This is a genomic window from Paracoccus sanguinis, from assembly GCF_900106665.1.
Classification (GTDB): Bacteria; Pseudomonadota; Alphaproteobacteria; order Rhodobacterales; family Rhodobacteraceae; genus Paracoccus; species Paracoccus panacisoli.
In genome coordinates, this window is the sequence record NZ_FNNA01000001.1 from 220,572 (window position 1) to 333,746 (window position 113,175).

Genomic DNA, 113,175 nt, shown 5'->3' on the forward strand with positions numbered 1-113,175 from the left:
CGACGACGAGGCTGGCGCGGCCGTCGCACCAGTGCCCCATCGCCATCTTCTCGCTCGTCGCCTCGGCGTGGAAATCCACCACCGCGGCCTGCACCCCGCCGCCGAGGACATGGGTGCGCAGGACCGCATCGACGGCGCTGAAGGGGTCATCGAAGGGCCGCTTCATGAACACCTGCCCGAGCGCCTGGGTCACGAGCACCTTGCGCCCGCGCCGGTCGGCGTAGACCCGCGCCCCGCGGCCCGGTGCCTCGCGCGCGAAGTTCAGCGGCCGCAGGATGCGCGGCTCGCTGTCGATGAAGGCCATCATGTCCTTCTGGTCGAAGGCGTGGTCGCCCAGCGTCACCACGTCGGCGCCGGCCTCGAGCAACAGTTTCGCATGCGGCGCGGTCAGGCCCATCCCGCCCGAGGCATTCTCGCCGTTCACGATGGTGAAGTCGGCCCTGAGCCGCGCCTTGAGCGGCTCGAGCCGCTCGGCGATGGCCCGCCGCCCGGCCCGGCCCATGACATCGCCGAGAAACAAGATCCGCATGGAGGCTCGCTAGCCGGTTCCGCCCCGCTTCTCAAGCCCGCGGGCCGCGGGCGGCGTCGGGGGGCGTCATCCCCGATGGCGCCTGCCGCGGCCGCGGGCTAGAGAGCGGCCATGCGCGCGCCCGACACCCAGACCGACTCGCCCCGGGGCCTCGCACTCGCCATCGCCACCTATCTCATCTGGGGGTTCCTGCCCCTCTACATGCGCGAGATGGCGCATATCCCGGCGACCGAGATCATCGCCCACCGGGTGCTCTGGTCGCTGCCCATCGCGGCGGCGGTGCTGGCGGTCAAGGGCGGGCTCGGGACGGTCGTCGGCACCCTGCGCCAGCCGCGGCTGGTGCGGATGGCGGCGCTGACGGCGGTGCTGATCTCGGTCAACTGGCTGATCTATGTCTGGGCGGTGACCCATGACCGGGCGCTGCAGGCGGCGCTCGGCTATTACATCAACCCGCTGTTCTCGATCGCGCTCGGCGCCGCGCTCTTGGGCGAGCGGCTGACGCGGGCGCAGCTTGCGGCGATCTCGCTCGCGGTGATCGCGGTGCTGCTGCTCACGTTCTCGGCCGGCGGGCTGCCGCTGGTGGCGATCGGCTTGACGCTGAGCTGGGGGATCTACGCCTATTGCAAGCGCAGCCTGCCCCTGCCCGCCAACGAGGGGTTCACGGTCGAGGTGCTGATCCTGTCGCTGCCGGTGCTGGCCTATGTGCTGTGGCTCGCGGCGCGCGGCGAGGGGCATTTCGGCGCCAACTGGCACGACACGCTGATGCTGATCGGCAGCGGCGCGATCACCGCCGTGCCGCTGATGCTTTACGCCAACGCCGCCAAGCTGATCCGGCTGTCGACGATCGGGGTGCTGCAGTACATCGCGCCGACGATGGTGTTCCTGACGGCGGTGCTGGTCTTCCACGAGCCGTTCACCGGCGTCAGCCGCATCGCATTCCCGCTGATCTGGGCGGCGCTCGCCATCTATACCGCGACGCTGATCCGGCGCCGGCGGCGCAACGACGGGATGCGCTGACGGCTCAGCCCGGCGGATCCACCAGGCGGAGCGCCCCGTCCGGCAGCGGGCGCTGCAGGTGGCGCGCTACGGCCCAGTCGGCACCCATCCATGCCTGCCAGTCCGCGGGCGCGGTGAGGATCACCGGCATCGCCTTGGGGTGGACGGCGGCGACCTCGGCGTTCGGGGCGGTGGTGAGGAAGGCGAAGAGGTCGTCCACCGTCTCGCCGTCCCGGACCTTGCGCAGCGAACGCCAGCCGCGGGTCTCGATTCCGGCAAAGAACGCGGGCCGGTCGTCGGCGAGGGCGAACCACTGGTTGCCGCGGCCGGCGCCGCAGGGCTCGGCGAAGGCGGTGAGCGGCACGAGGCAGCGGTGCGCGGGGCCGAGCCACCGGCGCCAGTGGGGCGAGACGGTGTTGCGGATGTTCGTGACGCCGGGATCGCGGGCGGTGCGCAGATACTGCGGCGGTGACGGCATCCCCCAACGGGCGAGCGCCAGCGCCAGCCCTCCCTCGGCCGCGTGGCGGATGATCGGGGCGCGCTGGTCGGGGTAAAAATCCGCGGGGGCGAGGTTCACGCCGCGGTCGTCGAGCCCGGCGAAGAGCTGTCGCATCGCCTCTTGCGGGCGGCGGTGGGTGTAGAGGTTGCACATCCGGCGCGGCCTCCCTGGCCCGGTGGGGGGTGGCGGCATGGTGGGCGGTGAGGGGCTCGAACCCCCGACATCTTCGGTGTAAACGAAGCGCTCTACCAACTGAGCTAACCGCCCGCGCCGCCGCTTATGCGGCGCCCGGCGGGTGCGCGCAAGCACGCAGGGCGGCGCCCGTTCGGCAAGGGCGATTGCCGGGCGTCGGGAAAGCCCTATGCTTGGCCCTCCAGCCGCCCGGATGGTTCGCCGATGCCGCCCACGACCACCAGCTACCGCACCATCAAGGCCGACCTCCTGACCCGTATCCAGGCTGGCGAGTTCCCGCCCGGCACCCGCCTGCCCGACGAGATCGACCTCGCCGAGCGCTTCGGCGTCGCCCGCACCACCGTGGCCCGCGCCATGCGCGAGCTGGTCGACGACGGGCTGATCGAGCGGCGGCGCAAGGCCGGGACCCGCGTGAGGCTCGCCCCGCTCAGGCAGGCGCGGGTCAAGATCCCGCTCGTACGCGACGAGATCGGCGAGATGGGGGCGGAGTACGGCTACCGGCTGCTGCACTCGGCCATCACCCCCGCCCCGCCCGAGGCACAGGCGCGGCTGAAGATCGGGGCGCGGACCCGGGTGCGCCATCTGATCTGCCTGCATCTGGCGGACGGGGCGCCCTATCAGTTCGAGGATCGCTGGATCAACCTCGCCGCCGTCCCCGACGCCGCCGAGGCCGATTTCACCGAGAGCGGCCCGAACGAGTGGCTGGTCGGCAAGATCCCCTACAGCAGCGCCGAGATCGCCTTTTGCGCCGCCGAGGCCGACGCGGAGCAGTCCGCGGCGCTGGAGTGCGCCGCGGGGGCCGCGCTGTTCTGCATCGAGCGGCGGACCCAGTGGCAGCGGCGGGTGCTGACCTGCGTGCGGCTCGCCTATCGGCACGGCCACCGGCTGATGACGCGCTACTGACCGCCGCCGCAGGTGCTTGGGCCAGAAAGACTGTGGCGCCTCAGCCGTCCCGCAGCGGACGCACGGCGGCGCGGTAGGCGGCGGTGATTGCCTCACGCGCGACGTGGCGGCCGCCGCGGACCATGTGGCGCCCGCCCGACCAGACGTCGGCCACCATCTCGGGGCCGCCGGCCATGGCGAAGCTGTCGAGGATGGTGTCGCCCGCCAGCCCCTCGAGGTCCGGGTGGGTCATGTCGAGCGCGAGCAGGTCGGCCGGCTCGCCCACCGCGATCACCCCTGCCCCGCGCCCCGCCGCCTGGGCCCCGCCCCGCGCGGACGCCTCGAAAATGCGGCGCCCGGTGGACTGCTCGGCGGTGGCGAGCGCGGCGCGCGAGTGGTCGCGCAGGCGCTGGCTCGTCTCGAGCTGGCGCAGCTCTTCGGCGAGCGAGATGCGGATGTTGCTGTCCGAGCCGAGCGAGATCGCCCCCCCCGCCCCCATCCAGCGCACCCCGTCGAAGATCCCGTCGCCGAGGCTCGCCTCGGTGAGCGGGCAGAGGCCGGCGACCGCGCCGGTGCGGGCCAAGCCCTCGGTCTCTGCCGGGGTCATCTGGGTGAGGTGGATCAGGCACCAGCGCGGCGAGAGGTCGAGATGGTCGAGCGCCCATTCGACGGGCCGGGCGCCATAGGCGGCGCGGACCTCGTCGACCTCGGGGATCTGCTCGGCGAGGTGCATGTGGATCGGGCCGTCGGTGAGCGCGGCGAGCGGGGCGAAGTCCTCGGGCGCCACAGCGCGCAGCGAATGGGGGGCGACGCCGAGGCGGGCGTCGGGCAGCGGCGCCAGCGCCCGGGCCGCCGCCTCGACCAGCCGGGCGTAGCGCTCGGGGTCGTTGCCGAAGCGCAGCTGCCCGCCCGCGAGCGGCCGCCGGTCGCAGCCGCCGAAGCGGTAGAGCACCGGCAAGAGCGTCAGGCCCATGCCCGAGGTCGCCGCCGCCGCCGCGATTCGCGCCGACATCTCGGCGAGGTCCGCGTAGGGCTGCCCGCCCGGGGCGTGGTGCAGGTAGTGGAACTCGACAGTGCTGCCGAAGCCCGCCTCAAGCATCTGCATCTGCACGAGGGCGGCGATGGCCTCGACCTGCGCGGGGGTGATGGTCTCGAGAAAGCGGTACATCAGCGCCCGCCAGGTCCAGAAGCTGTCCTCGCCCGCCCCGCGCCGTTCGGTCAGACCCGCCATGGCGCGCTGGAAGGCATGCGAGTGGCTGTTGGCGGGCGCCGGGACCAGCACGCCCGCGCGGTGATCGCCGGGGGCGGCGGGCCCCTGCCCCACCGCGGCGATGCGCCCGTCGGGGCCGAGCGTGATCCGGACATCCCGCGCCCATCCCTCGGGCAGCAGCGCCTCGGCAGCGTGAAGATGGGCCATCGCGGGAACCTCGCTTGACAGGAATATGCGTAGTCATAATACTTGACACCGACGACGCGACAAGCCCGGGAATCGCTGCCCGGGGCCTGGGGGCCGAATGATCCTGACCGACGCGACCGTGGCCGAGGCCGCCCTGACCCACGAGGGGGTGGGCTTCACCGTCACCGAGGGGCAGGCGATCGCGCTCGACGGCGACCGGATCGCCTGGGTCGGACCCGCCGCCGAAGCGCCCGAAGGGCCGCGGCAGAGCCTCGGGGGGCGGCTGGTGACGGCGGGGCTGATCGACTGCCACACCCATCTGGTCCACGGCGGCGACCGCGCGGTCGAGTTCGACATGCGCCTGAACGGTGCCGCGTACGAAGAGATCGCGCGGGCCGGCGGCGGCATCCTGTCCACGGTCCGCGCCACCCGCGGGGCGTCGGACGCGGCGCTGCTCGACTCGGCGCTCGCCCGCGCCGACCATCTGATCGCCGAGGGGGTCACGACCATCGAGGTCAAGTCGGGCTACGGGCTCGACGTCGAGACCGAGCTGCGGATGCTGCGCACCGCCCGCCGGATCGCCACCGAGCGGCCGGTGCGGATCGTCACCACCTGGCTCGCCGCCCACGCGCTGCCGCCCGAGTACAAGGACGACCGCGCCGCCTATCTGCGCGAGGTCGCCATCGACGGGCTGGCCGCCGCCCATGCCGAAGGGCTGGTCGATGCGGTGGACGGGTTCTGCGAGGGGATCGCCTTTTCGGTGGCCGAGATGGAGCAGCTGTTCGACGCGGCGGACCGCCTCGGCCTGCCGGTCAAGCTGCACGCCGAGCAGCTCTCGGACCTCGGTGGCGCGGCGATGGCGGCGCGGCGCGGGGCGATCTCGGCCGACCATCTGGAACATCTCGGCGCCGACGGGATCGCGGCGATGGCCGACAGCGGCACGGTCGCGGTGATGCTGCCCGGCGCCTACTACACGCTGCGCGAGACGCAGGCCCCGCCCATCGCCGCGCTGCGGGCCGCGGGCGTGCCGATGGCGCTCGCCACCGACTGCAACCCCGGCACCTCGCCGCTGACCTCGCTGCTTCTGACCATGAACATGGGCGCCACGCTCTTCCGCATGACCCCGGCCGAATGCCTCGCGGGCGTCACCTCCCACGCCGCCCGGGCGCTGGGGCTGGACGACCGCGGCCGGATCGCGCCGGGGCTGCGCGCCGATCTGGCCGTCTGGAACGCCGCCCACCCGGCCGAGCTGAGCTACCGCATCGGCTACAACCCGCTTCACGCCCGCATCTTCGGAGGCGACCTTGCCTGACACGCTGACCCTCACCCCCGGCGCGGCCACCCTCGCCGATCTCGAGCGCATCTGGCGCGAGGGGCTGGCGGTCCGGCTCGACCCCTCGGCCCGCGCCGGGATCGAGGCGTCGGCCGCCCGGATCGCCGCCGCGGCCGCCGGGGACGCGCCGGTCTACGGGGTCAACACCGGCTTCGGCAAGCTCGCCTCGGTCCGCATCGCGCCCGACGACACGGCGACGCTGCAGCGCAACCTGATCCTGTCGCATTGCTGCGGCGTGGGCGACCCCATCGAGACGCCGACCGTGCGGCTCATCATGGCGCTGAAGCTGTTGAGCCTCGGGCGCGGCGCGTCGGGGGTGCGGCCGGTGCTGGTCGACCTGCTCGAGGCGATGCTGGCGCGCGGCGTGACCCCGGTGATCCCCGCGCAGGGATCCGTTGGCGCGTCGGGCGACCTCGCGCCGCTCGCCCACATGGCGGCGGTGATGTTGGGCGAGGGGCGCGCGATCCATGACGGCCGCGAGATGGGCGGCGCCGAGGCGCTGGCCGCCGCGGGCCGCTCTCCCGTCGCGCTGAGCGCCAAGGAGGGGCTGGCGCTGATCAACGGCACCCAGGTCTCGACCGCCTTCGCGCTGGCGGGGCTCTTCGACGGGTTCCGCGCGGCGCGAGCGGCGCTCGTCGCCTCGGCCATGTCCACCGACGCGATCATGGGCTCGACCGCGCCGCTGCTGGACGAGATCCACACGCTGCGCGGCCACCGCGGCCAGATCCTCGCCGCCCGGGTGATCCGGGGGCTGATGGAAGGCTCCGAGATCCGCGAGAGCCACCGCGAGGGCGACCAGCGCGTGCAGGACCCCTATTGCATCCGCTGCCAGCCGCAGGTCACCGGCGCCTGCCTCGACGTGCTGTGGCAGGCCGCCCGGACGCTCGAGGTCGAGGCGAACGCCGCGACCGACAACCCGCTGGTACTGTCGTCGTCGGGGCGGATCGTCTCGGGCGGGAACTTCCACGCCGAGCCGGTGGCCTTTGCCGCCGACCAGATCGCGCTGGCGCTGGCCGAGATCGGCGCGATCAGCCAGCGCCGCATCGCGCTGATGGTCGACCCGGCGATGAACTTCGGCCTGCCCGCGTTCCTCACGCCCGAGCCGGGGCTGAACAGCGGGCTGATGATTGCCGAGGTCACAAGCGCCGCGTTGATGAGCGAAAACAAGCATCTGGCGAACCCTTGTTCGACGGATTCGACCCCCACCAGCGCCAATCAGGAAGATCACGTCAGCATGGCGGCGCACGGGGCGCGGCGGCTCGCGCGGATGAACGCGAACCTCGCCCATATCGTCGGGATCGAGGCGATCTGCGCCGGGGCCGGGCTCGACGCGCGCGCGCCGCTGGCCACCTCGGCGCCGCTGGCCCGGGTGCTGGCCACGCTCCGCGAGGTCGTGCCGCCCATGGGTCAGGACCGCTATCTCGCGCCCGAGCTGACCGCGGCGGCGGGGCTGGTCGCGGGCGACGCGCTGGCAGAAGCCGCGGGCGGGTGCGAGGCCGTCCGGCCCGGCGCCTGGGCCGAGGGCTGGGGGGCATGAGCGGGCCCTTGGCCGGACTGCGCGTGCTCGACCTGACGCGCGTGCTCGCGGGGCCGTTCGCCACCGCGATCCTCGCCGATCTGGGGGCCGAGGTGGTCAAGCTCGAACCCCCCTCGGGCGACGATTACCGCGCCATCGGCCCGTTCCGCGACGGGGAATCGGCGCTCTTCGCGCTGACCAACCGCGGCAAGCGCTCGGTGGTGGTGGACCTCAAGGCGCCCGAGGGGCAGGCGCTGGCGCGCCGGATGGCCGCGGGGTGCGACGTGGTGGTCGAAAACTTCCGCCCCTGCGTCGCCGCGCGGCTGGGCCTCGGGGCCGAGGCACTGCGGGCCGAGAACCCGGGGCTGGTGGTCTGCTCGATCTCGGGCTTCGGCCAGTCGGGGCCGGACACCGCGCTGCCCGCCTATGACATCATCGTGCAGGCGCTCTCGGGCTGGATGGACGCGACCGGCGAGGCCGGCGGCGGCCCGCTGAAGGTCGGCGAGGCGCTCGGCGACGTAGCCGCTGGGCTTTACGCCGCGATCGGCATTCTCGCGGCGCTGGTCGGGCGGGGCCGCACCGGCGAAGGCGCGGCGCTCGACGTGGCGATGCTCGACTGCCTCGTGGCGATGCTGCCGACGAGCCACGCGCTGCACCTCTATGCCGGGCAGAGCGTCGCGCGGGTGGGCAACCGGCACCCGCTTTCGACCCCCTTCGGCGGCTACCGCACGGCCGATGGGCACGTGATCATCGCGGTGCTGGGCGCACGGCAGTTCGCGGCGCTCTGCCGGCTGGTCGGGCGCCCCGAGGCGGCCGACGACCCGCGCTTTGCGACCGACGAGTGGCGCACGGCGCATGAGCCCGAGATCCGGGCGCTGATCGAGGACTGGTCGGCGGGGCTGTCGACCGACGACGCGGTGGCGGCGCTGCGGGGGGCGGACATTCCCGCCGCGCCGATCCTGACGCTCGCGGGGCAGTTGGCCTCGGCGCACGCGCAGGCCCGCGACCTCGTCGCCGAGCTGCCGCATCACCGGCTGGGTCGCGCCCCGGTGGTGGGCCAGCCGCTGCGCTTCGATGGCGCGAAGCCTTTGGCCCCGACCGGCACGCCCGCGCTGGGCGCGGACACTCGCGCGGTGCTCGACGGGCTCGGGCTCAGCGCGGACCAGATCGCCGGGCTGGTCGCCGCCGGCATCGTGCAGGAGACGCAAGCATGAGCGCACACACCCACCGGCTGGCCGAGGGCGAGGCCGCCTTCCTCGACGTGCTCGCGCGCTTCTGCGCCGAGGAGATCGCGCCGAAGGCCGCGGCCACCGACGAGACCGGCGCCTTCGTCCACGACCAGCTTTCGGCACTGGCCGGGATCGGGATGATGGGCGCGAACCTGCCCGAGGCGTGGGGCGGGGCGGGCATCTCGGCCCCCGCGCTCTTCGAGGCGGTGGCGACCGTCGCAGGCGCCTGCGGCTCGACCGTTTCGGCGCTGACGGCGCATTACCTTGCCACCGACTCGGTCCTGATCGGCGCCGACGACGAATTGCGGGCCCGCATCCTGCCGGCGGCGGCCGAGGGGCGGGCGCTCGGCGCCTTTGCCCTGACCGAGCCGAATGCCGGCTCGGACCCCGCCGACATGAAGACCCGCGCCACGCGCGAGGGCGACGGCTGGCGGATCAAGGGCCGCAAGTGCTTCATCTCGAACGGGGGCGTGGCGGATTTCCTCGTCGTCTATGCGGTCACCGACCCGGCGGCGGGCCACCGCGGCATCTCGGCCTTCGTGGTCGAGAAGGGCACGCCCGGCCTGACCCCCGGCCGGGTCGAGCAGACCATGGGCCTGCGCGGCGGCCATGTGTGGGAACTCGACCTCGACCTGATGGTGCCTGACGCGAACCGCCTCGGCCCCGAGGGCAGCGGCTTTCGCACCGCCATGGCGGTGCTGGACAACGGCCGGATCGAGGTCGCGGCGATGGCCGTGGGCATCGCCCGCGCGGCGCTGGCCGCGGCGCGGGACTGGGCCAAGTCGCGCATCATCGGCGGCGCGCCTCTGGCCCAACGGCAGGGCATCCAGTGGATGCTGGCCGACATGGCCACCGACCTGGCCGCCGCCGAGCTGATGGGCCACGAGGCCGCCCGCCAGCGCCAGGCGCTGCACGACGGGACCGGCGGGCGCTTCGGCATGGCCGCGAGCCAGGCCAAGCTCTTCGCCTCGGAAGCCGCGGGGCGCATCGCCGATGCCGCGCTGCAGATCTACGGCGGCTACGGCTTCACCCGCGACTTCCCGCTTGAACGCATGGTCCGCGACCTGCGGATCATGCGCATCTACGAGGGATCGTCCGAGATCCAGCGCAACGTCATCGCCGGCCGACTGCTCGCCTGAAAGGACCGCCCCATGACCGAGACGCGACCCACGAACCCGCGCCACAACGCCCGCGACATCTATCCGGCCACCGGCACCGAGATCAGCGCGAAAAGCTGGCTGACCGAGGCGCCGCTCAGGATGCTGATGAACAACCTGCACCCGGACGTGGCCGAGAACCCGCATGAGCTGGTGGTCTATGGCGGCATCGGCCGCGCCGCCCGCACGTGGGAGGATTTCGACCGGATCGCCGCCAGCCTGCGGGCGCTCGACGAGGACCAGACGCTGCTCGTCCAGTCCGGCAAGCCGGTCGGCGTGTTCCAGACCCACAAGGACGCGCCGCGGGTGCTGATCGCCAACTCGAACCTCGTGCCGCACTGGGCGACGTGGGAGCATTTCAACGAACTCGACCGCAAGGGTCTGGCCATGTACGGGCAGATGACGGCGGGCTCGTGGATCTACATCGGCACGCAGGGCATCGTGCAGGGGACGTATGAGACGTTCGCCGAGGCCGGGCGGCAGCATTACGGCGGCGACCTCAAGGGGCGGTGGATCCTGACCGCAGGGCTCGGCGGCATGGGCGGCGCGCAGCCCTTGGCGGCGGTGATGGCCGGGGCCTGCTGCCTCGCCGTCGAGTGCGACGAGACCCGCGCCGATTTCCGCATCCGCACCCGCTATTGCGACGAAAAGACCCACAGCCTCGACGAGGCGCTGGCGATGATCGACCGCTGGACCAAGGCGGGCGAGGCCAAGTCGGTGGCGCTGATCGGCAACGCCGCCGAGGTGTTCCCCGAAATCTTCCGCCGGATGCAGGCGGGCGGCATGCGCCCTGACATCGTGACCGACCAGACCTCGGCCCACGACCCGCTGCACGGCTACCTGCCGCTCGGCTGGTCGGTCGCCGAGTGGCGCGCCCGGCAGGAGACCGAGCCGCAGGCGGTCGAGCACGCCGCCCGCGCAGCGATGAAACAGCACGTTGCGGCGATGGTGGATTTCTGGAACGCGGGCGTGCCGACGGTCGATTACGGCAACAACATCCGGCAGGTGGCGCTCGAGGAAGGGCTCGAGAACGCCTTTGCCTTTCCCGGCTTCGTGCCCGCCTACATCCGGCCGCTCTTCTGCCGCGGCATCGGGCCGTTCCGCTGGGCAGCGCTCTCGGGCGACCCAGAGGACATCTACAAGACCGACGCGAAGATGAAGGAGCTGTTCCCCGAGAACGCCCATCTGCACAAATGGCTCGACATGGCGCGCGAGCGCATCGCCTTCCAGGGCCTGCCCGCGCGGATCATGTGGATCGGCCTGGGCGACCGGCACCGGGCGGGTCTGGCGATCAACGAGATGGTCCGCAATGGCGAGCTGAAGGCGCCGGTGGTGATCGGCCGCGACCACCTCGATTCCGGGTCGGTGGCCAGCCCCAACCGCGAGACCGAGGCGATGAAGGACGGCTCGGACGCGGTGTCGGACTGGCCGCTGCTCAACGCGCTTCTGAACACCGCGAGCGGCGCGACCTGGGTCTCGCTGCACCACGGCGGCGGCGTGGGGATGGGGTTCAGCCAGCACTCGGGCATGGTGATCTGCTGCGACGGGTCCGAGGACGCCGACCGGCGCCTCGCCCGCGTGCTGTGGAACGATCCGGCCACGGGCGTCATGCGCCACGCCGATGCGGGCTATGACATCGCGCTGGATTGCGCGCGCGAGCATGGGCTGAACCTGCCCGGCATCCTCGGATGAGGATCGTCCGCCGCGCCGAGCTGACCGGGCAGCCGTGGCGGAACGGCGGCGGGGTGACGTGGCAGATCGCCGCCGGCCCCGAGGGCGCCGACGTGGCGGCCTTCGACTGGCGGCTCAGCATGGCCGAGGTGGCCGCGGACGGGCCGTTCTCGGCCTTTCCCGGCATCGACCGGACGCTGACGCTGATCGAGGGCGCAGGTCTGGCGCTCGACTTCGGCGGGGGGACGGTGCGGCTCGCGCCGGGCGACGCGCCGCTGAGCTTTCCGGGAGAGGCGCCGGTGACGGGACGGCTCATCGCCGGGCCGGTGATCGACCTCAACGTGATGACCCGCCGCGGGGTGCTGAGCCACCACGTCGAGCCGCTGGCCGCAGGCGAGGCCGCCCCTGCGGGGACGGTGGCGCTGGTGGCGCTCAGCCCCCAGCCGGGACCGGCGGGCGGCGCGGGGCTCGCCCCCGGCGACACGCTGCTGGCCGATCCGGCGGGCGGTCTGGACGGATTGGCGGCAGCCGGCCCCGCGCTGGCCGTCGTCCTGCGGCCGGCCCGCCCGCAACGCTGGATTTCCGGTGCGGCCGACGCTTAGATCGGCCCGCCACATCAGCGGCGCCCGCCGGGCAGGACGCCGCGTTCAACCCGCCCGACAGGAGAGGACCGACACCATGACCATCCGCACCACCCTGCGCGCCGCGCTGCTGGGCGCCGCGACGCTTGCCTTTGCCGCCACCGGCGCGCTGGCCGACCAGCTCGCCGACATCAAGGCCGCGGGCAAGATCGTCACCGCGACCGACATGCACTACGCCCCCTTCGACATGCTGAACAACGGCACCTACGAGGGCATGACCAAGGACCTGTTCGACGAGGTCGCCAAGGAAATCGGCGTCGAGCCGGTCTATCAGGACATCCCCTGGACGGCCGAGCTGCCGGGCCTCGAGGTCGGCAAGTTCGACATCGTGATCGCCCCGGTCACCGTGACGGCCGAGCGGCTCGAGCGCTACACCTTCACCCCGCCGATCGCCGACGCGACCGTGTCGCTGGTCAAGGCGGCCTCGAACAAGGACCTGACCAAGCCCGAGGACATCAAGGGCAAGACCGTCGGCGTCCAGCAGGGCACCGCGCAGTTCCGCCAGCTCGACGCCTATGGCAAGGAGCTGGGTGGCGTCACCGTCAAGGAATACGGCACCACCGACGAGGCCTATGCCGACCTCGCCGCGGGCCGTCTGGACGCGGTCGCGGGCTCGCTGCCGAACCTCACCTATCTGGTGAAGAACCGCCCCGAGACCTTCGCGCTCTTCGAGCCGGCGCAGTTCGGCAAGCCCAGCTACTTCGCCTGGGTGCTGCGCAAGGGCGACGAGACCGAGAGCTTCCGCAAGGCCATCGAGGACGCGATGAAGAAGATGACCGCGGACGGCCGCGTGAAGGCGATCCAGGAAAAGTGGCTCGGCGCCTATACCGAGCTGCCGATCGAGCCGACCGCCAACTGATCGCGTGAACCGGCCGGGCGGGACAGCCGCCCGGCCGCCTGCTTCCTTCGCTGACGGGCGCCCATGTTCTCGGTCCAGACCTTCCTCGACGCCTTCCTGCCGCTCGCCTGGGCGGCCCGGCAGACGCTGCTCGTCTCGGTCCTCGGCATCGCGCTGGGGTTGGTGATCGGGGTCGCGGTCTGCGCCATGCGGCTGTCCGGCTCGGGCGTGCTGCGCTGGATCGGGGCGCTGTGGGTCAGCTTCCTGCGCGGGGTGCCGCTGCTCGTGCAGCTTCTGCTGATGTTCTACCTGCTGCCGGTGATCGGCATCGACGTGCCGCCGCTGGTCGCCGCCGTGGTCACCGTCGGCATCTGCGCCAGCGCCTATATCTCGGAAATCTGGCGCGGCGCGATCGCCGCCCTGCCCCGCGGCCAGGCCGAGGCGGCGCAGGCCATCGGCATGGCGCCGGTGGCGATCTGGCGTCGGATCATCCTGCCGCAGGCGGTGGTGATGTCGCTGCCGGCGCTGGTCAACGAGCTGATCCTGATGGTGAAGGCCTCCTCGCTCGTCTCGGTCGTGGGGATCATGGAGCTGACCCGCGCCAGCCAGGCCCAGGCCGCCACGACCTTCCGGCCGCTTGAGGTCTACCTCGCCGCGGCCTGCATCTATCTGGCCATCAACCTCTGCCTCGCCGCCGCCGGCCGCTGGCTGGAAGTGCGGAGCGCGGTGTGATGGACCTGTCGATCCTTCAGCAATACGGGCCGATGCTGCTGCGCGGCTTTGGCGTGACGGTGTTCTGCTGGCTCGCCGGCACGGTGCTCAGCATGGCCTTGGGTCTCGTGATCGCGCTGATCCAGCGCTACGGGCCGCGCTGGGTCAACTGGCTGCTGCGCGTCTATATCGAGGTGATCCGCGGCACCCCGTTTCTCGTCCAGCTTTTCGTGCTGTATTATGGCGGGCCGCTGGTCGGTCTCAGGCTCGACGCGCTGACGGCGGGGCTGGTGGGGCTGACGGTCTATGGCAGCACCTATTTTGCCGAGATCTTCCGCTCGGGCTTCAACGCCGTCCCGCGCGGCCAGATCGAGGCGGCCCGCGCCGTGGGCCTGTCCGAGCCCGTGATCGTCCGCCGCATCCTCTTGCCGCTGGCGCTCGTCTCGGCGCTGCCGGCGCTGGTCAACTTCTCGATCATCCTGACCAAGGAAACGGTGATCCTGTCGATCATCACCGTGCCCGAGCTGATGTATCAGGTGCAGCGGATGTCGACCGAGACCTTCCGCTTCCTCGAGGCGAACTTCGTCCTCGCGCTGTTCTTCTGGGGGCTGGTCGAGACGATCTCGCGGCTCGGGCGCCGGCTCGAGGCGCGCGTCACCCGCCATCTCATCGAAAGGAGCTGAGGCATGGCCGACGCCGCCTCTGTCGACATCCGCAAGGTCAGCAAGTTCTTCGGCCCCTTCCAGGCGCTGAAGGAGGTCGACCTGCACATCCCGCCCGGCAAGGTGACCTGCCTCATCGGCCCCTCGGGGTCGGGCAAGTCCACGCTTCTGCGCTGCATCAACTTCCTTGAGGAATACGACTCGGGCGAGGTCCGCATCGACGATTGGCTGATCGGCTACGAGAGCCCCGGCGGGCGCAGGATGAGCGGGCGCCGTCTGCGCGAGATGCGGCGCGAGATCGGGATGGTGTTCCAGCAGTTCAATCTGTGGCCGCACATGACGGCGCTGCAGAACGTGGCCGAGGGGTTGCAGCAGGTGCGCGGCCTCTCGCGCGCGGCGGCCGAGGCCGAGGCGCGGGCGGCGCTCGACAAGGTGGGGCTGGGCGACAAGACCGCGAACCATCCCGGGCGGCTGTCGGGCGGCCAGCAGCAGCGGGTCGCCATCGCGCGCGCCATCGCCATGCAGCCCCGCGTAATGCTGTTCGACGAGCCGACCTCGGCGCTCGACCCCGAGCTGGTGGGCGAGGTGCTGTCGGTGATGAAGCGCCTGGCCGCCGAGGGCATGACCATGGTCGTCGTGACCCACGAGATGGGCTTTGCCGCCCATGTCGCCGACCGCGTGGCGTTCATGGAACGCGGCGAGATGGTCGCCGTCGGCTCACCGGCCGAGATCTTCGCCCGCCCCGAAGACCCGCGCATCCGGTCGTTCCTGCAGAGCTATCACGAGCGCAACGCGTTCGAGGTGTGAGCGGCAGCGCGCGGGGAGATTGGCCGGCGCGCGACGCTGTCCCGCTGTCCCGACCGCGACCGACTGGCGGGCCGATTTGGCGACGTCCGGTCTCGTGCCGGCAGGGCCGGCGTTCCCCCGCGACCCCGGGCGGCAGCCGGTCACGCCACCCTGCCCCGGCATCGGGACGGAAAAGGCGCCGGGGCCTTTCAGCCTCGGCGCCTCGGGAATGATGGTGGGCGATAACGGATTTGAACCGCTGACATCTTCGATGTGAACGAAGCGCTCTACCGCTGAGCTAATCGCCCGGTAGCGGGGTTCTTAGTCCGGGACGCACCCGGCGGCAAGCCCCCTTTTCACGGGTTTTCGCCATCCGTCCCGCTCCGCATCCAAGGCGCCACCGCACCCCTGCGCCAACGAAAAGGGCGCGCGCCTTTCGACGCGCGCCCCTGTTCTCTCGGCCTCAGGCCCTCAGTGGGCCGTGGGCGCCGCCGCGCTCTCGCGCAGCGCGGCGAGGCGCTTGGCCTCGGCGATCTCCCACGCGGCCTCGTCCCACTCCATCGGCTCGGGCATCCGCACCAGCGCGTGCTTCAGGACCTCGCGGACGTTCGAGACCGGGATGATCGTCAGCCCCTCCTTCACGTTGGCGGGGATGTCGGCCAGATCCTTCTCATTCTCCTGCGGGATCAGCACCGTGCGGATGCCGCCGCGCAGCGCCGCGAGAAGCTTCTCCTTCAGCCCGCCGATGGCCAGCGCGTTGCCGCGCAGCGTGACCTCGCCCGTCATCGCCACGTCCTTGCGGACCGGGATGCCGGTCATCACGCTGACGACCGAGGTGACCATCGCCAGACCCGCCGACGGCCCGTCCTTGGGCGTCGCGCCCTCGGGAACGTGGACGTGGATGTCCCGCTTCGAGAACTGCGGCGGCTCGATCCCCAGCTCGGGCGCGACCGAACGGACGAAGCTGGCGGCGGCGTCGATGGATTCCTTCATCACGTCGCCGAGCTTGCCGGTCGTCTTCATCACGCCCTTGCCGGGCAGCTTCAGGGCCTCGATCTGCAACAGATCACCACCCGTCTGCGTCCAGGCGAGGCCCGTCACCACGCCGACCTGATCGTCCTTCTCGGCCAGGCCATAGCGGTGCCGGCGGACGCCCAGATAGGCCTCGGCCTTCTCGGGCGTCACCTCGACGGACTTGACCGTCCCCTTCAGGATCTCGGTCACGGCCTTCCGCGCCAGCTTGGCGATCTCTCGCTCGAGGTTCCGCACCCCCGCCTCGCGGGTGTAGTAGCGGATGACATGGGTCAGCGCCTCGTCGGTCACCGAGAACTCGCCCTTGCGCAGGCCGTTCGCCTTGATCTGCTTGGGCAGCAGGTGCTGGCGCGCGATCTCGCGCTTCTCGTCCTCGGTGTAGCCGGCGAGAGAGATGATCTCCATCCGGTCAAGCAGCGGCCCCGGCATGTTGTAGCTGTTGGCCGTGGTCAGGAACATCACGTTGGACAGGTCGTACTCCACCTCGAGATAGTGGTCCACGAAGGTCGCGTTCTGTTCCGGGTCCAGCACCTCAAGCATCGCCGACGCCGGGTCGCCCCGGAAATCCTGCCCCATCTTGTCGATCTCATCGAGCAGGATGAGCGGGTTCGTCGTCTTGGCCTTCTTCAGCGCCTGGATGATCTTGCCGGGCATCGAGCCGATGTAGGTGCGCCGGTGACCGCGGATCTCGGATTCGTCCCGCACCCCGCCCAGCGAGATGCGGATGAACTCGCGCCCCGTGGCCTTGGCGACCGAGCGGCCGAGCGAGGTCTTGCCGACGCCGGGCGGGCCGACGAGGCAGAGGATCGGCCCCTTCAGCTTGTCCGAGCGGGTCTGGACGGCGAGATACTCGACGATCCGCTCCTTGACCTTCTCGAGCCCGTAGTGGTCGGCGTCGAGCACGCGCTCGGCCGCGCCGAGGTCACGCCGGGTGCGCGACTTGACGCCCCACGGCAGGCTCAAGAGCCAGTCGAGGTAGTTGCGGCTGACCGTGGCCTCGGCCGACATCGGCGACATCGCCTTGAGCTTCTTCAGCTCGCCCAGCGCCTTTTCACGGGCTTCCTTGCTGAACTTGGTCTTGGCGATCTTCTCTTCGAGCTCGGCGAGTTCGTTCTGGCCCTCGTCGCCATCGCCCAGCTCGCGCTGGATCGCCTTCATCTGCTCGTTGAGATAGTACTCGCGCTGCGTCTTCTCCATCTGGTTCTTGACGCGGCTCTTGATCTTCTTCTCGACCTGCAGAACCGACATCTCACCCTGCATCAGGCCATAGACCTTCTCGAGCCGCTGGGCGACGTCGAGCGTCTCGAGCAGCTCCTGCTTGCGGGCGATGTCGATGCCGAGGTGGCCCGAGACGAGATCGGCCAGCCGGCGCGGGTCAGCCGCCTCGGCCACCGAGGCCACGGCCTCCTCGGGGACGTTCTTGCGGATCTTGACGTATTTCTCGAACTCTTCGGCGACCGCGCGCAGCATCGCGGCGGCGCTTTCGGCGTCCCCGTCGGTCTCCTCGAGCGGTTCGGCCGAGGCTTCGAAATACTTCGGATTGTCGGCAAATCCGGTGATGCGGACACGGCTCTGCCCCTCGACCAGCACCTTGACGGTGCCATCGGGCAGCTTGAGCAGTTGCAGCACGTTGGCCAGCACCCCGGTTTCGTAGATGCCGTCGCTGTCGGGCTCATCGACCGAGGCGTCGCGCTGCGCCGCCAGAAGGATCGGCCGATCCTGCGCCATGACGGCCTCGAGCGCCCGCACCGACCGCTCGCGCCCGACGAAGAGCGGAACGATCATGTGCGGAAACACAACGATGTCGCGAAGCGGCAGCACCGGATAGGTGGTGGTATCGGTCATCTGTCGTCCTTTCCTGCCCGGACCGGACGGCCCCCAAGATGGCGGGCACAGGCGGTCCTGCTTGTGAATGCAATCTAGGAACCGCAAAGCCGTGCTGCAATCCCGGCAACCCGTCGCGCGCGCTTGTGATCACAACGCGTCTGCGGCGCGGCCGGGCGGCCGTCAGCGCGGGATCGTGACCTCGGCCCTGAGGCCGCCGAGCCGGTGACCCTGCGTCAGCCGCAGCGTGCCGCCGTGGCCGCGCACGATCTCGTCGGCGATGGCGAGGCCGAGCCCCGTCCCCTGCCCCTGGTCCTGGTTGCGCGCGGGGTCGAGGCGCACGAAGGGGCGCAGCGCGTCCTCACGCCGGTCGGCGGGGATGCCGGGGCCATCGTCCTCGACCGCGATGCGAAAGCTGCGCGCGGTCACCGCCGCCTCGATCTCGGCGCGGGTGCCGTAGCGGACGGCGTTGCCGATCAGGTTCTCGATCGCCCGCCGCAGGGCCATCGGCCGCAGCGAGAGCGTGGTGCCCGCAGCCGGGTCGGCCGAGAACCCCGCCAGCCGCACCGCCTGCCCGCCGCGCTGCGCATCGGCGACGATATCCTCGAGGAAGGCGCGGGCCTCGACCGGCTCGGTCACCGTCTCCTGCGCCTTGGCGCGGACGTGGTCGAGGAAACCCTCGATCATCGTCCCCATCTCGGCCACGTCGCGCTCCATATCCGCGATCTCGGCGCGCTCGGGCGGCAGGTCCGGCGAGAGCATCGAGAGCCCGAGCCTGAGCCGGGTCAGCGGCGTCCTCAGGTCGTGGCTGATCCCCGACAGCATCAGCTTGCGCTGCTCGTTCTGGCGCTCGATCCGGCCGCGCATCTCGACGAAGGCGCGCCCGGCGCTGCGGACCTCGGCGGCGCCGGCCGGGCGGTAGGGCAGGATCTGGCCGCGGCCGTAGGCCTCGGCGGCGATGGCGAGGCGGCGGATGGGCCTCAGCTGGTTGCGCAGGAAGATCGAGGCGATGCCGCTCATCAAGAGCGAGGTGCCGAGCATCAGCACCAGCAGCTGGTGCGGGTTCGAGGCAGTGAGCCGGCTGCGCGGAAAGTCCAGCACGAAGGGCCGCCCGCCGCCGACCAGCACCCGGACCCGGCGGATGTCGCGCAGGTCCACGGTCTCGACCGTCGGCACCGCCGCGTGCAAGGCCGAGATCACCACCCGGCCCGAGAGGTCGTAGAAGCGCCGCGCCTCGACCAGCCCCTCGGGGGCGGGCAGTTCGAGCGTCAGGCCCAGCGGCACGGCGATCTCGTTGCCTGCGGCGCGGGCGGCCTCGATGTCGGCGGCGCCCTCGACCCAGTCGGCGATCAGCTCAAGCTCGGCCGCCGCCGAGCGGACCATCTGCCGGGTCACGTCCTCGAAGTGGCGCTGCAGGAACATGACGGTGACGACCAGCGTCACCACCACCACCGGCAGGAACAGGATCAGCGCGGCCCGGCCGTAGAGCCCGCGCGGCATCAGTCGCTTGAGCCAGTCGAAGTTCATCGCCCTTCCCGCCTGCCGCACCCCGGCCCGCCTGCGCCGGCCACCTCGCGCGGCCGACTGGCCGCGCCGCTTGCGCCCGCCGCGCAGCCGGTCCAGCCTAGTCGGATGAGCGAGCCTGCGAAAGTGCGCGTGATCCGCGCCGACAACCCCTCGCCCCTGACCGGGCCGGGCACCAACAGCTTCCTGATCGGCACCGACGAGGTCGCCGTCATCGACCCCGGCCCCGACGACCCGGCCCATGTCGCGGCGATCCTCGAGGCGGCCGAGGGCCGCATCTCGCATATCCTCGTGACCCATCCGCACCTCGACCACTCGGCCGCCGTGCCGCGCCTCGCCGCGGCGACGGGGGCGCCGGTGATGGCGTTCGGCACCGCCGAGGCGGGGCGCTCGCCCCCCATGCAGCGGCTGGCCGAAGCCGGGGCCGTGGGCGGCGGCGAGGGCGCCGATGCGGCCTTCCGCCCCGACGTGACGCTGGCCGACGGCGACGTGCTCTGCGGCGCGGGGTGGGAGATCACGGCGATCCACACCCCCGGCCACATGGGCAGCCACCTGAGCTTCCGGCTGGGCGATGCGGTGCTCTGCGGCGATCTGGTGATGGGGTGGGCGACGACGCTGATCTCGCCGCCGGACGGCGATCTGGTAGACTATCTGCGCAGCCTCGAGCACCTCGCGCTGCTGGCGCCCCGCGTGCTCTATCCCGCGCATGGCGACCCGGTGACGGACCCCCTGCCCCGCCTCGCCGAACTCGCCGCCCACCGTCGCACCCGCACGGCCCAGATCCTCGCGGCGTTGGACGCCGCGCCCGGCACCGCCGAGGCCCTCGCCGCGCGCATCTACACCGAGATCCCCGCCGCGCTGCTGCCCGCCGCCACGCGCAACGTGCTGGCCCATCTCGTGGCGCTGGGCGACCTTGGCGCGGTCGTGCCCGAGGGCGGGCTGACGGCCGGGGCGGTCTGGTCGCGCGCCTGAACCGCGTCGCCGCGGGGGCCGGGGAGCGAACGTAACGGCGAGGCGAAAATTTCTCGGCGCCCCCTCTGGACGCACCCGCCACCCGCTGCTACATGGCCCCCGTGTTCCGGCGTAGCTCAGCGGTAGAGCAGTTGACTGTTAATCAATTGGTCGTAGGTTCGATCCCTACCGCCGGAGCCAAATCTTACAACCTAGCTTGTTGATAAGATTGGCATGTATGACACGCGATAGTGAACCTACCCCACAAGATACCCTACAATCAACTTAGTGCCACTTGGCGGTGTTCAATGGCCCTGGACGCCGCTGCGGTAGTCTCGACACGTTCACGAACTATGGCACTGAACGTAAAGCCTTACGGTTGAAACCCGAAAAGGTTAGCATCGCCCATCCCCACTATCGCTGTAGGTCATTGCTTTGGCGTCGAACTGTGACGATCCATCGCGTACCATTGGGACGCAAGAGGCAACCGAAGCATCGACATTCCTTTTCGCCAGAACCGTTTCGCTTCTTCCGCCAAGTTTAGTTGATGCACAGAGGTAAAATGCGAGATATCGGAATAGAAAGATTCCTGTCAGATCCAATGTTTGGTTATCGGCACGATACTTTCTCTAGTTTTCCAATAAACGAATTGATGTCAGACTATAGGAATATTTGTCTAATATCTAACACAATTGAGTCAGTTTCCAATCCGTACGACGCTTCGAGATTGGCAGTGTCATTCACAAGACACTACAGATTAAGTAATTTCATGAAGATAGTGTCTCCAAGTTCAATCAAGGAAGATACAATAACAGACAACAGGTTTAAATACCTAGAGAATAAGATTGTTCTAGGAGTCGAGAAGGCGGACGGCTTAGAACTCGAATGCTGCGCACCGAACTGCAATAACAAAGCAAAAAAAACGATCTCACTCCATTCAAAAGAAGGGAGTTCTGGAGACGATCTCAAATAAAGAAAACAAGGTCTACCAGACCAAAGCCACCGCTTTCTCTGGCGCGAACTTCATGCAGGAGGTAGGTTGGAATAACGCCTCAACATTCCCGGGATTCTGTAGTGATTGTGAGAGAACTCTATTTTCGAAAGCAGAACGCAGAGACGCACAACTCGACAAGCCAAACATAGAAATATTGATTTGGAGAGCCCTTTGCCATACGCGCTTCCGCAGAGCCCAGGAAGTGCAGTTACGGGGTCACATTGTATCCAAGCCGGAAGCCTATGATCTATCGAGAGAGCTTGATGACATTCTCATAGTAGCAAGCTCAGCACTGCTTTTGAAGAACAGAATACATTCTTTCAGAATGATAGACTCATGGGTCGCTTCCTTAGAACATAATCTCGGAGGAGGGACGGCGCGGCACGTTCATTTAGCTCTTAGAGTTCCCGGACTTCCATTTGTAGGCGCGGGGATAATACCGATATACTACGACTTTGATCGCAAGCGCGTGCAACCAGCCGATCGATTCAATGTGAATACGCAATCTCTTGCCTATACAACGTGCGTAATGGATGGCGCAACGCATATAGTTCTGTGCGCAAAGAGAGGGGACTCTAAAACCGTAAGATTATTGACGAACATGGCCCGAATGGATAGATACTTGCTCTCATCTTTTCTTCCCCAGATTATCATGGGGGGCTCGGATACCGTATACTTTTCAATTGATTATTGGGACAAGCAAGCAACCGAGTTAGATAAGCACATTGTAAGACACGCGTACTTAATGAACCTTCCTCAAATGGTCTTCCCTTTCTGGGGCGCAATGAGTCAAGTATGCGTTGATGACGTCAGAATTGTATAGGGACTACTTGAATAGGAATGAGGCAACGATCTAACTCGCTTTCTGCACTCAGTATTCAATGAATTATCGTCCATAAAAGAATGGCTAGTCTACAGTGTCGAAGCTTGACACAATTTAGAAGTTGCAGCTTCGTCGCTTGCGACCATGCGGTTCTGAGGAATCCTTCCCTCGCATCCTTAACCGCCCCCGCACCCACCCCCTCACGTCGCGGCAAACGTCTCCGACAGCGCGCGCTGCAGGAAGTCGATGAACCGCCGTTGCTTCTCCGGCAGCGGGCTGACCGGGGGCCACACCGCCATCACCGGCAGCAACCGCGTCTCAGCGTCGGCCAGCAGCTGCACCAGCCGACCGGCAGCCACCGCATCCGCAACGATGAACGACGGCAGCATGGCCAGCCCCAGCCCGGCGATGGCCATGTCCCGCATCGCCTCGCCATTGTTCATGACCACGCGCGAGGTGATGCGCGGCGCGATCCACCGCGGCCCCTGCCGGAACTGCCATAGCGCGGAATCGGCCAGATGGGTGTAGCCGATGGCCTGATGTGCGCTCAGATCCGCAGGCGTCAGGGGGGTGCCGTGGCGGGCCAGATAGTCGGGGCTCGCGACGATCACCTGGCGCTCCTCGCAGAGCTTCTTGCCGATCAGCGCCGAGTCGCGGGCGCCGCCGATGCGGATGCCGACGTCGAACCCCTCGCGCGCCAGATCGCGGGCGCGGTCGTCGAAATCGATGCGCATCTCGAGCCCCGGATGGGCCGCCGCGAAGCGGGCGAGGATCGGCGACAGGACCGTCGTGCCGAAGCTCATCGGGGCGGCAATCGCAAGGCTGCCGGTCAGCGCCCCGTTCTGGCCGCCCCAGGCAGCGCTATCGGTGGCCGCGGTCAGCTCGGCCAGCGCCGGGCGCAGCCGTTCGGCAAGGCGCAACGCGGCCTCGGTCGGGGCGATGCGGCCAGCGTTGCGGCGGAAGAGGGCCGCGCCGATGGTCGCCTCGAAATCCGAGATGCGGGTCGAGACGACCGACTTCGACAGGTTCAGCCGCGCAGCCGCAGCGGTGACCGTGCCGGTTTCCAGCACGGCCAGAAACGTCTCGATCTGGTTGAGGTCATAGCGCATGGCGGCAGTGTCACCCGCGGGGCCCTCGTTCGCAAGCGCCGAACGCGGCATTCGCCCCCTCCCAAGTGGCGTTCGGCAGGTCCGGCGCGCATATTTGCCCCGAACCCATCACGAAGGAGGCCTTGCATGCAACTGACCGGCATCCATCACCTGACGGCAATCACCGCCGACGCGCCCGGCAACAACCGGTTCTATACCGGCACGCTGGGGATGCGGCGGGTCAAGAAGACCGTCAACCAGGACGACACCTCGGCCTATCACCTGTTCTTCGCCGATGGCGCGGGCAGCCCCGGCACCGACCTCACGTTCTTCGACTGGCCGGCGGCGCCCGAGCGGCGCGGCACCCGCTCGATCAGCCGCACCGGCCTCAGGGTGGCCGAGGCGAGCCTCGACTACTGGGCGGCGCGCTTGGGCGAGGCGGGGCTGACGCGGGGCGCGCCGGGCACCACCGACGGCCGCGCCACGCTCGACTTCGAGGACCCCGAGGGGCAGCGCTTCCGCCTGACCGCCGACACCACCGGCACCCCCCGGCCGTGGGACCGCAGCCCGGTCCCGGCCGAGCACCAGATCCGCGGGCTCGGGCCGATCACCATCTCGGTGCCCGAACTGGCGCCCACCGAGGCGGTGCTGACGCGCGTGATGAACATGCGCCGGGTCCGCGACTATCCCGGCCCGGACGGGCAGGTGCATGTGTTCGAGATGGGCGACGGTGGCCCGTCCGCGGAGCTGCACGTGGCGGTCGAGCCTGACCTGCCCACGGCGCGGCAGGGCGCGGGCGGGGTGCATCACGTGGCCTTCCGCGTCCCCGATGTCGCGGCGATCCACGACTGGACCCAGCGGCTGCGCGATTTCCGCATCCCGAACTCGGACGAGGTCGAGCGCTACTACTTCCGCAGCCTCTATTTCCGCGAGCCCGGCGGCAACCTGTTCGAGATCGCCACCGACGGCCCCGGCTTCGCGGTGGACGAGCCGTTCGAGACGATGGGCGAGGCGCTGTCGCTGCCGCCGTTCCTCGAGCCGCAGCGGGCCCGGATCGAGGCCGGGCTGCGGCCGATCGACTGACCCTCGACGAGGCGATGAACCGTGGCACCACACCCAGCGAACCCGCCGGCCCTGCGCCGGCGGGTTTGTCGTTGAAGGCCGCCCCGCGGGCCGCCATAACTTTGTTTAACTCGGATCGGAGAGTGCGATGGCGGTAGCAGGCTTGGGTCCGGTGATCGGACCGGCAGTCGTCCTGATGGGGGCCGCCGTGATCGCGGTGCCGCTGTTCCGGCGCCTCGGCCTCGGGTCGGTGCTGGGGTATTTCGCCGCCGGCGCGCTCGTCGGCCCCTCGCTGCTCGGCCTGTTCACGGACCCCGAGACGATCCTGCATTTCGCCGAACTCGGCGTGGTGATGTTCCTCTTCATCATCGGGCTCGAGTTGCGGCCGCAGAAGCTCTGGACGATGCGCGGGCAGATCTTCGGCCTCGGGCTGGCGCAGGTCTCGCTGGCCGTCGCGCTGCTGACGGCGGCGGGGATGCTGCTCTTCGGCCTGCCCTTGGTGACGGCCTTCGTCGCCGGGGCGGGCTTCGTGCTGTCCTCGACCGCCGTCATCATGTCCACGCTGCAGGACCGGGGCGAGATCGCCAGCGCCGAGGGGCAGAAGGCGGTGTCGATCCTGCTGTTCGAGGATCTGCTGATCGTCCCGCTGCTGGCCATCGTCGCGGTCCTCGCGCCGGGCGGCGAGACGGAAGGCGGGGCCATGGCGGTCCTGCTGCCGCTGGCGGGGCTCGCCGCGCTGCTGGTGGTCGGGCGCTGGCTGCTCGACCCGTTCTTCGGGCTGCTCGCCCGCGCCCGCTCGCGCGAGGTGCTGACCGCGGGCGCGCTGCTGGTGGTGCTGGGCGCGGCCTTGCTGATGGAGACGGTGGGCCTGTCGATGGCGATGGGCGCGTTCCTCGCCGGGGTCATGCTCTCCGGCTCGAGCTATCGCCACCAGATCGAAACCGACATCGAGCCATTCCGCGGCCTCCTCATGGGGCTTTTCTTCCTTGCGGTGGGGATGTCGCTCGACCTGCGGGTGGTCGCGGCCGAATGGCCGCTGCTGTTCGCCATGCTCGCCGCCTACGTGGTGGTCAAGGCCATCGCCATCTACACCGTGGCGAGGGTCTTCGGCAGCTCCAACATCGCTGCGCTCAAGCGCACCGCCATGTTCGCGCAAGGGGGCGAGTTCGCCTTCGTGCTCTACAGCGCCGCCGCCTCGGGCGGGGTGATCGACGCGCGCGAGAACGCGATCTTCGGCTCGGTCGTGATCCTGTCCATGGCGTTCACGCCCCTCATCCTGATCGCCGCCGACCGGCTGCTGCGCCGCGACGCCTCGATGGAGGGGGTGGAGCGCGCCCACAACCTGCAGGGCCAGGCGCTGGTCATCGGCTTCGGTCGCTTCGGCCAGATCGCCCTGCAGATGCTGCTGGCGCGGGGGGCTCCGGCGTCAATCATCGACACCGACCCGGACCGCATCCGCGAGGCCGAGCGCTGGGGCTTCAAGGTCTATTTCGGCGACGGCAGCCGTCTGGACGTCCTGCACCACTCGGGCGCCGAGGATGCCGAGGTCATCATGGTCTGCGTGGACGACCCCAAGGTGGCGACCCGCATCGTCGAGCTGGTGCGCCACGAGTTCCCGCAGGCCAAGCTGCTGGTGCGCGCCTATGACCGCAGCCACGCGGTCGAGCTGATCCACGCGGGCGTCGACTACCAGATCCGCGAGACGGTCGAGTCGGCCTATCTGATGGGCGCGCAGGGCCTGCGCGCGCTCGGCTGTTCCGAGGCCGTCGTCAGCGAGACGCTGCAGGACATCCGGTCGCGCGACAACGAGCGGCTGGGCCAGCAGGTCCAGAACGGCGCCATGGCCGGGCGCGACCGCCTGTATCAGACGCTCACCCCCGAACCTCTGGTCAAAGCGAAAAAGGACACTGCATGACGACGATCCTCGGTCTTTCCGGCAGCCTGCGCCGGGCGTCCTTCAATGCCGGCCTCTTGCGCGCCGCGGTCGAGCTGGCGCCCTCCGGCGTCACGATCGAGGTCGGCGACATCCGCGACGTGCCGCTCTACGATGCCGACGAAGAGGCGAAGTCGGGGCTGCCGCCAGCGGTCGAGCGCCTGCAGCAGCAGCTTGCCGCCGCCGACGGGCTGCTGCTGGCCACGCCGGAATACAACAACGGCATCCCCGGCGTCTTCAAGAACGCCATCGACTGGATGTCCCGCGGCGAGGGGCTGCGGCTCTTCAAGGGCAAGCCGGTCGCGGTGATGGGCACCTCGCCCGGCGGGTTCGGCACGATCCTGTCGCAGAACCACTGGCTGCCGGTGCTGCGCTACCTCCGCTGCTCGATCCGCGCCGAGGGGCGGCTGATCGTCTCGCGCGCCGGAGCCGTCTTCGACGACGAGGGCAACCTGCACGACGAAAAGACCCGCGAGTTGGTCCGCGAGTTCGTGGCCGAGTTCGCCGGCACGCTCTGAGACAAGCAAAGGTCCGGCGCAGCGGCCGGACCTTTGTCGGTCTTGCTCGGATCAGGCCCCGGTCACTTCGCCGGGCCGGCACCGAAGATGAAGGCCGAGAAGGTGGGCGAGCCGAAGGCGAGGTCGCGCCCGGTCACGAACCCGTCGCCGTCGGGATCCGAGTTCTTGAACTCGTCATCCGCCGTGGCCAGCACCTCGTCGCGGGTCGCGATCTTGTCGCCGTTCGCGTCCCAATAAGCGAAGATCTCCTGCTTCATCGAGGTGAAGTCCTCGGACTTGCCGTTCAGCTCGGCGACGTAGCTGAAGCCGGGGTCCCAGGCCATGAACTCGGCCTCGTCCACCTGTCCGTCGTTGTTGCTGTCCATCGAGGCCCAGACGAGCCGGGTGAACTCGCGGAACTCGTCGCGGTCGATCTTGTCGTCGTTGTTGGTGTCGAAGGACGCAGCGATGCGGCGCATCACGTCGATCTGTTCAGGAAAGTTCTGCGCGGCCAGCGGGGCGGCCAGCGCGACGACGAGCGCCAGCCCGGTGAGCGTGGTCGGCGTCAGCTTCGAAGCCTTCATGTCGTTCTCCTGCTCGATGGTGCGGCCCGGCAGGGCCATGGTGTGGTCTCGGCATCGTCCCGGCGCGGCGGCTGCGCAGCCACCGCGCCGCGTTCTTCCCAGGTTCAGATCTTGCCGTCCTTCATCAGGCTGAAGCGCTTGGGGAAGTACCACTGCAGGACCTCGCGGAACTTCGGCGAGTCCGGGCGGGCCCAGTTGCGCATCAGCTCGGACCCGAACTGGATCGCGGTGATCGGCGTGGCCCCGGCCTGCCGCATCCGCTCGATCGCGGCGTGGTGGGCCACCGGCGAGATGCCGCCCACGGCGTCCTCGACCGGGTAGCAGTGCAGCCCCTCGGCCTGCATGTCGATCACCGGGAAGGTCAGGCACACCTCGGTCCAGAGCCCCGCGATGACGATGTTCTTGCGCCCGGTGGCGAGGATGGCGTTGCGGAAGTCCTCGTCCTCCCACGCGTTGACGCCGCTGCGGTCGATTTCCTCGACGTCGGGCAGCTCGGCCAGGATTTCCTCGGCGGTGCCGGTGTTCACGCCCATGTCCACGCCGACCGTCGAGACGATCACCGGCACGTCGTAGGCACGCGCGAACTTGCAGAGCGCGATGACATTGAGGTTGATCTCCTCGGCCGAGGACGAGGTCACGGTGCGGTACTGCTCGGGCTGATAGTCGATCAGCGCGATGGCGCAGTTCTGCGGGGTGAGCAGCCGGTCGGAGGTCTGGTCGCGGATGGGTTCGGGCTGGGTCTTGGGCATGGGGTCCTCTCTCAGGGGTCTTCGCCGGGTTTGGTGGTGAACAGGTCGGCCCATTCGGGGTGGCGGGCATACTGGGCGCGCACATAGGGGCAGACCGGGATGATGCGGAACGCGTTCGCCCGCGCATCCTCGAGCATGAAGTCGAGCAGGGCCTTGGCCACCCCCTTCCCGCCCATGGCGTCGGGCACCCCGGTGTGGTCGGCGCTGATCACGCCGTCGCCCCGGTGGGTGAAGGTGATCTCGCCCTCGGCGTCGATGCCGTCGATGCGGGCGACGTAGCGGCCGTGCCGGCCCCCGCTGTCTTCCTTGGTGATGGTGATGTCGCTCATCGTCTCAGAACTCCCTCTTGAGGATCGTGCGGTCGATGGAGGGCGGCCCCGCGCCCCAGGCCGCGAGCAGCAGCGCCGCCACCGTCCAGATCGCCGAGAGGCCCTCGGCCTTGAACTGGACCATGTGCAGGAAGGTGGCCCCGCCATCGGCGCCGAGGTTGCGCAACCCGTCGGCGGTGAAGAGCGACGCCTGCCCGGGCAGGGCCGCCATCCCCTCGGGCGTCAGCAGCGCGGTGCCGTAGGGGTGGGTGACGTGGAACCAGTAGGTGACGGCGAGCATCACGCCGTTCGCCAGCGCCGCCGGGCGGGTGAGGAACCCGACAAGGATCATAAGCCCCCCGACGAACTGCAGCACCGCGAGCACCGCCGACCACAGCCAGCCGGGATACATCCCGATGCTTTCGGTGAACCCCGCCATGCCGAAGGGGGCGGTGATCTTGGGCCAGCCCTCGACGACCAGCAGGGCGCCGACCAGCACCCGCAACCCGAGATGGGCGAGCGGCTGTGCCACGCGATCGTAGAACGGCCCGAGGCCGGGCAGGATCAGCGGCGTGTCGGAGTCTCTCATGTGTTCCCCCTCTGACGCAAAGGGGCGGCCCCTGCGGACCGCCCCTTGTCTCTCAAGCCGCGCGCGCCGTCATGGTCGCCTTGGCCCACCATGCAAGCTCGTCGAGCATGGCGTTCAGCGAGGGCGTCAGCACCTGCTCAACCTCGGCCATCTCGGCATTCTGGCCGATCGGCGAGGTCTTGAAGAACTCGCCGCCGCCCAGGTGCACCGCGTTGCGCAGCGGGACCATCTGCAGCTCGATCCCGATGCCACGCAGATGCTCGACCGCGCGGGCGGCCCCCACGCCGCCATAGCCGAGCGCGGCCATCGGCTTGCGGTTCCATTCCGTGTAAGCTTGGTCCAGCGCGTTCTTCAGCGACCCCGAGATCGAGTGATTGTATTCGGCCGTCACGAAGATGTAGCCGTCAAACTCGCCCACCTTCTTCTGCCACGCGACCGCGCGGGGGTCGCTCGACGGCACCCAGGCATTCGACGCCACCTCGTCGAAGAGCGGAAGGTCGAAGTCGCGCAGGTCCACGAGTTCGAACGTCATGTCGTCGCGTTGCCGCGCCTTCTCGAGCAGCCAGTTGGCGGGCTTGTCGGCAAATCGGCTCTGGCGGGTCGATCCGATGATGATCGCGATGTTGGGCTTGGTCATTTCACGTCCTGATTTCGTCCGGGGCACGTGGTGTGCCCAGCTTCGCAACCTTAAGTGACCCTTACCGGCGTTCGGGACCAGCCTATATAAGAAGAAAGCCGCGTTCGGCTGACACGAACAAGACATCTCTTGCTCAAATCTTGCAAGCCCCTAACTCTCTGACCCAGAGCGCGGGGCTCTCCCGCCGGTTAGGAGCACGAAGATGCGCAAGATCGTTGACACCACCACTGCACCGCGCGGCCATTGGGTCGGCGACGGCTTTCCCGTCCGCTCGCTGTTTTCGCACATGTCGGGCCGGTCCGAGACCACGCCCTTCCTGATGCTCGATTACGGCGGGCCGCATCATTTCGAACCTGCGACGCGCCCGCGCGGCGTCGACGTCCACCCGCACAAGGGCTTCGAGACCGTCACCATCGTCTATGAGGGCGAGGTGGAGCATGGCGATTCGACCGGGCGCGGCGGCGTCATCGGCCGCGGCGACGTCCAGTGGATGACCGCCGGCGACGGGATCCTGCACAAGGAGTTCCACAGCCACGACTACACCGCCAGGGGCGGGATGTTCGAGATGGTGCAGCTGTGGGTGAACCTGCGCGGCCAGGACAAGTCCGCGGCGCCCGGCTACCAGAGCATCACCGACGCGCAGATCCCGGCAGTCGAGCTGCCCGACGGGGCGGGGCGCGTCCGGGTCATCGCCGGCAGCTATGGCGACGCCAAGGGGCCGGCCTCGACCTTCACGCCGATGGACGTGCTGGACCTGCGGCTGAACGCCGGGGCGACGACGACGCTGACCCCGCCCGAGGGCTGGAACGTGCTGGTCGTCGCGCTGTCGGGCGAGGTCATGGTGAATGCCGAGGCCAAGCTCACCGGCCCCGCCGTGGCGCGCCTCTCGCGCGAGGGGGGCGGCGTGGTGATCGAGGCCGCGAGCGACGCCAAGCTGCTGTTCCTCGCCGGTGAGCCGATCGACGAGCCGATCGCCGCCTACGGCCCCTTCGTGATGAACACCGAGGGCGAGATCCGGCAGGCGATCCAAGACTTCAACGCCGGAAAGTTCGGGCGTCTGTAAGCGCGCCGGGCGGCGGGGCGACCCGCCGCCCGCCCTTGCAAGGAGTGTCACATGGACCAAGACATCACGCTGGGCAGCCGCACGGGCCTGCCCGAAGACCTGCTGTTTTTGACGCGCAAGCACCCGCGCGGCACCTGGCGGGGGCAATCGGCGCTCGCCGGAACGGGCGAGATCTGGCTCGGCAACCACGATTACTTCCGCGCCATCACCGCGAAGATCGCCGACCAGCTGACGCGGCTGCGCGAGGACGGCGAGACGACCTATGACAGCGCCCCGGCCCTGCGGCGCCACATCGGCAGCCTGCTGGGCAGTCTCGACGGACACCACCGGATCGAGGATCACCATTATTTCCCCGCCTTCCAGCGCGTCGAGCCGCGGCTGGTGCGCGGGTTCGAGATCCTCGACGCCGATCACCACCTGATCCACGACGCCATCGACGAGCTGGCGGCGGTGACGCAGGCCAGCCTGCGCCGCCTCGGGCAGGCCGAGGGCGTGATGACCGGCGACCAGAAATATGCGGTCGACGATCTGGCCGCGACGGTCGATCGCATCGCGCCCCTGCTGCGCCAGCACCTGGCCGACGAGGAGGACATCGTGATCCCGCTGATCCTCGAGCGCGCCAAGGCCGACCCGGAGTTCGGCGCATGACGACGATCCTCATCCTGCTGATCGCCGGGGTTCTGGGCGGGGTCCTGCTGGGGCTTCTGGGGGTGGGCATGGCGCTGGTCGCCGTGCCCGCGCTGGTGTTCTCGCTGCCGCTGCTGGGCGTGCCCGCGGCGCAGGCGCCGCTGGTGGCGCTGGCGACCTCAATGGGGATCGTGACCATCGGATCGCTCAGCGCGGTCACGGCGCATCACCGCATGGGCAACGTCGACTGGGCGCTGTTCCGGCGCATCGTGCCGTTCAGCCTGATCGGCCTGCTGGCCGGGTCGGCGCTGGTCACGGTGCTGCCGCCCATGGCCCTGCGGGTGATCTTCGCGGCCTTCCTCGTGTTCATCGCCGCACGGATGCTGCGCGGGTGCAAACCTTCGCCGGGCGCGGGGTCGGCACGCCACGACCGGCTCGCCGGGGCCGCGATCGGCACCGCCGGGGCGCTGATCGGCGCGGGGGGCGGCGTCTTCATGGTGCCCTATCTTTCGGCCCGCGGCGTCAGCATGGTCCGTGCGGTGGCGAGTTCCGCCGCGATCGGCCTGCCGGTGACGGTGCTGGGGTTCGTGTTCCACGCGCTCCGCCCGCTCGAGGGGATCGCCGCGCCGATGCTGGGCTCGGTCCATCTGCCCGCGCTGATCGGGCTGGGGCTCGGCGGGGTGATCGGCGCGCCGTTCGGGGCGCGTCTGGCCGCACGCCTGCCCGGGGATGCGCTGAAAAAGGGCTTTGCCGTGCTGCTGCTGGTGCTGGCCGCCGCGCTGGCCCTGGGATTGTAGGAGCAAGAGAATGCCGACCGTACCTGCGCCGCGCCCGATGGCGCGCGACCCGCGCGCCTGGGCGCTGATCCTCGCCGCGACGCTCACGATCCTGTCGAACGCGACCATCAGCCCGGCCCTGCCGGGGCTGGAGGCGAGCTTTGCCGACCACCCCGACGCCGCCCGGCTGGTGCGCCTTCTGGTGACGGCGCCGGCGCTCGCCGTGGCGCTGATCGCGCCCTTTGCGGGAATCATCACCGACCGCTTCAGCCGCCGCCGCCTGCTGCTCGGGGGGATCGTGCTTTACGCGGTGGCCGGGACCGTCGCGGCGTTCATCCCGACGCTCGAGGGGATGCTGGTCAGCCGCGTGGTGCTGGGCATCTCGGTCGCGGCGATCATGGTCGCCCAGACCGCCCTGATCGGCGATTATTTCGAGGGCGCCGCGCGCGGCCGTTTCATCGGCTGGCAGATGGCCGCGACGAACTTCGGCGGCTTCGTCTTCATCCTCGCGGCCGGCTGGCTGGCGGCGATCTCGCCGCGCTGGCCCTTCGCGCTCTACGCGGTGGGCTTTGCCTATCTGCCCTTCATCGCCGCCGTGCTGCGCGAGCGGCCCGTGGCCCCCACGGGCGAGCCCGCGCATCGCCCCGCGGCAGAGCCCGCCGCCCCCGGCTGGGCGGGGCGCGTCGCGGTGCTGGCCGGGATGGCGGGCATGACCTTCGTCATGTTCTACATCGTGCCGGTCCACCTGCCCTTCTACCTCGCCAGCCTGGGCCTGTCGGACCCCGCGCTGACGGCGCAGGTGATGGCGGCCACGACCGTGGCGGGCGGGCTGACGGCGCTGGCCTTCGGCCGGGTCAGGGCCCGGCTGGGCGGCCGGGTGACGCCTGCGCTCGGCTATCTGATCGTGGCGGCGGGGTTTTCAGCGATGGCGGCGGCAGGGGGCGTGGCCGGGCTGATCGCCGCCAACGCGGTGCTGGGGATCGGGCTGGGGCTGGTGATGCCGAACTTCATGACCGCCGCGCTGAACGTCGCCCCCGCGCATCGGCGGGGGGCGGCCTCGGGCGCGATGACCACCGCGATCTTCACCGGCCAGTTCCTGTCGCCGCTGCTGACCGGGCCGCTCTTCGACGCGCTCGGCTATCCCGGCGGGCTGCGCGTCGCGGCGCTCGTGGCAGTCGGTTTCGCCGGTCTCGCCGCGCTGGTGCTGGCGGATCGCTAACCCGCCAGCCACCCCTGCACCGCCGTCAGATCGGCGCCGGACAGCTCGTGCCCGGCCTCGATCAGCCGGGCATCGACATCGGCCCCGGCGGCCTTCAGCGAGGCCTCGAGCGGCGGGGCCATGCGGCCGTAGGGGTCGCGCGCCCCGGTCGTCATCAGCACGCGCGTGCCGGTCAGGTCGGCCGCGGGCGCGTCGTCGAGAACCTCGATCCCGCGCAGCAGCACCGCGCGCCGCAGCACGCCCGGATGCAGCCGCAGGATCGCGCCCAGCAGGTTCGCGCCGTTGGAATAGCCGAGGAACGTGAGCGCGTCGGCGTCGAGCCCGTAGCCGCGCACCGCGCCCGCGACGAACCCCGCGAAGGCCTCGGCCTCGGCGGCGATGTCGTCCTGGTCGTAGGTGAGCGGGTCGAGGCGCCGGAACCAGCGGTTGATCCCCTCCTCGGTCGAACGTCCGCGCACCCCCAGCAGGGTCGCGCGCGGGTTGATCCGCGCGGCCAGCGGCATGAGGTCGGTCTCGGACCCGCCCGTACCGTGCAGCAGCACCAGCACCGAGCCGTCGGGATCGTCCGGCGTGTGGAAGCGGTGGACGAAGGGCAGGTCGCGCATCGGCATCCTTTCCGCGCCGGGCCGCGCGAACTGCGGCAGGATCACCCGCAGATCGGCGGCGCGCGCCTGATCGTGGGGCGGGACGAACAGGCTCTCGCCCAGGTGCTCGGCCGGCTCGTCCACGGTGAAGCCCGGCGCATCGGTCGCATATTCGAAGAGCGTCCCGGTCGGTTCGCGCACATAGAGCGACATGAAATACTTGCGGTCATGGACCGCGGTCGCGCCGTCATGATCGCCCAGCGCGAGCCGCATCGCCCGCACCGCCTCGACGTCGGGGGCGCGGAAGGCCACGTGGTCGAACACACCCGTCCCCTGGCCGCCGGTCACGAAGCCGGCCGAGCCGCGGATGTCCACCACATCGCTGTCCGAGGCCATGCGGATGAACAGGCCGTCGCGGCGCTGCTCGGCATAGCCGAAGCGGTTGAGGAAGCCCGCCACCGTCTCGGCATCCTCGGTCAGGATCGTCACCCCCCTGATCCGGGTCGGCGCCGTCGGATCGTCAAGCGGCGCCTCGGCCGGCATGTCGAGGCCGACCAGCTTCACGATGATCCCGTCCGGGTCGCGCAGGCGCAGCACGCTCTCGCCCATCTCCTGCGCGGGGCCGCTGACCGGCACGCCCGCCCGCATCGCCCGTGTCAGCCATTCGCCAAGGCATCCCGGCGCGACGGCAAAGGCGATCTCGGAGACCTGCCCCAGACCCACGCGCCCTGCCGCCCCGTCCTGCCACACGAGAAACGTCACGATCGAGCCCGGGCTGCCCAGCCGGTCGCCGTAGAACAGGTGCAGCTGCTCGGCGTCCTCGTAGCCGCCGGTCTGCTTGACCAGCCGCAGGCCCAGAAAGCCCGCATAGAAATCCACGTTCTTCTGGACGTTGCGGGTCAGGGCGGTGACGTGGTGGATGCCGGTCGTCACGCAGCGGCCTCGCGCGCAAGCACGCGCTGCACCGCCTCGTCGGCGGCCAGACGGTCGTGCAGCGCCTGCACGTTCGGGAAATCGGCGATCCCGCCGGGCAGCATCTTCACGCCCCAGCGGATCATCGGGAACGCATAGGCGTCGATGACCGAGCGCGTCCCGCGCCCCTCGCCCAGGACCCAGTCGCGGCCCTCGAGATGGGCGTTCAGCGCGGCCATCTGCTTGCGCACGAGCTTGTGGCCGGCCTCGACCACCGCCTTCTTCGCGGCGTCGTCCGTAGCGACCGTGTAGCGGTAGGGCATGAACACCGGCCAGAAGGCCGCGTGCATGTCCGAGGTGAAGAACGCCGACCAGCGATGCGCCTCGGCGCGCTCGCGCAGGCTGTCGCCGCCCGTCAGCCCGGCCTCGGGGTGCTTGTGCGCGAGGTATTCGAGGATCGCGCCCGCCTGGGTCAGCAGCCAGCCGTCATCCTCGCGCAGCGTGGGCACCGCGCCGGCCGGGTTCACAGCCAGCAGCTCCTTGCTGCCGATCTGGACCTTGACCGCCTCGTAGGGCGCCCCGATCCATTCCAGCACGATATGCGGTGTCAGCGAACAGGCACCGACGGCGTAGTACAGCGTGGTCATCAAGCCCTCCCCTTTTGGCGCAAATCTTTCGCGCGCGACGCGGCTTGTCCAGCGAAAGCCGCGTTCGGGGGCGCAGAACGCGTTCCGGTTGATCGGTTTGCCGCAGCGGGCTAGCGTCAAGCTAAAAGCAGGAGGAACGCATGAGCTGGAACCCCGCCCTCGCACCCGCCTGCCCCGACGAGATCGGGGTCGATGCCATCGAGACGCTGATCATCCCGCGCGCCCGCGACCTGGGCGGGTTCGAGGTCAAGCGCGCCCTGCCCGCGCCGCGGCGCCAGATGGTCGGGCCGTTCATCTTCTTCGACCAGGCCGGCCCCGCAGAGTTTCTGACCGGGCAAGGCATCGACGTGCGCCCGCACCCGCACATCGGGCTGGGCACCGTCACCTATCTGTACCGCGGCGATTTTCATCACCGCGACAGCATCGGCACCGATCAGGTGATCCTGCCTGGCGCGGTCAACTGGATGGTGGCCGGCAAGGGCGTGACCCACTCTGAGCGCACGTCGGCCGCGGGCCGCGCGGGGCCCCACAGCCTCTACGGCATCCAGACGTGGATCGCGCTGCCCGAGGACCGCGAGGACATGGACCCGATCTTCGAGCACCACGGCAAGGACAGTCTGCCGGTGATCGAGGCCGAGGGCGTCCGCGCCAACCTGATCCTCGGCCACGCCTACGGCGAGCGCGCGCCCGCGACGCTCTATTCAGAGACCTTCTATCTGGACGTGACGCTTACCCCCGGGGCGCGCTTTCCGCTGCCCGACGACCACGAGGATCGCGGGCTCTACATCACCGAAGGGTCGGTCCGCATCGCCGGACAGGATTTCGCCGCCGGCCAGATGATGGTGTTCCGCCCCGGCGACAGCATCACCGTCGCCGCCGGTGCGCAGGGCGCGCGGCTGATGGCGCTGGGCGGGGCGACGCTGAACGGGCCGCGCCACGTGTGGTGGAACTTCGTGTCGTCCTCGCGCGAGAAGATCGAGGAAGCCAAGCGCGAATGGCGCGCCGCCGACTGGGGCATGGGGCTCTTCGACCTGCCGACCGGGGACCGGGCAGAGTATATCCCGGCGCCGGAGTAGCCGCCGGGCGCCTCGGCACCGCCGCCCGCGCGTGCGCGTCGAGGCCGGGCCGACGCGCGCGCCGTGGCCCGTCAGCAACAGCGCGCGTCCGCAAGGACCGGGCGCTGCCGCTCACCCTTCCCCTCAGGCCCGCCGAGGCTTAGGGTGCCGCGCATGACCTGACATCCGGTCCTTCGATGTAGCCCGGTGCCCTGCCTTCTGGCGGGGCGTGGCCATATGGAAGGCTCCGCCATGTTCAGGAACTACATCGACCAGCATCGCCTGGTCGGCGCCGTCGACTCCCGGCTCGATGCCGCCTCCCCTGCCCTTCATCCCCACCGTCCGCAACTGCGCCGCCTGCTGCTCAGCTGGCTTCCCACCATGGCGCTGGGCACCCGCACCATCGCCGAGGGGCGCGACCCGCAATGGGCCCGCGACCGGTCGAGCCAGGGCGAGCGCCTCTACCGCCTCGGGGCCGAGGGCGAGCTGGCTGCACGACGGCTGGCCAGCGACCTTCTCTTCGACGTCGAGCGGCTGGTGATGATCGGCGCCGACGACGCGCACCCGTTTCGCGCCCGCGCGGCGCGGGCGCTGCGGGGGATGCCGCACTGGACGGCGCTCACCGACTGGAACGACTGGGAGGGACCGCCGGAAGACCTGTCCCAGCGCCTCGGCCTGTCGCAGATCCTTCTCGCGGCGGACGCGGCGGACCGGCGGCGCGGCGAGGACGCCCGCCACGCCAGCCCCGCACGGCTCACCGCAGGCCGGCTGACGGGCCGCCGCACGACGACGCTGGGCGAGGTCCTGGCGCTGGGACGCGAGGCGCGCAACTGCCTGTCGAAGCACGGCGCGGCGCGCGAGAGCATCGCGGCCGGCCACGACGTCTGGGCGCTGCGCGACGGGCCGACGCTGGTGGCGCTGATCGAGGTCGGTGCGGACGGGGTGGTCCGCCAGCTGCGGGGCCCGCGCAACGGTACGCGCTTCACGGGCTACCTGCTCGACATCGTGCAGTTCTGCACGGCGGTCGGGTTCAAGGTGGGGATGGGTATCGAGATCAAGCTGGCCGACCTGATGCCCGCGCCGTTGCAGGTGACGGACGACGCCGGGCTCGACCTCGCGCGGCTGATCCGTGGGGTGGCCCGCTGACGACGAAGCCCCCGCCGCGCGTCCGGGCGCGGCGGGGGCCTCGCAGATCACCGGGGGCGCTCGATGCGCCCCCGGGTCGTCCGATGGCGTCAGCGGTTCCCGACCGAGAGTTCCGCAGCCTGCCGCCCGCGCAGCAGGGCATAGGCCGCCCCGGCCGCAACGAAGGTCGCCGGCGCCGAGAAGCTGCCCAGCGCCCCGCCTGCAAGATGCAGGATCAGCCCCAGCACCGACGCCGCGATCCAGGCGCCCAGGCCCGCAGGGTTCACCGCCGGGGTGTCGCGCAGCCGGAAATGCGTCGCGTCGTGATCGACGCCGCCCCGCCCCTCGGTGACGATATGGACCAGCGCGATGGCGACCCAGGCGACCACGAAGATGCCCTGATAGGCCAGCGCCTGCAGGATGTAGTGGAACACGTCGGCCAGCATCAGCACATAGGCGATCACCCCCACCACGCAGGCCCAGACGACCTTGGGCAGCCGCAGGCGGAAGGCGGTCTGGGCAAAGCTCTCCATGTTGACGGCGGCGAGATAGTAGTTCGCGGTGTTGATCCGCGTCTGCGAGATCCAGACGAAGGCCAGCCCGGCAAAGCCCATCAGCTGGATCAGCGCGAGGACGACCGAGACCTCGGTGACGCCGCCCTCGGTCGGCAGGCTCGCGGCGAGGAAGATGCCGACGAGCCCGTTGAGCAGGAAGGCCACGAGGTAGAAGGGCGCGCCGAAGTTGACCTTGGCGTGGTATTCGCGGTCCTCGTCGCGGCCGAAGCGGGCGTAGTCATAGGTGAACATCATGAGGATCCAGACCCCCATGAAGGCCACGAAGCAGTTCCACCAGCCGGTCGCGGGCGCCCCGCCCGCGGGGCCGAGCTTCAGCCAGGCATCCGAGTAGCCGTATTTCGAGATCGCCAGCACCACCGCGGACAGAAGCCCGATGAGGTAGAAGGGCAGCAGCACGCCGTTGAACTTGTCGAGCCAGTTCTGGATCGACCCGAAGATCAGCAGCACCGAATAGACCACGACGATCAGCGCCGCGACCGGATAGGCGATGCCGGCATAGCTCTGCAGCGCCAGCGCGATCACCGACCCCTCGAACACGGCATAATAGATCGCAGTGGCAAAGAAGATCAGCGTGGCGACCGCCGCCCCCGTCTGCCCCAGCAGGATGCGCGAGAAGAGCGAGACCGACAGCCCGGTACGGATCGCGTGCCGCACCAGCACCGCGTTGACCGCCGCATAGGCGATCACCGACAGCACCAGCCCGATGATGGCGTTGACCGAGCCATAGGCCAGCGCCAGCGAGGCCGAGACGACGAGATAGAACATCGCCGAGCAGACCGACCACCAGGCCATGGTCAGCGGCATCCGCCCCATGCGCTGATCGGGCGGAACGGGGCGATCGGAAAACTCCAGCCCTTCGGCTGGATCGACAGCGGTTTCGAGACTTCCGGCCATATGCGTGCACTCCCTGCTGAACGGGCCGCCTTGTCTGCCCGGATGGGGCGCGGCCTCTGGACTGCGGGTCATGGTGGGGCGACCGGATCAGCGCGTCTTGCGCGGGGATGCACGAAGATTTGCATCTGCGCGCGCCGCCCCGCGCGCGGCGGTCGGCGGGGCCCGAAGGCCCCGGCCGTCAGCCCTCGGACTGGCGCTCGGCGCGGCGGCGCCAATCGCTCGGGGTCATGCCGAAGCGGGCCCGGAAGAGGCGCGAGAACTGCGCCTGGTCCGAGAACCCGAAGCGATAGGCGATGACCGCCAGCGGTACGGCGCGGGCGGTGGCGATCTCGTCACGCGCCGCGATCAGCCGCTCGTCGCGGATGAACTGGGACACGGTCGCCTCGGTGTCGCCGAACAGCTCGTGCAGGTAGCGCTTCGAGATGCCGCAGGCATCGGCCACGAACTCGGGCGAGAGCGCGGGATTGGGCAGGTTCTGCCGGATCACCTGCTCGGCGCGGCGCAGATGCCCGGCGCGGACCGAGCTCTGCGCCTCCTCCCCCCCGCCCGCGCGTTCGTCCAGCGCCAGCGCCAGCACCTCGACGATCTGCCGGCCGAGGATGTTGGCCGCGTGCGACTGGCTGAGCGGCAGGGCCTGCAACTGCCCCATCATCGCGGTGAAGAGCGCGGGCAGCCCCGCGCCCGCATCGATCGCCTGGGCGCAGAACCGGTCCGGGCTGCGCAGCTTTTCGGACAGCGCGCGCTTGCCCACCTTGAGCACCGCCAGCTCGTTCGGCGCGCCATAGCTGAACCGATAGGGCTCGTCCCCGCGCTCGATGATGAAGCCGCCGGGGTTGCAGCGGACGCTGCGCCCGAGCTGGTGGAACTCGACCGCGCTGCGGCGCGGGACGGTGACGAGGTAATCCTCTTCCGTCGTCGAGGTGATGTGGCGGGTGTGACGCTCGTAATGCAGCGGCTCGGTCTCGAGCCGCGACAGCGACACCGCCCCGATCTGGCGCCGCTCGAGCTGGCCGCAGAAGCGGTCGGCATCGCGGAACGTCAGGTGCAGGGGAAAATAGGTGTCCGCGATCACCCGCTCCCACTCGGCGGCGCGATGGGCCGGGTTCGTTCCGGCCGTGCAATAGGCAGTCGACTCCATCCGCCATCCCCCAAGCGCGGTGAGACATCGTGCCGCGCCCCCGGTCGCCCGATCAAGAATTTTTCGTGTCGACCGCGGGCTGGTGCGCGGATCGACAAGAGCGGGCGCGCCCGGCGGCAAATCCGCGCCTTGCATGCACGGATCGTCAAGCAATCGCTCACTTCGCTGCAAGCGCGCCGGACACGATCGCGCCAGTCTGGAGGGATCAGAACCGGCGCCCTGCACGCCGGCAGACACGGGAGGAAGCACCATGCCCAGACGCAATGTCGATCCGATCACCCTGTCGGTGGTCCGCGGCGTCCTTGAGACCACCCAGCGCGAGATGACGCTGACGCTGGAACAGACCGCACGGTCGAGCGTGTTCAACCTCGCGCACGACTATTCGACCGCGCTCTTCAACCACACGCCCGAGATGATCCTGCAGGGGCAGGACATCCCGATTCACCTCGGCAGCCTGATTCCGGCGATGAAATCCGTCGCCAGGTTCTTCGAGGGCGACATCCACGAGGGCGACCTGATCCTGCACAACGACCCGGCCTACGGCGGGTCGCACATCATCGACACCTGCATGTACTACCCGGTGTTCTACCAGGGCGAGCTGGTGTTCTGGACCGTGTGCAAGGGCCACCTGACCGACATCGGCGGCCCGGTGCCCGCCGGCTACAACCCCAACGCCACCGAGATCTTTGCCGAGGGCCTGCGCATCCCGCCCGTCAAGCTGTGGGACCGCGGCAAGCCGCGCAAAGACGTGATGAACCTGCTGCTGACCAACATGCGCGCCCGCCGCGACCAGGAGGGCGACTTCAACGCCCTGATCGGCGCCTGCCAGGTCGGCGCCCGTGCGCTCGTGCGGCTGATGGACAAGTACGGCAAGGACGTGGTGCAGGACTGCATCGCCGAGCTGCTCGACATGGCCGAGGCGCATATGCGCAAGCTGATCGCCACGGTCCCCGACGGCACCTACACCGGCACCGCGATCCTCGAGGATGCCGGCCACGGCTTGGGGGATTTCGAGATCACCGCGACCGTGACCATCAAGGGCGACGGCTGCCACATCGAGATCGCCTCGCCCCCGCAGGTGCCCTATTTCATCAACAGCTACGAGGGGAACAGCCACTCGGGCGTCTATCTGGGCCTGATGATGTTCGCGCAGCTGCCGCCGCCCTACAACGAGGGGCTGTATCGCTGCGTGACGACCGACATGGGGCCCAAGGGCACGCTGTGCAACGCGAAGTCCCCCGCCCCGCACATGAATTGCACCACGACCCCGATGGAGACGCTGACCGACGCCGTGCGCCTCGCCTTTGAACAGGCGGCACCGCAGAAGGTCTCGGCGAGCTGGGGCCACGCCAACGGCTGCAACATCGCCGGCTGGGACACGCGTCACGACGAGGAGTACGTGACGATGGTACTCGCCTCGATCATCTCGGGCGCCGGCGCCACGGCCAGCCAGGACGGCTGGCACGCCTGCGGGCCGGAGTGCTGCTTCGGGGCGCTGACCTCGGGCGACATCGAGATGCTGGAACACAGCTACCCGATCATCATCCACCGCTATTCGCTGATGGAGGACTCGGGCGGGGCCGGCAAGAACCGCGGCGGCTCGGGCACCTGCTGGGAGGTCGAGCCGATGGACAAGCCCATGACGCTGATCACCTTCGGCGAGGGGCGGCGCATCCCGGCGATGGGGGCTGCGGGCGCCAAGTCCGACATGATCGCCCCCAAGGTCGGCCGGCTCGAGGTCACGCGCAACGGCGAGACGCAGATCATCACCGAGAACGTGATCGAGACGATCCAGCCCGGCGAACGCGCCGCCAACAAGAACCCCGGCGGCGGCGGCTACGGCAACCCGTTCGAGCGCGACATCGCCCGCGTGATCGAGGACGTGCGCAACGGCCTCGTCAGCATCGAGGGCGCGCGCCGCGACTACGGCGTGGTCTTCGCCGATCCCGCGACCTTCAAGGTCGATCACGCCGAGACCGAACGCCTGCGCGCCGCCTGACCCCGGCCCGTTCTTTCCTGCCCCAAATATCCCGCGGGGTCCGGGGGCGCGAAGCCCCCGGTGGTCCCGCCCGAGACAAGGTTTGACCCCATGCAGAACCGTTACCGCCTCGGCATCGACGCCGGGGGCACCTTCACCGACTTCATCCTCGCCGACCGCGAGGGCGACCTGCGCATCTTCAAGGCGCTCTCCACCCCGACGCGCCCGACCGAGGCGATCCGCAACGGCCTCGCCATCATCGAGGAAGAGACCGGCCTCTCGCCGCGCGAGATCGTCTCGAACGCCGACCTGTGCATCAACGGCACCACCGTCGGGCTGAACGCGCTGATCACCCACACCGGCGCCAAGACCGGCCTCATCGCGACCAAGGGCCACGAGGACAGCATCGAGATCCGCCTCGGTCACAAGGAGGACGGCTACCGCTACGACCCGGAATATCCGCCGGCCACGATGCTGGTGCCGCGCTACCTGCGCCGCGGCGTGCCCGAGCGGGTGCTGTCGAACGGCACCGTGCACACCCCGCTCGACGAGGAAGCCGTGCGCGACGCCTGCCGGCATTTCCTCGCCGAAGGGGTGGAATCGGTCGCGATCAGCTTCGTCTGGTCGGTCCTGCACCCCGACCATGAGAACCGCGCCGCCGAGATCGTGCGCGAGATGATGCCCGACGTGCGCCTGACCGTCGGCAGCCAGCTCTACCCGCAGGTGCGCGAGTACACCCGCACCTCGACGGCGATCGTCAACGCCTATCTCGCGCCCATCCTGCAACGCTATGTCGAGGCGATCGACGGCTATTTCCAGTCGCTCGGCGCCCGCCACCCGGTGCGCTACTTCCAGTCGAACGGCGGGCTGGCGCTCGGGCGGATCGTCTCGGACCAGTCGGTCTACGCGATCAACTCGGGTCCGGCCTCAGCCCCGCAGGCGGCGCTCTGGCTGGGCGAGCCGTGGGGGTTCAAGGACATCATCACCGTCGACATGGGCGGCACCAGCTTCGACATCACGCTCACCCGTGACGGGCGGGCGAACGTGTCGAAGAACATCGACTTCCTGCGCTACCGGATCGGCATCCCGATGATCCAGGTGGAAACCCTGGGCGCGGGCGGCGGCTCGATCGGCTGGATCGACGCGATGGGGCTGATGCAGATGGGCCCGCAGTCGGCAGGCTCCGAGCCCGGCCCCGCCTGCTACGGTCAGGGCGGGACGCGGCCCACGACCACCGACGCGAACCTCGTCCTCGGCTATCTCAGCCCCGAGGGGCTGGTGGGCGGGCGCCTGCCGCTCGACCTGCAGAAGGCGCGCGAGGCGATCCGCACCCATCTGGCCGAACCGCTGGGGATCAGCATCGAACAGGCCGCCTACGGGATGTTCACCATCGTCAACAACAACATGGTGAACGCCATCCGCCGCGTCTCGGTCGAACGCGGCTACGACCCGCGCGACTTCGTGCTGAACTGCGCGGGCGGGGCCACCGGCGCGCACATCACCGCGCTCGCGCGCGAGATGGGGATCCGCAAGATCCTCGTGTCGAAACTCGCCTCGGGGCTCTGCGCCTTCGGCCAGATCCTGTCGGACGTGAAGTACAACTACATGGCCCCCGCCCCGATCCGGCTGGAAGGCGCCAAGGCCGCCGCGCGGCTCGACTCGCTCTTCAACGAGCTCGAGGCCCGCGGCCGCGCCGATCTGGCCGAGGACGGGTTCGCCGACAAGGACATCACCATCCGCCGCAGCCTCGACATGCGCTACGTCGGGCAGGTCCACGAATGCACCGTCGACGTCGATCCGTTCGAGGTGAACGAGGCCTCGCTCGACCGGCTCAAGGCCGCCTTCCACGCCCGGCACGAGGAGCTCTATACCTACGCCGAGCCGCAGAGCCCGGTCGAGATCGTCAACGTCGAAAGCGCGATCACCGGCGGCGTGGACAAGCCCGGCCGCATCACCATCCCCGCGGGCGAGGGCGCGCACGCCGCGCTGGCGGGAACGCGCGAGATGATCTTCAAGCGCGACGGCCAGGCCCACGAGACCCCCGTCTACGACGGCGCGAAACTGGGCGCGGGCGACCGCGTGACCGGCCCCGCCGTCATCGAGGAGGTGACGACCACCATCGTGATCGAGCCCGGCTGGTCGGCGGAACTGGACGCCTCGGGCGTCTATATCGTGACGCTGGCGCCGTCCGAGGGCGTCACGGCCATCGCGCGGATGATCAAGGAAACCGCCTGAACCCCCGACCCGGGCGGCGCGCACCAGCCGCGTCGCCCGGCCCTACAGATAGGGCGGCGTGCAGGCCGAGACGACCTCGGCCGCACGGTCGCCGACATTGCGGAAGCGGTGCGGCCGGCGCGAATCGAACAGGAAGCCGTCGCCGGCCTTGAGCAGCTCGGTCTCCTCCCCCACCGTCACCTCGATTTCGCCTGCGATGACGATCCCGCCCTCGTGCGCCGGATGCTCGAGCATCTGGTCGCCCGTGTCCGCGCCCGGCTCGTAGCGCTCGTGCAGGATCTGCAGCCCGTGCGCGCGGGCATCGCCCACCTGCCGGATCACGATCCGCCCGCGCGGATCGTCAAGCGCCGCGTGCAGCCGGGCGGTCAGGTCGCGCATCTCGCCGGGCCGGAAGAACACGGCCTGCGACGCGGGCGCATCCGGCTCGAAAAACTCGGACATCGAGAGCGACAGACCGCCCAGTATCCTGCGCAAAGATGCGACCGAAGGGCTCGACCGATTTGTCTCGACCATCGAGATCTGCCCATGCGGCACCCCCGAAGCCTCGGCAAGCTGCCGCTGCGAGAGCCCTGCCTGCACGCGCAATTCTCTCAGCCTCGCGCCGATGTCGAACTCGTCCACTCCCTGCCCCCGCAGTCCCCAACCTGTCGCCGGGCGCGCGAAGTCTTGTCGCCGGGCGCACAGGATCACCGATCCATCTTGCGTGCAATCTTGAGCGCGGGGTAGCGCAGGGTCAACCCGAACCATGAGGTCTGCCCATGTCCCGCGCCGCCGATCTGTCCGCCCGCAAGTCCCGCGCCGTCGCCCGGGGCGTCGCCACCCGCGGCATCTTTGCCGCCCGCGCCGAGAATGCCGAAATCTGGGACGCAGACGGCCGCCGCTTCCTCGACTTCGCGGCCGGCATCGCCGTCACCAACACCGGCCACCGCCACCCCCGCGTGATGGCCGCCGTGGCCGCGCAGGCCGAAGCCTTCACCCACACCTGCTTCCACGTCGCGCCCTACGAGGGCTACGTCCGCCTCGCCGAGCGGCTGAATGCCCTGACCCCCGGCGACTTCGCCAAGAAGACCATGCTCGTCACCACCGGGGCCGAGGCGGTCGAGAACGCCGTCAAGATGGCCCGCGCCTTCACCGGCCGGTCCGGCGTCATCGCCTTCAGCGGCGGCTTCCACGGCCGCACGCTGCTCGGGATGGCGCTGACCGGCAAGGTCGCGCCCTACAAGAAGGGCTTCGGCGCCATGCCCCCCGAGGTTCATCACGCCCCCTTCCCGAACGCCTTCCACGACATGCCCGAGGCGGTCGCCCTGACCGAGCTCGAGCGTCTGCTCGCGGCCTCCGTCGACCCCGAGCGCATCGCCGCGATCATCATCGAGCCGGTGCAGGGCGAGGGCGGGTTCACCATCGCGCCGGCGGGGTTCTTGCGCGCGCTGCGCACGCTCTGCGACCGGCACGGGATCGTGCTGATCGGGGACGAGGTGCAGGCGGGCATGGCGCGCACCGGGCGGATGTTCGGGTTCGAGCACGCGGGCGTCGCCCCCGACCTCGTGACCATGGCCAAGGGGCTGGCGGGCGGCTTTCCGTTGTCGGCCGTCACCGGCCGGGCCGAGATCGTCGACGCCCCGGCGCCCGGCGGCCTGGGCGGCACCTACGCCGGCCATCCGCTGGCGGTCGCGGCGGCCGAGGCGGTGCTCGACGTCATCGCCGAAGACGACCTCTGCGCGCGCGCCGATCAGATCGGCCGGGTGATCCGCGACCGGTTGACCGCGCTCGCCGCGCGTCCGGGCTTCGCCTGCATCGGCGAGGTCCGCGGTCTGGGCGCGATGAACGCGATCGAGTTCGTGACCGACCGCCGCACGAACGCCCCCGACGCGGCGATCACCTCGGCCATCGTGGCCGAGGCCGAAGCGCGGGGCTTGATCCTGCTCGCCTGCGGGACACGCTACAACGTCATCCGACTGCTGCCGCCCCTGACCATCCCGATGGATCAGCTGGACGAGGCGCTGGACATCCTCGAGGCCTCGATCGCCGCCGTCGCGCTGCGCGCGGCCGCCTGACCCACGACCGCCTGACCCTCGGCCCGGGCGTCCGCCGCCCGGGCTCACCGCGCCCGGCTTGCCAAGCACGGCGGCCGGGCGCAGACTTTGGCCCATGCGACGGCGGCGCCAAGGCCGGGGCGGGCACGCCCCGCACCTCGGCAGGGTTCGGGAGGCAGGCGCATGACCCGGCACGTCACCATCAGCTACAGCGCCCTGCCCGGCACCGCCGCCGGGGTGGCGCGCACCGGCGGCGCGTGGTGATCGCGGACCGCCCCGCGGGCGTCGCGGGCGGCGAGGGGCTGGGCGCGAACGGCGCGCAGCTGCTGGCCGCCTCGGTCGGCGGCTGCTTCTGGAATGACCTGCACAGCATCGGCGAGCGGCTGGGACTGCCGGTCACTGGCGCCGGCGTCGAGGTCGAGGTGGTGCTGGCCGGCCAGCCATCCCGCGTCGTCCGCATCGAGGTCGAGGCGCGGCTGCCCCCCCACGCCCGCCCGGTCTTCGAGGCCGCTTGCGCCGAGACGATCATCGGTCAATCGCTGATGGCCGCGTTTCCGGTCCAGTTCCGCATGACCGAGATCGGCTAGAGGGCGCAGCCCCCATAGCCCCCCCCCCACGCGGCGAGGCCTGCCCAATCCCTGCCCATGCTGCCCGCGGATCAGCCGCCTGCGCCGCTCGGGCGACGCACACCGCCTCCCCCGCCCCGCCCGCCGCTTCCGCCCGCGCGACCGACCGCGCAGCCTCGGGCCGCACCCCAGCCCGCAGGGACCGATGACCCGCCTAGGCATCCTGATCGTCGAGCCCGACCGCGAGCGCGCCCTGCGCATCGTGGACGGACTGCGCGCGACCGGGGACCACGACATCACCGTGCTGTCCGAGACGACCGCCCTCGCCCGCCGGATCGCCGCGCACGATCCCGACATCGTGCTGATCGACGTGGCCGACCCGTCACGCGACGTGCTCGAGGAGCTCGCCCTCGTCTCGGGCCCGATGGAGCGGCCGGTGGCGATGTTCGTCGACCGCTCGGACGAACAGATGACCCGCGCCGCCATCGAGGCCGGGGTCTCGGCCTATGTCGTGGACGGGCTGCGGCCCGAGCGGGTGAAGCCGATCCTCGATGCGGCCATCGCCCGCTTCCACCTGTTTCACAAGATGCGCGCCGAGCTGGCGGCCACCCGCGCCGCGCTGGAAGAGCGCAAGACCATCGACCGCGCCAAGGCGATCCTGATGAAGGCGCGCGGCATCGACGAGGGGGCGGCCTATGCGCTCTTGCGCAAGACGGCGATGGACCAGAACCGGCGCATGGCCGAGATCGCCCAGCAGCTGGTGATGGCCGCGGGGCTGCTGACATGAGCCTCACCCGCCTGCGCCTCGGCTATCTGCCCCTGACCGACGCCGCGCCGCTGATCGTGGCGGCCGAGCTGGGGTTCGCGGCCGAAGAGGGCCTCGCCTTCGACCTCGTGGCGCTGCAGAGCTGGGCGCAGAGCCGCGACATGCTGGGGCTCGGGGCGGTGGATGCGGCGCAGATGCTGGTGCCGCTGCCCATCGCCCAGACCCTCGGACTGGGCCCGGCCTACCCGCCCTTCGACCTGCTCATGGTCCTGTCCGTGGGCGGCGAGGCCATCGCCGTCAGCGCCCGGCTGGCCGAGGGGCTGCGGGCGCGCGGCCACGGCTTCGCGCTGAACGATCCGGCGGCCGCCCGCACGGCGCTGGCCGCGGTGGCCGGGCCCGAGATGACGGTCGGCGTCCCCTTCCCCTTCTCGACCCACACCGAGCTCGTCTGGCGCTGGTGGGAGGGGGGTGAGACCGGCGTCCGGCTGACCATCTGCACGGTGCCCCCGCCCCGCATGGCCGAGGCGCTGTCCGAGGGCGAGGTCGACGCCTTCTGCGTGGGCGAGCCCTGGGCCTCGCACGCGGTCGAGCGTGGCGCGGGCACGCTGCTTCTCGCCGGTCGCGCGATCTGGGCGGCGCCGCCGGAAAAGGGGCTGGTCGTCACGCGTGAGTTCTCGACCCGCCGCCCCGACGAAACCGGCCGGCTGATGCGGGCGGTGTGGCGGGCGTGCCGCTGGCTGGATATGCCGGGCAACCGCGCCACGGCGGCCGAGATCCTGTCCCGGCCCGCCTATCTCGACCTGCCGCCGGAGCTGGTCGAGCGCGGCCTGATGGACCGGCTGCACGTCAGCGCGGCGGGCGAGGTGCGGCGCTTTCCGGGCTTCATCCGCTTTCACGACGGCGCGGCGAACTTTCCCGCGCGCAGCCTCGCCGCCGGTTTCGCCCGCCGCATCGCCCGGCAGCACGGGCTTGAGGTCGAGGCCGCCATGCAGGCCGCAACGGGGTGTTTCCGCCCCGACCTCTACCGCCAGCACCTGCGCGCCGTCGGCGCTGAGCTGCCAGCCGACTCGGCCCCGACCGCCCGCCCGCAAGGCGAGCTGATTCTGCCCGCGGATGCCGCGGTCGACGGCGAAACACCCGCGCCGCCGTTCACGGCGCGCTGAGTTTTCGGGCAAAGCGCGGCAAGACTGCGGAGAAATGATGCTGCGACCGCAATACTGCAACGCAGCGCTTGACGGGTGAGAACCGCACAGCGACCCTGAACTCAAGCGCCGGGCAACGAGGTCCGACCGCAGCGACGGCCGCAAGGGCGCGGCCTTTTCCCCACCATGGCAACGACGCCACCGCTGTCCGTCCCGTCGGGACGGTGCCGGTGGCCTGTCCGCGTTCGATCACGCCAGAGGAACCGCCTCATGACCTCCTCCCTTCCGACCCGCCGCCGTTTCCTGACCTCTGCCGCCGGGCTGGCCGCGACCGTGGCCGCGGCCCGGCTGGTCCTGCCGCAGGGCGCCTGGGCCGCCACGCCCGCGCCCGAGGTGACCGGCTGCAGCCTGGGCTACATCGCCCTGACCGACAGCGCGCCGCTGATCATCGCGGCGGAAAAGGGCCTCTTTGCCAAGCACGGGATGCCCGACGTCAAGGTCGAGAAACAGGCCAGCTGGGGCGCCACGCGCGACAACATGGCGCTGGGGTCGGCCGCGGGCGGGATCGACGGCGGGCATCTGCTGCGGCCGAAGGTGCATCTCTACTCCACCGGCAAGGTCATGCAGAACCAGAAGCCGCTGGCGATGTACACGCTGCTGAACCTCAACGAGAACGGCCAGGCGATCTCGGTCGCCAAGGCCCATGCCGAGACCGGCGTGGGCCTGTCGAGCGCCCCGCTGCGCGAGGTCTTCGCGGCCCGCCGCGCGGCCGGCGGCGAGGTGCCGGTGGCGATGACCTTCCCCGGCGGCACCCATGACCTGTGGATGCGCTACTGGCTCGCCGCGGGCGGCATCGACCCGACCAAGGACGTCAACCTCATCGTCGTGCCGCCGCCGCAGATGGTCGCCAACATGAAGGTCGGCAACATGGAGGCGTTCTGCGTCGGCGAGCCGTGGAACGAGCAGCTCGTCCGGCAGGGCATCGGCTTCACCGCCTGCACCACCGGCGAGATCTGGAAGGGCCACCCCGAAAAGGTGCTGGGGATGCGCGCCGACTGGGTGGACGCCCATCCGAACGCCACGCTGGCGCTGATTCGCGCGGTGATCGAGGCGCAGATGTGGTGCGACGACCGCGCCAACACCGACGAGATGGCCGCGATCATCGGCCGGCGCCAGTGGTGCAACGTGCCCGCCGGCGACATCGTCCCGCGCCTCAAGGGCGAGGTGACCTACGGCAACGGACGCAGCGAGACCCGGCCGGAGCTGGCCATGACCTACTGGGGCGAGGGAGGCGCGGCCTCCTATCCGTGGAAGTCGCTCGACAGCTGGTTCATCACCGAGAACAAGCGCTGGGGCACCCTGCCGGGCGACCTGGACACCCGCGCGCTGGTCGATCAGACCAACCGCGCCGACCTGTGGCTCGAGGCGGCCAGGGGGCTGGGGCTGACCCCGGACTTCGGCGACAGCCGCGGGGTCGAGACCTTCTTCGACGGCGCCAGCTTCGATCCGGCCGACCCCGAGGGCTACCTCGCGCGGCAGTCGATCAAGGCCATGGCGTGAGGGGGGCGGTCATGCCGGTCGTCGCCCTGAAGGCCCCGCCCTCCGTTCCTCGCGCCGGGCAACCTCAAACCCCTGACGCCACCCCGGCGCCGTCCAGGGACGCAAGCCGGGCACGGATCGCGCGCCTCCCGGCCGTGCCCAGGCCGCGCCCCGACGCGGCGCGCGTGGCCCGCCGTCTGGCCGGGGCGGTGCTGCCGCCGCTGGTCGTGCTGCTGGTCCTGCTCGGCCTCTGGCAGCTCGCCTTTTCCGGCCCCGAGTCGGGCCTGCCCACCCCGCTCGCAGTCTGGCGCGAGAGCGGCGACCTGCTGCTCGACCCGTTCTATGTCGCGGGAACGCAGGACATGGGGCTGGGCTGGCGGGTGCTCGCCTCGCTCGAGCGGGTGGCATACGGCTTCGGCCTTGCCGCCGTGGTGGGGGTGCTCACCGGCGCGGTGATCGGCCAGTCCGACCTGATGATGCGCGGCTTCGACCCGATCTTTCAGGTGCTGCGCACCGTGCCGCCGCTGGCCTGGCTGCCGATCTCGCTCGCGGCCTTCATGGACAGCGGGCCGAGCGCGATCTTCGTCATCTTCATCACCGCCATCTGGCCGATCATCATCAACACCGCCGCGGGCGTGCGCGCCATCCCGCAGGACTATCGCAACGTCGCCGCCGTCCTGCGCCTCAACCAGATCGAGTTCTTCTGGAAGATCATGATCCCCGCCGCCGCCCCCTACATCTTCTCGGGGCTCAGGATCGGCGTCGGGCTGTCCTGGCTGGCCATCGTCGCGGCCGAGATGCTGACCGGCGGCGTGGGCATCGGCTTCTTCATCTGGGACGCGTGGAATTCCTCGCGCCTGACCGACATCATCGTGGCGCTGGTCTACATCGGGCTGACGGGGTTCGTCCTCGACCGCCTGGTGGCCCTGATCGGCCGCAGCCTCTCGCGGGGGACGGCATGACCCATCTCATCATCGACCACGTGAGCAAGAGCTTCGCCCGCGGCGCGCGGGTGACCGAGGTGCTCTCGGACATCCGGCTGACCATCGGCAGGGGCGAGTTCGTCAGCATCATCGGCCACTCGGGCTGCGGCAAGTCCACGCTGCTGAACCTGATCGCCGGGCTGACCGAGGTGACCCGCGGCGGCATCATCCTCGACGGGCGCGAGATCACCGGCCCCGGCCCCGACCGCGCCGTGGTGTTCCAGAACCACAGCCTTCTGCCTTGGCTGACCGTCTATGACAACGTGCGGCTGGCCGTGACCAAGGTATTCGGCGCGGCCAAGTCGCGGACCGAGCAGCACGACTGGATCATGGCGAACCTCGACCTGGTGCAGATGACCCACGCCGCCGACAAGCGGCCGGGCGAGATCTCGGGCGGGATGCGCCAGCGGGTCGGCATCGCCCGCGCCCTGGCGATGGAGCCGAAGATCCTGCTGCTGGATGAGCCCTTCGGCGCGCTCGACGCGCTGACGCGGGCGCATCTGCAGGACGCGGTGATGGCGATCCACGCCCGCCTCGGCAACACCATGATCATGATCACCCATGACGTGGACGAGGCGGTGCTGCTGGCCGACCGCATCGTGATGATGACCAACGGCCCCGCCGCCACCATCGGCGAGGTGCTGGAGGTGCCGCTGCCCCGCCCGCGCGACCGCATCGCGCTTGCCGCCGACCCCGATTACCTCCGCGCCCGCGAAGCCGTGCTGCGGTTCCTCTACGAACGTCACCGCTTCGTCGAAGCGGCGGAGTGAGCATCATGACCCAGCGACTTGTGGTGATCGGGGCCGGGATGGCCTCGGGCCGGCTGCTCGAGCAGCTCTTCGAGGCGGGGTACCAGGGCCACGTCACCCTGATCAACGCCGAGCCGCGCGGCAACTACAACCGGCTGATGCTGTCGCCGGTGCTGTCGGGCGAAAAGACCTATGAGCAGATCGTGACCCATGACGCGGACTGGTATGCCGCGCACGGCGTCACCTGCCGCTTCGGCGAAAGCGTGACGGCGATCGACCGGGCCGCGCGGACGGTCAGGACCAGCGCAGGCTTTGTCCCCTACGACGCACTGGTCATCGCCACCGGCTCGGCGCCGTTCCTGATCCCGGTCGCCGGGCGCGACCTGCCCGGCGTCGTGACCTATCGCGACCTCGAGGACACCAACGCCATGATCGCCGCCAGCCAGCCCGGCGCGAAGGCGGTGGTGATCGGCGGCGGCCTGCTGGGGCTCGAGGCCGCGGCGGGGATGGCCGCGCGCGGGGCCGAGGTGACGGTGATCCACCTGATGGGTCACCTGATGGAACGCCAGCTCGATCCCGCCGCGGGCTACCTGCTCCAGCGCGACCTCGAGGCGCGGGGCATCCGCGTCCACTGCAAGGGCGCCACCAAGGCAATCCTCGGCCGCGACCGGGTCGAGGCGGTGCTGCTCGAGGACGGCACGATCCATCCCGCCGACCTCGTCTGCATGGCGGTCGGCATCCGCCCCGAGGTGCGGCTGGCCACTGACGCGCATCTCGAGATCGGGCGCGGCATCACCGTGGACGACCAGATGCGGACCTCGGACCCGGCGATCTTCGCGCTCGGCGAATGTGTCGAGCATGACGGCCAGGTCTTCGGCCTCGTCGCGCCGCTCTACGATCAGGCGAAGGTGCTGGCCGCGACGCTGATGGGGCAGGACGCCGCGTTCCGGCCGCAGCAGACGGCGACGAAGCTCAAGGTCACCGGCGTCGATCTGTTCAGCGCCGGCGATTTCGCCGAGGCGCCGGGGCGCGAGGACATCGTGTTCCGCGACCCCGGCCGGGGCATCTACAAGCGCCTCGTGCTCGAGGGCGGGCGGCTGGTCGGCGCGGTGATGTACGGCGACACCGCCGACGGCTCGTGGTTCTTCGACCTGATCCGGCAGGGTACCGACGTCGAGCCGATGCGCGACACGCTGATCTTCGGCCCGGCGTTCCAGGGGGGCGCCTCTGTGGACCCTCTGGCAGCCGTTGCAGCCTTGCCGCCTGAGGCGGAAATCTGCGGCTGCAACGGCGTCTGCAAGGGAACCATCGTCGCCGCCGTCGAGGCGGGCGCCGGCACGCTGGACGCGGTGCGCACCGCCACCCGCGCCAGCGCCTCGTGCGGCAGCTGCACGGGACTGGTCGAGCGGGTCATGGCGCTGACGCTCGGCGCGGATTTCCGGCCCGAGGCGAACCCGCCGATGTGCCGCTGCACCGACCACACCCACGACGAGGTGCGGCGCCTGATCCGCACGATGGGCCTCAAGTCCATCCCGGCGGTGATGCAGGAGCTGGGCTGGACCACCGCGGGCGGCTGCGCCTCCTGCCGCCCGGCGCTGAACTATTACCTGCTGGCCGACTGGCCGACCGAGTACCGCGACGACCGCCAGAGCCGCTTCGTCAACGAGCGCAACCACGCCAACATCCAGAAGGACGGCACCTATTCGGTCGTCCCGCGAATGTGGGGCGGGGTGACGACGCCCGACGAGCTGCGCGCCATCGCCGACGCCGCCGACCGCTACGCCGTGCCGATGGTCAAGGTCACGGGCGGCCAGCGGATCGACCTGCTGGGCGTGCGGAAGGAGGACCTGCCCGCGATCTGGGCCGACCTCAACGCCGCCGGGATGGTCTCGGGCCACGCCTACGCCAAGGGCCTGAGGACCGTGAAGACCTGCGTCGGGACCGAGTTCTGCCGCTTCGGCACGCAGGATTCGACCGGCCTCGGGATCCGGCTGGAAAAGCTGCTGTGGGGGTCGTGGACGCCGGCCAAGGTCAAGCTCGCCGTCTCGGGCTGCCCGCGCAACTGCGCCGAGGCGACCTGCAAGGACATCGGCGTGGTCTGCGTCGAGTCGGGCTACCAGATCAGCGTCGCGGGCGCCGCCGGCATGGACGTGAAGGAGACCGAGCCGCTGATCACGGTGGCGACCGAGGACGAGGCGCTCGAGGTGATCGCGGCCTTCACCCAGCTCTACCGCGAGAATGCCCGCTACCTGCACCGGATCTACAAATGGGTGGCCAAGGTCGGGCTGGCGTGGTGCCAGGCGCAGATCGCCGATCCCGTGACGCGCCGGGCGCTCTACGACCGCTTCCTGATCTCGCAGTCGGTCTATCAGGCCGATCCCTGGGCCGAACACGCCGCCGCGCCGGCCGCGTGGCAGCCCGTTGCCGACCTGACGCTGAGGGCCGCGGAATGACCATGATCGACATCGCCGCGCTGGACGACATCCCGCGGCAAGGGGCGCGGGTGGTCCGCACCCCGCAGGGCTGCGTCGCGGTGTTCCGCACCGCGACCGACGAGGTCTTCGCCCTCGACGACCGCTGCCCGCACAAGGGCGGGCCGCTGTCCGAGGGGATCGTGCACGGGACGCAGGTGACCTGTCCGTTGCACGGGCTGGTCTTCGACCTCGCCACAGGCCTGTCCACCGGACCCGAGGCCCTGCGCGTGGCGACCCGTGCGGCGCGCATCGAGGGCGGGCGGGTGCTCATCGACGCGACCATCCTCGCCCGGCGGACGGCCGCATGACCGCCGCCCCCCGCCGCCCCGCCGAGGGGACCCCGCTGCGCACCACCTGCCCCTATTGCGGGGTGGGCTGCGGGGTAATCGCCCGCCCCACGCCCGCGGGCGGCATCGAGATCGCGGGCGACCCCGATCACCCGGCGAACCGCGGGCGGCTGTGCGTCAAGGGCGCGGCGCTGGGTGAGACGCTGGGGACCGCGCACCGGCTCTTGTCGCCGCGCATCGACGGCGCCGACGCCAGGTGGGACGCGGCCCTCGGGCTGGTCGCGGACCGGTTCGCCCGCGCCATCGCCACGCACGGGCCGGATTCGGTCGCCTTCTACGTCTCGGGCCAGCTGCTGACCGAGGATTACTACGTCGCCAACAAGCTGATGAAGGGCTTCATCGGCAGCGCCAACATCGACACCAACTCGCGGCTCTGCATGGCCTCGACCGTGGCCGGCCACCGGCGCGCCTTCGGCAGCGACACGGTGCCGGGGCAGTACGAGGATCTCGAAGAGGCCGACCTCGTGGTGCTGGTCGGCAGCAACCTCGCCTGGTGCCACCCGGTGCTCTACCAGCGCCTCATGGCCGCCCGCGCGGCCCGCGGCACGCGCGTCGTGGTGATCGACCCGCGCCGCACCGCCACCTGCGAGGGGGCGGACCTGCACCTGCCGCTGGCTGCGGGGGCGGATGCGCATCTCTTCAACCTGCTGCTCTGCCATCTGGCCGCGCACGGGCATCTGGACGCGGCCTACCTGCGCCACGTGACCGGCCTTGCCCCCGCGCTCGACGCCGCACGGCGCAGCCGGCCCGCCGACACCGGCCTGCCGCCCGAGACGCTGGCGCGGTTCCTGTCGCTCTGGGCGGGGACCGAGAAGGTCGTCACGGTGTATTCGCAGGGCATCAACCAGTCCGACAGCGGCACCGACAAGGTGAACGCGATCCTGAACTGCCACCTCGCCACCGGGCGGATCGGGCAGCCCGGCATGGGGCCGTTCTCGGTCACCGGCCAGCCCAACGCCATGGGCGGGCGCGAGGTCGGGGGCCTCGCCAACACGCTCGCCTGCCATCTCGAGTTGGAGAACCCCGCCCACCGCGACGCCGTGCAGGCGTTCTGGACCGCGCCCACCATGGCGGCGGGTCCGGGGCTGAAGGCCGTCGAGATGTTCCGCGCCGTCGAAGCGGGGCGGATCAAGGCGCTGTGGATCATGCACACCAACCCGGCCGCGACCATGCCCGACGCCGACCGGGTGAGGCGCGCGCTCGCCGGCTGCGCGTTCGTCGTCGTCAGCGACATCCGCGCCGACACCGACACCGCCCGGCTGGGCCACGTGCTGCTGCCCGCGACGGCGTGGGGCGAGAAGGACGGGACCGTCACCAACTCGGAACGCATGATCAGCCGCCAGCGTGCGTTCCTGCCGGCCCCGGGGCAGGCGCGGCCCGACTGGTGGCAGCTCGCGCAGGTCGCGCAGCGCATGGGCTTTGCAGGCTTCGACTGGACGGGTCCAGCCGCCATCTTTGCCGAGCACGCCCGCCTGTCCGCCGTCGCCGCCGCGCTGGGGGGCGACTTCGACATCGGCGCCCTGAGCGGGGTCGACTATGCCACCCTCGCCCCGTTGACCTGGCCGCAGGGGGCCAGCACCCAGCGTCGGTTCTTCGCCGACGGCCGCTTCCACACCCCCGACGGCCGGGCGCGGATGATCCCCGTCACCGCCCGCCTGCCGGCGCCGGGGCCCGACGACCGGTCGTTCCGCCTGAACACCGGGCGCATCCGTGACCAGTGGCACACGATGACCCGCACCGGCCTCGCGCCCCGCCTCGCCCGGCACCTGGGCGAGCCCTATCTCGAGATCCACCCCGCCGACGCCGCCCGCCTCGGCCTCGCGCCCGCGAGCCTGGCCGAGGTCGAGGGTGCCGGCGGCCGCGCCGTGCTGCGGGTGCTGTTGAGCGAGGCCGTCGCCCCGGGCCACCCGTTCGCGCCGATGCACTGGACGGGCGAAACGGCGCCCACCGGCCGGGTCAACGCGCTTGTGCCGCCGCTGACGGACCCGGTCTCGGGCCAACCGGCGAGCAAGTCCGCGCCGGTCTCGCTCCGCGCCTTTCCGGCCGCGTGGTACGGCTTCGCCATCAGCCGCGGCGCGCTTCGCCCGGACTGCGACTACTGGGCCACGGCGCCCGTGGCGGGGGGAATGCAGGCCGAGCTGGCCGGGACGGCCGTGCCCGCCGACTGGAGGGCGTGGGCGCAGGGCCTCTTCGCCGGCGCGACGCCCACGCTGACGGTCGAGGACGCCGCCCGGGGCGTCCACCGCCTCGCCGTGACCGACGGGGGACTCGTAAACGCGGCGCTCTTCGTCGCGCCTGCGCCGGTCCGGCTGGCGCGCGAGCACGTGGCGGGCCTGCTGGGACGACCGGCGCCCGAGATGCTGGCCGGCCTGCCCGCCCGCGAATGCCCCGACCCCGGCCCCATCGTCTGCGCCTGCCTGAACGTCGGGATGAACACCATCCTGAGCGCACTGTCCGCGGGCCGGGCTGACAGCGTCGAGACGCTGGGCCGGCTGCTCGGCGCGGGCACGAACTGCGGCTCGTGCCGGCCGGATCTCGCCGCGCTGGTCCGGCGGCAGGATGCCGCTGCCTCCGCGTCGGCCGCTGGGCAGGCGGCCGGCGGCGAGACATCGGGCGAGAGGACGGGGGTGATGCTCGAGGCCCCCGCGACCTTCTGCGCCTGACGCTCGTCGTGCAGCGGGGTCCTGGGCGCCGGTCAGGCCCCTGATCGGCGACGCTCACGGACCCGCGCTCGCCAAGCCTCGCAACCACAACGGCTCAAGCTGCCGCCCGCTGCACTACCCCGTCACCGTCCCCACCATCACGCCGGCTCTGGAACTCCGCCCCGTCTTCCCCGAAGGTCCGTCACGGGCGCTGGCCGGCAACCCGAGCCGGCGCCGCACGCTGCCATGGCTGTAAGGGGTCCCCATGTCGCACACGCAAATCGCCATCGTCGGGGCGGGGCTGATCGGCCGGGCCTGGGCGTATGTGTTCGCCCGCGCCGGGTCGACCGTCCGGGTCTGGGACGCCGATCCCGCCGCGCTCGACCGCCTGCCGGCCGAGATCGCGGCGATGATCGACGCCGCCGGGGGCGACCCGGCCATCGCAGCCCGCATCCGCGCCGTGCCGACGCTGGCCGAGGCGCTCGACGCGGCGGGGCTGGTGCAGGAGAACGGCCCCGAGCGGATCGAGGTCAAGCGCGAGCTGTTCGCCGCGATGGATGCCGCGGCCGCCCCCGGGACGATCCTCGCCTCGTCCTCGTCGGCGCTGCCGGCGTCGGCATTCTCGGCTGGGCTGCCCGGCGCGGCGCGCTGCCTCGTCGCCCATCCGGTCAACCCGCCCCATGTCGTCCCGGTGGTCGAGCTCTGCCCCTCGCCCGCGACCGACCCCGCCGTCATGGCCCGCGCGCAGGCGATCTATGCCGCCGCCGGACAGGTGCCCGTCCTGCTCTCGCGCGAGATCGAGGGGTTCGTCCTCAACCGCCTGCAGGCCGCGCTGCTGGCCGAGGCGATGCGGCTCGTCGACGAGGGTATCTGCACGGTCGAGGGGCTGGACGATACCGTCAAGCACGGGCTCGGCCGCCGCTGGGCGATCATGGGCCCGCTCGAGACGATCTCGCTCAACGCGCCCGACGGGGTGCCCGACTACATCCGCCGCTACGGCCCGATGCTGGCGGGGCTGGCCGACAGCTGCGCCCAGGGCGACGCCTTCACTGCGAGCGCCGCCGAGCGGGTCGCCGCCGCCTTCCCCCAGCGCGCCACGCCCGAGGGCGTCCGTGCCGGCACCGCCTGGCGCGACGCGGAACTCGCCGCGCTCGACACCCACCTGCGCAGCCGCGCCCGAAAGGACTAGGACCATGGCCAAGACCCGCAAGACGATCATCACCTGCGCCGTGACCGGGGCGATCCACACGCCATCGATGTCGCCGCACCTGCCGATCACCCCGGCCGAGATCGCCGAGGCCGCCATCGGCGCCGCCGAGGCCGGCGCCGCCATCGTCCACCTGCACGCCCGCGACCCGCAGGACGGCCGCCCCGACCAGTCGCCCGAGGCGTTCCTGCCGTTCCTGCAGGTCATCAAGCAGCGCTCGGACGTGGTGCTGAACCTCACCACCGGCGGCGCCCCCACCATGACCATCGAGCAGCGGATGAAGCCCGCCGCGACCTTCCGCCCCGAGGTCGCCTCGATGAACATGGGCACGATGAACTTCGGCCTCTTCCCGATGCTCGACCGCTTCGAGGGCAAGCTGAAGCACGCGTGGGAACAGGATTATCTCGGCAACCGCGACATCGTCTTCCGCAACACCTTCGGCGATCTTGAGCGGGTGATGACCGATCTGGGCGCCAACGGCACGCGCTTCGAGTTCGAGTGCTACGACACCTCGCACCTCTACAACCTCAAGTATTTCCACGACCGCGGCATCGTGAAGGGGCCGCTGTTCATCCAGACGGTGTTCGGGCTGATGGGCGGGATCGGCGCGCACCCGGACGACGTGATGCACATGAAGCGCACCGCCGACCGGCTGTTCGGCGACCAGTACCGCTGGTCGGTGCTGGGGGCGGGCAAGAACCAGCTGCCGATCGCGGCGATGGCCGCGGCGATGGGCGGCAACGTCCGCGTGGGGCTCGAGGATTCGCTCTGGGCCGGGCCCGGCAAGCTGGCCGAGACGAACGCCCAGCAGGTGCGGCTGGTGCGCCAGATCATCGAGGGGCTGGGGCTCGAGGTCGCGACCCCCGACGAGGCGCGCGAGATCCTCGCGCTGAAGGGCACCGACGATCTGCGGTTCTGAGGTCCGCCACACCTCGCGCTGCGCAAGGCGCCTTCGTTCGACAGGACAGAACGCCGGTTTCTCGGAACCGGCTCTGGCCGCCGGCCCGCCGGAGGGCCAAGTAGGTGGCACACCCGGCGCGTGCACCGGCAAGCGCCCATCCGTGACTGCGACAGACGAAGGACCGCTGCACCATGACCAAACCGCATATCGCCATCATCATCGGCTCGACCCGCAAGGCCCGGTTTGCCGACAAGCCCGCGAACTGGCTGCTCGAGAAAGCCAGCGCCCGCGACGACATGACCTTCGAGCTGGTCGATCTGCGCGACTTCGACCTGCCGTTCTTCGACGAGGTCGCCTCGAACGCCTGGGTGCCGTCCAGCGATCCGCGGGCCGTGGCCTGGCAGGACAAGATCGGCAGCTTCGACGGGTTCATCGTCGTGACGGGCGAGTACAACCACTCGATCACCGGCGCGCTCAAGAACGCGCTGGACCAGGCCTACAAGGAATGGAACCGCAAGCCGCTGGCCGCGATGGGCTATGGCGGCGTGGGTGCGGCCCGCGCGATCGAGCATCTGCGCACGATCGGCGTCGAACTGCAGATGGTGCCGCTGCGCAACGCCGTCCACCTGGGCGGGGGCGAGTTCTTCAAGGTCTCGCCGCTGGGTCAGAACGGCGAGATGAGCACGGTGGAAGAGGTGCTGGCCCCGTCGCTCAACGCCATGCTGGACGAGCTCGCGTGGTGGGCCAACGCGACGATGGCGGCGCGCGCCGCCTGACGGACTGGGCCGGGGGTCGCCCCGGCCTCCCAACCCCCGACTGGACAGGAAGCGACACGAATGACCGACGTCACCATCACCCGCGAGGACGGCGGCCCCGGCGGCCGCTACGTGGCCCGGATCGAGGGCCTCGACGCCGAGGGCGAGCTGACCTTCACCCGGCAGGGCGAGGGCCTCATCAGCGCCGACCACACCGGCGTCCCCGACGCGATGGGTGGGCGCGGGGTGGGCAAGGCGCTCGTGCAGGCGCTGGTGGCGGACGCGCGGGCGAGTGGCGAGCGGATCGTGCCGCTCTGCAGCTTCGTGCGCGCCGAGGCGGAACGTCATCCCGAGTGGGCCGATGTGTTCGCCGATCCAGGCGATGATCGGCAGTAAGGTCTGACCTGCACCTCGTGACCCGGGGCGGCCGAGAGGCCGCGCCCGGGTTTTCTGTTCAGGTGGCGCGGGCTCGCGGCCCCCCTGCCGCGCTCACGGGAGCGTCTTGGCGCTGCTCCGCTCGATTACGATGCAACCGATCTGCCTGCGGCCCGCCGCAACAGGCAGGCCCCGCTCGCCCGCGATGTTCGGCACGGCCGCAACAGGCCCCCGACCGGCGAACGGGCGTCGGAATCTTCGCCGAACGCTGGGTTCCTCGCCCGCGCCGTCGCCACCCGCTTGGCCCGGCGGCCGGCGTTTGGCATCGTCACCGCGACGCCCGAGACACATGCGAGACGACACGCCATGAACCTGCGCAAACCCCTCGGCCTCGCCATGCTGCCGCTGCTCTTCGGGCTGCTGTTCTTCGCCGCCTCGCTCACCCCCTCGCTCATCCCGCGCAGCTGGCAGGTGCAGGGCGCGCTCGGCGGCCTCGTGGCCGCGTTGGGATACCTGATCGCGCGGTTCTGGCTCAGCCTCTGGCGGGCGCTGATGCTGCCCGAACTGCGCGGACGGGCGGCGGACGTGGCCCATGCGGTGCTCGCCGCGCCGGTCCTCGCGGCGCTGGCCGTCTGTCTCGCGCAGGCAGGCGAGTGGCAAAACGGCATCCGCACCCGCATGGGGATGGCGCCGATCGAGACGATCCAGTCGCTGCCGATGCTCGCGCTCGCCATCACCGTCTTCACCGTCCTGATGCTGGCGGGGCTGATGATCCGGCTCAGCTTCGACGCCGTGCGGCAGCGGCTGGCCCGGCACATGCACAGCCGCACGGCCGATGTCGCGGGGCTGCTGCTGGTGCTGATCGCGCTGCTGATCGTCACCCGCGACGGGGTGCTCGACCGGGTGATCGCGGGGCTCGACGCGTCCTACACCGCGGCGCAGGCGCTCTTCGACACCGCGCCGCCGCCGCCCGCGGACCCGGCCCTGCCGGGCAGCGCCGCCTCGGGCATCGACTGGGCGGCGATGGGCCAGCCCGGCCGCGATTTCGTCACCGGCGGGCCGTCTGCCGAAGCGATCGCTGCCTTTTCGGGGCGCCCGGCGCTGCGGCCGGTCCGGGTCTATGTCGGGCTTGCCCAGGACGAGGATCCCGCGATCCGCGCCCGCATCGCGCTCGAGGAGCTGAAGCGGGTCGGCGGGTTCGACCGCAAGGTGCTGGTCGTGGCGCTGCCGACCGGCACCGGCTGGCTCGACCCCGGCAGTTTCGACGTGCTCGAATACATGCACAACGGTGACGTGGCCACGGTCGCGGCGCAGTATTCCTATCTGCAATCGCCGCTGGCGCTGCTGCTTGAGACGAACTCGGGGCTCGAGCAGGCGACTGCGCTGATCCGCACAATCCACGCCTACTGGCGCAGCCTGCCGCGCGAGATGCGGCCGCGGCTCTACATCCACGGGCTCAGCCTCGGCGCCTGGGCCTCGATGCACGGGACCGACCTCTTCGCGCTGCTCGACGAGCCGATCGACGGGGCGTTCTGGACCGGCTCGCCCTTCCCCTCGGGCTTCTGGGCCGAGGCGACCGCGGCGCGCGACCCGGGCAGCCCGCACGTCATGCCGGTGGTGGGCGACGGGCGGCTGATCCGCTTCGCCTCGCACCTGCGCGACGCGGGCGGGCCCGAGGGATGGGGTCCGATGCGGCTGATGTTCCTGCAGTATCCGAGCGACCCGATCGTGTTCTACGAGCCGGCGTCGTTCTGGCGCGCGCCCGCCTGGATGCGCGAGCCGCCGGCGCCGGACGTCTCGCCCGAGCTGCGCTTCGTTCCGGTGGTGACGCAGTTCCAGCTGGCGCTCGACATGGCGCTCGCCACCACGGCGCCGGCGGGCTACGGCCACAGCTACTATGCGCCGGACTACGTCGGGCCGTGGGCCGCGGTCACCGCGCCCGAGGGGTGGACCGCCGCAGACAGCGACCGGCTGGCCCGGCACTGCGACCGCGGATTTCAGCAGGGTTGCCCGGACTGATCCGCGGCTGAGCTGCGACCGTCCCGCTCAGCGCGGCGCGACGCTCGACCGGCAGATCAGCCGCAGCGCGTCGGCGAGGCTCGGGCGGTCGTTCGGGGACTGGACGACATACCCCGTCCAGAGCGTGTGCAGCATCTGCGACAGATGCAGTGGCGGAACCTGCCACTTCACCCCGTGCCGCGCCGCGAGCCCGTCGAGCAGGCGCGCGAAGTCTGTGTGATAGGCCGCCCGCAGGCGGTCGAGATGGGCGGCGAAGTTCGGGTCGCGGCGGGCGTGGAGGTAAAGTTCGATGGTCAGCCGGGCCGGCACCGGCTGGTCGCCCAGCTCCTGCAGCCGGGCGGCCAGCAGCGACAGGTCCTCGTCCAGCGAGCCGCCGACCATCCGCGCCATCAGATCCTCGATCTCGCGGATGGCGGCGTGCATCTGCTGCTCGAGCAGCGCCAGCAACAACTCCTCCTTGTCGGTGAAGTTGGAATAGAACGCGCCCTGCGAGAACCCGGCCCGCTCGCACACGCCGCGGATCGAGGCGGCCGCCACACCGCCCTCGGCGATGATGTCATTGGCGGCCTCGATCAGGCGGGACCGGGTTTCCTCTTGCATCTGGGCGCGGCTGCGGCGCTGCGGCAGCTGGGTCATGTGCGACGGTCATCCTTCTGCTGCAGGCTGAGCGTCGCCGCGAGGCGCCGCACCACTCCGGTAATGGCCTGACCACCGGCGCGGATCAACAGACTTGCATCCGCCCCGATCGGCCCGCCGTCGTCATGCTCGGGCAGCGGCGGCAGGATATGGGCATAATAGGTGTTGCCCAGCAGCTTGTGCAGCAGCCGCTCGCCCGGGAAGGGCTGGTTGCTGTTGAGCGCCCGCGCGGCCTTCAAGAGGTTGCGGATGTCGTACTGCGTCGGGCTGAGGTCCGGCACCTGCTTGGGCAGGTCGAGCAGCGTATAGGCCGCGATCCGCCCGGTGCGGACCGAGCTTTCCACCGTGAACACCACGTCGTTGCGGGTCTCCACGAACTGCCCCAGCAGCGCGAGGTTGGTGCAGCCCTCGGGTACGATCTCGGGGCGGTCGCCCCTGGCGCGCGGCATGAACTGCGCGGTGATGTAGGGCATGAGCGCCAACCGGACCTTGGTCTGCTGGACGATGCCGTCGAGCTGCGACTGCGGGATGCCGAGGTGGTGGCAGAGCTCCGACAGGATCTCGCGCCCCGTGCACTCGGGCATGGTCTTCTTCACCTTGTCGCCGGGCTTGTCCATCAGCAGCGCATAGACCCAGACCACCAGCGTGTCCTTGGGCTGGTCGGGGAAATGCGGCTGGCGGTTGATGGTGACGCTGAGCACCCAGGACGAGTCGGTGAAGGTGATGATCCCGCCGGTCGCGGTGCGGCCCGAATAGGGGTCGTTGACCGACAGGTCGGCCAGCCGCTCGGTCAGCGCCGACGGCTTGCAGGTCAGCGTCGCGGATTCCCACATCGAGCGGTCGGGCTGGCTGTAGAATTTCTCCGGCTTGCCGAAGACCGGCGACCTGGAGGCGAGGTTGCGCCACAGCGTCCAGTCGCTCTCGGGCCCCGGCTCGCCCTCGAAGCGGATGCGGGGCGGGGCGGTGTCCATGTCGCCGTAGCTCGTGCCCTCGGTGATCGAGCCGGGCAGCGCGAAGACGAGGTCGCGAGGGCCGACCGCGATCTGCTGCGGGGTGCCGTCCACGACCGCGTGCAAGGCGGTGACGGTGCGGGCGCCGTCCTTTTCATCGAAGCTCATGTCGGTGACGCGGGTGCCGAAGCGGAACGTCACGCCGCGGTCCTTGAGGTGGCGGACCAGCGGTTTGATGAAGCCGTCGTTCTGGTTGTACTTCGGGAACACCAGCGCCGACATGTCGGTCAGCCCGTCGATCGAGTCGACGAAGCGGTGCACGTAAAGCTTCATCTCGAGCAGGCTCTGCCAGTTCTCGAAGGCGAACATCGAGCGCCACAGGAACCAGAAGTTCGACTGCAGGAAGCCCTCGCTGAACCAGTCCTCGATGGTGAGGTCGTCCAGGTCCTCTTTCCGGGCCAGCATCAGCCGGACGAGTTCCCACTGCTGCGGCTTGGTCAGCCCGAGGGTCGAGAAGTCGCGGATCTGGCCCTGCTTGTGCATGAGCCGCGCCTTGGACCAGTTCGGGTCGGCGTCGTTGACCATGCGGTATTCGTCAAGGACGCTGTAGCCCTCGGGCAGTTCCAGCGCCTGCACGTCCTGCAGCATGTCCCACAGCTGGTCGTAGTTCCAGTTCATCTCGCGGCCGCCCCGGACGATATAGCCGTCCTCGGGGTTGCCGGCCCCGTCCATCGACCCGCCCGAGACCGGCAGCGCGTCGTAGACCGTGATGTTGGCCCCCGGCATGTGGCCGTCGCGGATCAGGTAGAACGCGGCCGCGAGCCCGGCGATGCCGCCGCCGATGATCAGCGCCTTGCGATCCGTCACCCCCTCGGGCGCGAACGGCTTGTGGCGCTGGTAGGTGCCGATCATGTCCGGCTGGGGCAGGGTGTTCTGCTTGCTGTGGTGCCAGTAGCCGGCGGTGGCGTCGGGCTGATGGTCCACGGGGCGCGGTGCATGGGGATAGGCGGGATTTCGCATGACGTGTCCTCTTTTTCTGATTCGCAGTCCGGAACTTGAACGGAACAGGTCGTTCCTGCGTTTCATAGATGACACTAGTACTTCAGATTTCAATTGATATCCAAACTGACGCTGCGGAAACTCGGATATCACTTCATATCTCAAACCCCTGACCCGATATCTGCTTCAGGCACACCGAACCGCCCCCCCGAACTGCCCCTCGAACCGCCTTGCCGAAAGGATCGCCCGATGACCGACAACTACGTCCGCTACACCCCCGAGGTCGAAGTCCCGGTCGAGGACGAGGCGCGCCTCATCGCCGAGATCACCGACCAGATGTCCGAGACGAACCTGGAGGCATTCGAGCGTCACCGGCACGCCATCCGCGACGCCCACGCCAAAAGCCACGGCGTCCTGACCGGCACGCTGACCATCCCCGCCGACCTGCCCGCGCATCTGCGCCAGGGCGTCTTCGCCCAACCGGGCGAGTACGACGTGGTGGCGCGGATCTCGTCGGCCCCCGGCGACATCCACAGCGACGAGATCCCCCAGCCGCGCGGCTTCGCGCTGAAGATCATGGGCGTCGAGGGCAACCGTCTGCTCAAGCGCGACGACAGCCACTCGCAGGACTTCCTGATGGTGAACCTGCCGGTGCTGCCCTTCGGCGACATCCCGAAATACAAGCAGATGCTCGGCCTGCTCGAAAAGCGGGCCCAGGCGCCCCAGCGGGTGCAGCGCTTCGGCGCCGCGGTCGCCCGCAGGCTCGAGAACGCAATCGAGGCCGTCGGCGCCACGCCGGGCGTGACGCTGCAGGGTCTGGCGCTCTCGAACGACAACCTGCTGGGCGAGACGTTCTTCACCCAGGGCGCGCTGCGCTTTGGCGACTACATCGGCAAGGTCTCGCTCGCGCCGCGGTCCGAGAACGTCCGCGCGCTGACCGGCCAGCCGATCGAGGACATGTCGTATTCCCGCATCGAAGAGGTCGTGCGCGACTTCTTCCGCGACAACGAGGCGGTCTATGACCTGCGCGTGCAGCTCTGCACCGATCTGGACGAGATGCCGGTCGAGGATGCCGCGATCCTCTGGGACGAGGAGAAATCCCCCCAGCAGGTGATCGGCACCGTTCGCTTCGCCCCGCAGGACAGCTTCAGCGACGCGCGGCGCGTCTATGCCGACGACGTGCTGTCCTTCAACCCGTGGCAGGGGATCACCGCGCACCAGCCGCTCGGCTCGATCATGCGCATCCGGCGCACCGTCTATGACGTCTCGTCGGACCGCCGTCACCGGCTGAACGCCGTGACGCGGACCGAGCCCGCGTCGGCCGCCGACATCCCCGCCTGACCCCCCTCCCCTCCCCCCTCACCCGATCAGAGAAAGGACCACAGCCATGGCCGAGAAACTGCGCGAGACCGGCGGCGACCCCCGCCTCGAGGACGAAAGCAAGCTGGCCGAGATCCGTCGCCGGATCGAGGAGGTCGCGACCGACGCCCCGACGCTCGCGAAGATCGCGCTCGAGGCGATCATCCGCAAGCACAACCCCGACCTCAAGGGCACCGCCCAGAGCGCCGGCCGCGCCGGGATGCAGTCGGGCAACGTGTCCGAGCTGACCGCCATCGCCGACCTCAAGCCCGGTGGCGCCGACCGCCTGCGCCGCATCTTCAACCTGACGAACGGCAACATGGACGGCGCGCAGCGCGTCTCGACGCTGCACGACATGCGGTTCGTGTTCCTCGACAACGACACCAAGATCCTGTTCGCCACCACCTATGACGGCGACTGGGACGCCTACATCAACGACTTCGCCACCAAGATCCCCGAGCTGATGGACCTGCTGTTCCAGAACGTCGAGGGCTGGCCGGGCATCGACAGCCCCGAGGTCAAGGACTTCATCGCCGATCACCAGATCGACGCCTCGGGCTGGTTCGTGGCCAACCCGCAGGTCACCGTCGTGGACGTGCGCCGCTATCAGCGCACCGAGCACGCGCTGAACGAGTTCCTCGACACGATGAACAAGAACGCGGACGTGGACGACACGACCCGGGCGGCGATGAAGAAGCTGACCGACGAGATCGCCAAGCCCGAGCCGGTGGACTACTGAGATGGCGCTACTTTCCCGCATCAAGCAGCGGTTCTCGCGCGACAAGGTGGACCTGCAGCTGGACGACATCCAGGCGCTGATCCTGCGCAACCGGCCCGAGCCCTATTGCGGCGTCCACGCGATGCTGCACGTAGATGAGGCCGAAGGGGGGCGCGACCTGATTGCGCGCCTCGCGCCGCACATCCCCTCGGCCGACGGGTTCCACGACGACCTCGACGCCTGGACCGGCGTGGCGATCAGCCACGCGGGGCTCAAGGCGCTCGGCCTGCCCGAGGACACGCTGAAGACCTTTCCGCTGCCCTTCCAGCAGGGCATGGCGGCCCGCGCCGACATCCTGCGCGACTTCGACGAGAACGCCCCCGAGCACTGGGACGAGGCGTTCCGCGAGGGGCACTGCCACATCGCCCTGACGATCTACGCCGTGGACAAGGCGGCACTCGACAAGGCGGTGGAGAAGGCGAAGGGCGAGCTCGACAAGTCGAGCGGCGTCACGCTGCTCGGCACGCACGAGTTCGCGGCCGACGAAGAGGCCAAGAACCCCTTCGGCTTCCGCGACTCGATCGCGCAGCCCGACATCAAGGGCAGCGGCGTCGACCCGTGGCCCGGGGACCAGGAGGCGATCGCCCCGGGCGAGTTCATCCTCGGCGAGAACAGCGAGACCGGCAGCCCGCTCGGGATGCCCGAGCCGGCCGATCTCGGCCGCAACGGCAGCTATGTCGTGCTGCGCAAGTTCATCAGCCGGGTCGGCGCGTTCAACGACTTCGTCAAGTCGCACGCCGAGGGCGCCGACGCCCAGCACCTGCTGGCCGCCAAGATGTTCGGCCGCTGGCAGTCGGGCGCGCCGCTGGTGCTGTCGCCCGAGCATGAGGACAAGGAACTCGGCGACGATCCGGCGCGCAACAACGACTTCGACTTCTCGAACGACCAGAAGGGCCTGATGTGCCCGATGTCGAGCCACATGCGCCGGATGAACCCGCGCGACGGGCAGATGACGATCCTCACCGACGTGAAGATCAAGCGGATCATCCGCCGGTCCTCGACCTTCGGGCCGAAGTGGACGCCGGACGTCACCGCCGCCGACGACGCGGCCGAGGATCGCGGCATCTTCTTCATCTTCATCAGCGCCCGGGCCTTCGACACGATCGAGTTCATGCAGCAGGAGTGGATCAACCGCGGCAACTTCATCGACCTCGGTGAAGAGCGCGACCCGATCGTGGGCCTGCATCCCGAACCGGGACAGTTCACCATCCCCGAGGAGCCGGCCCGCAAGCGCATCAACGGCGTGACGACGTTCAACCGCATGGCGGGGGGCGAATACATGTTCATGCCGTCGCTGACCGCGCTGCGGTGGATCGGCGAAGGCAGCTGGGCCAAGTGACGCCAAGCTGACCGGCGTAGCAACGCCGGTCAGCCCCTCCCTCGCGCAGGTCCGCCCCCCCTCACCTTGGGGGAGCATACCCGAGGCGCGGAACCCGTCGCCGCGCGCTCCTCCCCGCGCAAGGCGGCCCGGGCCGGCAGAGCGATCTGCCGGCCCCTTTGATTCCTTGCCCCCGCCGTAGACTCGGGGGGTTGCCAATCCGCCCCGGCCGGGGATGTTCAGCGGAATGGACCCGACCCTCTCCCCCGGTTTTCGCCAGACCGCCGACGCCGCGGTGATCGTCGCCTGCGACGGTGCCTACCTGCCCTATGCGGGGGTGCTCGCGGCCCAACTCGCGGCGGTCGAGGGGCAGGGGTTCGACGTGCTGATCGGCTCGCCCGAGCCGCTGGCCCTGCCGCCTGCGCTTGGCGCCGCAGGGATCGGCCATGTCGCGGCGCAGGACGCGGGGCTCGCGCAATCGCTGCCGCTCGACGCACGCCGCTCGCTCGCCACCTATATGGAGATCTTCCTGGCCCGCGCGCTGGCCGGGCGCTGGCGACGCATCCTCGTGCTGGACGCCGACATCCTGCTCGAGCGCGGCGACCCGACGCCGCTGCTCGCGGCTGACCTACGCGGGCGGGCGGTAGCGGCGGTACGCGACAACCGCCAGTGGCGCAATCCCGGCAAGCGGACCCCGGACCAGAAACAGCTCGGCCGCCCCGCCGCCCCCTACTTCAACGCGGGCGTCGTGCTGATCGACACCGACGCCTGGGCCGCGGCCGACCTGTCGGCGCGCTGCGCCGCCTTTGCCCGCAGCCACCTCGCCGGGATCGGCCGCGACCAGGCGTTGCTGAACGGGGTGCTGAACGGCGACTGGACTGAGATGAGCCCGCTCTGGAACTGGCAGTTCACCTGGGCCTCGGCGCATCTGACCGCGATGGCGGACCCCTGCCTCGTCCATTTCATCGGCCCGGCCAAGCCCTGGCTCGCCGCCGCGGCCGGCATCGTGCCGATGCGCTACCGCGCCGCCTATGCCGGGCTGCCGCCGGGGCTGGCCGCCCCCGACCTCACGCGCCGCGCCTGGCCCGACCGCCGGACGCTCGGCCGCGCGCTCTTGCGCCAGTGGCGCGCGGCGGGGCCGATGCTCGACTATCTCGCGGCGTTCCCCGACCCTTACGCGCTCATCGACCCGCGCTGAGCGGTCAGCGCGCGCACCTGCGCCGCCAGCGCCGCGATGTCGTCGTCGGGGATGCCCAGCTCGTCCAGATGCGCGGCGGTGTTGAACAGATACTCGGCGTTCGGCCCCCGCCCGCCGTGGGCCGAGGCGATGATCCGCGCCTGTTCCTCGATCCCCAGCCCGCCGCAGTACTGCCAGTGCTCGGGGCGCATGACATAGGTCAGCGCCTCGACCCGCCGTCCGTCCGCCAGTTCGAGCGGCACCAGCGCCTCGCGGTAGGCCTCGGTCACCAGCTCGCGGGCGCGCAGCGCGGCGTGGACCTCGGGCCAGAGCGGCGCCTCGACCCTGAGCGCGAGGCCCGTGCAGAGATGCCCCGGCTGCGCCTCGAGCCCGAGGACCAGCCCCGGCGCCTCGGCGGTGCCGCGATGCTGGATCGAGCGCAGGCAGAAGCTGCGCCGCCAGCCGTCGGCCTGCGCGATCACCTGCTCGGCGACGGGGAACTCGGGCGCCCACATCAACGAACCATATCCGAACACCCAGCCGCCGTGATGCATCCCTTGCCCTTTCGCTTGCCGGCAGGTTAGGCCGGGCAGGCAAAGTTGCAAGCGCGCCCCCACGGCACGGGCGACAAGCTGGGCGGGGACCGAATGCGCAGGCTGATCCTTCTGGTTCTGGTCGTCGCGGCGGCGCTGGCCGCGGCGTGGCTGGGCGGCGAGACCTGGCTCGCGCGCGAGGCCGCGCGCCGCATCGCCGACGACCCGCAGATCGAGGCCGCCTCCGTCACCCCCCTGCGCCGCATCGACCGCATCGGGCTGCATCTCGCGGAGCTGAAGTTTGCGACCGAGGCCGGGCCGGCGACGCTGCCGGCGCTCGACCTCTGGGCCGCGCCGACGGCGCCGACGACGTTTCACGCCACCCTGCCCCCCGCGCTGACCCTGCCCGGCGACCGCGCGCTCGCGCTGACCGGCGGCGGGATGAGCCTGCGCGTCTCGCCCGGCAACGGCATGGCGATCGGCGCGGCGGGGGCCAAGGCGAGCGCCGTCACCCTCGACGGGGCGCCGCTGGCCGAGGGGGTGGACGTCACCGCCACGCTGACGCCGATGGGCGGCCACGCGCCAAAGGCGGCGCGCGCGAGCTATCGCGTGGCGGGCACGCTCACGCAGCTTGTCCCCGCGGCGCTCGGCCCGGTGCCGCCGGCGCTGGCCGAGGCGGGGCCGATCGGGATCGACGGGGCGGCGCAACTCTACCTCACCGGAGCGCTGAAACCGGGCGAGGAAACGCCGCCGCGCCTCGTCGGCGTGAACTCGGACGGGGTCAGGCTTCAGGTGGGCGCGCACCACGCGCGGATCAGCGGCCACGTCACCGCCGATGCCGAGGGGCGCGCCGCGGGCGCGGCCTTCGTCGACACGCCCGACCCGCGCGGCTGGCTCGACCTCGCCGCGGCGCTGGGGGCACTCCCCGCGCAGGTGGTGCCGCTCGCCACCACCGCGCTGCGCACGGCCTCGGGCGCCGAGGTCACGCTGCCCGCCGGCATCACCGCGCCGCCCCCGCCGCCCGAGGGCACGCTGCGCATCACCCTGATCTTCCGCGACGGGCGCAGCTTCCTCGGGCCGATGCCCATCGGCCCGGCGCCGCTGTTCGCGCCCTGAGGCCGCGCCTCAGCCCGGCCCGGCCCCGCGGCCGAAGTCGGGCGCGGCGGTGTCCTGGCCGGCCTCGATGATCCCGCGGCGGATGTTGCGGGTGCGGGTGAAATAGTCGTGCAGATGCTGCCCGTCGCCCATGCGGATCGCGCGCTGCAGCACGAACAGCTCTTCGGCGAAGCGGCCGAGGATATCCAGCGTCGCCTCGCGGTTGTGCAGGAACACGTCGCGCCACATCGTCGGGTCCGACGCGGCGATCCGGGTGAAGTCGCGGAAGCCCGCGGCCGAATAGCGGATCACCTCGGACTCGGTCACCCGCCGCAGGTGGTCCGCGACGCCGACCATCGTATAGGCGATCAGGTGGGGCGCGTGGCTCGTCACCGCCAGCACGAGGTCATGGTGCGGCGCCTCCATCACCTCGACATTCGCGCCCATCGCCCGGATCAGCGCCTCGAGCCGCGAAAGCGCGTCCGCGTCGGTCCCTTCCAGCGGGGTCAGCAGCCACCAGCGGTTGCGAAAGAGCGAGGCGAACCCCGCCCGCGGGCCGGAGTGCTCGGTCCCCGCCAGCGGGTGGCCGGGGATGAAATGCACCCCCTCGGGCAGATGCGGGCCGACCGCGTCGATCACCGCCTGCTTGACCGAGCCCACGTCGGTCACGATGGCCCCCGGCGCCAGATGCGGGGCGATCTCGGCCGCGACGTCGGCCATCGCCCCCACCGGCACGGCGAGGACCACGAGATCGGCGCCCGCGACGGCCTCGGCGGCGGTCTCGAACACCTCGTCCACCAGCCCGATCTCGGCCGCCGTGGCGCGGGTCTCGGCCGAGCGCGCGTGGCCGGTGATCCGCCCGGCGAGCCCCCCCGCCCGCATCGCGTGCGCCATCGAGCCGGCGATGAGCCCCAGCCCGATCAGCGCCACCCGCTCGAACCGGGCGCTCATGGCGCGGTCTCCGCGTCGCGGGTGGCCATGAACTGGCCGATGACATGGGCGACGCGGCGGCAGGACGCCTCGTCGCCGACGGTGATCCTGAGGCACGCGGGCAGGCCGTAGCTGGCCACGCGGCGGACGATGATCCCCTCGTCCCGCAGGCTGGCGTCGCAGGCCTCGGCGGTGGCGGCGTCGGCAAAGCGGGCGAGGATGAAGTTCGCGTGCGAGGGGTCCGAGGGCACCCCCCGCTCGGTCAGCGCCGAAGCGAGCCAGCCGCGCAGCCGGGCGTTCTCGGCCCGCGCGTGCTCGGCGTGGGCGCGGTCGCGCACCGCCGCCTCGGCCCCGTCCAGCGCCACGTTCGACAGGTTGAACGGCCCGCGGATGCGGTTGAGGACGTCGATGACCGCGCGCGGCCCGTAGCCCCAGCCGACCCGCAGCCCGCCCAGGCCGTAGAGCTTCGAGAAGGTGCGCGTCATCACCACGTTGGGCAGCCGCGAGGCGAGCTCGGCCCCGCCGTCATAGTCGCCGCCCACATACTCGGCATAGGCCGCGTCGATGACGAGGATCGCCTGCGGCACGGCGGCGGCCAGCCGCTCGAGCTCGGCCAGCTCGATCATCGTGCCGGTCGGGTTGTTGGGGTTGGCGACGAAGATCAGCCGCGTGGCCGGCGTCGCCGCGGCGATCAGCGCGTCGATGTCGGTGACGCGCTCACGCTCGGGCGCGGCCACCGGCGTGGCACCCGCGGCCATGGCGCTGATGCGGTACATCAGGAACCCGTGCTCGGTGAACAGCACCTCGGTTCCCGGCCCGGCATAGGCCTGGCAAAGGAAGTGGATGATCTCGTCCGAGCCCACGCCGCAGATGATCCGGTCGGGATCGAGCCCGTGCACCTCGGCGATGGCGGCGCGCAGCCGGGCGTGGTCGGTCGAGGGGTAGCGGTGCATCTGGTGCGCCGCCCGCGCCACCGCCTCGCGCGCCTTTTCGGACGGGCCGAAGGGGTTTTCGTTCGAGCTGAGCTTCAGCACGTCGCTGCGCCCCGAGAGGGTGGCGGTCCCGGCCTCGTAGAGCGCGATCTCCATGATCCCCGGCTGCGGTTCGATCGCGGCGCCGATCTGCGGTTCGACCGGGGGCGGAAGCGGCTGGCTCATCGGAGGTCCTCTGGCTCGGGTGAGCCGTCTTTAGACAGGCGGCGCGCGGTTGGGAAGGGCGCGGGGTGCGCGGGGGGTGGGCGGCGTGTGTGCGGGCGGGCGTCCTCGTCCCGCGGTCAGGCGTGCGGCCCGGCCTGCGCGCCCGGACCCCGGCACCGCGCGCCGAAGCGGGACGGCCCCTCTCGCCCGCCCCACCCCACGGCCCGAGGCACCGCCCGCCCCCGCCGAAACCGCCCCCCGTCTGACGTTCCCGCGACCCCGCCCTGCCCCCGCTTGACCCTGGGCGGCGGCGGGCCGACAAGACCGCCATGCAGCCCGCCGATCCGCCTCCTCTCCGCCTGTCGGACTTCGACTTCGATCTGCCCGAGGGGCTGATCGCCACACGGCCCGCGCGCCCGCGCAGCGCCGCGCGGCTGCTGGTCGCGCAGGGCGACCGGATCACCGATGCGACGGTCGCGGACCTGCCAGCGTTCCTGCGCCCCGGCGATCTGCTGGTCCTGAACGACACCAAGGTGATCCCGGCGCGGCTCACGGGCACCCGCACCCGCCCGACGCCCCAGGGCGACGCCGTGGCCCGCATCGAGGTCACGCTGACCGAGCCCACTCCCGAGGGCGGCTGGAAGGCGCTGGTCAAGCCGCTGCGCAAGCTCAAGCCCGGCGAGGTGATCCGCTTCGGCGACCACCTCTCGGCCCGCGTCACCGCCATCGCCGAGGGCGAGGCGACGCTGGCCTTCGACGCCGTCGGCGCGGCCTTCGACGCGGCGCTGGCCGAGGTCGGCGCCATGCCCCTGCCCCCCTACATCGCCGCGCTCAGGGCGCCTGATGCGCAGGACCGCACCGACTATCAGACCGTCTGGGCCCGCGCCGCGGGCGCCGTCGCCGCCCCGACCGCGAGCCTGCATTTCGACGCCCCCCTGCTCGCGCAGCTCGCCCGGGACGGGGTCGAGTTCGTCCACGTCACGCTCCACGTCGGCGCCGGCACCTTCCTGCCGGTCAAGACCGACGACGTCTCGCAGCATCGGATGCACGCCGAGCGCGGCATCGTCACGCCCGAGGCCGCCGCCGCCATCGCCCGCGCCCGGACCGAGGGGCGGCGCGTCATCGCCGTCGGCACCACCGCCCTGCGCCTGATCGAGAGCGCCGCAGACGCGGACGGCACCATCCGACCCTTCGACGGGGCGACCGACATCTTCATCCGCCCCGGCTACCGCTTCCGCGTCACGGACGGGCTGATGACCAACTTCCACCTGCCGAAATCGACGCTGCTCATGCTCGTCTCGGCGCTGATGGGGCAGGACCGCATCCGCGCGATCTACGCCCATGCCATCGCGGCGCGCTATCGCTTCTTCAGCTACGGCGACGCCTCGCTGCTTCTGCCCGAGGCATCATGCTGAGCGTCCTGCGATCCACCTGGCCGCTGCTGGCCGGGGTCATGCTGCTCATGGTCGGCAACGGGATGCAGGGCACGCTGCTCGGCATCCGCGGCGCGCATGAGGGCATCCCGACGAACCTCATGTCGGTCGTCATGTCGGCCTATTTCGGCGGCTTCGTGCTGGGCAGCCTGATCGTGCCGGGGATGATCCAGCGGGTCGGCCACGTCCGGGTCTTCGCCGCGCTCGGCTCGCTGATCTCGGCGGTGCTGATCCTCTATGCGGTCGACACCAACTGGATCGCCTGGGTGCTCTTGCGGCTGGTGATCGGGTTCAGCTTCTGCGGCGTCTACATCACCGCCGAAAGCTGGATGAACGCGAGCGCCGGCAACGAGACGCGCGGCCGGGCGATGTCGGTCTATTTCATCGTCCAGATGTTCGGCCTCGTCATCAGCCAGATCCTGATGAACGTCCCCGACCCGGGCGGCTGGCTGCTCTTCGTCATCCCCTCGGTGCTGGTGTCGCTGGCCTTCACCCCGATCCTTCTGTCGCAGGTCGAGGCGCCGCGGTTCGAGAGCATCGCGCCGATGAGCATTGCCCGGCTCTACCGCACCTCGCCCTTGGGCTGCGTCGGCATCTTCCTCGTCGGCGGGGTGTTCTCGGCGCTGCTGGGGATGGGCGCGGTCTGGGGCGCGGTCGCGGGGCTGAACGTGCGCGAGATCTCGGCCTTCGTGGCGGCGATCTGGGTCGGCGGGCTGCTGGCCCAGTATCCGGTCGGCTGGCTCTCGGACCGGATGGACCGGCGGGTGCTGATCGCCGGCCTCGCCATCCTCGGGACGCTCGCCACCGCGGCCGTGGTGCTGTCCGAGCCGTCGATCTGGGGCTACCTCGCGGCCTCGGCGCTTCTGGGCGGGGTAGCCAACCCGATCTATGCGCTGCTCATCGCCTATACCAACGACTCGCTCGACAGCCGCGACATGGCGGCGGCCTCGGCCGGGCTTCTGCTCATCAACGGCGGCGGGTCGGTGTTCGGGCCGATCGTCACCGGCTGGCTGATGTCGGCGATCGGGCCGGTCGGGTTCTGGGTCTATATCCTCGTGCTGCTGGCGATCCTGTCGGGCTATGCCGGCTGGCGAATGACGCGCCGCGCGACGCCTGCGCAGGACCAGGCCTTCGCCATCCTCTCGCCCGCGGCCACCCCCTTCGGGGTCGAGACCGCTCTGGCCGAGGCTGGCGATTCCACCGGGCCGCTGCCCACCCAGCCGCCCGCCGACTCGGCGGCCGCGCGGCCCCACCCGCTCGACGAGGACTGACCCGCCATGCCCGACTCCCGGCCCGCACCACCCGCCGCTGACGTGTCGCCCGCCGAGGTGGTCGGCTTCTGGGTCGACGAGGTCGGTGCCGACGGCTGGTATGCGCGCAGCACCTCGCTGGACCAGACGATCCGCGACCGCTTCCGCCCCGCGTGGGAGGCCGCGGCGACCCTCGCCCCCGACTGGGCCGCCCGCGGCCCCGAGGGCGCGCTCGCCGCGCTGATCCTGACCGACCAGTTCCCGCGCAACATGTTCCGCGGCGACCCGCGCGCCTTCGCCACCGACGCGCTGGCGCTGCGTCTCGCCGATGCGGCGATCGCCGCCGGTCACGACATGGCCACGCCCGAGCCCGCGCGGCAGTTCTTCTACCTGCCCTTCGAGCACAGCGAGTCGCTGGCCGATCAGGACCGCGCCATCGCGCTGTTCGCCGAGCGGATGCCGGGCGAGAACCTGCGCCACGCGCGGCTGCACCGCGACGCCATCGCGGCCTTCGGGCGCTTCCCGTGGCGGAACGCGGCGCTCGGCCGCACCTCGACGCCGGCCGAGCAGGCGCTGCTCGACGCGGGCGGTTACGGCGCGCTCGTCTCGGGCAAGGTGGTCCTTGCCGACCTCGGGTGAGCCTGCGATTGTGACCCGACGTCACACGGTTACGGCCGCAGGTTAACGGGGGACATGGGATGGCGCAGCAATTCGACGTGGTGGTGATCGGCGCCGGACCCGGCGGCTATGTGGCGGCGATCCGCGCCGCGCAGCTCGGGCTGTCGGTCGCCTGCGTCGAACGCGAGCATCTGGGCGGCATCTGCCTCAACTGGGGCTGCATCCCGACCAAGGCGCTGCTGCGCTCGGCCGAAGTGTTCCACATGATGGAACGCGCCAAGGACTACGGGCTGAAGGCCGGCGACGTGGGCTTCGACCTCGACGCGGTGGTGGCGCGCTCACGCGGGGTGGCCAAGCAGCTGTCAGGCGGCGTCGGGCACCTGCTCAAGAAGAACAAGGTCACCGTGATCATGGGCGAGGCGACGCTGACCGCCCCCGGAAAGCTGAGCGTCAAGACCGACAAGGGCACGGACGAGATCACCGGCAAGGCGATCATCCTCGCCACCGGCGCGCGGGCGCGCGAGTTGCCGGGGCTCGAGGCGGACGGCGATCTGGTCTGGACCTACAAGCACGCTCTGGTGCCGAAGCGGATGCCCAAGAAGCTGCTGGTGATCGGCTCGGGCGCGATCGGGATCGAGTTCGCGTCGTTCTTCAACACGCTCGGCGCCGAGACCACGGTGGTCGAGGTCATGGACCGCGTCCTGCCGGTCGAGGACGCCGAGATCAGCGGCATCGCCAAAAAGCAGTTCGTCAAGCAGGGCATGACGATCCTGGAAAAGGCGACGGTCAGGAAGCTCGACCGCAAGGGCGGCACGGTGACCGCCCATATCGAGACCGGCGGCAAGACCGAGACGCGGGACTTCGACACGGTGATCTCGGCCGTGGGGATCGTCGGCAACGTCGAGGGGCTGGGGCTGGAAAAGCTGGGCGTCAAGATCGACCGCACCCATGTCGTGACCGACGAATACTGCCGGACGGGGGTCGAGGGGCTCTACGCCATCGGCGACGTGGCGGGCGCGCCGTGGCTTGCCCACAAGGCCAGCCACGAGGGCGTGATGGTCGCCGAACTCATCGCCGGCCAGCACGCCCACCCGTGCAAGGCCACCAACATCCCCGGCTGCACCTATTGCCAGCCGCAGGTCGCCTCGGTCGGGCTGACCGAGGAAAAGGCCAAGGCCGCCGGACACGAGGTCAAGGTCGGCCGCTTCCCCTTCATCGGCAACGGCAAGGCCATCGCGCTGGGTGAGCCCGAGGGGCTGGTCAAGACGGTCTTCGACGCCAGGACCGGCGAGCTTCTGGGCGCCCACATGGTCGGCGCCGAGGTCACCGAGCTGATCCAGGGCTACGTCATCGGCAAGACCGCCGAGCTGACCGAGGAAGACTTCATGCACACCGTCTTCGCCCATCCGACGCTGAGCGAGATGATGCACGAGTCGGTTCTGAGCGCCTACGGTCGGGCGATCCATTTCTGAGGGACGCCGCGGCGGACACCCCGCTTCGGCGGGGCGGGTGGGGCAAGACCGAGCGCCTTGAGGCCCGTGGCTTCAGGGCTGCAGGCATCAGCGGTCGTCGTGCCAACCGCACCTGACCGTCAGCGCTGTCGGCACGGGCGGCACGCTCTCCGATCCCGCGGTGCGCGGCCCCTCCCCCCCGGCGCGGCGCCCTACCAGAGCGCCGGATCGGAAAGCGGCGCGGCACAGCGGCTGGTGCCCCGCAAGGGCGGGAGCGCGCCCGACGCCTCGCCCCCGGGCGGCCGGCCGAGCCACCCCTGCGGCATCGACAACGGGAACGGCGGTGCCGTCTCGCGCGGGTCGAGCGGCCGAAACCCCAGCCGGCCGTAGAACGCCGGGTCGCCGTAGGTCAGCACCGCGTCGACGCCCTCGGCGTCCAGCGTGGCCAGCGCCTCACCGAGCAGCCGCTGCCCGATCCCCTCGCCCTGCCGCCCCGTCGCGACCGCCATCGGCGACAGCAGCAAGACCCGCCGCGGGTCGTCCGAAAACGCGAGCGGCGAGAACAGCACGGCCCCCACCAGCGCGTCGCCCTCGCGGGCGAGGAACGCCTCGGCCGCTGGTGCCGGCCCAGCCAGCAGCGCGGCGGCAAGCCGGCCGACTCGCGCGCCCTCGGCGGGGCCTTCGGACGCCGCGAAGCTGTCGTGGATCAGCGACGCGATCTCGCCCGCCGGGTCAGCCGCCTGTCGCGTGACCCGCAGCACCGCTACCGCCCCACCACCATGTCATCCCGGTGCACCAGCGCGGTGCGCGGCGCGTAGCCCAGCAGCGCCTCGATCTCGTCGCTGCGGCGCCCGGCGATCAGCGCCGCGTCGGCGGAATCGTAGCGCACGAGGCCCTGCGCCAGCGCCGCGCCCTCGGGGCTGCGGATCACCACCGGGTCGCCGCGGTGAAAGGCGCCGCTGACCGCCCGCACCCCGGCCGGCAGAAGCGAGCGCCCCTGCCCCAGCGCCCGCGCGGCGCCGTCGTCCACGACCAGCTCGCCCCGCGGCTTCATCGCCGCGATCCAGCGCTTGCGCGCCGCCTGCGGGTCGCCCTCGGGCAGGAACCACGTCACCCGCGCGCCGGAAGCGACCGCCGACAGCGGCCGCAGCACCGAGCCCTCGGCAATCGCCATCGCGCAGCCGCCCGCGACCGCGGTGCGCGCGGCCATGAGCTTGGTCTTCATCCCGCCCTTCGACAAACCCGAGACGGGATCGCCGCCCATCGCCTCGATCTCGGCCGTCAGATGCGCGACCACCGGCAGATGCCGGGCCGTGGGGTCGGTCTTGGGGTTCGCGGTGTAGAGCCCGTCCACGTCCGACAAGAGCAGCAACTGGTCCGCCCCGCAGGTCACCGCGATCTGCGCCGCCAGCCGATCGTTGTCGCCGTAGCGGATCTCGTCGGTCGCCACCGTGTCGTTCTCGTTCACGATCGGCACCACGCCGAGGCTCAAGAGCGTCTGCATCGTCGCCCGGCTGTTGAGATAGCGGCGGCGGTTCTCGGTATCCTCGAGCGTCACCAGCACCTGCGCGGTGGTGACGCCGTGCGGGGCAAGCATCTCCTCGTAGGCGCGGGCGAGCCGGATCTGCCCCACCGCCGCCGAGGCCTGCGCCTGCTCCAGCGTCAGCGCGCCCGCGGGCAGGCCCAGCACCCGGCGGCCGAGCGCGATCGAACCCGACGACACCAGCACCACGTCCGCGCCGCGCCGCCGCCAGTCGGCCACGTCGTCGCAGAGGCCGCGCAGCCAGTCCGTCCGCAGCCCCTCGGCCCCGACCAGCAGCGCCGAGCCGATCTTGACCACCAGCCGCCGCGCGGCGGCGATGTCCGGGGTGGCGGGCATGGCGGTCTCGGGCATGGCGGTCTCGGGCATGGCAGGCGCGGCCCTCACGGCTGCCACGTCGTCCGCGGGGCGGCGACCGGGGCGCGGGTCGGCTCGATCGCGGTCCAGAGCGCGCGCAGCACCTCGGTCACGCCCTGGCGCGAGACGCCGGACATGACCATGACCGGCCCGCCGATCTCGGCCTCGAGCGCGGCGCGGCGCTCGGCCAGCGTGTCCGCGTCCAAGGCATCGGCCTTGTTCAGCACGGTGATGCGGGGCTTGGCCGCCAGCACCTCGGAGTAGGCCTCGAGCTCGGTCAGGATCGTGCGCGCGTCACCCGCCACGTCCTCGGCGGTGCCGTCGACGAGGTGCAGCAGTACCGCGCAGCGCTCGACATGGCCGAGGAACTGGTCGCCAAGGCCCCGGCCCTCGCTCGCGCCCTCGATCAGGCCCGGAATGTCGGCCATGACGAACTCATGCCCGTCCACGCCGACCACGCCCAGGTTCGGGACCAGCGTGGTGAAGGGATAGTCGGCGATCTTCGGCCGCGCGTTCGACACCGCGGCGAGGAAGGTCGATTTCCCCGCGTTCGGCAGCCCCACCAGCCCCGCGTCGGCGATCAGCTTGAGCCGCAGCCACAGCGTCCGCTCGACCCCCGGCAGGCCGGGGTTGGCATGGCGCGGCGCGCGGTTGGTCGAGGACTTGAAGTGAAGGTTCCCGAACCCCCCGTTGCCGCCCTTGGCGAGCAGCACCCGCTGGCCCGGCTCGGTCAGGTCGGCGACCACCGTCTCCTGGTCCTCGTCGAGGATCTCGGTGCCGGCCGGAACCTTCAGCACGATGTCGTCGCCCGAGGCGCCGGTCATCTGGCTGCCCATGCCGTGCTGGCCCGAGCGGGCGAAGAAATGCTGCTGATAGCGGAAGTCGATCAGCGTGTTCAGCCCCTCGACCGCCTCGGCCCAGACATCCCCGCCGCGGCCGCCGTCGCCCCCGTCCGGGCCGCCGTATTCGATGAACTTCTCGCGCCGGAACGAGACGCAGCCCGAACCGCCGCCGCCCGAGCGGATATAGACCTTGGCGAGATCGAGGAACTTCATGGCGCGGTCTTTCCTGCGGGCGGATGGGGAGTGGCGAGGGGGCGGGGCAAGGCGCAGGGATACGCCGCCCCGCCCCGCGCCGCAAGCGCGCCGCCCGCGCGGCCGCCGGGCGCCGTCAGCCACGGGCCCCGCGCCACCGCGCGGCGCGGCCTTTCAATTCCCGCGGCCCGTGCCCACATCCGCTCCATGAGCACCCCATCCGCACCCCAGTTCGACAACTCCTACGCCCGCCTCGGGCCGGGGTTCTTCAGCCGCACGCCGCCGACGCCGGTGCGCGGCCCCGGGCTCGTCGCCGTCAACCGGCCGCTCGCGGCGCGGATGGGCCTCGACCCCGACTGGCTCGAGAGCGAGGCGGGGCTTGCCATGCTCGCCGGCAACGCCGTCCCGCCGGGGGCCGAGCCGATTGCTCAGGCCTACGCCGGGCACCAGTTCGGCGGCCTCTCACCGCAGCTCGGCGACGGGCGCGCGGTGCTGATGGGCGAGGTCGTGGCCCCCGACGGGCTGCGCTTCGACCTGCAGCTCAAGGGCTCGGGCCCGACGCCCTTCTCGCGCCGCGGCGACGGGCGGGCGTGGCTCGGCCCGGTCCTGCGCGAGTTCCTGCTGTCCGAGTTCATGGCCGCCGTGGGCGTGCCCACCACCCGCGCGCTGGCCGCCGTCACCACCGGCGAGACGGTCTGGCGCGAAAGCCCGCTGCCCGGCGCGGTGCTGACCCGGGTGGCGCAGAGCCACATCCGCGTCGGCACCTTCGAGTTCTTCGCCATCCGCGGCGACCTCGACCGCCTGCGCGCGCTGACCGAGCACGCCATCGCCCGCCACTACCCCGACGCGGGCGACGCCGCGGGGCTGTTGCGCGCCGTGGTCGCGGCGCAGGCCGAGACGGTCGCGCAGTGGATGGCGCTCGGGTTCGTGCACGGGGTGATGAACACCGACAACATGGCCGTCTCGGGCGAGACCATCGACTATGGCCCGGCGGCCTTCCTCGACGGCTATCACCCCGACACGAAGTTCTCGGCCATCGACCGGGGCGGCCGCTATGCCTATGCCGAACAGCCCCATGTCGCGGTCTGGAACCTCGCGCAGCTCGCCAGCTGCCTGATCCCGCTGATGGGCGCGGACACCGACGCGGCCGTGGCCGAGGCGACCGCGATCGTGCACGGCTTCCCGCCGCTCTACGACGCCGCCTGGCTGCGCCGATTCGGCGCCAAGCTCGGCCTCGCCGATGCAGACGAGGCCGCGCGCCCGCTGATCGAGCGGCTGCTCGGGCTGATGGCGACCAGTCGGGCGGACTTCACCCGCGTGTTCCGCGGCCTCGTGGACGGCACGGCGGCCGACGAGTTCCTCGACCCCGCGCCGTTCCGGGACTGGCAGCGCGACTGGCAGGCGCTCGGGCCCGACCTGTCGCTGGCCGCCGCCGCAAACCCCGTCCGCATCCCCCGCAATCACCGCGTTCAGCAGGTGATCGACGCGGGCGTGACGGGCGACTTCGCCCCCTTCCACCGGCTCTGGGCGGCACTCGACGCGCCGTTCGAGGCGCGGGCCGACTGGGACGACCTGAGCCGTGCCCCGCTCGAGACCGAGGCGGTGCGGACGACCTATTGCGGCACCTGATCCCCCCCGACCTCGCGGGCCCGGGTCCGCGCGAGGCGCCCGGCGCCCCGGCTGCGCGCAGCCTCTGGAACTCGGGCGCGCGGCGTGACACTCAGGCGCCCATGACCCGGACCCTGCGCGTCGCCAGCTACAACCTGCACAAGGGCCGCGGCATGGTCGGGCCGCACGCGCCCGAGCGCAATCTTCAGGTCATCGCCGATCTCGATGCCGACATCGTGGCGCTGCAAGAGGTGGATTTCCGCTTCGGCGGCCGCCCCGAGGCGCTGCCGCGCGGCATGATCCGCGAGGCGACGGGCATGGTCCCCGCCCCCCATGTGGCGACCAGCGGCCAGTCGCTCGGCTGGCACGGGCAGACCATCCTCATGCGCCCCGAACTGGCCGCGGGTGCCAACGTCCGCCGCCTGCCCCTGCCGGGGATCGAGCCGCGCGGCGCGCTGGCGCTGCGGCTGGCGGCGCCGGATGCGCGCGGGCTGACGGTGATCGTCATGCACCTCGGGCTTGCGCGCTCGTCGCGCCGCGCGCAACTGGCGCGGCTGATCGCCAAGGCGGTGCGGATCAGCGGGCAGGATTTCGTCATGACCGGCGACTTCAATGAATGGCACGACGACCGCGGCCTCGAATCGCTCGCCGGGCTGCAGGTGGTGGCGCCGGGGCCCAGCTGGCCCGCACCCTGGCCGATGCTGCGCTATGACCGGCTGGCGCTCTCGGCCGGGCTGACGCTGCACGCGAGCGGGGTCCACGACAGCCCCTTGGCGCGGCGCGCCTCGGACCACCTGCCGATCTGGGCGGATATAGCGCTATCAGCGCCCTGACCGGGTTTCCCCGCCCCGCGCCCGGCGCTATGAGACCCCCAACATGAGACCCCCGACCCAGCACCGGAGCGCGCCATGACCGCCATCATCGACATTTTCGCCCGCGAGATCCTCGACAGCCGCGGCAACCCGACCGTCGAGGTCGACGTGACCCTCGAGGACGGCACCATGGGCCGCGCGGCGGTGCCCTCGGGCGCCTCGACCGGGGCGCATGAGGCGGTCGAAAAGCGCGACGGCGACAAGAGCCGCTATCTCGGCAAGGGCGTGCTCGAGGCGGTGGCCGCCGTCAACGGCGAGCTCAGTGAGGCGCTGATCGGCGAGGACGCGACCGAGCAGCTGGCCATCGACGCGCTGATGATCGAACTGGACGGCACCCCGAACAAGTCCCGCCTCGGCGCCAACGCCATCCTCGGCGTGTCGCTGGCGGTCGCCAAGGCCGCGGCCGAGGCCTCGGCCCTGCCGCTCTACCGCTATGTCGGCGGCGCGGGGGCGCGGCTGCTGCCGGTGCCGATGATGAACATCATCAACGGCGGAGAGCACGCCGACAACCCGATCGACATCCAGGAATTCATGATCATGCCGGTCAGCGCGGACTCGATCCGCGACGCGATCCGCATGGGCTCGGAAGTGTTCCACACGCTGAAGAAGGAGCTCTCGGCGGCCGGCCTCGCCACCGGCGTGGGCGACGAGGGCGGCTTCGCGCCGAACCTCTCCTCGACCCGCGACGCGCTCGACTTCATCCTGCGCTCGGTCGAGAAGGCGGGCTACCAGCCCGGCGACGACATCATGCTGGCGCTCGACTGCGCCTCGACCGAGTACTTCAAGGGCGGCAAGTACGAGATCAGCGGCGAGGGGCTGTCGCTGACCCCGGCCGAGAACGTCGAATATCTGGCGAAGCTCTGCGCCGACTACCCGATCCTGTCGATCGAGGACGGCTGCTCCGAGGACGACTGGGACGGCTGGAAGCTTCTGACCGAGCGGCTGGGCGGCACGGTGCAGCTGGTGGGCGACGACCTGTTCGTGACCAACCCCGCGCGCCTGGCCGAGGGGATCGCGCGCGGCTGCGGCAACTCGCTGCTCGTCAAGGTGAACCAGATCGGCACGCTCAGCGAGACGCTGGACGCGGTGCGGATGGCCGATCGCGCCGGCTTCACCTCGGTGATGAGCCACCGCTCGGGCGAGACCGAGGATTCGACCATCGCCGACCTCGCCGTGGCGACCAACTGCGGCCAGATCAAGACCGGCAGCCTCGCGCGGTCGGACCGGCTGGCGAAGTACAACCAGCTGATCCGCATCGAGGAAATGCTGGGCGCGACGGCCGAATACGCCGGCCGCTCGATCCTGCGCAGCTGATCGCCCCGCGCGGGGGGCGCGCTGCCCCCCACGCCGCGCCCACGAGACCGCCCGACCGGGCGGCTCGGTCACTCATCCCCCCTCGGGCTGGACCCAAATATCCCGCGGGGGTGCGGGGGCGCGAAGCCCCCGCGGGCCGCGCGCCACCGCGGGACGCCGCACACGCCCGCAGAATTGTCCCGCCCCCCGGTGGCGCCCGCCGGCGCGAGTGCCTATCTTGGCAGCAACCCCATAGCTGCGAAGGGCACCTGCCGTGACCCAATCCATTGCCACCACCTCCGCCCTCCCCAACCCGCCCCGCTCGGTCGTCGAGGCGATGAAGCGCGGCGCGCTCGGGCGCTGCCCGGCCTGCGGCGAGGCGCGGATGATGCAGGGCTACCTCACGGTGCGCGACACCTGCCCGAACTGCGGCGAGGTCCTGCACCATCACCGCGCCGACGACGGGCCGGCCTATTTCACCATCCTTGTCGTCTCGCATCTGGCGGCGCCGCTGCTGCTGCTGATCTACACCCTCTACCGCCCCTCGACCGAGGTGCTGATCGCGGCCTTCCTCGGCGGCGCGGCGCTGCTGTCGCTGTTGCTGCTGCCGGTGTTCAAGGGCGCCTTCGTCGGGCTGCAATGGGCCAAGCGGATGCACGGCTTCGGCGGCGACGACCCGCATCTCGCCCCCGACCCGCACCACCTGCCCGCGGCGGATGAGGCCGCGCGGTGAGCCTTGCCGACGGCGCGGCACCGGCCGCCGACCTGCCCAAGGACCGCATCCGCGACGCGGCGACGATCATCCTGATCAACCGCGACCGCGCCGATGGACCGGCCGTCCTTATGGGGATGCGCGGCTCGGCCGCGGCCTTCATGCCGTCCAAATACGTCTTTCCCGGCGGCGCCGTCGACCCCGAGGATGCGGCCGCCCCCTGCCCCGACGCGCTGTCCGACACCTGCCGCGCCCGGCTGGCGGTCGAGCCCCTGACCGGCGTCGGCGCCGACGCGCTGGCCCGCGCCGCGCTGCGCGAGATGGTCGAGGAAACCGGGCTCAGCGTCTCACCCAGCGCCGACGACCCGCTGCTCTTCGTGTTCCGCGCCATCACCCCGCCGGGCCGCCCGCGGCGCTTCGACGCGCGGTTCTTCCTGATCGACGCGCGCAACATCACCGGCGACCCGAACGACTTCTCGGCCGCCTGCGACGAGCTGAGCCACCTGCACTGGGTGCCCCTCGCCCAGGCGCGCGAGCTGGACCTGCCCTTCATCACCGAGGTGGTGCTGGCCGAGGTCGCGGCGCTCGTCGCCCGCACCCAGGGGCCGCTCGCCGAGCCCGAGACGGTGCCCTTCTTCGACAACCGCGGCGACGAGCCGCGATTCGTTCAGCTGTCCTGATCCCTGAGCAGCCGGTCGAGCTGCGCCCGCTCGTCGGCCGACAGCGCCGGGGGCGGCGCTGCGTCGGTCTGCCGCCGGCGCAGGAACAGCCACGCCCCCAGCGCCGCGAGCAGCGCCATCACCGGCCCCGCCCAGTAGAGCAGCAGGTTCGCCCCCTCGGCCTTCGGCTCGAACAGGACGTATTCGCCGAAACGCTGGGTGACGGCCGCGATCACCTCGGCGTCGCTGTCGCCCTCGGTCAGCCGCTCGCGGACATAGAGCCGCAGGTCGCGGCTGATGGGGGCGTTCGACTCGTCGATGTTCTCGCCCTGGCAGACCGGGCAGCGCAGCACCTGCCCGATCTGGCGGGCGCGATGCTCGAGCGCGGGGTCGGCCAGCACCTCGTCGGGCTGGACCGACCAGGCGGCCTGCGCCAGCACCACGGCCAGCATGGCAAGCGTCGCCCTCGCCCCCATCCGCGCGCCCATCCGCGCCTTCATTCCGCGGCCACCGCGTTGCGCGGCGCGCGCCGGGCCGCCGCGGCGATCCGCCAGCGGCGGTCGGACAGGCTGACCAGCCCGCCCAGCGCCATCAGCCCCGAGCCGAGCCAGATCCAGAAGGCGAAGGGCTTGAGATAGGTCCGCACCGCCCAGCCGCCGCCCTGCTGCGGGTCGCCGATCACCAGATAGATGTCGCCGGTGAAGGCGCTGCGGATCGCCGCCTCGGTCGTCGGCATCGCCTGCACCGGGTAGACGCGCTTCTCGGGCGACAGCACCGCGATCTCGCGCCCGTCGCGCACCACCCGCATGTCGGCCATGGTCGAGACGTAGTTCGGCCCCTGCACCTCGCGCACGTCGATGAGGGTGATGTCATAGGCGCCGACGCGGAACGTCTCGCCCTCGCGGGCCACGCGGATGTCCTCGACCTGCCAGGCCATCAGCAGGCTGATGCCGACGAAGACGACGCCCAGCCCCGCGTGGGCGATGACGCGGCCCCAGTCGGCACGCGGCAGGCGCGTCAGCCGGATCGTCTCGCGCCCGGCGCGCTGCCAGATGTCGATCGCGGCCCCGCCGATCAGCCAGGCGCCGAGCGCCGCACCGATCACGGCCAGTGCCGAGTGTCCCGTCGAGACCGCATAGACCAGCCCCGCCACCGCGACGGCAAGGATCGCCGCCGGCGCCATCGTGGCCATCGCCCGGCCCAGACGGCCGCGCTTCCACGGCAGGATCGCCCCGATCGGCAGCGCGATCGCCAGCGCCACCATGAAGGGGGTGAAGGCCTGGTTGAAGAACGGCGCCCCAACCGAGAGCTTGCGGTTCCACGCCATCTCGGCGACCAGCGGCCAGATCGTCCCGATGAAGACCACGAACGCCGCCACGGCGAGCAGCAGGTTGTTCAGAAGCAGCGCCCCCTCACGCGAGACCGGGGCGAACACGCCCCGCGCGGTCATGGCGCCGGCGCGCGCGGTGAAGAGCGTGAGCGCGCCCCCCACGAAGGCCGCGAGGATCCCGAGGATGAACACCCCCCGCGTCGGGTCGCTCGCAAAGCTGTGGACCGAGGTGATGACGCCCGAGCGGACGATGAACGTCCCGATCAGCGAGAAGCCGAAGGCGATGATGGCGAGCAGGATGGTCCAGCTTTTCAGCGTCTCGCGCTTTTCGACCACGATGGCCGAGTGCAGCAGCGCGGTCGCCAGCAGCCACGGCATGAAGCTCGCGTTCTCGACCGGGTCCCAGAACCAGAAGCCGCCCCAGCCGAGTTCGTAATAGGCCCACCACGACCCCAGCGCGATGCCGATGGTCAGGAACACCCAGGCGGCCAGCGTCCACGGCCGCACCCAGCGCGCCCAGGCGGCGTCGACCCGCCCCTCGATCAGCGCGGCCACGGCGAAGCTGAACGACATCGAAAGGCCGACATAGCCGAGGTAGAGGAACGGCGGGTGGAAGGCGAGGCCGGGGTCCTGCAGCAGCGGGTTGAGGTCGCGGCCGTCGAAGGCGGGGACCTCCATCCGGGTGAAGGGGTTCGAGGTGAAGATCATGAAGGCGAGGAACGCGGCCCCGATCGCCCCCTGCACCGACAGCACCCGGGCGCGCAGCGCCGGCGGCAGATGCTCTCCGAAGGTCGCGGCCGCGGCCCCGAACAGCGACAGGATGGTGACCCAGAAGAGCATCGAGCCCTCGTGGTTCCCCCACACCCCGGTCACCTTGTAGAGCATCGGCTTGGCCGAGTGGCTGTTCTCGTAGACCAGCGCCACCGAGAAGTCCGAGGTGACGAACGCCACCGTCAGCGCCGCGAAGGCGATGCCGATCAGCCCGAACTGGGCCAGCGCGGCGGGGCGGGCGGCCTCGATCCAGGCGGGCCAGCCGCGGGTCGCCCCGACCATCGGGACGATGGTCTGGAACAGCGCCACGGCGAGCGACAGGATCAGGGCGAAATGACCCAGCTCGGCAATCATGCGAAAAGCCCCCCGGAGAGATACCGGGGGGCAGAGTAGTCCCTGCGCGCCGCGCCGACCAGCCCTGTGCGGCGCGGCGCGGGGTCACAGAGGCGTCACTGTCCGGGCCGGCCGCGCCCCCGCCGGGCCGCGGCCCAGTCCCGCAGCGCGGCGTTGTCGGCAAAGTCGTCCGCCGGGGTCGTCGCCGGGCCGGACACAGGGGCCGTCGCCGGGGTCGTCGCAGAGGCCGTCGCCGGGGCCGAGGCGACCTCGGGCGTGGCGACCGAGGGCTCGTCCAGCCGCTCCTCGATCTCGGCCTCGACGGTCGCGGCGGCCCCCGCAGCCGCGTCGAAGCCCGGCAGGATCGGCGCCCGCCAGTTATCCTCCCCGGCTTCCGTCCCCGGAATGACCGGCGCCCGCCAGTCCTCGGCCGCCGCGGCCCCCGTCACCCGGGCCCGCACCGTCGCGCGGGGCCAGACCCGGTGGCGAAAGTAGTGTGCCTCGCGGGCGCCAAAGTAGAAGCTGACGATCGCCCCCATCAGCCACCAGAGCGGCTCGGGCACGAGCGCCAGCCCCTGCATCCGGGCCGAGAACCCCACCGGCTCGACCATCGCATAGACGAAGAGCCCGATGGTGCCGAGGGTCAGCAGCGGGCGCGGCAGCCGGTTCAGCCCGTTCATCAGCGCGTCGAACCAGTGCGTGCCCGCGCCCGCGAACTCGGCCTGGTGCTCGGCGATGGCGCGGGCATAGGCCTCCTCGTCCAGCTCCATCCGGCGGGTGGCGCTGGGGGTGAGGATCTGGGCCATGCCGCTTGCGGCATTGCCCACGGCGGTCACGGTGGCACCGGCGCCGAGGAAACGGTCGATCATGCCCATCGGGCGGTCCTTTCGCGGTGCTCTGCGGCGGTGAGGTGATAGCGCGGGGCGATGAAGGCCTCGGCGCGGGTGATCCAGCCGCCCTTGCCGCCGTCGCGGCGGCGGGCGAACTTGCGGCTGGCCGGGCGGGCGTCGGCCAGCGCGTAGTAATAGTTGCGCCGCGCGATGCCGTAGGCGTCGGCCAGATGCGCCGGGGCGGCGGCGGCCGCGGCGGCGACGGCGGCGATGGTGCGCGGCCCCACCACCCCGTCATCGGCGCAGGCAAACCCCATCCGCGTCACCAGCCGTTGCAGCAGCCGAACCGCCTGCGCGCCCGCGTTCACCTGCATGTCGAAGACGCTCGCCTGCACCCCCGGCGGCAGCCGGTCGAGGCGCGGGGCGCGGAAATAATGCTCGACGTAGATCCGCGCGGCGTCGCGGGCCGAGAGCGCCCGCACATCCGCCCGGTCGATCCGGCCGTCGCCGGTCAGGTCGCGCCCCAGCCTGCGCAGCGTGCCGAGCGTCACCCCGTGGTTGGTCGCGCCGCCCGGGTCGTCGGGGTCATCGACATACCCCCCCTCGCGCGCGACGATCTCTGCCGCGATCTCCTCGACCGTCTGCATCCCCGGCCCCCCTTTTCGCCCGATCCGAGGCGGAAAAGTTGCGCGGGGGCGTTAAGGGGCCGTTAACCAGCCGCGCGTTGCCGGCGGCGGGTCAGCTGTTCGGCGGCTGATAGACGCCCTGCTCCTTGAGCGAATCGGCGACTTCCTTGGGCATGTAATTCTCGTCGTGCTTGGCGAGGATCTCGCTCGCGACGAAGGTGCCGTTCTGCATCGAGCCGGTGGCGATCATCCCGGCATTCTCGGCGAAGAGGTCGGGCAGCACCCCCTCGAACCGCACCGGCACGGTGGCGCCGCCGTCGGTCACGGCGAAGGTGATCACGTGGCCGTCGCCGCGCTTCAGCGTGCCCTGCTCGACCAGCCCGCCCAGCCGGAACACTTCGTCGGGGTCGGGGTGGAACTCGGCCAGCTGGCTCGGCGAGCGGTAGAGGTTGATCCCGTCGCGGAAGCCGTAGCCGATCAGCGCGACCGCCAGCACCAGCGCCACGGCGGCGGCCGCGAGGATCTGGATGCGGCGCTTTTTCTTGAGGGATTTCATGTCACTCTCCTCGATTTCTCAGGCCGCCTCGAAGTGGATCGGATGACGCAGGAACTGCGTCGCCTTGGCCGTCACGCGGGCCGGATCGCCGGTGGTCAGGAACCGCGACCGGGTCCCCTCGCCGCGGAACTCGGGCCTGCGGGCAAGATAATCCTCGAGGCTTTCGGCCACCAGACCGGCCTGCGAATAGACCTGCACCGACGGCCCCAGCGCGGCCTGGAACACGTGCTCCATCAGCGGGTAGTGGGTGCAGCCGAGCACCGCGGCCTCGGGGTGCGGCATCCGGCGCTTGAGGGCCTCGACGTGGCTCGCCACCAGCGCCTCGGCCAGCATCTCGTCGCCGTCCTCGATCGCATCGACCACGCCGCCGCAGGGCTGCGCCTCGACATCGACGCCGATGGCGCGGAACGCCAGCTCGCGCTGGAAGGCCCGGCTCGCCACCGTGGCGGGGGTGGCGAACAAAGCCACGTGCTTGACCGCCACCTCGCGCGGCGGCGAGTTGTCGCCCCACTGCCGCTCGGTCAGCGCCTCGATCATCGGGACGAACACGCCCAGCACGCGCTTGTCGGGCGGCAGCCACGTCTCTTGCATCCGCTTGAGGGCGGCGGCGCTGGCGGTGTTGCAGGCGAGGATCACGAGGTCGCAGCCCTCGGCCCACAGCCGCTCGACCCCCGCACAGGTGAGCGCGAAGATGTCGTCCGGGGTGCGGGTGCCGTAAGGGGTGTGGGCGTTGTCGCCCAGATAGACCAGCGGGAGGTCCGGCATCCGCCGCGCAATGGCCTGATGGACGGTCAGGCCCCCCAGCCCCGAATCGAACACGCCGACGGCCATTCCACGCTTCTCCGCTGTTGGTCCGAGGGGGTTTCTAGGCCGTGTGGCCCGCGAACGCCATGACTTCGGTCAGAGCGTGGCCGTCACGCTCGCGTGGCGGCCGGACCAGAAAGACGTCCGCACGCCGCGCGCGAGGCGTCTCTCCGGCCCAGCGACCTGTCGCGTGACGGCGGGCTACTCCGCCGCCATGGCGAGCGGCGGCCGCGCCGGGCGCCCGCCGGCCCGGAACTCGGCCAGCAGCTCGGCCCGCCGTTCGGCGGCCTTGTCGGCGGCGGCGTCCTTGATGAAGCCGTAGCCGCGGATCTGCTGGGGCAGCGCCGCCAGCTCGCGCAGCGTCTCGAGCGTCGCGGGCGTCACCTGCGGCAGAAGCTCGGTCATGTCGCGCTCGTACTGCAGGGCCAGCGCCCGCTCGCGCCGCCGCTCGCCCTGCCAGCCGAACACGTCGAGCGGCGTGCCACGCAGCCCCCGCATCCCGGAGAGGATGCGGAACATCGGCAGCATCCACTCGCCGAAGTCGCGCTTCTTCGGCCGGTTGTCGGGGTCCTGCCCGCCGAGGAACGGCGGCGCGAGGTGGAAGGTCAGCTTGGTGTCTCCCTCGAACACCCGCGCGACGTTCTCGGCCGTGGTCAGGTGCAGCCGCGCGACCTCGTACTCGTCCTTGATCGCGAGCAGGCGGTAGAAGCTGTCGGCCACCGTCTCGCGCAGCTCGGCGGGCGCGAGATCGACGAGCTTGAGGAAGCGCCGCTTGAGGCGCTCGCCCTGATAGCCGACCAGCCGCTGCGCGCGGTAGGCGACCGGATCGACGCGCTCGGGGTGGGCGCCCATCGCCTCGGTCTGGGCGGGGTGCAGCGCGGCCCAGCGGCCGATCTGGAAGGCCCGCTTGTTTTCCTCGGCCTTGGCGCCGTTCAGCTCGATCGCGCGCAGGATCGCAGCCTCGCTGAGCGGGATCAGCCCCTGCTGCCAGGCCGCGCCCGTCACCACCATGTTGGAAAAGATCGAATCGCCCAGATAGCGCTCGGCGAGGCTCTGGGTGTTCAGGAACTCCACCCGCTCGCCCAGCCGCGCCTGCAGCGACAGCTTCAGCCGGTCGCCGGGGACGTGGAAGTCGCGGTTGCGGGTGAACTCGCCGGTGATGATCTCGTGGTCGTTGATCACCGCGCCGGTGCGCCCCTTGGTCATCAGCCCCAGCGTCCGCGCCCCGGCCGAGACGACCAGATCGCCGCCGATCACCGCATCGGCCTCGCCCACGGCGACGCGGATGGCGCTGATGTCCTCGGGGCGGTTGGCGAGCCGCAGGTGGATGTGGACCGCCCCGCCCTTCTGGGCCAGGCCCGCCATCTCCATCATCCCCGCGCCCTTGCCGTCGAGCTGCGCGGCCTGCGCCAGCACCGCGCCGATGGTCACGACGCCGGTGCCGCCGACGCCGGTGATGACGATGTTGTGGGTGCCCTCGATCTCGGGCAGGCGCGGCTCGGGCAGCGCCGGCAGGTCCAGCGCCTCGGCCGCCGGGCGGCGCAGCTTGCCGCCCTCGACCGAGACGAAGCTCGGGCAGAAGCCTTTGACGCAGCTGTAGTCCTTGTTGCAGCTCGACTGGTCGATGGCGCGCTTGCGGCCCAGCTTGGTGTCGAACGGCACCACCGAGACGCAGTTCGACTGCACCGAGCAGTCGCCGCAGCCCTCGCAGACCTCGGGGTTGATCCAGATGCGGCGGTCCGGGTCGGGGAAGGCGCCCTTCTTCCGGCGCCGGCGCTTTTCGGCCGCGCAGGTCTGGATATAGACGATCGCCGTCACGCCCGGCACCGTCTCGAGCTCTTTCTGCACCGCCATCAGGCTCGCGCGTTCCTCGAAGCGGATGCCCGCCGGGAAGGCCGCGCGGTCCACGACCTCCTTTTCGTCATGGGCGACCACGACGGGCACGCCCAGCGCCCGCAGTTCGGCCACGATCTGCGGCGCGGTCAGCTCACCCTCGTTGGGCTGGCCGCCGGTCATCGCCACCGCGTCGTTGAACAGGATCTTGTAGGTGATGTTGGTCCCCGCCGCTTTGGCGGCGCGGATCGCCAGCGACCCCGAGTGGTTGTAGGTCCCGTCCCCAAGGTTCTGGAACACGTGCGGCCGGGTCGAGAACGGCGCCTCGCCGATCCAGTTGGCGCCTTCGCCGCCCATCTGGGTGAAGCCGGTGGTCTCGCGGTCCATCCACTGAACCATGTAGTGACAGCCGATCCCCGCATAGGCGCGGCTGCCCTCGGGCAGCTTGGTCGAGGAGTTGTGCGGGCAGCCCGAGCAGAACCACGGCGTCCGCACCGCGATCTCGGGCGCGTTGTCGGCGCGGCGTGACTCGGCGATGCGGCCCAGCGCCGCCTCGATCCTGTCGGTGCGCCGCCCCTCTTCGATCAGGATGCCGCCCAGCTTGGCCGCGATCATCACCGGGTCGAGCGCGTAGCGGGTCGGGAACAGCTCGACCTGACGCCCGTTCTCCCACGTGTCGCCCTTGTGCCAGCCATAGACGCGGCGGCCGCGGCGGTCGTCGAAGATCGCCTCCTTGACCTGCACCTCGATCAGCTTGCGCTTTTCCTCGACCACGATGATCAGGTCGAGGCCTTCGGCCCATTCGTGGAAGCTGGTCATGTCCAGCGGCCACGTCTGGCCGATCTTGTAGGTGGTGATCCCCAGCCTCTCGGCCTCGGCTTCGTCGATGCCCAGCAGCCCCAGCGCGTGCACCACGTCGAGCCAGTTCTTCCCCGCCGCGCAGATGCCGATCTTCGCGCCCGGCTTGCCCCACATCCGCCGGTCCATGCGGTTGGCGCGGCTGAACGCCTCGGCCGCGAAGCGCTTGTAGTCGATCATCCGAGCCTCTTGCGCGACCGGCGTATCGCCGAGGCGGATGTTCAGCCCGCCCTCGGGCATGAGGAAATCCTGCGGGGTCACGAACTTGAGGCGGAAGGGGTCGCCGTCCACGACCGAGGTCGCCTCGACCGTGTCCTTCATCGTCTTGAGCCCGGTCCAGACCCCGGCAAAGCGGCTCAGCGCCCAGCCGTAGAGCCCGTAGTCGAGGATCTCCTGCACGCCCGCGGGCGAGAGCACCGGGATATAGGCGTCGATCATCGCCCAGTCGGACTGGTGGAGGACCGTCGAGCTTTCGCCGGTGTGGTCGTCGCCCATCGCCATGACCACGCCGCCGTGGGGCGAGGTGCCGGCCATGTTGGCGTGGCGCATCACATCGCCGGTGCGGTCCACGCCGGGGCCCTTGCCGTACCAGAGCGCGAAGACGCCGTCGTACTTGCCCTCGCCGCGCAGCTCGGCCTGCTGGCTGCCCCAGATGGCGGTCGCGGCCAGATCCTCGTTCAGCCCCGGCTGGAAGCGGACGTTGGCGGGCCCCAGCAGCTTGCCCGACTTCATCATCTGCAGGTCGACGCCGCCGAGGGGCGAGCCGCGATAGCCGGTGACCAGCCCTGCGGTGTTGAGCCCCGCCGCCTTGTCGCGCGCCGACTGCATCAGCATCAGCCGCACCAGCGCCTGGGTGCCGTTCAAGAGCACGTGGCGGCGGGCCACGTCGAATCGGTCGGCCAGCGAAATATCCTGAACGCTCATCTTGGCTCCTCCCCAGCTCGGACGGCAGGTGGGATTATAGGTCAGAAAAACTGACCGATAAAGTCCTTTGTGCCCGGCGAGCAAAACGATAAGGGTTGCGGAAAATACATGACTGCCATGCGGCCGTGGGCGAGGGATGCAGCGATGATGGATTGGGACAAGCTGCGAATCTTTCACGCCGTCGCCGATGCCGGCAGCCTGACCCACGCCGGCGACACGCTGCACCTGTCGCAATCCGCCGTCAGCCGGCAGGTCCGCGCGCTCGAGGAATCGCTCGGCACCACGCTCTTTCACCGCCACGCCCGCGGCCTCATCCTGACCGAGCAGGGCGAGATGCTGTTCGACGCCACCAAGGCGATGAACCGCAAGCTCGACACCACCGCCGCCCGCATCAGGGACAGCGAGGAGCACGTCTTCGGGGAGCTCAAGGTCACCACCACCGTGGGGTTCGGCACGCTGTGGCTGGTGCCGCGCCTCTCCAAGCTCTACGCGCGCTATCCCGAGTTGAAGATCGACCTGATGCTCGAAGAGCGGGTGCTCGACCTGCCGATGCGCGAGGCCGACGTGGCGATCCGCATGAAAGAGCCGAGCCAGGCCGACCTGATCCGCCGCCGACTTCTGAACATCAAGATGCAGCTCTACGCGACGCGCGCCTATCTCGACCGAGTCGGGACGCCGGCCACGCTGGCCGACCTCGCCCCGCACCGGCTGATCTGCCAGAACCCGCAGACCCCGCAGGTGTCCTCGGGGGCGGCGCTGACGCAGATGCTGCTGCCGCACACGTCCAGCTCGACGCTGATGGTCAACAACTACTTCGGCGTCCTGCAGGGGGTGCTGAACGATGTCGGCGTCGGGGTTCTGCCGGACTACTTGACCACCGATTTCCCGCATCTTCTGCGGGTGTTGCCTGAGGTCGAGTCAACCGAGGTGCCGGTGTTCCTCGCCTTCCCCGAAGAACTGCGCAGTTCACGCCGCGTTGCAGCATTCCGCGATTTCGTTCTGGAGGAAATACTGGCCATGCGACGCCCGTCAGGCGAGTGACGGCGGCCGCCCGCGCCCTGCGCGGCCTGTGGCCATGCAGCACCAGCATGGCCGTCATGCTGCAACGGCAGCAAAACCATGCTTGTCAATCAGGCGGTGCGACCCTTATTTGGGCAGTGAAGCGATGGGCAGCCCATCTCTTCACCTCCCTGTTGGACTTAGGCCGGGCGAAAGCCCGGCTCTTTTTTTTGTCCCGCGCCCTGCGTCCTTCCCGCCAACTCGTGCGTTCAGCCTCGCGCGGCAGGCACGCAGACGTGTGCGCCCGGGGTGGCTGAGCGCTCCCCGCCCCACGGGTCAGAAGGTCGCGGCTGTTATATGATAACACGCGACATACCCATGGAATACCGCACAATCCTTGCCGGCCTCGCCTTCGGCCTGCTCGCCAGCCCGGCGCTCGCCGCCCAGTGCGGGGGCACCGTCAGCTTTCCCGACGGCGCGACCGGCACCGTCGTCAAGGGCAGCGTCTCGGGGCTCGAGACCTGCGATTACACCCTGTCCGCCCGCAAGGGTCAGACGCTGCGCGCCTCGCTGGGCGATTCGCGGCTGGACCTGATCGCGGTCGAGCCGGTCGAGCATGACTTCGTCTCGGGCGACGCGCTGGTCCTCGACCGCACCGGGCCGGTGACGCTGCGCGTCCTGCAGACCCGCGCCGCCGCCCGCCAGTCGCAGGCCGCCCGTCCCTTCAAGCTGAGCGTCAGCATCGACGGCCCGCTGCCCAAGTCGAAGGGCGCGGCCCAGTCGGCCGGCACCGCCGCGGCCCCGGCCGTCAAGACGGCCGGCAAGCCGGCGGCAAAGGCCGCGGGCAACCAGTGCAAGGGCAGCGGCGCGCTGACCGGCGGCACCGCCAACAGGCGGGCGCGCTCGCGGGCGACGCGGTCTGCCGCTACACCCTCTCGGGCAAGGCCGGCCAGTCCGTCTCGCTGCTGCTCGACGCCCCCGCCGGGGTCGAGGTCTGGCTGCGCGCCCCGGGCGCCGACACCGCCATGCCGCTCGACCCGTCGTCGGCGGTGACGCTCGAGGCGTCGGGCGACTATGCCGTCACCATCGGCCGCACCCGCAACGACGCCCGCAAGGGGGGCACCCGCAACTTCTCGGCCGTGCTGAACGTCGAGTGACCGACCGGGTCGACCGGGGGGCCTTTGCGCCCCCCGGTCACGCCCATCGCCCCGCCGTCCCCCCGTGGCCACGCGGGCCCCTCCTGCCCTTCCCTCGCGCCGCGCCAGCCCCTAAAAGGCGCCGCAACACGGGTGCGATGCCGAAGGCGATCATGGGGGCGATCATGCAGGAACCGACCATCACCGACGAGCTGATCGCCGCGCACGGGCTCAAGCCCGACGAATACCAGCGCATCCTCGACCTGCTCGGCCGCGAACCCAGCTACACCGAGCTCGGCATCTTCTCGGCGATGTGGAACGAGCATTGCTCGTACAAATCCTCGAAGAAATGGCTGCGCACCCTGCCCACCACAGGCCCGCAGGTCATCTGCGGCCCCGGCGAGAACGCGGGCGTGGTCGACATCGGCGATGGCCAGGCGGTCGTCTTCAAGATGGAGAGCCACAACCACCCCTCCTACATCGAGCCGCACCAGGGCGCCGCGACCGGCGTCGGCGGCATCCTGCGCGACGTGTTCACCATGGGCGCGCGGCCCATCGCGGCGATGGACAGCCTGTCCTTCGGCCGCCCCGAACACCCGCGCACCGCGCATCTGGTCAAGGGCGTGGTCGAGGGGATCGGGGCCTACGGCAACGCCTTCGGCGTGCCGAACGTCGGCGGAGAGGTCCGCTTTCACCGTGCCTATGACGGCAACTGCCTCGTCAACGCCTTTGCCGCGGGGCTCGCGGACGCCGACCGCATCTTCTACTCGGCCGCCTCGGGCGTGGGGATGCCGGTCGTCTATCTGGGCGCCAAGACCGGCCGCGACGGGGTCGGCGGGGCGACCATGGCCTCGGCCGAGTTCGACGAGTCGATCGAGGACAAGCGCCCGACCGTGCAGGCCGGCGACCCCTTCACCGAGAAATGCCTGCTCGAGGCCTGCCTCGAGCTGATGCAGACCGACGCGGTGATCTCGATTCAGGACATGGGCGCGGCCGGCCTCACCTGCTCGGCGGTCGAGATGGGCGACAAGGGCGGGCTCGGGATCAAGCTCACCCTCGACCACGTCCCGCAGCGCGAAAGCGCCATGACCGCCTATGAGATGATGCTGTCGGAAAGCCAAGAGCGGATGCTCATGGTGCTGCGCCCCGAGAAAGAGGCCGAGGCGCGGGCGATCTTCGAGAAATGGGACCTCGACTTCGCCGTGATCGGCGAGACCATCGCCGAGGACCGCTTCCTCATCCTGCACGGCAACGAGGTGATGGCCGACCTGCCGCTGTCGAAGCTGTCGTCGAGCGCGCCTGAATACGACCGCCCGTGGGTGGCGACGCCCGCCGCCGCCGCGCTGACCGAGCTGCCCGAGATCGCCCCGATCGCGGCCCTCAAGGCGCTGATCGGTTCGCCGAGCTACGCCCACAAGGGCTGGGTCTGGGAACAGTACGACACCCAGGTCGGCGCCGACACGATCCGCAAGCCGGGCTTGGGCGCGGGCGTCGTGCGGGTCCACGGCACCGGCAAGGCGCTCGCCTTCACGAGCGACGTGACCCCGCGCTACGTCAAGGCGAACCCGGTCGAGGGCGGCAAGCAGGCCGTGGCCGAGGCGTGGCGCAACCTGGTCGCGGCCGGCGCCACGCCGCTTGCCGCGACCGACAACCTCAACTTCGGCAACCCCGAGAAGCCCGAGATCATGGGCCAGTTCGTCGGCGCCATCCAGGGCATCGGCGAGGCCTGCCGGGCGCTCGACTTCCCCATCGTATCGGGCAACGTCTCGCTTTACAACGAGACCGACGGCCAGGCGATCCTGCCCACCCCCACCATCGGCGGCGTCGGGCTGATCGCCCAGAGCAGCGACCTGATCCCGGGCCTGCCGCGGCAGGGCGACGTGGCGCTGGTGATCGGCGCCACGCACGGCCACCTCGGCCAGTCGGCGCTCGCCGCCGAGGCCTTCGGGATCGAGACCGGCGACGCGCCCCCCGTGGACCTCTCGGCCGAGCGCGCGCACGGCAGCTTCCTGCTCGCCCACCGCGCCCATGTCGGGGCGGCGGCGGACCTCTCGGACGGCGGGCTCGCGCTCGCGGCCTTCGAGATGGCCGAGGCGGCCGGCATCGGCGTCACGCTCGATGCCGCCGACATCCCGACCCTCTTCGGCGAGGACCAAGCCCGCTACATGATCGCCGCGCCTGCCGCCGAGGCCGAGACGCTGCTCGAGGCCGCCCGCGCCGCCGGCATCCCCGCCGCCCTCGTCGGCCGGTTCGAGGGCGACCGCGTCACCCTCGGCACCGACAGCGCGCCGCTGGCCGAGCTGTCGCGGCTCTACCGCAGCGCCTTCGCCGCCGCGATCCACGGCGAGCTGCCCGACCACGCCTGACCAGCAAGGCTTCTTCCTTGCAAAAATATCCCGGGGGGAGGCCGCAGGCCGGGGGGCAGCGCCCCCCTTCAGCGGCCCCCTTCAGCGCGCCCCCGCCCACTCCGGCAGGATGATCGTGAAGCGGCTGCCCGCGCCGCGGGTGCTCTCGATCTTCAGCCGCCCGCGGTGGCGCGCGACGATGTGCTTGACGATGGCGAGCCCCAGCCCGGTCCCGCCCTTCTCGCGCGAGCGGTGGTTGTCCACGCGGTAGAACCGCTCGGTCAGCCGCGGCAGGTGCACCTCGTCGATCCCCTCGCCGTCGTCGGCGACCTCGACCGCCCAGCCGGGGCCGCGCAGCACCGGCTCGTGCGGGACATGGGTCAGGGTCACGCGAACCTCCCCGCCCGAGGCCCCTCCCTGCCGTGCCCCGTACTTGATCGCGTTCTCGATCAGGTTGTGCAGCACCTGCTGGATCTGGTCGGCGTCGCCCGCGACCTCGGCGGTCACCCCGGTGCCGATCTTGACCAGCGCCGTCCCCGCCGCCTGCGCCGTCGGCGCCAGCGTCGCGCAGGCCGAGCGGATGAGCCCCGCGAGGTCCACGCGCTCCGACGGTCGCCGCCGCTCCTCCTGCTCGACCCGGCTCAGCGACAGCAGGTCGCCGATCAGCCGGTTCATCCGCCCCGCCTCGCGGTCCATGATCGCGAGGAACCGCTCGCGCGCGGCCGCGTCATTCCGGGCCGGGCCGCGCAGCGTCTCGATGAAGCCCATCAGCGCGGTCAGCGGGGTCTTCAGCTCGTGACTGACGTTGGCGACGAAATCGCGGCGCATCTGCTCGGCGTGCTCGACGCCCGAGGTGTCCTCGATCACCACCCCCGCCCCAGGCCGCCCGTTCAGCGTCAGCGGCGTCACCGTGACCACGCAGTTGCGGTCATGCCCGCGGGCCGAGATCGTCACCGACAGCCGCTGCGCCGCGCCCGCCCGGTCGAGCGCCTGCTCAAGCGCGCGGTTCACGAGGCTCTGGCGCAGCACGGTCACGAAGGGGCGGTCGGTGATCCCCTCGCCCAGCATCGCGGTCGCGGCGCGGTTGCCGATCACCACCCGGGCGGCGGCGTCCACCACCAGCATCGGCACCGGCACCGCCTCGGCCAACTGCTGGAGCGCGTCGCCCTGCATCGCGCTCAGTCGATCCGCCGCAGCCCGGCGCGGAAGCGGGCCGCGTTCTCGCGGTAGCGGGCGGCCGAGCCGCGCAGCGCCTCGATCGCGGCGGCGTCGAGCATCCGCACCACCTTGCCGGGCGCGCCCATGACCAGCGCGCCGGGCGGAATCTCTTTCCCCTCGGGGATCAGCGCACCGGCGCCGATCAGCGCCCCCGCCCCGATCACCGCGCCGTTGAGTACCGTCGCCCCCATGCCGATCAGCGCGCCGTCATGGACGGTGCAGCCGTGCAGGATCGCCTTGTGCCCGACCGTGACATCGGCGCCGAGCCTCAGCGGATAGCCCATGTCGGTGTGAAAGACGCAGCCGTCCTGCACGTTCGAGCCGGCGCCGACCCGGATTTCCTCGTTGTCGCCGCGCAGCACCGCGCCCCACCAGACGCTTGCGCCCGCTTCCAGAACGACGCGCCCCATCAGCTGCGCGTCCGGCGCCACCCAGGCGTCCGGCGGGATCTCGGGGGCGATCCCGTCCAGTTCCCAGATCATCGCGGCTCCTCCATCAGCTTGCGCACGAACGGCCCCAGCGCCGGGCGGCGCTCGCGGCGCAGCCGCTCGGCGCTCAGGATGGCGCGCAGGTCGCTTTCGGTCGCGTCGAGGTCGTCGTTGACCAGCACATAGTCATACTCGGCCCAATGGCTGATCTCGTCGCGGCTTTTCTGCATCCGCCCCGCGATCACCTCCTCGCTGTCCTGGTCGCGGTCGCGCAGGCGACGCTCCAGCTCGCTCAGGCTCGGCGGCAGGATGAAGATCGAGACGACGTGCGGGGCGAGCGACGAGGCGCGGATCTGCTGCCCCCCCTGCCAGTCCACGTCGAAGAGCGTGTCGCGCCCCTCGGCTATCGCCAGCTCGACGGGGCTGCGCGGGGTGCCGTAGCAGTTGCCGAACACCTCGGCGTGTTCCAGCATCTCGCCCGCCTCGACCATCGCCTGAAACCCGGCGTGGTCGGTGAAATAATAGTGCTGGCGGTCGATCTCGCCCGGGCGCGGCTTGCGGGTGGTGGCCGAGACCGAGAATTTGAGCGAGGGGTCCCAGTCCATCAGCCGCCGCGCCAGCGTGGACTTGCCCGCGCCCGAGGGCGACGAGAGGATGATCAGCAATCCGGATCGCGTGGTCTGCGGCATCCCTTGTCCCGGCGTCGTGGCGCGCTTGCGCGTGTGACGCCAGATGCCGCGCCGCGGCGGGAAACGTCAAGGGCGGGGCGCCGGCGGGCCGCCCGCGGCATGGACAGCACGCCCCCTGCGGGCTAGGGATCGCCCCATGAGCACCACCCTGCCCCTCGACACACAGGCCAAGCCGCCGCTGACGCTCTACCTCGCCGCGCCGCGCGGGTTCTGCGCGGGCGTGGACCGGGCCGTGCAGATCGTGGAACTCGCGCTCGAGAAATGGGGCGCGCCGGTCTTCGTGCGCCACGAGATCGTCCACAACCGCTTCGTCGTGGACGGGCTGCGCGCCAAGGGCGCGGTGTTCGTCGAGGAACTCGACGAGGTGCCCGACGACCGCCCGGTGATCTTCTCGGCCCACGGCGTGCCGAAGTCGGTCCCCGCCGAGGCGCGGCGGCGCGAGATGATCTATGTCGACGCCACCTGCCCGCTGGTCAGCAAGGTCCACGTCGAGGCTGAGCGTCACCACGAGGCGGGGTTGCAGATGGTGATGATCGGCCACGCCGGCCACCCCGAGGTGCTGGGCACGATGGGCCAGTTGCCGCCGGGCGAGGTGATCCTGGTCGAGACGGTCGAGGATGTGGCCACCGTCGTCCCCCGCGACCCCGCGCGGCTCGCGTGGGTGACGCAGACGACGCTGTCGGTCGATGACACCGCTCAGGTGGTCGAGGCGCTCAAGGCCCGCTTCCCGGCCATCGTCGGCCCGGCCAAGGACGACATCTGCTACGCCACCACCAACCGCCAGGCGGCGGTCAAGGCCATCGCCGGCCAGATCGACGCTTTGCTGGTGATCGGGGCGCCGAACTCGTCCAACTCGCGCCGTCTGGTCGAGGTCGGACGTGCCGCGGGCTGCGACTATGCGCAGCTGGTGATGCGCGCCGCGGACATCGACTGGCGCGCGCTCGACGGCATCCGCACGGTCGGCGTGACCGCCGGGGCGAGCGCGCCCGAGGTGCTGGTGGACGAGGTCATCGCCGCCTTCCGCGACCGCTACGACGTGGCGCTCGAGCTGGTCGAGACGGCCCGCGAGCGGGTGGAGTTCAAGGTGCCGCGCGTCCTGCGCGAGCCCGGCTGAAAGGGTCGTCCTGATGCGGCTCTATTCGATGCCTTCGTCGGGCAATTCCTACAAGGTCCGGCTCTTGCTGGCCCTTCTCGGCCGCGACTGCGAGATCGTGGATTGCGAGCACGGCTCGGTCGCCAAGGAGGACGCCCGCGCGACCGGCGCGCTGCCGTTCGGCAAACTGCCTGCGCTTCACCTTAACGACGGGCGGCGGATCGCGGAATCCAACGCCATCCTCTGCTTTCTGGGCGAGGGCACGCGCTTCTGGCCCGCCGACCCGGTGACCCGCGCGCAGATGCTCGCCTGGCTCTTCTGGGAGCAGTATAACCACGAACCGGCCATCGCGGTGCGCGCGGCGCTGCGCAACTATCCGCATCGCGCGGCCGACGCCACGCCCGCGCGCCTCGCCGACCTGCTCGACCGGGGGCACACCCATCTGCAGACGATGGAGGATCGTCTCGCCGCGCACGACTGGCTGGCGGGCGAGGCGATCAGCCTCGCGGACCTCTGCCTTTATGCTTACACCCATTCGGCCGGCGTACTGGGCGGGTTCGAGATGGCGCGGTTTCCCGCAATCAACGACTGGCTCGCGCGGGTTGCCGCGCAGCCCGGCTACAAGGGCCTGAATGACTGACCTTCACGCCTGGACCGATGGCGCGTGCAGCGGCAACCCCGGGCCCGGCGGCTGGGGGGTGCTGATGCGGGCGCTGGACGGCGAAACCGTTGTCAAGGAACGGGAATTGTCGGGCGGCGAGGCCGCCACGACGAACAACCGGATGGAGCTGATGGCGGCGATCTCGGCGCTCGAGGCGCTGACGCGGCCCAGCGCGATCACCATCACCACCGACAGCGCCTATGTGAAGAACGGCGTCACCGGCTGGATTCACGGCTGGAAGAAGAACGGCTGGAAGACGGCGGACCGCAAGCCGGTGAAGAACGCCGACCTCTGGCAGCGTCTCGACGCCGCGCGCGACCGCCATCAGGTGACCTGGGCCTGGATCAAGGGCCACGCCGGCCACCCCGAGAACGAGCGCGCCGACGCCCTCGCCCGCGCCGGCATGGCGCCCTTCAAGTGAGAAAAAGATGAGCGGGATCAGCGGGTTGATCTGGGCGCTCGACTATCTCTCGGCGGTCGTGTTCGCGATCACCGGGGCGCTGGTGGCGAGCCGCCGGCAGCTCGACCTGACCGGGTTCATCTTCATGGCGGCGATGACGGCGGTGGGGGGCGGGACGCTGCGCGACCTCGTGCTCGGCCGCGATCCGGTGTTCTGGGTGGCGCGGCCGGGGCTGGTGGTGGCGGCCGCGGCGGCGGCATTCGCCGTCTTCTGGACCGCGCATCGGCTGGAAAGCCGCTACAGCTGGATCCTGTGGCTCGACGCGGTGGCGCTGGCGATCGCGGTGCCGGCGGGGGTCGGCGTGGCGCTCGCGGGCGGGTTCGGGCCGGTGATCGTGCTGATCGCGGGCGTCGTAACTGGTTGTTTCGGCGGGCTTATGCGGGACGTCGTCGGCAACGAGGTGCCGCTGGTGCTCAAGCAGGGCGAGCTCTACCTCACCGCCGCCTTCGGAGGCGCGCTGGTGGCGCTGGCGGTGGTCTGGCTGGGGTTGCCGCGCGAGGGTGCGCTGGTCGGCTGCGGGGCGGCGACGTTCCTGCTGCGCGCGGGGTCGTTGCGCTGGGGGTGGGCGCTGCCCGTCTATCGGCCGCGCCCGCCGCGGGTCTGACCGGACCCCGCCGGGCGCCCGAAACACCCTGCACAGCCCGTGCGATGTTCATGCACCGTTCGTGCGATGTTCATGCACAGTTCATGCGAACGCCGCAGCCTCACCCGTCACAGCGGCGGGATGTCGCCCTCGGCGCGCTCGGCATGGAACCGCGCCACCCAGGCATCGAGGCTGCCGGTGTCGATGGCCGCCCGCATCTCGCCCATGATCTGCTGGTAGTAGTGCAGGTTGTGCCACGTCAGCAGCATCCCCGAGATCATCTCGCCGGCCCGGAACACGTGGTGCAGATAGGCGCGCGAATAGCTGCGGCAGGCCGGGCAGGTGCAGGCATCGTCCAGCGGCCGCGGGTCGTCGGCGTGGCGCGCGTTCTTGATGTTGACCACCCCGTGCCGCGTCCACGCCTGCCCCGTCCGCCCCGAGCGCGAGGGCAGCACGCAGTCCATCATGTCCACCCCGCGCTGCACCGCGCCCACGATGTCGTCGGGCTTGCCGACCCCCATCAGGTAGCGCGGCTGGTCCGCCGGCAGCAGCGCGGTCGCATAGTCGAGCACGCCGAACATCGCCTCTTGCCCCTCGCCCACCGCGAGGCCGCCGATGGCGTAGCCGTCGAAGCCGATGCCGCGCAGCGCGGCGGCGGATTCCTCGCGCAGGTCGCGTTCCACGCCGCCCTGCATGATCCCGAAGAGCGCGTGTCCCGGCCGGTCGCCGAAGGCGTCGCGCGAGCGCTGCGCCCAGCGCATCGAGAGGCGCATCGCCTCGGCCTGGCGTTCGTGCGAGGCGGGCAGCGCCGGGCATTCGTCGAAGGCCATGACGATGTCCGAGCCGAGCAGGCGCTGGATCTCCATGCTCGTCTCGGGCGAGAGCATGTGGCGCGAGCCGTCGATGTGGCTCGCGAAGGTCACCCCGTCCTCGGTCAGCTTGCGCAGATCGGCGAGGCTCATGACCTGGAAGCCCCCCGAGTCGGTGAGGATCGGCCCCTCCCAATTCATGAAGCGGTGGAGGCCGCCGAGCCGGGCCACCCGCTCGGCCCCGGGGCGCAGCATCAGGTGATAGGTGTTGCCCAGCAGGATGTCGGCGCCGGTGGCGCGGACGCTTTCGGGCAGCATCGCCTTGACCGTGCCGGCGGTGCCCACGGGCATGAAGGCCGGGGTGCGGATCTCGCCGCGCGGTGTGGTGATGATCCCGCGCCGGGCCGCGCCGTCGGTCGCGCGGAGGGTGAAGGAAAAGCCGCTCATCTGGGCCTCGGGACTGGAAAGCGCGACCTGTAGCCGAGGCCCCGCCCCGGCGCAACCGACGCCAGGCCGCGCGGGCGGTTTGTTCTTGTGATGTTCTCGCCCCGGCCCTATCTTCGGGGGATGAAACCCGACCTTGCCCGCAAGCTCGCCATCCTGTCGGACGCGGCCAAATACGACGCCTCCTGCGCCTCGAGCGGGACGTCGAAGCGCGATTCGCGCAAGGGCGGGCTGGGGTCCACCGAGGGCGCGGGCATCTGCCACGCCTATACGCCGGACGGGCGCTGCATCAGCCTGCTCAAGATCCTGATGACGAATTTCTGCATCTTCGACTGCGCCTATTGCGTGAACCGGGTCAGCTCGAACGTCGAGCGGGCGCGGTTCTCGGTCGAGGAGGTCGTCTCGCTCACGCTCGAGTTCTATCGCCGCAACTATATCGAGGGGCTGTTTCTCAGCTCGGGCATCATCCGCTCGCCCGACCAGACGATGGCCGACATGGTGCGGATCGCGCGGACGCTGCGGCAGGAGCACGGGTTCAAGGGCTACATCCACCTCAAGACGATCCCCGACGCGAGCCCGGAGCTGATCGACGAGGCGGGGCTCTATGCCGACCGGCTGTCGATCAACATCGAGCTGCCGCAGGACGAGTCGGTGCGCCGGCTGGCGCCGGAGAAGCGGCCCGAGACGATCCGCACCGCGATGGCGCGGGTCAAGGGCGCGCGCGAGGCGAGCCGGGATCGCAGCCACACCGGCAAGCGCCCGGCGCGGTTTGCCCCCGCCGGGCAGTCCACGCAGATGATCGTGGGGGCCGACAGCGCCAATGATGCGGCGATCCTGACCACCTCGGCGCGGCTTTATGCGGGCTACGGGCTGAAGCGGGTCTATTACTCGGCCTTCTCGCCCATCCCCGACAGCTCGTCGGTGCTGCCGCTGGTCAAGCCGCCGCTGATGCGCGAGCACCGGCTTTATCAGGCCGACTGGCTGATGCGGTTCTACGGCTTCGAGGCCGACGAGATCGCGGCGGCGACGCCCGAGGGGATGCTGGACCTCGCCGTGGACCCCAAGCTCGGCTGGGCGCTCGCCCACCGCGACCAGTTTCCGGTCGATGTGAACCGGGCGCCGCGCGAGATGCTGTTGCGGGTGCCCGGCTTCGGCACGCGGACGGTGCAGCGGGTGCTGGCCGCGCGGCGGCAGCGGACGCTCGGCTGGGACGATCTGGTGCGGATCGGGGCGCTGATGGGCAAGGCGCAGCCCTTCGTCACCCTGCCCGGCTGGTCGCCCGGCGGGCTCACCGACAGCGAGGGGCTGAAGGCGCGGTTCGCCCCGCCGGCCGAGCAGCTGAGCCTGTTCTGATGCACCGGGTGGTGCTGCCCGAGACCGGCAGCTTCGCGGCCTGGCGCGACGCCGCGCGGCCTCTGGCGGCGCACGGGGTGCCGGCGGGCGACGTCGAGTGGGTGGTGGGCGAGGCCGCCGCGCCGTCCCTCTTCGCCCCCGAGCCTCTGCCCGCGGGCGAGGGCCGGGCGCTCACCGTGCCCAAGGGCTTCGTGGAGCTCGCCGAGCGGGTGATCCTGCACCGCGACCCGGCCGCGCCGGGGCTGCTTTATGAGGCGCTGCTGCGGCTGCAGTCCCGGCGCGGGCTCTTGGCCGACGCGGGCGATCCGCTGGTCCGGCGGCTGGGGATGCTCGACAAGGCGGTGCGGCGCGACATCCACAAGATGCGCGCCTTCGTCCGCTTCCGCGAGCTGCCCGCGGACGGCCCCCGGCGGCGCTTCGCGGCATGGTTCGAGCCCGAGCACCGGATCGTCGAGGCGAACGCCGGGTTCTTCTGCCGCCGCTTCGCCGACATGGACTGGGCGATCCACACCCCCGACCTGTCGGCGATCTGGCAGGACGGGGCGCTGTCCTTCGCCCCCGGCGCGCCGCGCCCGGACCTGCCCGACGACGCCGCCGAGGCGCTGTGGGCCACGTATTTCGCCAATATCTTCAACCCCGCGCGCATCAAGCTCGGCTCGATGCGGCAGCATATGCCGTTGAAATACTGGAAGAACATGCCCGAGACGGGGCAGATCCCGGCGATGCTGGCGGCCGCCGAGGGGCGCGTGCGCGCGATGCAGGCGGCGCAGGCGACCGCCGCCCCGGCAAGGGCAGCGGCGATCACCCAGCGCACCCGCGCGGCGATGCCGCAGCCGCCCGCGCGGATCGAGACGCTGGCCGATGCGCGGGCAGCCTGCGCCGCCTGCACGCGCTGCGATCTCTGCCACGCCGCGACCCAGAGCGTCTTCGGCGAGGGACCCGAGGATGCCGCCCTGATGCTGGTCGGCGAGCAGCCGGGCGATCAGGAGGATCTGGCCGGCCGCCCCTTCGTCGGGCCGGCGGGGCAGGTGCTTGACCGGGCGATGGCGGCGGCGGGGGTGGAGCGCGAGGGGGCGTGGCTGACCAATGCGGTCAAGCACTTCAAGTTCGTGCCGCGCGGCAAGCGCCGGCTGCACCAGCGCCCGAACGCGGGCGAGGTGCAGGCCTGCCGCTGGTGGCTGGGGCTCGAACGCCAGCACGTCGCGCCGCGGCTGACCGTGGCGTTGGGGGCCACGGCGGCGCTGGCGCTCACCGGGCGCGGCGACGCGATGACTCGGCGCCGCGGCTCGGTCGAGGCGACGCCGGACGGGCCGGTGCTCTTGACCTGGCACCCCTCGCTGATCCTGCGCCGCCCGGACGCGGCCGAGGCCGAGGCGGCGATGGCCGAGTTGACCGCCGATCTGGCCCGCGCGCGCGAGCTGCTCGCGGAGCGAGCTAGCGGATCAGGATCGCCCTGAAATCATTGACATTCGTGCCGGTCGGGCCGGTGACGAACAGATCGCCCAGCGCCTCGAACCCGTGGTAGGCGTCGTGGGCGGCAAGCAAGGCGCCCGCGTCCAGCCCCAGTGCCCTGAGCCGGGCGGCGGTGGTGCCGTCGGCGAAGGCGCCGGCATTCGCCTCGGACCCGTCGATGCCGTCGGTGTCGGCGGCGAGCGCGGCGAAGGACGTGCCCTCGGCGGCCTGGGCGAGGGCGAGCAGGAACTCGGTGTTGCGACCGCCGCGGCCCGGGGCGCCGCGCAGCGTGACGGTGGTCTCGCCGCCCGACAGCAGCACCACGGGGCGAGGGAAGGGGCGGTCGCGCAGCGCGATCTCGCGGGCGATGGCGGCGTGGACGCGGCCAACCTCGCGCGCCTCGCCCTCGATGGCGTCCGAGAGGATCACGGCGGGCACGCCCTCGGCTGCGGCACACGCCGCAGCGGCCTCGAGCGAGAGCCGCGCCGAGGCGATGACCCGGACCTCGTTTCCCGCGAAGACCGGGTCCGCGGGGTCGGGCGCCGCGCCCGCGTCGCCCTCAAGCCAGGCGGCCACCGCGGGCGGCAGGTCGATCCGCCAGTCGCGGGCGAGCCGGCGGGCTTCGGCGCGGCTGGTCCGGTCGGGCACCGTCGGCCCCGAGGCGACCTGCGCCGGATCGTCGCCCGGCACGTCCGAGACGATGAGCGAGACGACCCGCGCCGGATGCGCCGCCGCGGCGAGGCGCCCGCCCTTGATCCCCGAGACCTGCTTGCGGATCGCGTTCATGACCGAGATCGGCGCACCGCTCGCCAGCAGCGCGCGGTTCAGCGCCGCCTCGTCCTCGAGCGTGAGCGCCCCCGGCGGCATCGGCAACAACGCCGACCCGCCGCCGCAGATCAGGGCGACGACGAGGTCGTCGGCGGTAAGGCTTTGGACCGCCTCGAAGAGCGCCGCCGAGGCCGCGCGACCGGCCGCGTCGGGCACCGGATGGGCAGCCACGAACACGCGGATCGCCCGGGTCGGCGCGCCATAGCCGTGGCACGTCACCACCACCCCGCTCAGCGGCCCGTCCCAGAGCGTCTCAAACGCCTGCGCCAGCTGCGCCGCGCCTTTCCCTGCCCCGACGACGACCGTCCGCCCGCGCGGCCGCTCGGGCAGGTGGCCGGAGAGCGCCCGGCGCGGATCGGCCGCCGCCACGGCAACGTCGAAGAGGGTGGTGAGGAGGTGTCGGTCGGCTGGGGTCATGGCGGGGGCTTTTGGGTCCGGGGGAGGCTAGCGCGGTTCGGTGGGCTCGGGAAGCTGTGGGGGGCGACTGAGGGGAACTGAGAGCGGTGGTGGAACAAGTTATTCGCTCGGCGTTGTGGCGGCTGGATATTTATTGCCCGGATGTTCGACGAGGGTGTGGGGGGGCTGGATTTGCAGCGCAAGGTTAGCGAGGCAGGCCGGAGTGATCTCGTCCGGCCGGTCACGAGAACAGGGGAGACAGTTGGGACAACAGCGGTTCGTATGCGCGTGTGGCGCCGGGTGCGAGGATTAATCTGACCCATCGCAGGATGTCAGGAAGCGTCCGGGCAAAGGGGCTGCCACACACCGTGGACGGCGCACAATCGCGGAAGAAAATGCAGCCACCGCCCGCGTCGCCCCATGTAGACCAAGCAGCCGCGAGCGCCGTGGACGGTCTCATTGTGGTGGAACTGTGGGCTCCATCGTTCGGTTTTTGTTAGCTTGACGCTAGCCGCGCAGGGGTCTGGGGCGCGGGTGATGAAGTTACCCCAGGCCTCCTGAAGCATTGGGAAGAAGAGGCGGCCTCAAAGGCATGAGCAGGTGACGCGAGCAATCACGGGCGGATCGAAGCAGCGGCATGGTGCGATGCCTCCGTCGCGGACTGCGGCGCGCTCTGGCGCGAACAGCGCGGTCGCGGTGTGGCGCTTGGCGCTGCGGTAAGATGTTGCGGGAGCGTGCGTCGGGCAGAGGCTGGTCGGGTGGAAGTATGAACTGCTGAAGACCGGGACGGCGGCTAGACAAAGTTCGGAGCCTAGTTCCGCTGCGCGGCAGCCTCTCACCAATGAACGTATCACCGTCCGCCGTTTGCCGGTTTAACCCACGAAACCGGCGTCCCACACACCGACGTCGGGGCCTACTAAAACGGGCATTAGAGCCGAATTCGGAGCAAACCAGCACGGACTCTTTTGCACCTCGCTTAGGTTCGCGCCTCAGTCTCCGCTTACAGCTTCCGAAAGCAGTAGGATTGTCCGGCGTATACGAGCTGGGTCGATTGAGTCCGGCCATCCCCATCCCCTCTCCCCCAACCGCTTTGGGGTTGCGAGGCGGCAAGGGTTGCACTAGATGCCTCGTCAGGCACCCGTAGCTCAGCTGGATAGAGCGCCACCCTCCGAAGGTGGAGGCCACACGTTCGAATCGTGTCGGGTGCGCCAACCCCCTGTCATACTCCTATTTCTCGAGTAGCGCCGACAGGCAGATCCTTTACTTCTCGAGTAGCTGCTGACTGCTACGCGGCTACAAATCGTTGCTCACAGGATGTGTTCTTACGGATATCCGGCAACGTGCCGCCGAGAGCTACCCTGGAGGCGGAGTGCCTCTCACTCGCACCCCCATCCCCCAGCGCCGCGCAACACTCCCCTCCCAACCACAAAATTCTTCTCCCCTACAAGCTGGCCAAACCAAGACGCTCCGTCAGCCCAACCTCTCCCTTAGCCGCTCTGCCACCGACCGCAGCGGCATACGCTCCAGTGCGGCACCCGCAGAGCCTCCTCCGCCTGCGGCAACCTCGACGGCAAAAGCAGAGAGCGCTCCAGCCGTCTGCGCCATCCGGTCGAGATCCTGCAGCGCCACCATCGCAGCCAGCAGCGCCTCGCCGCTCAGCGGCGTTCCGTCAGCCGCCGCGATCAGCGGCACGTCCTGAAGGCGCAGCAGCCCCTCGGTCAGCAGCGCCAGCTCGTCGGCGAGGGCCGACAGGATTTGCCCGGGCTCCATCAGAACCGCCCGATCACGGCCTCGAGGCAGGCCTTGAGGTCGGCCGGCGTGAAGGGCTTCTTGATGAAGTTGTTCATTCCCATGGACTTGCCGCGGTCGATGATCTCCTTGTCGGCGCGGCCGGTGATGAGGATGAACCCGACACCGCGGGTCGGCGCCTGGCTGCGCAGGCTCCGCAAGAGCGTCAGCCCGTCCATGCCCGGCATGTTGAAGTCCGAGAGCACCAGATGCACCGGGCGCCTGGCGATCTTGGTCAACGCCTCCTGCCCGTCGGCGGCGTGGTGGACGTTGCGGATGCCCATCGCCTCGAGCGCCTGCACGATCAGGCCGCGGCTGGTGGACATGTCGTCCACGACCATGATGTGAAGCTGGTCCCTGATGCTCATGTCTCGCCCCTTCCCGGGTCGTACTGATAGACGGTGTGCCCGACCGGCCGCAGCCGCGTGCGCAGGTGGTCGGGGATGCGCTCGGAGTGGCCGATCAGCAGCCACCCGCCCGGGCGCAGCTGCCGGCAGAACTTGTCCCACAGCCGCAACTGGGCGGCGGCGTCGAAGTAGATGATCACGTTGCGGCAGAAGATCACGTCGAAGGGCCCGTCGAAGGTCCAGGCGCCGTGCAGGTTCATGTGCTCGAACCGGACCATGTCGCGGACCGGCTGGCGCAGGACCCACTCATCGCCTTCGGGGGCGAAGAACCTCTGGCGGGACTGCGGAGGGATGCCGGTCAGCTCGCCGTCGCGGTAGCGGGCGCTGCGGGCGCGCTCGAGGATCGCGTGGTCGATGTCGGTGGCGACGATGGTCGCGCGGCGCCCCGCCTCGCGTGCGGCGATGGCGATGGAATAGGGCTCCTGCCCCGACGAGCAGCCGGCCGACCAGATCCGCAGCGCGCGGGGGTCGCCGGGGGTGGACGGGAACACCGTCTCGCGCAGGAAGTCGAAGTGGTGCGCCTC

Annotated in this window: 101 protein-coding genes, 4 tRNA genes and 1 pseudogene (2 of these 106 running past the window's edge); 65 read left to right on the plus strand and 41 right to left on the minus strand. The window is 70.8% G+C overall.

From position 1 onward, the window contains the following. On the minus strand, positions 1-529 hold the 5' portion of the coding sequence (locus BLW17_RS01110) for a TIGR00282 family metallophosphoesterase (RefSeq protein ID WP_036735059.1). The gene continues 287 nt to the left of window position 1, outside the view; the window shows 529 of its 816 coding nt (coding positions 1-529); it begins with the start codon at positions 527-529; its stop codon lies off the left edge, out of view. Positions 530-640: 111 nt separating this feature from the next. Here BLW17_RS01110 and rarD point away from each other — a divergent pair, with 111 nt between their 5' ends. Continuing rightward, the gene (gene rarD / locus BLW17_RS01115) at positions 641-1,546 is read left to right on the plus strand and encodes an EamA family transporter RarD (protein WP_036735058.1); all 906 of its coding nucleotides are present in this window, start codon (positions 641-643) and stop codon (positions 1,544-1,546) included. 4 nt (positions 1,547-1,550) lie between these two features. On the opposite strand, the gene BLW17_RS01120 is transcribed toward rarD, so the two are convergent. Next, on the minus strand, positions 1,551-2,177 hold the full coding sequence (locus BLW17_RS01120) for an SOS response-associated peptidase (RefSeq protein ID WP_036735056.1): 627 nt from the start codon (positions 2,175-2,177) through the stop codon (positions 1,551-1,553). 38 nt (positions 2,178-2,215) lie between these two features. Next, positions 2,216-2,291, minus strand: a tRNA-Val gene (locus tag BLW17_RS01125). A gap of 129 nt (positions 2,292-2,420) precedes the next feature. Here BLW17_RS01125 and BLW17_RS01130 point away from each other — a divergent pair. Next, a complete protein-coding gene (locus tag BLW17_RS01130; RefSeq protein WP_036735053.1) occupies positions 2,421-3,119 on the plus strand; it encodes a histidine utilization transcriptional repressor HutC in 699 nt (232 codons plus the stop codon). Between the two features lie 40 nt (positions 3,120-3,159). Here the strand turns inward: BLW17_RS01130 and BLW17_RS01135 are convergent, their stop codons facing one another. Beyond that, entirely contained in the window at positions 3,160-4,515 is a 1,356-nt protein-coding gene (locus BLW17_RS01135; RefSeq protein ID WP_074825984.1) for a formimidoylglutamate deiminase, read from the minus strand. 97 nt (positions 4,516-4,612) lie between these two features. Here BLW17_RS01135 and hutI point away from each other — a divergent pair, with 97 nt between their 5' ends. From hutI to BLW17_RS01185, 10 genes are all read left to right on the plus strand, one after another. Then, positions 4,613-5,806: an imidazolonepropionase gene (hutI, locus tag BLW17_RS01140; RefSeq protein ID WP_036730907.1), complete on the plus strand. Its 1,194-nt coding sequence runs from the start codon at positions 4,613-4,615 to the stop codon at positions 5,804-5,806. Further along, positions 5,799-7,364: a histidine ammonia-lyase gene (hutH, locus tag BLW17_RS01145; RefSeq protein WP_231572707.1), complete on the plus strand. Its 1,566-nt coding sequence runs from the start codon at positions 5,799-5,801 to the stop codon at positions 7,362-7,364. The genes hutI and hutH overlap by 8 nt, the downstream gene beginning before the upstream one ends. Continuing rightward, positions 7,361-8,557 carry a CaiB/BaiF CoA transferase family protein gene (locus tag BLW17_RS01150; RefSeq protein WP_036730909.1) on the plus strand — a complete coding sequence of 399 codons (1,197 nt, stop codon included), beginning with the start codon at positions 7,361-7,363 and terminating at the stop codon, positions 8,555-8,557. The genes hutH and BLW17_RS01150 overlap by 4 nt, the downstream gene beginning before the upstream one ends. Next, complete coding sequence (locus BLW17_RS01155) at positions 8,554-9,711, plus strand: acyl-CoA dehydrogenase family protein (protein WP_036730911.1); 1,158 nt, start codon at positions 8,554-8,556, stop codon at positions 9,709-9,711. The genes BLW17_RS01150 and BLW17_RS01155 overlap by 4 nt, the downstream gene beginning before the upstream one ends. A 12-nt stretch (positions 9,712-9,723) precedes the next feature. Then, positions 9,724-11,421, plus strand: a complete 1,698-nt coding sequence (gene hutU, locus BLW17_RS01160) for a urocanate hydratase (protein WP_036730913.1) — start codon at positions 9,724-9,726, stop codon at positions 11,419-11,421. Beyond that, positions 11,418-12,002, plus strand: coding sequence for a HutD/Ves family protein (locus BLW17_RS01165; RefSeq protein WP_052176132.1), 585 nt, complete (start codon positions 11,418-11,420; stop codon positions 12,000-12,002). Before hutU ends, BLW17_RS01165 begins: the two co-directional genes overlap by 4 nt. A gap of 76 nt (positions 12,003-12,078) precedes the next feature. Continuing rightward, on the plus strand, positions 12,079-12,900 hold the full coding sequence (locus BLW17_RS01170) for a transporter substrate-binding domain-containing protein (protein ID WP_036730915.1): 822 nt from the start codon (positions 12,079-12,081) through the stop codon (positions 12,898-12,900). 63 nt (positions 12,901-12,963) lie between these two features. After that, entirely contained in the window at positions 12,964-13,611 is a 648-nt protein-coding gene (locus BLW17_RS01175; protein ID WP_036730917.1) for an amino acid ABC transporter permease, read from the plus strand. Further along, complete coding sequence (locus tag BLW17_RS01180) at positions 13,611-14,273, plus strand: amino acid ABC transporter permease (RefSeq protein WP_036730919.1); 663 nt, start codon at positions 13,611-13,613, stop codon at positions 14,271-14,273. The genes BLW17_RS01175 and BLW17_RS01180 overlap by 1 nt, the downstream gene beginning before the upstream one ends. Positions 14,274-14,276: 3 nt before the next feature. Then, positions 14,277-15,059, plus strand: a complete 783-nt coding sequence (locus tag BLW17_RS01185; protein WP_036730921.1) for an amino acid ABC transporter ATP-binding protein — start codon at positions 14,277-14,279, stop codon at positions 15,057-15,059. 212 nt (positions 15,060-15,271) lie between these two features. Here the strand turns inward: BLW17_RS01185 and BLW17_RS01190 are convergent. From BLW17_RS01190 to BLW17_RS01200, 3 genes are all read right to left on the minus strand, one after another. After that, positions 15,272-15,346: transfer RNA gene (locus BLW17_RS01190), tRNA-Val, on the minus strand. A 163-nt stretch (positions 15,347-15,509) separates the two neighbouring features. Continuing rightward, positions 15,510-17,915, minus strand: coding sequence for an endopeptidase La (gene lon, locus BLW17_RS01195; RefSeq protein WP_036699805.1), 2,406 nt, complete (start codon positions 17,913-17,915; stop codon positions 15,510-15,512). 162 nt (positions 17,916-18,077) lie between these two features. Further along, positions 18,078-19,421 carry an ATP-binding protein gene (locus tag BLW17_RS01200; RefSeq protein WP_036730923.1) on the minus strand — a complete coding sequence of 448 codons (1,344 nt, stop codon included), beginning with the start codon at positions 19,419-19,421 and terminating at the stop codon, positions 18,078-18,080. Positions 19,422-19,526: 105 nt separating this feature from the next. On the opposite strand from BLW17_RS01200, the gene BLW17_RS01205 reads away from it, so the two are divergent. After that, entirely contained in the window at positions 19,527-20,390 is an 864-nt protein-coding gene (locus BLW17_RS01205) for an MBL fold metallo-hydrolase (protein WP_036730925.1), read from the plus strand. Positions 20,391-20,495: 105 nt separating this feature from the next. After that, positions 20,496-20,570 (plus strand) — tRNA-Asn (locus BLW17_RS01210). A 1,816-nt stretch (positions 20,571-22,386) separates the two neighbouring features. Here BLW17_RS01210 and BLW17_RS01215 read toward each other — a convergent pair. Continuing rightward, positions 22,387-23,295 carry a LysR family transcriptional regulator gene (locus BLW17_RS01215; RefSeq protein ID WP_036730993.1) on the minus strand — a complete coding sequence of 303 codons (909 nt, stop codon included), beginning with the start codon at positions 23,293-23,295 and terminating at the stop codon, positions 22,387-22,389. 126 nt (positions 23,296-23,421) lie between these two features. On the opposite strand from BLW17_RS01215, the gene BLW17_RS01220 reads away from it, so the two are divergent. From BLW17_RS01220 to BLW17_RS01230, 3 genes are all read left to right on the plus strand, one after another. Continuing rightward, positions 23,422-24,357, plus strand: a complete 936-nt coding sequence (locus BLW17_RS01220; protein WP_036707427.1) for a ring-cleaving dioxygenase — start codon at positions 23,422-23,424, stop codon at positions 24,355-24,357. Positions 24,358-24,508: 151 nt separating this feature from the next. Continuing rightward, positions 24,509-26,251: a monovalent cation:proton antiporter-2 (CPA2) family protein gene (locus BLW17_RS01225; protein WP_036730927.1), complete on the plus strand. Its 1,743-nt coding sequence runs from the start codon at positions 24,509-24,511 to the stop codon at positions 26,249-26,251. Continuing rightward, on the plus strand, positions 26,248-26,787 hold the full coding sequence (locus tag BLW17_RS01230) for an NADPH-dependent FMN reductase (RefSeq protein WP_036730929.1): 540 nt from the start codon (positions 26,248-26,250) through the stop codon (positions 26,785-26,787). The genes BLW17_RS01225 and BLW17_RS01230 overlap by 4 nt, the downstream gene beginning before the upstream one ends. A gap of 62 nt (positions 26,788-26,849) precedes the next feature. Here BLW17_RS01230 and BLW17_RS01235 read toward each other — a convergent pair whose 3' ends face one another. The 5 genes from BLW17_RS01235 to BLW17_RS01255 all read right to left on the minus strand — a co-directional run bounded on the left by BLW17_RS01235 (position 26,850) and on the right by BLW17_RS01255 (position 29,633). Next, on the minus strand, positions 26,850-27,389 hold the full coding sequence (locus BLW17_RS01235) for an EF-hand domain-containing protein (protein ID WP_036730932.1): 540 nt from the start codon (positions 27,387-27,389) through the stop codon (positions 26,850-26,852). A gap of 65 nt (positions 27,390-27,454) precedes the next feature. Further along, positions 27,455-28,099, minus strand: coding sequence for an isochorismatase family protein (locus tag BLW17_RS01240; RefSeq protein ID WP_036730934.1), 645 nt, complete (start codon positions 28,097-28,099; stop codon positions 27,455-27,457). Between the two features lie 11 nt (positions 28,100-28,110). Continuing rightward, complete coding sequence (locus BLW17_RS01245; protein ID WP_036730935.1) at positions 28,111-28,428, minus strand: GNAT family N-acetyltransferase; 318 nt, start codon at positions 28,426-28,428, stop codon at positions 28,111-28,113. Between the two features lie 4 nt (positions 28,429-28,432). Next, on the minus strand, positions 28,433-28,996 hold the full coding sequence (locus BLW17_RS01250) for a DoxX family protein (RefSeq protein WP_036730937.1): 564 nt from the start codon (positions 28,994-28,996) through the stop codon (positions 28,433-28,435). Between the two features lie 52 nt (positions 28,997-29,048). Continuing rightward, a complete protein-coding gene (locus tag BLW17_RS01255) occupies positions 29,049-29,633 on the minus strand; it encodes an NADPH-dependent FMN reductase (protein ID WP_036707439.1) in 585 nt (194 codons plus the stop codon). A 202-nt stretch (positions 29,634-29,835) separates the two neighbouring features. Between BLW17_RS01255 and BLW17_RS01260 the strand changes: the two genes are divergently transcribed. Genes BLW17_RS01260 through BLW17_RS01275 form a run of 4 tightly spaced genes read left to right on the plus strand, consistent with a single transcriptional unit; the run spans position 29,836 to position 33,318 of the window. Continuing rightward, positions 29,836-30,696: a pirin family protein gene (locus tag BLW17_RS01260; RefSeq protein WP_036730939.1), complete on the plus strand. Its 861-nt coding sequence runs from the start codon at positions 29,836-29,838 to the stop codon at positions 30,694-30,696. Between the two features lie 51 nt (positions 30,697-30,747). Further along, positions 30,748-31,344, plus strand: a complete 597-nt coding sequence (locus BLW17_RS01265; protein WP_036730941.1) for a hemerythrin domain-containing protein — start codon at positions 30,748-30,750, stop codon at positions 31,342-31,344. After that, positions 31,341-32,120 (plus strand): sulfite exporter TauE/SafE family protein, encoded by a 780-nt coding sequence (locus tag BLW17_RS01270; protein ID WP_036730943.1) that lies wholly within the window; start codon positions 31,341-31,343, stop codon positions 32,118-32,120. Before BLW17_RS01265 ends, BLW17_RS01270 begins: the two co-directional genes overlap by 4 nt. Positions 32,121-32,130: 10 nt before the next feature. Beyond that, positions 32,131-33,318, plus strand: coding sequence for an MFS transporter (locus BLW17_RS01275; protein ID WP_036730945.1), 1,188 nt, complete (start codon positions 32,131-32,133; stop codon positions 33,316-33,318). Here BLW17_RS01275 and BLW17_RS01280 read toward each other — a convergent pair. Both BLW17_RS01280 and BLW17_RS01285 read right to left on the minus strand, forming a co-directional pair. Continuing rightward, complete coding sequence (locus BLW17_RS01280) at positions 33,315-34,835, minus strand: VOC family protein (protein ID WP_036730947.1); 1,521 nt, start codon at positions 34,833-34,835, stop codon at positions 33,315-33,317. The genes BLW17_RS01275 and BLW17_RS01280 overlap by 4 nt on opposite strands. Continuing rightward, a complete protein-coding gene (locus tag BLW17_RS01285; protein ID WP_036730949.1) occupies positions 34,832-35,461 on the minus strand; it encodes a glutathione S-transferase family protein in 630 nt (209 codons plus the stop codon). The genes BLW17_RS01280 and BLW17_RS01285 overlap by 4 nt, the downstream gene beginning before the upstream one ends. Positions 35,462-35,601: 140 nt before the next feature. Between BLW17_RS01285 and BLW17_RS01290 the strand changes: the two genes are divergently transcribed. Together BLW17_RS01290 and BLW17_RS01295 are read left to right on the plus strand one after the other, a co-directional pair. Then, positions 35,602-36,537 carry a pirin family protein gene (locus BLW17_RS01290; protein WP_036730951.1) on the plus strand — a complete coding sequence of 312 codons (936 nt, stop codon included), beginning with the start codon at positions 35,602-35,604 and terminating at the stop codon, positions 36,535-36,537. A 231-nt stretch (positions 36,538-36,768) separates the two neighbouring features. Further along, positions 36,769-37,662 carry a hypothetical protein gene (locus tag BLW17_RS01295; protein WP_036730953.1) on the plus strand — a complete coding sequence of 298 codons (894 nt, stop codon included), beginning with the start codon at positions 36,769-36,771 and terminating at the stop codon, positions 37,660-37,662. Positions 37,663-37,751: 89 nt separating this feature from the next. Here BLW17_RS01295 and BLW17_RS01300 read toward each other — a convergent pair whose 3' ends face one another. Then, positions 37,752-39,020 (minus strand): purine-cytosine permease family protein, encoded by a 1,269-nt coding sequence (locus BLW17_RS01300; RefSeq protein WP_244507305.1) that lies wholly within the window; start codon positions 39,018-39,020, stop codon positions 37,752-37,754. 268 nt (positions 39,021-39,288) lie between these two features. After that, positions 39,289-40,248, minus strand: a complete 960-nt coding sequence (locus BLW17_RS01305; protein ID WP_036730957.1) for an AraC-like ligand-binding domain-containing protein — start codon at positions 40,246-40,248, stop codon at positions 39,289-39,291. Positions 40,249-40,498: 250 nt separating this feature from the next. On the opposite strand from BLW17_RS01305, the gene capB reads away from it, so the two are divergent. After that, a complete protein-coding gene (gene capB, locus BLW17_RS01310) occupies positions 40,499-42,247 on the plus strand; it encodes a caprolactamase subunit beta (protein ID WP_036730959.1) in 1,749 nt (582 codons plus the stop codon). Positions 42,248-42,337: 90 nt separating this feature from the next. Continuing rightward, on the plus strand, positions 42,338-44,461 hold the full coding sequence (gene capA, locus BLW17_RS01315) for a caprolactamase subunit alpha (RefSeq protein ID WP_036707865.1): 2,124 nt from the start codon (positions 42,338-42,340) through the stop codon (positions 44,459-44,461). Positions 44,462-44,503: 42 nt separating this feature from the next. On the opposite strand, the gene BLW17_RS01320 is transcribed toward capA, so the two are convergent. Then, on the minus strand, positions 44,504-45,082 hold the full coding sequence (locus BLW17_RS01320) for a cupin domain-containing protein (RefSeq protein ID WP_036730961.1): 579 nt from the start codon (positions 45,080-45,082) through the stop codon (positions 44,504-44,506). A gap of 137 nt (positions 45,083-45,219) precedes the next feature. Between BLW17_RS01320 and gabT the strand changes: the two genes are divergently transcribed. The 15 genes from gabT (at position 45,220) to BLW17_RS01395 (ending at position 62,959) form a co-directional block, all read left to right on the plus strand. Further along, complete coding sequence (gene gabT, locus BLW17_RS01325) at positions 45,220-46,515, plus strand: 4-aminobutyrate--2-oxoglutarate transaminase (protein WP_036730963.1); 1,296 nt, start codon at positions 45,220-45,222, stop codon at positions 46,513-46,515. A 239-nt stretch (positions 46,516-46,754) separates the two neighbouring features. Beyond that, positions 46,755-47,081, plus strand: a complete 327-nt coding sequence (locus BLW17_RS01330; protein WP_231572708.1) for an OsmC family protein — start codon at positions 46,755-46,757, stop codon at positions 47,079-47,081. A gap of 184 nt (positions 47,082-47,265) precedes the next feature. After that, a complete protein-coding gene (locus BLW17_RS01335) occupies positions 47,266-47,847 on the plus strand; it encodes an ANTAR domain-containing response regulator (protein WP_036730965.1) in 582 nt (193 codons plus the stop codon). Next, the gene (locus BLW17_RS01340; RefSeq protein ID WP_036730967.1) at positions 47,844-48,989 is read left to right on the plus strand and encodes a CmpA/NrtA family ABC transporter substrate-binding protein; all 1,146 of its coding nucleotides are present in this window, start codon (positions 47,844-47,846) and stop codon (positions 48,987-48,989) included. The genes BLW17_RS01335 and BLW17_RS01340 overlap by 4 nt, the downstream gene beginning before the upstream one ends. Positions 48,990-49,238: 249 nt before the next feature. Continuing rightward, complete coding sequence (locus tag BLW17_RS01345) at positions 49,239-50,528, plus strand: CmpA/NrtA family ABC transporter substrate-binding protein (RefSeq protein WP_036730968.1); 1,290 nt, start codon at positions 49,239-49,241, stop codon at positions 50,526-50,528. Between the two features lie 164 nt (positions 50,529-50,692). Beyond that, positions 50,693-51,469 carry a nitrate ABC transporter permease gene (gene ntrB, locus BLW17_RS01350; RefSeq protein WP_211656919.1) on the plus strand — a complete coding sequence of 259 codons (777 nt, stop codon included), beginning with the start codon at positions 50,693-50,695 and terminating at the stop codon, positions 51,467-51,469. Further along, positions 51,466-52,260 carry an ABC transporter ATP-binding protein gene (locus tag BLW17_RS01355; RefSeq protein ID WP_036730972.1) on the plus strand — a complete coding sequence of 265 codons (795 nt, stop codon included), beginning with the start codon at positions 51,466-51,468 and terminating at the stop codon, positions 52,258-52,260. The genes ntrB and BLW17_RS01355 overlap by 4 nt, the downstream gene beginning before the upstream one ends. A 5-nt stretch (positions 52,261-52,265) precedes the next feature. After that, positions 52,266-54,692 (plus strand): nitrite reductase large subunit NirB, encoded by a 2,427-nt coding sequence (nirB, locus tag BLW17_RS01360; protein WP_036730974.1) that lies wholly within the window; start codon positions 52,266-52,268, stop codon positions 54,690-54,692. After that, positions 54,689-55,021 (plus strand): nitrite reductase small subunit NirD, encoded by a 333-nt coding sequence (nirD, locus tag BLW17_RS01365; RefSeq protein WP_036730976.1) that lies wholly within the window; start codon positions 54,689-54,691, stop codon positions 55,019-55,021. Before nirB ends, nirD begins: the two co-directional genes overlap by 4 nt. Then, complete coding sequence (locus BLW17_RS01370) at positions 55,018-57,723, plus strand: nitrate reductase (protein ID WP_081969038.1); 2,706 nt, start codon at positions 55,018-55,020, stop codon at positions 57,721-57,723. The genes nirD and BLW17_RS01370 overlap by 4 nt, the downstream gene beginning before the upstream one ends. Before the next feature lie 244 nt (positions 57,724-57,967). Further along, complete coding sequence (locus tag BLW17_RS01375) at positions 57,968-58,891, plus strand: 3-hydroxyacyl-CoA dehydrogenase (protein ID WP_036730978.1); 924 nt, start codon at positions 57,968-57,970, stop codon at positions 58,889-58,891. 4 nt (positions 58,892-58,895) lie between these two features. Then, complete coding sequence (gene kce / locus BLW17_RS01380; protein ID WP_036730980.1) at positions 58,896-59,828, plus strand: 3,5-dioxohexanoate:acetyl-CoA acetone transferase; 933 nt, start codon at positions 58,896-58,898, stop codon at positions 59,826-59,828. Between the two features lie 173 nt (positions 59,829-60,001). Further along, positions 60,002-60,586 (plus strand): NADPH-dependent FMN reductase, encoded by a 585-nt coding sequence (locus BLW17_RS01385; RefSeq protein ID WP_036730981.1) that lies wholly within the window; start codon positions 60,002-60,004, stop codon positions 60,584-60,586. 60 nt (positions 60,587-60,646) lie between these two features. After that, a complete protein-coding gene (locus BLW17_RS01390) occupies positions 60,647-60,961 on the plus strand; it encodes a GNAT family N-acetyltransferase (protein WP_036730982.1) in 315 nt (104 codons plus the stop codon). Between the two features lie 345 nt (positions 60,962-61,306). Continuing rightward, positions 61,307-62,959 (plus strand): alpha/beta hydrolase, encoded by a 1,653-nt coding sequence (locus BLW17_RS01395; protein WP_036730983.1) that lies wholly within the window; start codon positions 61,307-61,309, stop codon positions 62,957-62,959. Between the two features lie 27 nt (positions 62,960-62,986). On the opposite strand, the gene BLW17_RS01400 is transcribed toward BLW17_RS01395, so the two are convergent. Further along, positions 62,987-63,595 (minus strand): TetR/AcrR family transcriptional regulator, encoded by a 609-nt coding sequence (locus tag BLW17_RS01400; RefSeq protein ID WP_052176133.1) that lies wholly within the window; start codon positions 63,593-63,595, stop codon positions 62,987-62,989. Then, complete coding sequence (locus tag BLW17_RS01405) at positions 63,592-65,565, minus strand: oleate hydratase (RefSeq protein WP_036730984.1); 1,974 nt, start codon at positions 65,563-65,565, stop codon at positions 63,592-63,594. The genes BLW17_RS01400 and BLW17_RS01405 overlap by 4 nt, the downstream gene beginning before the upstream one ends. 228 nt (positions 65,566-65,793) lie before the next feature. Here BLW17_RS01405 and BLW17_RS01410 point away from each other — a divergent pair, with 228 nt between their 5' ends. The 4 genes from BLW17_RS01410 to BLW17_RS01425 all read left to right on the plus strand — a co-directional run bounded on the left by BLW17_RS01410 (position 65,794) and on the right by BLW17_RS01425 (position 70,197). Next, positions 65,794-66,885, plus strand: a complete 1,092-nt coding sequence (locus BLW17_RS01410; RefSeq protein WP_036730985.1) for a catalase family protein — start codon at positions 65,794-65,796, stop codon at positions 66,883-66,885. Between the two features lie 46 nt (positions 66,886-66,931). After that, positions 66,932-67,642, plus strand: a complete 711-nt coding sequence (locus BLW17_RS01415; RefSeq protein WP_052174802.1) for a hypothetical protein — start codon at positions 66,932-66,934, stop codon at positions 67,640-67,642. 1 nt (position 67,643) lies between these two features. Continuing rightward, entirely contained in the window at positions 67,644-69,020 is a 1,377-nt protein-coding gene (locus BLW17_RS01420) for a Dyp-type peroxidase (RefSeq protein ID WP_036699726.1), read from the plus strand. Positions 69,021-69,246: 226 nt separating this feature from the next. Next, complete coding sequence (locus BLW17_RS01425) at positions 69,247-70,197, plus strand: glycosyltransferase family 8 protein (protein ID WP_052176134.1); 951 nt, start codon at positions 69,247-69,249, stop codon at positions 70,195-70,197. Here the strand turns inward: BLW17_RS01425 and BLW17_RS01430 are convergent. After that, a complete protein-coding gene (locus BLW17_RS01430) occupies positions 70,173-70,730 on the minus strand; it encodes a gamma-glutamylcyclotransferase (RefSeq protein WP_036707420.1) in 558 nt (185 codons plus the stop codon). The two genes, BLW17_RS01425 and BLW17_RS01430, sit on opposite strands and share 25 nt — an antisense overlap. Positions 70,731-70,823: 93 nt before the next feature. Between BLW17_RS01430 and BLW17_RS01435 the strand changes: the two genes are divergently transcribed. Further along, positions 70,824-71,825: a DUF2125 domain-containing protein gene (locus BLW17_RS01435; protein WP_036707418.1), complete on the plus strand. Its 1,002-nt coding sequence runs from the start codon at positions 70,824-70,826 to the stop codon at positions 71,823-71,825. Positions 71,826-71,834: 9 nt separating this feature from the next. Here the strand turns inward: BLW17_RS01435 and BLW17_RS01440 are convergent, their stop codons facing one another. Further along, the gene (locus BLW17_RS01440; RefSeq protein ID WP_036707417.1) at positions 71,835-72,755 is read right to left on the minus strand and encodes a prephenate/arogenate dehydrogenase family protein; all 921 of its coding nucleotides are present in this window, start codon (positions 72,753-72,755) and stop codon (positions 71,835-71,837) included. Then, entirely contained in the window at positions 72,752-73,855 is a 1,104-nt protein-coding gene (gene hisC, locus BLW17_RS01445; RefSeq protein ID WP_170835584.1) for a histidinol-phosphate transaminase, read from the minus strand. The genes BLW17_RS01440 and hisC overlap by 4 nt, the downstream gene beginning before the upstream one ends. Before the next feature lie 344 nt (positions 73,856-74,199). Between hisC and queA the strand changes: the two genes are divergently transcribed. The 4 genes from queA to lpdA are packed head-to-tail and all read left to right on the plus strand — an operon-like array spanning position 74,200 to position 78,643. Further along, positions 74,200-75,285: a tRNA preQ1(34) S-adenosylmethionine ribosyltransferase-isomerase QueA gene (queA, locus tag BLW17_RS01450; protein ID WP_036733756.1), complete on the plus strand. Its 1,086-nt coding sequence runs from the start codon at positions 74,200-74,202 to the stop codon at positions 75,283-75,285. Beyond that, the gene (locus BLW17_RS01455; RefSeq protein ID WP_074825987.1) at positions 75,279-76,574 is read left to right on the plus strand and encodes an MFS transporter; all 1,296 of its coding nucleotides are present in this window, start codon (positions 75,279-75,281) and stop codon (positions 76,572-76,574) included. Before queA ends, BLW17_RS01455 begins: the two co-directional genes overlap by 7 nt. Before the next feature lie 6 nt (positions 76,575-76,580). Beyond that, positions 76,581-77,192 carry a DUF924 family protein gene (locus BLW17_RS01460; protein ID WP_036733755.1) on the plus strand — a complete coding sequence of 204 codons (612 nt, stop codon included), beginning with the start codon at positions 76,581-76,583 and terminating at the stop codon, positions 77,190-77,192. Positions 77,193-77,251: 59 nt separating this feature from the next. Then, positions 77,252-78,643, plus strand: a complete 1,392-nt coding sequence (lpdA, locus tag BLW17_RS01465) for a dihydrolipoyl dehydrogenase (RefSeq protein WP_036733753.1) — start codon at positions 77,252-77,254, stop codon at positions 78,641-78,643. Between the two features lie 191 nt (positions 78,644-78,834). Here lpdA and BLW17_RS01470 read toward each other — a convergent pair whose 3' ends face one another. Genes BLW17_RS01470 through obgE form a run of 3 tightly spaced genes read right to left on the minus strand, consistent with a single transcriptional unit; the run spans position 78,835 to position 81,574 of the window. Next, the gene (locus tag BLW17_RS01470; RefSeq protein WP_231572782.1) at positions 78,835-79,383 is read right to left on the minus strand and encodes a GNAT family N-acetyltransferase; all 549 of its coding nucleotides are present in this window, start codon (positions 79,381-79,383) and stop codon (positions 78,835-78,837) included. 2 nt (positions 79,384-79,385) lie between these two features. Beyond that, the gene (gene proB, locus BLW17_RS01475; protein WP_036733766.1) at positions 79,386-80,501 is read right to left on the minus strand and encodes a glutamate 5-kinase; all 1,116 of its coding nucleotides are present in this window, start codon (positions 80,499-80,501) and stop codon (positions 79,386-79,388) included. A gap of 44 nt (positions 80,502-80,545) precedes the next feature. After that, entirely contained in the window at positions 80,546-81,574 is a 1,029-nt protein-coding gene (gene obgE, locus BLW17_RS01480; RefSeq protein WP_036702974.1) for a GTPase ObgE, read from the minus strand. 186 nt (positions 81,575-81,760) lie between these two features. Between obgE and BLW17_RS01485 the strand changes: the two genes are divergently transcribed. From BLW17_RS01485 to BLW17_RS01505, 5 genes are all read left to right on the plus strand, one after another. Further along, a complete protein-coding gene (locus tag BLW17_RS01485; RefSeq protein ID WP_036733751.1) occupies positions 81,761-83,182 on the plus strand; it encodes a protein adenylyltransferase SelO in 1,422 nt (473 codons plus the stop codon). A 101-nt stretch (positions 83,183-83,283) separates the two neighbouring features. After that, positions 83,284-83,994: an endonuclease/exonuclease/phosphatase family protein gene (locus BLW17_RS01490; RefSeq protein ID WP_036702969.1), complete on the plus strand. Its 711-nt coding sequence runs from the start codon at positions 83,284-83,286 to the stop codon at positions 83,992-83,994. Between the two features lie 75 nt (positions 83,995-84,069). Then, a complete protein-coding gene (gene eno / locus BLW17_RS01495; protein ID WP_036712032.1) occupies positions 84,070-85,347 on the plus strand; it encodes a phosphopyruvate hydratase in 1,278 nt (425 codons plus the stop codon). Between the two features lie 316 nt (positions 85,348-85,663). Then, positions 85,664-86,059: a DUF983 domain-containing protein gene (locus tag BLW17_RS01500; RefSeq protein WP_081969137.1), complete on the plus strand. Its 396-nt coding sequence runs from the start codon at positions 85,664-85,666 to the stop codon at positions 86,057-86,059. Beyond that, entirely contained in the window at positions 86,056-86,718 is a 663-nt protein-coding gene (locus BLW17_RS01505) for an NUDIX hydrolase (RefSeq protein WP_036733749.1), read from the plus strand. The genes BLW17_RS01500 and BLW17_RS01505 overlap by 4 nt, the downstream gene beginning before the upstream one ends. On the opposite strand, the gene BLW17_RS01510 is transcribed toward BLW17_RS01505, so the two are convergent. The 7 genes and pseudogenes from BLW17_RS01510 to BLW17_RS01540 form a co-directional block, all read right to left on the minus strand. Next, positions 86,706-87,197, minus strand: coding sequence for a cytochrome c-type biogenesis protein (locus tag BLW17_RS01510; RefSeq protein WP_081969136.1), 492 nt, complete (start codon positions 87,195-87,197; stop codon positions 86,706-86,708). The genes BLW17_RS01505 and BLW17_RS01510 overlap by 13 nt on opposite strands. Then, positions 87,194-89,152 carry a heme lyase CcmF/NrfE family subunit gene (locus BLW17_RS01515; RefSeq protein WP_036733747.1) on the minus strand — a complete coding sequence of 653 codons (1,959 nt, stop codon included), beginning with the start codon at positions 89,150-89,152 and terminating at the stop codon, positions 87,194-87,196. The genes BLW17_RS01510 and BLW17_RS01515 overlap by 4 nt, the downstream gene beginning before the upstream one ends. A 392-nt stretch (positions 89,153-89,544) precedes the next feature. Beyond that, positions 89,545-90,006 (minus strand): annotated as a pseudogene (locus BLW17_RS18420) (holin family protein); the annotation flags it as partial. Then, positions 89,997-90,608 carry a holin-associated N-acetylmuramidase gene (locus BLW17_RS01525; protein WP_036733745.1) on the minus strand — a complete coding sequence of 204 codons (612 nt, stop codon included), beginning with the start codon at positions 90,606-90,608 and terminating at the stop codon, positions 89,997-89,999. The pseudogene BLW17_RS18420 and the gene BLW17_RS01525, both read right to left, overlap by 10 nt. A gap of 91 nt (positions 90,609-90,699) precedes the next feature. Continuing rightward, positions 90,700-91,143 carry a cytochrome c maturation protein CcmE gene (gene ccmE / locus BLW17_RS01530; protein ID WP_036702959.1) on the minus strand — a complete coding sequence of 148 codons (444 nt, stop codon included), beginning with the start codon at positions 91,141-91,143 and terminating at the stop codon, positions 90,700-90,702. Positions 91,144-91,161: 18 nt separating this feature from the next. Further along, positions 91,162-91,974: a glutamate racemase gene (locus BLW17_RS01535; RefSeq protein ID WP_036733743.1), complete on the minus strand. Its 813-nt coding sequence runs from the start codon at positions 91,972-91,974 to the stop codon at positions 91,162-91,164. A 174-nt stretch (positions 91,975-92,148) separates the two neighbouring features. After that, positions 92,149-95,562 carry an indolepyruvate ferredoxin oxidoreductase family protein gene (locus BLW17_RS01540; RefSeq protein ID WP_036733741.1) on the minus strand — a complete coding sequence of 1,138 codons (3,414 nt, stop codon included), beginning with the start codon at positions 95,560-95,562 and terminating at the stop codon, positions 92,149-92,151. Positions 95,563-95,709: 147 nt separating this feature from the next. On the opposite strand from BLW17_RS01540, the gene BLW17_RS01545 reads away from it, so the two are divergent. The 4 genes from BLW17_RS01545 to purL all read left to right on the plus strand — a co-directional run bounded on the left by BLW17_RS01545 (position 95,710) and on the right by purL (position 100,063). Continuing rightward, positions 95,710-96,603 carry a LysR family transcriptional regulator gene (locus tag BLW17_RS01545; protein ID WP_036733758.1) on the plus strand — a complete coding sequence of 298 codons (894 nt, stop codon included), beginning with the start codon at positions 95,710-95,712 and terminating at the stop codon, positions 96,601-96,603. A gap of 336 nt (positions 96,604-96,939) precedes the next feature. Beyond that, the gene (locus tag BLW17_RS01550; RefSeq protein ID WP_036733739.1) at positions 96,940-97,614 is read left to right on the plus strand and encodes a hypothetical protein; all 675 of its coding nucleotides are present in this window, start codon (positions 96,940-96,942) and stop codon (positions 97,612-97,614) included. Beyond that, entirely contained in the window at positions 97,587-97,718 is a 132-nt protein-coding gene (locus tag BLW17_RS18760) for a hypothetical protein (protein ID WP_269429080.1), read from the plus strand. Before BLW17_RS01550 ends, BLW17_RS18760 begins: the two co-directional genes overlap by 28 nt. Before the next feature lie 164 nt (positions 97,719-97,882). Next, positions 97,883-100,063, plus strand: coding sequence for a phosphoribosylformylglycinamidine synthase subunit PurL (gene purL, locus BLW17_RS01555; protein ID WP_036734549.1), 2,181 nt, complete (start codon positions 97,883-97,885; stop codon positions 100,061-100,063). An 81-nt stretch (positions 100,064-100,144) separates the two neighbouring features. Here the strand turns inward: purL and BLW17_RS01560 are convergent, their stop codons facing one another. Genes BLW17_RS01560 through gmk form a run of 3 tightly spaced genes read right to left on the minus strand, consistent with a single transcriptional unit; the run spans position 100,145 to position 102,377 of the window. Next, positions 100,145-101,215 carry a sensor histidine kinase gene (locus BLW17_RS01560; protein WP_036709242.1) on the minus strand — a complete coding sequence of 357 codons (1,071 nt, stop codon included), beginning with the start codon at positions 101,213-101,215 and terminating at the stop codon, positions 100,145-100,147. Between the two features lie 5 nt (positions 101,216-101,220). After that, the gene (locus BLW17_RS01565; protein WP_036734528.1) at positions 101,221-101,742 is read right to left on the minus strand and encodes a gamma carbonic anhydrase family protein; all 522 of its coding nucleotides are present in this window, start codon (positions 101,740-101,742) and stop codon (positions 101,221-101,223) included. After that, the gene (gmk, locus tag BLW17_RS01570) at positions 101,739-102,377 is read right to left on the minus strand and encodes a guanylate kinase (RefSeq protein ID WP_036734531.1); all 639 of its coding nucleotides are present in this window, start codon (positions 102,375-102,377) and stop codon (positions 101,739-101,741) included. The genes BLW17_RS01565 and gmk overlap by 4 nt, the downstream gene beginning before the upstream one ends. 136 nt (positions 102,378-102,513) lie before the next feature. On the opposite strand from gmk, the gene ispH reads away from it, so the two are divergent. From ispH to BLW17_RS01590, 4 genes are read left to right on the plus strand one after another with little or no spacing between them, the layout of a single operon-like run. Beyond that, positions 102,514-103,491, plus strand: coding sequence for a 4-hydroxy-3-methylbut-2-enyl diphosphate reductase (ispH, locus tag BLW17_RS01575; RefSeq protein WP_036734534.1), 978 nt, complete (start codon positions 102,514-102,516; stop codon positions 103,489-103,491). Between the two features lie 13 nt (positions 103,492-103,504). Then, positions 103,505-104,110 carry a glutathione S-transferase family protein gene (locus tag BLW17_RS01580; RefSeq protein ID WP_197055287.1) on the plus strand — a complete coding sequence of 202 codons (606 nt, stop codon included), beginning with the start codon at positions 103,505-103,507 and terminating at the stop codon, positions 104,108-104,110. Beyond that, on the plus strand, positions 104,103-104,552 hold the full coding sequence (gene rnhA / locus BLW17_RS01585; protein WP_036709231.1) for a ribonuclease HI: 450 nt from the start codon (positions 104,103-104,105) through the stop codon (positions 104,550-104,552). Before BLW17_RS01580 ends, rnhA begins: the two co-directional genes overlap by 8 nt. 7 nt (positions 104,553-104,559) lie before the next feature. Next, on the plus strand, positions 104,560-105,195 hold the full coding sequence (locus tag BLW17_RS01590; protein WP_036709228.1) for a trimeric intracellular cation channel family protein: 636 nt from the start codon (positions 104,560-104,562) through the stop codon (positions 105,193-105,195). Between the two features lie 107 nt (positions 105,196-105,302). Here the strand turns inward: BLW17_RS01590 and tgt are convergent, their stop codons facing one another. Beyond that, a complete protein-coding gene (gene tgt / locus BLW17_RS01595) occupies positions 105,303-106,430 on the minus strand; it encodes a tRNA guanosine(34) transglycosylase Tgt (RefSeq protein ID WP_036734538.1) in 1,128 nt (375 codons plus the stop codon). A gap of 90 nt (positions 106,431-106,520) precedes the next feature. Here tgt and BLW17_RS01600 point away from each other — a divergent pair, with 90 nt between their 5' ends. Together BLW17_RS01600 and BLW17_RS01605 are read left to right on the plus strand one after the other, a co-directional pair. Further along, complete coding sequence (locus BLW17_RS01600; protein WP_231572801.1) at positions 106,521-107,780, plus strand: putative DNA modification/repair radical SAM protein; 1,260 nt, start codon at positions 106,521-106,523, stop codon at positions 107,778-107,780. Further along, positions 107,780-109,237 (plus strand): UdgX family uracil-DNA binding protein, encoded by a 1,458-nt coding sequence (locus BLW17_RS01605; RefSeq protein WP_139305884.1) that lies wholly within the window; start codon positions 107,780-107,782, stop codon positions 109,235-109,237. The genes BLW17_RS01600 and BLW17_RS01605 overlap by 1 nt, the downstream gene beginning before the upstream one ends. Here the strand turns inward: BLW17_RS01605 and BLW17_RS01610 are convergent. Beyond that, a complete protein-coding gene (locus BLW17_RS01610; RefSeq protein ID WP_036734544.1) occupies positions 109,215-110,477 on the minus strand; it encodes a glycerate kinase type-2 family protein in 1,263 nt (420 codons plus the stop codon). The genes BLW17_RS01605 and BLW17_RS01610 overlap by 23 nt on opposite strands. A 1,113-nt stretch (positions 110,478-111,590) precedes the next feature. Between BLW17_RS01610 and BLW17_RS01615 the strand changes: the two genes are divergently transcribed. Further along, positions 111,591-111,667 (plus strand) — tRNA-Arg (locus BLW17_RS01615). 259 nt (positions 111,668-111,926) lie between these two features. Here BLW17_RS01615 and BLW17_RS01620 read toward each other — a convergent pair. The 3 genes in view from BLW17_RS01620 to BLW17_RS01630 are tightly spaced (each overlapping or abutting the next) and all read right to left on the minus strand, a layout consistent with a single transcriptional unit that may run on beyond the window. After that, positions 111,927-112,226, minus strand: a complete 300-nt coding sequence (locus tag BLW17_RS01620; RefSeq protein ID WP_036734547.1) for a hypothetical protein — start codon at positions 112,224-112,226, stop codon at positions 111,927-111,929. Beyond that, positions 112,226-112,612 (minus strand): response regulator, encoded by a 387-nt coding sequence (locus tag BLW17_RS01625; RefSeq protein ID WP_036703540.1) that lies wholly within the window; start codon positions 112,610-112,612, stop codon positions 112,226-112,228. Before BLW17_RS01625 ends, BLW17_RS01620 begins: the two co-directional genes overlap by 1 nt. Beyond that, positions 112,609-113,175: the 3' portion of a CheR family methyltransferase gene (locus BLW17_RS01630; protein WP_052176476.1), read on the minus strand. It continues 267 nt past the right edge of the window; 567 of the gene's 834 nt are visible here — the last part of the coding sequence; the start codon falls outside the window, past its right edge; the stop codon is at positions 112,609-112,611. The genes BLW17_RS01625 and BLW17_RS01630 overlap by 4 nt, the downstream gene beginning before the upstream one ends.

Coding starts and splice junctions, on each gene's coding strand:
- rarD (WP_036735058.1), top strand. CDS start 641: ATGCGCGCGCCCGACACCCAGACCGACTCGCCCCGGGGCCTCGCACTC.
- BLW17_RS01120 (WP_036735056.1), bottom strand. CDS start 2,177: ATGTGCAACCTCTACACCCACCGCCGCCCGCAAGAGGCGATGCGACAG.
- BLW17_RS01130 (WP_036735053.1), top strand. CDS start 2,421: ATGCCGCCCACGACCACCAGCTACCGCACCATCAAGGCCGACCTCCTG.
- BLW17_RS01135 (WP_074825984.1), bottom strand. CDS start 4,515: ATGGCCCATCTTCACGCTGCCGAGGCGCTGCTGCCCGAGGGATGGGCG.
- hutI (WP_036730907.1), top strand. CDS start 4,613: ATGATCCTGACCGACGCGACCGTGGCCGAGGCCGCCCTGACCCACGAG.
- BLW17_RS01150 (WP_036730909.1), top strand. CDS start 7,361: ATGAGCGGGCCCTTGGCCGGACTGCGCGTGCTCGACCTGACGCGCGTG.
- BLW17_RS01155 (WP_036730911.1), top strand. CDS start 8,554: ATGAGCGCACACACCCACCGGCTGGCCGAGGGCGAGGCCGCCTTCCTC.
- hutU (WP_036730913.1), top strand. CDS start 9,724: ATGACCGAGACGCGACCCACGAACCCGCGCCACAACGCCCGCGACATC.
- BLW17_RS01165 (WP_052176132.1), top strand. CDS start 11,418: ATGAGGATCGTCCGCCGCGCCGAGCTGACCGGGCAGCCGTGGCGGAAC.
- BLW17_RS01170 (WP_036730915.1), top strand. CDS start 12,079: ATGACCATCCGCACCACCCTGCGCGCCGCGCTGCTGGGCGCCGCGACG.
- BLW17_RS01175 (WP_036730917.1), top strand. CDS start 12,964: ATGTTCTCGGTCCAGACCTTCCTCGACGCCTTCCTGCCGCTCGCCTGG.
- BLW17_RS01180 (WP_036730919.1), top strand. CDS start 13,611: ATGGACCTGTCGATCCTTCAGCAATACGGGCCGATGCTGCTGCGCGGC.
- BLW17_RS01185 (WP_036730921.1), top strand. CDS start 14,277: ATGGCCGACGCCGCCTCTGTCGACATCCGCAAGGTCAGCAAGTTCTTC.
- lon (WP_036699805.1), bottom strand. CDS start 17,915: ATGACCGATACCACCACCTATCCGGTGCTGCCGCTTCGCGACATCGTT.
- BLW17_RS01200 (WP_036730923.1), bottom strand. CDS start 19,421: ATGAACTTCGACTGGCTCAAGCGACTGATGCCGCGCGGGCTCTACGGC.
- BLW17_RS01205 (WP_036730925.1), top strand. CDS start 19,527: ATGAGCGAGCCTGCGAAAGTGCGCGTGATCCGCGCCGACAACCCCTCG.
- BLW17_RS01215 (WP_036730993.1), bottom strand. CDS start 23,295: ATGCGCTATGACCTCAACCAGATCGAGACGTTTCTGGCCGTGCTGGAA.
- BLW17_RS01220 (WP_036707427.1), top strand. CDS start 23,422: ATGCAACTGACCGGCATCCATCACCTGACGGCAATCACCGCCGACGCG.
- BLW17_RS01230 (WP_036730929.1), top strand. CDS start 26,248: ATGACGACGATCCTCGGTCTTTCCGGCAGCCTGCGCCGGGCGTCCTTC.
- BLW17_RS01235 (WP_036730932.1), bottom strand. CDS start 27,389: ATGGCCCTGCCGGGCCGCACCATCGAGCAGGAGAACGACATGAAGGCT.
- BLW17_RS01240 (WP_036730934.1), bottom strand. CDS start 28,099: ATGCCCAAGACCCAGCCCGAACCCATCCGCGACCAGACCTCCGACCGG.
- BLW17_RS01245 (WP_036730935.1), bottom strand. CDS start 28,428: ATGAGCGACATCACCATCACCAAGGAAGACAGCGGGGGCCGGCACGGC.
- BLW17_RS01250 (WP_036730937.1), bottom strand. CDS start 28,996: ATGAGAGACTCCGACACGCCGCTGATCCTGCCCGGCCTCGGGCCGTTC.
- BLW17_RS01255 (WP_036707439.1), bottom strand. CDS start 29,633: ATGACCAAGCCCAACATCGCGATCATCATCGGATCGACCCGCCAGAGC.
- BLW17_RS01260 (WP_036730939.1), top strand. CDS start 29,836: ATGCGCAAGATCGTTGACACCACCACTGCACCGCGCGGCCATTGGGTC.
- BLW17_RS01265 (WP_036730941.1), top strand. CDS start 30,748: ATGGACCAAGACATCACGCTGGGCAGCCGCACGGGCCTGCCCGAAGAC.
- BLW17_RS01270 (WP_036730943.1), top strand. CDS start 31,341: ATGACGACGATCCTCATCCTGCTGATCGCCGGGGTTCTGGGCGGGGTC.
- BLW17_RS01275 (WP_036730945.1), top strand. CDS start 32,131: ATGCCGACCGTACCTGCGCCGCGCCCGATGGCGCGCGACCCGCGCGCC.
- BLW17_RS01285 (WP_036730949.1), bottom strand. CDS start 35,461: ATGACCACGCTGTACTACGCCGTCGGTGCCTGTTCGCTGACACCGCAT.
- BLW17_RS01290 (WP_036730951.1), top strand. CDS start 35,602: ATGAGCTGGAACCCCGCCCTCGCACCCGCCTGCCCCGACGAGATCGGG.
- BLW17_RS01295 (WP_036730953.1), top strand. CDS start 36,769: ATGTTCAGGAACTACATCGACCAGCATCGCCTGGTCGGCGCCGTCGAC.
- BLW17_RS01300 (WP_244507305.1), bottom strand. CDS start 39,020: ATGCCGCTGACCATGGCCTGGTGGTCGGTCTGCTCGGCGATGTTCTAT.
- BLW17_RS01305 (WP_036730957.1), bottom strand. CDS start 40,248: ATGGAGTCGACTGCCTATTGCACGGCCGGAACGAACCCGGCCCATCGC.
- capB (WP_036730959.1), top strand. CDS start 40,499: ATGCCCAGACGCAATGTCGATCCGATCACCCTGTCGGTGGTCCGCGGC.
- capA (WP_036707865.1), top strand. CDS start 42,338: ATGCAGAACCGTTACCGCCTCGGCATCGACGCCGGGGGCACCTTCACC.
- gabT (WP_036730963.1), top strand. CDS start 45,220: ATGTCCCGCGCCGCCGATCTGTCCGCCCGCAAGTCCCGCGCCGTCGCC.
- BLW17_RS01335 (WP_036730965.1), top strand. CDS start 47,266: ATGACCCGCCTAGGCATCCTGATCGTCGAGCCCGACCGCGAGCGCGCC.
- BLW17_RS01340 (WP_036730967.1), top strand. CDS start 47,844: ATGAGCCTCACCCGCCTGCGCCTCGGCTATCTGCCCCTGACCGACGCC.
- BLW17_RS01345 (WP_036730968.1), top strand. CDS start 49,239: ATGACCTCCTCCCTTCCGACCCGCCGCCGTTTCCTGACCTCTGCCGCC.
- BLW17_RS01355 (WP_036730972.1), top strand. CDS start 51,466: ATGACCCATCTCATCATCGACCACGTGAGCAAGAGCTTCGCCCGCGGC.
- nirB (WP_036730974.1), top strand. CDS start 52,266: ATGACCCAGCGACTTGTGGTGATCGGGGCCGGGATGGCCTCGGGCCGG.
- nirD (WP_036730976.1), top strand. CDS start 54,689: ATGACCATGATCGACATCGCCGCGCTGGACGACATCCCGCGGCAAGGG.
- BLW17_RS01370 (WP_081969038.1), top strand. CDS start 55,018: ATGACCGCCGCCCCCCGCCGCCCCGCCGAGGGGACCCCGCTGCGCACC.
- BLW17_RS01375 (WP_036730978.1), top strand. CDS start 57,968: ATGTCGCACACGCAAATCGCCATCGTCGGGGCGGGGCTGATCGGCCGG.
- kce (WP_036730980.1), top strand. CDS start 58,896: ATGGCCAAGACCCGCAAGACGATCATCACCTGCGCCGTGACCGGGGCG.
- BLW17_RS01385 (WP_036730981.1), top strand. CDS start 60,002: ATGACCAAACCGCATATCGCCATCATCATCGGCTCGACCCGCAAGGCC.
- BLW17_RS01390 (WP_036730982.1), top strand. CDS start 60,647: ATGACCGACGTCACCATCACCCGCGAGGACGGCGGCCCCGGCGGCCGC.
- BLW17_RS01395 (WP_036730983.1), top strand. CDS start 61,307: ATGAACCTGCGCAAACCCCTCGGCCTCGCCATGCTGCCGCTGCTCTTC.
- BLW17_RS01400 (WP_052176133.1), bottom strand. CDS start 63,595: ATGACCCAGCTGCCGCAGCGCCGCAGCCGCGCCCAGATGCAAGAGGAA.
- BLW17_RS01405 (WP_036730984.1), bottom strand. CDS start 65,565: ATGCGAAATCCCGCCTATCCCCATGCACCGCGCCCCGTGGACCATCAG.
- BLW17_RS01410 (WP_036730985.1), top strand. CDS start 65,794: ATGACCGACAACTACGTCCGCTACACCCCCGAGGTCGAAGTCCCGGTC.
- BLW17_RS01415 (WP_052174802.1), top strand. CDS start 66,932: ATGGCCGAGAAACTGCGCGAGACCGGCGGCGACCCCCGCCTCGAGGAC.
- BLW17_RS01420 (WP_036699726.1), top strand. CDS start 67,644: ATGGCGCTACTTTCCCGCATCAAGCAGCGGTTCTCGCGCGACAAGGTG.
- BLW17_RS01425 (WP_052176134.1), top strand. CDS start 69,247: ATGGACCCGACCCTCTCCCCCGGTTTTCGCCAGACCGCCGACGCCGCG.
- BLW17_RS01430 (WP_036707420.1), bottom strand. CDS start 70,730: ATGCATCACGGCGGCTGGGTGTTCGGATATGGTTCGTTGATGTGGGCG.
- BLW17_RS01435 (WP_036707418.1), top strand. CDS start 70,824: ATGCGCAGGCTGATCCTTCTGGTTCTGGTCGTCGCGGCGGCGCTGGCC.
- BLW17_RS01440 (WP_036707417.1), bottom strand. CDS start 72,755: ATGAGCGCCCGGTTCGAGCGGGTGGCGCTGATCGGGCTGGGGCTCATC.
- queA (WP_036733756.1), top strand. CDS start 74,200: ATGCAGCCCGCCGATCCGCCTCCTCTCCGCCTGTCGGACTTCGACTTC.
- BLW17_RS01455 (WP_074825987.1), top strand. CDS start 75,279: ATGCTGAGCGTCCTGCGATCCACCTGGCCGCTGCTGGCCGGGGTCATG.
- BLW17_RS01460 (WP_036733755.1), top strand. CDS start 76,581: ATGCCCGACTCCCGGCCCGCACCACCCGCCGCTGACGTGTCGCCCGCC.
- lpdA (WP_036733753.1), top strand. CDS start 77,252: ATGGCGCAGCAATTCGACGTGGTGGTGATCGGCGCCGGACCCGGCGGC.
- proB (WP_036733766.1), bottom strand. CDS start 80,501: ATGCCCGCCACCCCGGACATCGCCGCCGCGCGGCGGCTGGTGGTCAAG.
- obgE (WP_036702974.1), bottom strand. CDS start 81,574: ATGAAGTTCCTCGATCTCGCCAAGGTCTATATCCGCTCGGGCGGCGGC.
- BLW17_RS01485 (WP_036733751.1), top strand. CDS start 81,761: ATGAGCACCCCATCCGCACCCCAGTTCGACAACTCCTACGCCCGCCTC.
- BLW17_RS01490 (WP_036702969.1), top strand. CDS start 83,284: ATGACCCGGACCCTGCGCGTCGCCAGCTACAACCTGCACAAGGGCCGC.
- eno (WP_036712032.1), top strand. CDS start 84,070: ATGACCGCCATCATCGACATTTTCGCCCGCGAGATCCTCGACAGCCGC.
- BLW17_RS01500 (WP_081969137.1), top strand. CDS start 85,664: ATGAAGCGCGGCGCGCTCGGGCGCTGCCCGGCCTGCGGCGAGGCGCGG.
- BLW17_RS01510 (WP_081969136.1), bottom strand. CDS start 87,197: ATGAAGGCGCGGATGGGCGCGCGGATGGGGGCGAGGGCGACGCTTGCC.
- BLW17_RS01515 (WP_036733747.1), bottom strand. CDS start 89,152: ATGATTGCCGAGCTGGGTCATTTCGCCCTGATCCTGTCGCTCGCCGTG.
- BLW17_RS01525 (WP_036733745.1), bottom strand. CDS start 90,608: ATGCAGACGGTCGAGGAGATCGCGGCAGAGATCGTCGCGCGCGAGGGG.
- ccmE (WP_036702959.1), bottom strand. CDS start 91,143: ATGAAATCCCTCAAGAAAAAGCGCCGCATCCAGATCCTCGCGGCCGCC.
- BLW17_RS01535 (WP_036733743.1), bottom strand. CDS start 91,974: ATGGCCGTCGGCGTGTTCGATTCGGGGCTGGGGGGCCTGACCGTCCAT.
- BLW17_RS01540 (WP_036733741.1), bottom strand. CDS start 95,562: ATGAGCGTTCAGGATATTTCGCTGGCCGACCGATTCGACGTGGCCCGC.
- BLW17_RS01545 (WP_036733758.1), top strand. CDS start 95,710: ATGGATTGGGACAAGCTGCGAATCTTTCACGCCGTCGCCGATGCCGGC.
- BLW17_RS01550 (WP_036733739.1), top strand. CDS start 96,940: ATGGAATACCGCACAATCCTTGCCGGCCTCGCCTTCGGCCTGCTCGCC.
- BLW17_RS18760 (WP_269429080.1), top strand. CDS start 97,587: ATGCCGCTCGACCCGTCGTCGGCGGTGACGCTCGAGGCGTCGGGCGAC.
- purL (WP_036734549.1), top strand. CDS start 97,883: ATGCAGGAACCGACCATCACCGACGAGCTGATCGCCGCGCACGGGCTC.
- BLW17_RS01560 (WP_036709242.1), bottom strand. CDS start 101,215: ATGCAGGGCGACGCGCTCCAGCAGTTGGCCGAGGCGGTGCCGGTGCCG.
- BLW17_RS01565 (WP_036734528.1), bottom strand. CDS start 101,742: ATGATCTGGGAACTGGACGGGATCGCCCCCGAGATCCCGCCGGACGCC.
- gmk (WP_036734531.1), bottom strand. CDS start 102,377: ATGCCGCAGACCACGCGATCCGGATTGCTGATCATCCTCTCGTCGCCC.
- ispH (WP_036734534.1), top strand. CDS start 102,514: ATGAGCACCACCCTGCCCCTCGACACACAGGCCAAGCCGCCGCTGACG.
- BLW17_RS01580 (WP_197055287.1), top strand. CDS start 103,505: ATGCGGCTCTATTCGATGCCTTCGTCGGGCAATTCCTACAAGGTCCGG.
- rnhA (WP_036709231.1), top strand. CDS start 104,103: ATGACTGACCTTCACGCCTGGACCGATGGCGCGTGCAGCGGCAACCCC.
- BLW17_RS01590 (WP_036709228.1), top strand. CDS start 104,560: ATGAGCGGGATCAGCGGGTTGATCTGGGCGCTCGACTATCTCTCGGCG.
- tgt (WP_036734538.1), bottom strand. CDS start 106,430: ATGAGCGGCTTTTCCTTCACCCTCCGCGCGACCGACGGCGCGGCCCGG.
- BLW17_RS01600 (WP_231572801.1), top strand. CDS start 106,521: ATGTTCTCGCCCCGGCCCTATCTTCGGGGGATGAAACCCGACCTTGCC.
- BLW17_RS01605 (WP_139305884.1), top strand. CDS start 107,780: ATGCACCGGGTGGTGCTGCCCGAGACCGGCAGCTTCGCGGCCTGGCGC.
- BLW17_RS01610 (WP_036734544.1), bottom strand. CDS start 110,477: ATGACCCCAGCCGACCGACACCTCCTCACCACCCTCTTCGACGTTGCC.
- BLW17_RS01620 (WP_036734547.1), bottom strand. CDS start 112,226: ATGGAGCCCGGGCAAATCCTGTCGGCCCTCGCCGACGAGCTGGCGCTG.
- BLW17_RS01625 (WP_036703540.1), bottom strand. CDS start 112,612: ATGAGCATCAGGGACCAGCTTCACATCATGGTCGTGGACGACATGTCC.